This window comes from Phytohabitans sp. LJ34, from assembly GCF_052068095.1.
Classification (GTDB): Bacteria; Actinomycetota; Actinomycetes; order Mycobacteriales; family Micromonosporaceae; genus Phytohabitans.
Map to the genome: position 1 here is coordinate 1 of NZ_JBQHDG010000021.1, position 113,535 is coordinate 113,535.

Sequence of the window (113,535 nt, forward strand, 5' to 3'; positions counted from 1 at the left end):
AAGACCCGAAGTCAGTCCGTCGTAGGGTCAGACCCCCGACGGGAGGTGCTCACAAACATCATCTCTGTCCGTCGTGGTCGCTCTCCGTTGCTCCCGCGGCCTCACTCGTCCGCTGTTGGTTGCGCTTTGCCTCCGGCGGGAGCGCTCCGGACCAACGGATATGGGGTCGGCGCGGCCCCGCTGCGACGGTGGCGGCGATCTTGGGAGTTTGGGCGCCTCGCCTTTCGCGAGTTCGAGCCGGTTGTTCCTTGCTCTGCGGTTTCGGCTTCGCTTGTGGTTGCGGTTACTGCGCCTCCGGCGGGGCCTCGGGCTCCGGCCGGGCCGTCCCCGGCTTGTTCACTCTTCTTGGTGGGTGGTTGCGGTGGGAGCCGTGCCGTATGCCGTCGTCCAGGCAAAGCCGAGCAGACCAGCGCCGGGACCGCCAGCCTTCCGTCTGATCCTCACCCCGCGCGTGTCGTGGCGGCCCCGGCGCTGGTCCGCTCCCCGTGCGGGTGGACGACGGCATACGGCACGGCTCGGGCTACGCCAGCTAGCTGCGGCAAGGGGCGGGGCCGGCCGTGTGGGGTAATGACCGTTTTCAGCCGACTACTTGCAGGCGGATCTTTCCCGGGTCCGTGTCAGCGGTGGACCGTATGCTCCCGCGGGCAAGGGTCCGCTCCGGCCATCGGGCTATCGGTTACACGGGGTCACCGGCCGGGATCGGGTGCTTTGAGATCTAGGACGGTTAGGGTTGATATGACGCCCTACTCTCCAAGATCTCGAATCTTGTGCCGCTCACACCGTCACGGCGGTTACTCGCGGCGACAAAGCCCCGGCTGGCCCCGGCGCGGGGCCTCTGAGCTGGGGAGACACCGGAAAGCTCTGCGCCGCACGCGGTCTCAAACTCCGAACGTCGAGGGGCGGCCATAACAACCGTGAGGCGCCTAGATCGCGAAGTCGCCACCACACCCCGCTCACGCTGCGTCGACAGACGTCGGGGTGGGGCTCGGCGCAGCCGCTGGGGTTGGGGGGACCAGCGGCGGATGGGTTGGGCCGCGGGAAATGCACCCCAAGAAAACGCTCCGCTGCGCTCCACGTTTCCCCGGGGGCCCCGCGCAGCGGTCTGGACCACGACGGACGTCGCGGTAGCTCAAATCGTGGCTTTGAACGGTCCAGGGCGTATCCGCACGATCGCGGACACGCCCTGGACCCTGAGGCTCAGCTGCCGAAGAAGACTTCCGCTTCGGTGTAGCGCTCGATCGGGACCGTCTTGAGCTCGCCGGTGCCGTCCTTGAGCGGCACGCGGACGATGTCGGTGCCGCGCAAGGCCATCATCTTGCCGAAGTCGCCCTCGTGCACCGCGTCGATCGCCTGGAGGCCGAAGCGGGTGGAGAGCACGCGGTCGAAGGCGGTCGGGGTGCCGCCGCGCTGGATGTGGCCCAGCACGACCGTGCGGGCCTCCTTGCCGGTCTTCGCCTCGAGCTGCTCGGCCAGCCACTGGCCGATGCCGCCCAGCCGCACGTGCCCGAACGAGTCGAGCTCCTGGTTGTGCAGCACCATCTGGCCGTCGAGCGGCTGGGCGCCCTCGGCGACGACCACGATCGGCGCGTACTGGTGCTGGAAGCGCTTCTCGACGTACTGGGCGACCTGGTCGACGTCGAACTGGCGCTCGGGCAGCAGGATCACGTTGGCGCCACCGGCGATGCCGGCGTGCAGGGCGATCCAGCCGGCGTGGCGGCCCATCACCTCGACGACCAGCGTGCGGTGGTGGCTCTCCGCCGTGGTGTGCAGGCGGTCGATCGCCTCCATCGCGATGTTGACCGCGGTGTCGAAGCCGAACGTGTAGTCGGTCGCGTTGAGGTCGTTGTCGATGGTCTTGGGCACGCCGACGACCCTGACGCCCAGCTCGTCGAGGCGGGTGGCGACGCCGAGCGTGTCCTCACCGCCGATGGCGACGAGCGCGTCGACGCCGAGGGAGGCGAGGTTTTCCTTGATCTTCTCCACGCCACCGTCGATCTTGAACGGGTTGGTGCGGGAGGAGCCGAGAATGGTGCCGCCGCGCGGCAGGATGCCTCGCACCTCCGCGATACCCAGCGGCTTGGTCACGCCCTCCAGGGGACCCCGCCAGCCGTCCCGGAAGCCCACGAACTCGTGCCCGTAGGTGGCGACGCCCTTACGCACCACCGCTCGGATCACCGCGTTGAGACCTGGGCAGTCACCGCCGCCGGTGAGCACGCCGATACGCATGATGTCCTCAGTCCTCCTGGGGAAAATGTGAAAGAAATGGCCCGTCGGCGTCGTTGCCGGCCCGGGGCGGAGCCGTCAAACGCGCACTGTAGTCGCCCTGTCTGAACTCAAGATGGCCGGGCTAACCCATCGCCCGCCAGCGCGCCAAGTTGTGGCGGGCGTCCACCAACGCGTCGTGGCGGTCCGCTTCGGCCTCCGGCAGCGGCGGCCGGCCACGGTCGTCCCAGCGCTGCCGGAGATCCTTCGTAAACCGGGGTATCTCCCGCGGCAGCGCCGGCATCGGACCCCAGAGCTGCGCGAGGGCCACGTGGTCGTAGGCCGCGTACCAGGCCCACAGCTCCATCCGCTCGTGCTGGCGCCCCTTGATCGGCTCCAGCAGAAACGCGTAGAGGTCGTCGCGGATGCGCTCGCGCGAGCGCCAGGCGGGGTCGCCCGGCGAGGGGAGTCGGTCGAGCACGTTGCGGCGCACCCAAGGCACCGCCTTGGAGTCGTCGAACTCGGTCGAGATCGCGTAGAACTCGCGGCCGTACTCGTCGACGACACCGATCGAGACGAGGTCGACCACCTGGCCGTCCTCGATGAACTCGCAGTCGTAGAAATAGCGGTACACCATCGGGGGTCATCATGCCCTGTGCCCCGATCGGGTGTTAATGCGAGCCGGCCGGGTTAAAGCAGGCCCCCTCGCTTTAACCCGACCGACTCCTCATCCCCGCCGCCTGACCCGCCGCGGCCCCCGTAAGTTCCCCCACCTGCGACGGATCTGTGCTCTAGCCTGCACGTATCCTGAGACTCTGACTGTCACCGATGTGATCGCGGGACTGTACAGCACGCGACACGCGCGACAGCATCTGGTGTTGACAGGTCCGCCACTGGCGGTGATTGTTGTGTGTTCGACCTGTTTCTGCCGCGATGGTGGGCGAAACGGGAATGTGGTCCTTACCGGGGAGGGGTTGGACCGTGGAAGGTCGCCTGCCAGATCCTGGCGACGCACTGACAGGCGTCGAGATGTTCGCGGGTCTCGAGCCCGAGGCAAGACAGCGGGTCATCAACGCGGCGGTGCCGCGTACCTACCGCAAGGGTCAGCTTCTCTTCGTCGAGAGCGACCCCGGTGACTCGCTGATCATCCTCAAACGCGGCGCCGTCGCCGTCTTCCGCACCTCGCCCACCGGCGAGCGCGCCGTCCTCTCCGTGGTCCGTCCGCCCGACGTCATCGGCGAAGTGTCCCTTCTGGACGCATCCACCCGGTCGGCCTCGGCGGAGGCGATCGAAGACTGCACCGCACTCGCCCTGTCCCGCCAGGCGTTCATGGAGCTGGTGCACAACAATCCGCGCATCCTCGACGCCGTCATGCGTTCGCTCGGCGCACTGATCCGCCGCCTCACCGAGCAAAACGCCGACCACGTCTTCCTCGACCTGCCCGGCCGGGTCGCCAAGACCCTCGTCCGGCTGGCCGGCGAGAGCCAGGCCCCGATGATCACCATCGAGCTCAACCAGAGCCAGCTCGCCGAGATGGCCGGCGGCTCCCGCCAGAGCGTCAACCAGGCCATCGGATCGTTCGCCAGCCGCGGCTGGCTGCGCACCGAAGGACGCCGGATCGTGGTCACCGACGTGGCGGCCCTGCGCCGCCGAGCGGGCATGGCGGATCGGTAGGCCGGGTGATTCGGCCGACTGCCACCTTCCGGCGTCGGCTGGGCGCGGCGATACTCGGTCTGGTAAGGGCTCGACCACGCCCCTACCTTTCTGGAGGACGGCATCACCGCCCCATGCCCTCGGTGCGCCCGGCCAGCCGCCGCCGCTGACCGCTTCTGCGCAGGGTGCGGCGCCGAGCTCAGTCCGGCGTGCCCGCGCTGCGCGCGGCCGGTCGCGGCCGGTGCGGCGTACTGCACCGGGTGCGGGGCGGCCATCGGGCCGGTGCAGGCCACCGCGCCGCAGGAGGACCGGCGGCGGATCAGCGTGCTGTTCGTCGACCTGATCGACTTCACGCCCTATGTGGAGAGCAGCGACCCCGAGCTCGTCCGCGGCATGCAGACCGGCTTCTTCTCGGCCACCCGCCGCGTCGTGGGGCAGTACGGCGGGGTCGTCGAGAAGTACATCGGCGACGCGGTCATGGCCATCTTCGGCGCGCCGGTGGCCACCGAGAGCGACGCGCTGCGGTGCGTGCGGGCCGGGCTGGAGCTCCAGCGGGTGCTGGCCGGGTTCGCCGGCGACCTGCGCTTCCGGGTCGGCGTCGCGACCGGTGAGGCGCTCGTCGACGTGGCCGCCGCCCGTGACGGCGGGCAGGCGATCGTGGCCGGCGACGTGGTCAACACCGCCTCCCGCATGCAGGCCGTCGCACCGCCCGGCGGGGTGCTGGTGTGCGGCACCACCTACGCGCTGACCCGCGCCCGGATCCGGTACGCCGCCCGGCCCGCGGTGACGCTGCGCGGCCGCTCGGCGCCGACCGAGGTGTGGCTGGCGGAGGCACCACTGCGCGCGGCGCGCGCCGACCGGGCGCCCGATGCCACCCCGATGATCGGCCGCGAGCACGAGCTGCGGCTGCTCGACAACGCCCTCCACCGCGCGCTGCGCGACCGCGCGCCGCAGCTGGTCACCCTCTTCGGTCACGCGGGCATCGGAAAATCCCGCCTGGTACGCGAGCTGCACGCGGCCACTCCCCCGGTCGGCGCGGTGACCTGGCACGTGGGGCACTGCCCACCGTTCGGCGACGACGTGGCGTTCGCGGCGCTGGCCGACATCGTCAAGGCGGAGACCGGCATCCTCGACACCGACACCGCGCCCGCCGCCGCCCAGCGCCTCTCGCGCGCCGTCGCCGACCTTGTGCCGGCGGCCGAGGCGGGGCGGCTCGTCGACGCGCTGCGCCCGCTCGTGGGGCTCGACAGCAGCCGCATGCCGGCCGAGGAGGCCGAGTCGGCGTGGCGGCGGTTTCTCGTCGCGCTCGCCGCCCGCCGCCCCACCGTGCTCGTCTTCGAAGACCTTCACTGGGCCGGCGAGACGATGCTCCGCTTCCTGGAGCTGCTCGCCGCCTCGGCCCGCGACGTGTCGCTGATGGTGCTCTGCACCGCCCGGCCCGAGCTGCTCGACCGGGCACCCGGATGGGCCGGCACAAGCTCACTCGCGATCATGCTCCCGCCGCTGCCCGGCGCCGGGATCGCCGCCCTGTACACGCACCTGTTCGGCCGCGGGCCGGTCTCCGCCGACATGCTCGGCCCGCTCGTCGAGGTCGCCGACGGCAACCCGCTCTACGCCCACGAGTACGTCCGCATGCTGATCGAGCAGGGCGCGCTGCGGCAGTCCGGGCGCGGGTGGTCGCTCGACGCCGAACGCGAGCTGCCCATGCCCGACAGCGTCCACGGCGTGATCGCCAACCGCATCGACCTGCTCGACAGCGACGACCGTCAGGTCCTGCTGGCCGCTTCGGTGGTGGGCACGTCGTTCTGGCCCGGTGCGGTCGCCGCCGCGCTCAGCCGCCCGGCCGAGTGGGTGGAGCGCTGCCTGCGCCGGCTGGAGCAGCGCGACTTCGTGCACGAGCGGACCGTGTCCGCGATCGCCGGCCAGGCCGAGTACCGCTTTCGCCACGTGCTCGTCCGCGACGTCTGCTACCGCCGCATCCCCCGCACCGAGCGGGTCGCCCGCCACGAGCGCACCGCCGACTGGCTCGACGCGCTCTCCCGTACCCGGGACACGGATCTCGCCGAGGTCCTGGCCCACCACCGGTGGGCGGCGCACGACGTCGCCGGGCGGCTGGGCGTACGCGCCGAACGCTACGCCGCGGCCGCCCGCGAGGCCCTGCACCGCGCGGCCCGGCGCGCCTACGCACTGCACGCGCTCGACGCGGCGGCCGCGCACGCCGAGCGGGCCCTGGCGCTGCCCGGCATCCCCGGGCTCGAGCTGGAGCTGCTGGCCGCCGAGATCGCCTTCCACCGGGGCGGCTCGCTCGACGTCCCGTCGCTGACCTCGCTCGCCGAGCGCCTCTTCGCCGGCGGCGACCACGCCGGCGCGGCCCGCGCCTGGACGCTGCTCGGCCAGGCGGCCTGGGTACGCGCCGACCGGCCGGCCGCGCTCGCCAGCCTCGACCGGGCCGTCGAGCTTTTCGACGCCCTGCCGGACAGCGCGCAGAAGGCCGACGCGTACGCCGAGCTGGGCCGCCTCCACATGCTCAACTACGAGCGAGAGCCGGCGGTGCAGGCGGCGACCGCGGCGGCCGAGATGGCGTCACGCCTCGGCGCGGTGGAGGTCGCCGCCAACGCGCGCATCACCATCGCCGCCGCCCGCTACCAGGCCGGCGAACGGGCCGGGCTCGACGAGCTGCACGAGGTCACCGCATTCTGCCGCGAACGCCGGCTGCTCGCCCTCCCCCGCGCCGTGCAAAACCTCGCCTGGGCGGTACGCGAGGAGGGCGACTGGGTCGGTTCGGACACGCTGCTCGGCGGCGGCACCGACCCGGGCGTGCTCGCGACGGGCTACTCGGGCGAAGCGATGCGGGCGTACTTCGCCGGCGACTTCCCCGCGCTGCTGGCGGCGGCGGACGCGTTCCTGCACACGCCCACCGGCCAGTGGGACATGCAGGTACGCGGCGTCCGCTCCGTGCTCCGCATCCTCCGGAGCGAGCCACACACCGACGACGTCGACGAGGCACTCGACACGGCCCGGGGCAGCGGCTTCCATCGGCCGTACTGGACCGCGCTCGGCCTCGGCGCTCTCTGCCGTGCCCTGGGCGGCCGCCGGCGCGAGGCCGCCGCACTGCTCGACGAGCTGGTGGCCGCGTGGCGCCCGGTGCCCGCTTTGGCCAGCGGCGAATGGGTGGCCGCCGCCGCGAACGCGGCCGCTCTCACCGGCCCCGACGCGGCGGCCCTACTGCGCGAGGCGCTCGCCGATGTCCCGCACCGCACCCCATGGGTGGAGGCCGCGCTGCACACGATCTCACCGGGTGGCGCGGCGGGCCTCCTGGCGGCGGCCGAGATCTACGCCGGCATCCCGGACGCCACCGACCGGGTGCTGGCGCTGGCGCTCGGTGCGGGCGAGCTGCGCCGGTCGGGTGACCACACGGCCGCGGACGCCGCGCTGCAAGAGGTGCGCGCCTTCGCCCACCGCAACCAGGCGCCGGGCCTGGTGCGCCTGGCCCACGGCGCCACCCCCGACACCAACTACACCCCGATCCTCGCCTCCTGAGGGACGCGCTCGCCCGGATTTTTGGGCTACCGCGATGCCCGTCGTGGTCCATGCCGTTGCTCCCGCGGCCTCACCCTGGTTTCTTGGTCGCGGTTACCCCTTTCAAGCCTCCGGACCATCGGGATGGCTGTGACACCGAAACCACGCCCCAATCGGGCTAACGATCATGCGAGGAGCAGCTGCGAACCGCACGATGGGTTAAGGGCACCCCCTCCTGATGGGGAAGGCTGGAGAGGTGTGACCGTGACCTGCCCGACCGGCCTCACCAGCCACCGTCTGTGACGCAGCGTCAGCAGGCTCAGGCAAGAAACTTCGAGATCCAGGACAGTTAGGGTTGATATGGCACCTTAACTCTCCAAGATCTCGAATCTTGGGCCGCGCGCACGGCGACGGCGGTTACTCAGGGCGACGAAGCCCTGTTTTCGATCTCGCCGCGCCTGTTCGGTAACAGGCATAGTGGACAAACACCACCGCACCGCGGGAGCAGCGGACCAGACCATTGTCGACTTTCGGTGAGTGGCATTGGATCCGGACCACGACGGCCATAGCGGTGGCTCAAAATCGCTGTGCTCAGCGATCTCGGTCAGGCGGCCACCGGGGCGGGCGGGGGCTCGGCGCCGGTGTCGGTGGGGGGCGTGGCGGCCTTGGCCTGCTGGGTCTTGATCTTCTGGGCGTAGATGTCGACGTACTCGCGGCCGGACAGCTCCATCAGCTCGTACATGATCTCGTCGGTGATCGCGCGCTCGACGAAGCGGTCGCCGGCCATGCCCGCGTACCGGCTGAAGTCGAGCGGGCGGCCGAAGCGGATCTGCACGCGCTGGATCTTGGGGATGATCTTGCCGGGGGGCTGGATCTCGTCGGCGTTGAGCATCACCACCGGGATGACCGGGGCGCCGCTCTCCAGCGCCAGCCGCGCCACGCCGGTCTTGCCGCGGTAGAGCCGGCCGTCGGGCGAGCGGGTGCCCTCCGGGTAGATGCCGGCCAGCTTGCCCTCGCGCAGCACGCGCAGCTGGGTGTCGAGCGCGGCCTGGGCGGCGCGCCCGCCGGAGCGGTCGACCGGGATGGTGCCGGTGCCGACGAAGAACATCTTCACGAGCCAGCCCTTGATCCCCTTGCCGGTGAAATACTCGGCTTTGGCGACAAAGGTGACTTTCCGCTTGACCATCAGCGGCATGAAGATCGAGTCGGAGAACGACAGGTGGTTACTAGCGATGATGGCCGGCCCGGTGCTGGGCACGTTGTCGCGACCCTCCACCCGCGGCCGCCAGATCAACCTGAGCCATGGCCCCAGCAGGATGTACTTGAGCAACCAGTACAGCACAGGCGTCCTTCCCGCAGAGCTCCGCGCACGGAGCCGTCGGGATGAGCCTACGAAGCGGGTACGCCGCGCCACAACGCACTCCCCGAACCAGTCCTCGCCGTGTCACGATTCAGTGCACGGCCCGCACACCCGCGTGCGGGTCGTCGAGCCGAGCCGACCGGGCGCCACGAGCGCCAGCGAGGAGTGTGTGCGGTGTCAGCGGGTGGTGCCCGGCGGGGGCGGCGGGACAATGGGCTCGACGCGACCGAGTACGCCGTGGCCGGCGATGTCGACCCCCGGGTCGGCGAGCACCTCCTCGACGTGCTGGCCGCGGGAGGCATCGCGGCCTACCTCCAGCCCTCCGCCGATCTCAACCCCGTGACCCGCACGACCACCATCCCGCCGCGACCCACCGACCGCCTCTACGTCGACCGCGCCCACCTCGAGGTCGCCCGCGACCACTTGGCCAAGCTGGCCGAGCCGCCGCAGCCCGAGCCGCGCGAGATCGACGTCGACGTCGACGCGGAGTGGCAGCGGATCGTGGCCGGCTTCCACGACGAGGCGGCCGAGCCGACGCCGCCGTGGCCCCCCGCCGAAGAGGCGCGCCGGGGCGACCCCGACAAGCCGCTCACCGACGCCACCCGGGTCAGCGGGGTGACACTCGGCCGCCGCCACGAGGAGCCGTCCCTTCTGGACGGTCTCGACACGTTCGGCGCCGACCTGCCCGACGACGAAGACGACGAGGAGGGATACACCCCGCCTCCGCCGCCGCCCTTCCCCCGCATCTCGAAGTTCGCGGTCCTCGGCGTTCTCGCGATCATTGGCGGGTTCGCGCTCTTCCTCTTCCCCGAGCTGCTCCCGACCGACCGCGGCATCACGACGCTGATCGGGTTCACCGCGATCCTCGCCGGCTTCGTCACGCTGATCTGGCGCCTGCGCTCCGGCGACGAGGAAGACGACGACCCCGACGACGGAGCGGTCGTCTGACGCGTCGAGCACGATAAATTCGTCTGCCGGCGTATCCGCTACGTAACGCTTGTGTAACTTCGCGTCAGTAGGAATACTCCTAACACGCCAATTCCCCCGACCAAGGCGCACGGTTTTCGATGCCCTCTTCCGATCACCGTCCGCCGAAACGAGGTGCCGAATGCGGCAGACTTCCCTCGTGGTGGTGGCCAACCGCCTGCCCGTCGACGACACGGTCGCGCCCGATGGCGCCTGTGAGTGGCGACGTAGCCCAGGCGGCCTGGTCAGCGCCCTACACCCGATCCTCCACCACACACCCGCGACATGGATCGGCTGGGCCGGTGGCACCGGCGAGGCACCCAGCCTGCCCGACGTCGACGGGGTGCGCATGCACACGGTGGCCCTCACCGCCGAGGACGTGCGCGACCACTACGAAGGCTTCGCCAACGCCACCCTCTGGCCGCTATACCACGACGCGGTCGAGCAGCCCGTCTACCACCGCCGCTGGTGGGAGTCGTACCAGCGGGTCAACCAGCGCTTCGCCGAGGCGGCCGCGGAGGTCGCCGAGCCCGGCGCGGTCGTCTGGGTGCAGGATTACCACCTCCAGCTGGTGCCCGGCATGCTCCGCGAGCTCCGCCCCGACCTGCTGATCGGCTTCTTCCTGCACGTGCCGTTTCCGCCGCCGGAGCTGTTCATGCAGCTCCCCCGCCGGGCCGAGCTGCTGCTCGGCATGCTCGGCGCCGACCTGGTCGGCTTCCAGCGGGCCCAGGCCGCGCACAACTTCGCCCAGCTCTGCGCCAAGGTGCTCAACGTGCCGGCCACCGACCGCCGTATCGCGGTCGAAGACCGGGTGGTGCGCATCGGCGCGTTCCCGGTCTCGATCGACATGGCGGAGATGGAGCAGCTGGCCGCCCGCCCCGACGTTGTCGCGCGGGCGAAGCAGTTCCGCGCCGACCTCGGCGAGCCGCAGCACATGATCCTCAGCGTCGACCGCATGGACTACACCAAGGGCATCGAGCACCGGCTCAAGGCATACAGCGAGCTGATCGCCGACGGCCACATCAAGGTCCGCGACACGGTGATGGTGCAGGTCGTCGTGCCCAGCCGCGAACGGGTCGAGCGATACCAGGTGCTCCGCGACCGGGTCGAGCACAAGGTCGGCCGCATCAACGGCGAGTTCGGGCGCGTCGGCGAGCCGGCGATCCACTACCTCAACCAGCCGTTCGACCGGGCCGAGCTGGCCGCGCTCTACCGGGCCGCCGACATCATGGTCGTCACCCCGCTCCGCGACGGCATGAACCTCGTGGCCAAGGAGTACGTCGCCGCCCGCGTCGACAACACCGGCGCGCTGGTGCTGAGCGAGTTCGCCGGGGCGGCGGCCGAGCTGACGCAGGCGTATCTGGTCAACCCGCACGACCTCGACGGCCTGAAGCTGACGCTCATGCACGCGAAGGAGGCCGCGGCCAGCGACGTGAGCGCCCGGATGGGCGCGATGCGTGAACACCTGCGCGGCCACGACATCCAGGCGTGGGCCCGCACCTACCTGACGGCGTTGGACCACACCGGCTCGCTCGTGGCCCGCCTAGGAGCTTCTTGACCTTTATCTGGGCTACCGCGATGTCCGTCGTGGTCGCCGTCCGTCGCTCCCGCGGCCTCACCCATCTGCCGTTGGTCGCGGTCACCCCTTTCAAGCCTCCGGACCATCCGAAGAGGAAGTGAGCGTGACCAAGCGCGCAGGGTGAGGCCGCGGGAGCAGCGGTCTGGACCACGACGGACGTCGCGGTAGCTCAAATCCTTTTAGGAACCGCCCTTTTCCAGCCAGTCGAGGATGGCGTCGATCGGCTCGCGCCAGCGGGCGTCGAGCATCAGGTCGTGGCCCATGCCGGGGAACAGCAGGGGTGCGCCGCCGTAGCGCCGGGCCGCGCGGGTCAGTGCCGACGCGGGCACCACGCGGTCGTCGGGGCTGCCCACCACCAGCACAGGCGGGTCGCCGACCGGGGGCTCGGGTGCGCGGTGGAGCAGCAGCTGCCACTGCGCGCGGGCGGAGGCGCGGCCGAGCCGGTCGGTGTATCCGCGGGCCACCGTGTCTGGCACCTCGCGGCTGAAGAGCTGGCGGCGGCTCAGCCGGAGCCGGCCCCCGAAGATCGCCGGAAGCGTGCCCGCGGGGTTTCTTCGCAGCGCCGCGCCGAACGTCGCCCAACCGCCCAGCACCGGCGCCGCGAGCACCGCGGCCCGCGCCGGGTAGCGCGCCAGCGCGCGCTGCACCACCAGGGCGCCGGCACCCTGCCCCACCAGCACCGCCTGCCGTGGCAGGGCCGCCGCGGCCTGGACGACGTCATGCGTGTACGCCCGGAGGGTGGCCCTCGGTGTGTCGCCGCTGCCGCCGTGGCCCCGCGGGCTGACCGCGTGTGCGGGGAAGCCGCGGCCGGCGGCGTGCTCGAGCCAGAACTCGGCGAACGCCCACGCGCCGTGGCCGAAGCCCGGCACGAACAGGACCGGCGGCTTGCCCTCGTCGAGCTCCGGGGTGGCGCTGAGCACCTCTCGCCGCACGGGCGCGATCGGCTTGGCCCAGTCTTCGAAGCGGATGAGCCTCATGCGCGCGCTCCCGCCAGGCTGTCGATCATCTTCTGGAGCGCCCGCAGGTAGTCGACGTGGCTCACCTCGAACCAGTGGCGCGGCGTGTCCCGCACCTTCGCGCGGGTCCAGCGGCGGTCGGGCTGCTTGGCCACCGCGCCGGCCCAGAACTCGCCGGCCCGCTGGGGCGCGGCCTCGCGCAGGCGCAGCCAGCGCGCGATCGCCACGGTCTGCCAGTGAACGAGCGGCAGGATGCCCGAGTCGGACTCCAGCAGCCCGGCGACCGCCAGCGTGGGGTGGCGCCGCGAGAACGCGTGCAGGTGCAGCCGCGGCCGCCCCTCCGCCGTGGCGGCCAGTGCCTCCGGGGCCAGGAACTCGAAGCGCGGCCGGTATCCGGTCGCCGCGACCACCAGGTCGGGCTCCACCTCGGTGCCGTCGGCCAGCTCGACGCTGTACTGCCGGAAGCGGGCGATGTCGGGCACCGGCACGATGCCGCCGTGGCCCACCTGGTAGATCAGCTGACTATTGACGATCGGGTGGGTCTCGAAGACCTTGTGGTCGGGCCGCCGCATGCCGAAGCGCCGCGGGTCGCCCACCGTCAGCCGGAGCGTGCGCTGGAGCAGCCACTGCCGCAGGCGCAGCGGGAGGCGCAGCCGCAGCACCGCGTCGTGAAACTGGTCGGCGGGGCGGCCGAGGACGTACTTCGGCGCGTACCAGTAGCCGCGACGCGTCGAGTGCCAGCAGCGGGACGCCTGCTGCGCCGCCTCGACCGCGATGTCGCATCCCGTATTGCCACCGCCGATCACCAGCACCCGCTTGCCGCGCAGCTCGGCCGGATCCTTGTACGCCGACGAGTGGATGACCCGGCCCTTGAAGTCGTCGAGCCCCTCGTAGGCCGGGAGGCTGGGCGACCAGTTGTGACCGTTGGCGACGACGACGGCGGCGTAGCGGTGGGTGCGCTCCGCGCCGTAGCCACCGGTGCTGCGCGTGGTCACATCCCACCGCATGCCGTCGGCCGGCTCCACCTTGACCACCTCGGTGCCGAACCAGATGTGCGGGCGCAGGTCGAAGTGGTCCGCGTAGCGCTCCAGGTAGGACAGCACCTGGCTGTGGTGCGGGTAGTCGGGCCAGTCGTCCGGCATCGGAAAGTCGGGGTACTGCGTGAAGGGTTTGGACGAGATCAGATGGGCGCTGCCGTAGACCGGACTGCGGTCGTGGCGCCAATTCCACCCCCCGCCGACACCGGTCTCGCGCTCGTAGCAGTCGACGCCGAACCCGTGCTCTCTCAGGTTTTTGACGGCGACGAGCCCGCTCGGCCCGGCGCCCACGACGCAGACTGTCTCGCCCCGGTCGTAAACCGGGCGTCCGTCACGCCAAAGGGTCGCGCTGTCATGATCGGTGGAGGTGGTCACCGAGTGTCTCCTAAAATCGCGGCTGCGAAATCCTCTCGACTGGCCGCACCCTTTGTCCACCCCCGGGAGGAGTGTTTCAGCGTTTATGCCACGCTCTTATCCCTCACTGGTGTTTCCGCCGCCACGCGCCGGGGCGGGACGGAGGAGGTTGCGCAGGAGGATGACGGTCACGGCCATCAGGGCGATGTACAGCGGGACGCCCGCGCCCAGCTGCTGCGCCATCGCGGCCAACGGCGGGTAGTCGGCGGCCGGTGGCAGCGGGGACGACGGGTCGCCCAATGCCTGGGTGACCCGGTCGGCGACCCAGGTGCCGCGGCCGACGATCATGTCGTGTGCGATCGGGCCGGGCGTGGTCACCAGGGCGAAGGCCGTGCCGGCCACGGTCGCGTACAGCCAGGGGATCACGTGTCTGGACGCCGGTGCCACCGCTCGGGCGACCCACACCGCGAACGGCATGATGAGCGCCAGCGCGGGCGTGAGCGCCACGAAGGCGAACGACGAGTCGAGCAGCCAGTGCACCACCCAGCTGATCGCGGGCCCGCCTTCGTCGAGGTAGATCGCGTGAAACCAGAACATGGCCAGGCCGCCGACGTAACACATCGTCAGCGCGGTCACCAGCAGCGCTAGTCGGGATGCGGGGTCGCGGTAGAAGTCGGCGTAGGCACGGACGGATGGCGGCGGGGCCGCGTGGGCCGGGCTGAGGACGGCGCGGAACGAGGGGGACACGACGACACTCCATAGATGGATGTATATATCTCTATGGTTAGTGTCCGCCGGAATGCCGTGAAAACAGCTCCCCCCAAGGGATTCACGTGAACGAGAGGTGAGCCACCACGGGGAAGTGGTCGCTGGCGCGGAGCGCCTCGGGGGTGTCGACGACGTCGTATCCGAGCACCGTCACGCGCGGATCCACGAAGAGAGCGTCGATGCGCTCGCGCGGGTTGGCACAGGAGAACGTGGGCCGCTGGAGGTCGCCCGCCGCATCCGTCATCCCCTCCGCCAGGATCCGCCATGCCTCACCAGAAGTCGACTCGTTCAAATCAACGCCGAGGATCACCGGCAGGTCTACTTTGGACATCTCGGCCCGGACCGCGGAGGCCTGCGCCGGACGCTCGTCCGCATACTTGGACAGGTGTGAGCCGGCGATCACAAATCGCGCCGGACCCACCGAGCACTCCGCGAACGCCGCGCCCCGCATGTGCCGCCCCGCCGTGTGCGGCAGGCGGATGGACCACGCGTCGTGCACGCGCACCCGGAGGCTCGTCAGCACGAGGTTGCCCAGCGACGGCAGCCCGCCCGAGGCGACGAGCATGCCGAACGACCGGGCCAGCGCCGCGCCCTTGCTACGCCAGCGGAACCGGCGCGGTCCCTCCTGGACGATCAGCACGTCCGGCGCGATGTCCTTGACCACCGCGGCGAGCGCGTCCTGGTCGTCCTTCTGGCTGTGCACGTTGTACGTCAGCACCCGCAGATCCACAGCGTCTCCTGGTCGCTCGCTCACCACCGTCGTGGGCGAGGCCCGTCCGCGCCCGCTCACTCACGGACCGAAACCTAACGCCGGCGGGCGAGGTCTCCCGCACCGACCACGCCGGCCGTGTTGCCCATCTCGGCGGCCCTCAGCTCGGCCACCGCCGCCCTGTTGCGCTGCGCCAGGGAGTCCACATAGGACCGACGGGTGGGGCCGAGCAGGAGGTCGCCCGCCTCCACGACACCGCCACCCACCACGAGCATCTGCGGGTCCAGGATCTGCACCATGTCGGCGAGCGCGATGCCCAGCCAGTGGCCGATCTGCGCGAACGCCTGCCGCGACACCGGATCTCCGTCCATCGCCGCCGCGGTGACCATCGGGCCGGCGATCGCCTCCGCGTCGCCCTCGGCGAGCTCCAGGAGGGCGGCGGCGTTGCCCGGATCCTGGCGGGCGCCGGCGCGGGCGAAGCGGACCAGCGCGTTGCCGCTCGCGTACTGCTCCAGGCAGCCGTGGCGGCCGCACCCGCACAGGTGGCCCTCGGGCACCGAGAGCACGTGGCCCAGCTCGGCCGCGATGCCGTGGGTGCCGCGGACCAGGTCACCGCCGAGCACGAGCGCGCCGCCCACGCCGGTGCCGATCGTGAACATGACCATCGAGTCTTCGGCCTGCCGGGCCGCGCCGAAGCGGAACTCGGCCCAGGCGGCGGCGTTGGCGTCGTTTTCGACGATGACCGGTAGCCCGGTGGCGGCCGTGACGTACTCGCGGAGCGGCTCGTCGCGCCACGCGATGTTGGGGGCGAAGAGCACGTTGGAGCGGGTGGCGTCGATCCAGCCGGCGGCGCCGATGCCGACCGCCTCGATCTCGCGCCCCGCCGCCAGCTCGGTGACCGCCTCGATGATCACGTCGCGGGTCTTGGCCACGTCTTCCGCGGGCGTGTCGCGACGCGTGTGCGCCAGCACGGCACCGGCCGGATCGACGACTCCGGCGGCCACCTTCGTGCCGCCGACGTCAACACCGATGGTCAGCGTCACGCCGATGTCCCCTCTGAAATCCTTACTCCGACGCTGGATCATGACTGGCCCGCGTGGCGGCCCGCCAGACATCCTCCCCATCGTCTCGCGTACCGGAATCCGGCGTGGCGGCTTCGTCACGCTCGGCAGGCGTGGACAGGGACCGCAGCAGGCTCGCCACCCCCGCCGCGAAGTCACCCGCCCCGGTCGCCACCCGCTCCGCGAACTGGGGGTTGGGGTCGCGCATCGCGGCGATCACCCGGCACAGCGGGCACACGCAACACTCGGCGGAGCCGGTCGAGACCGGGCCGGCGGGCGCGCCGAAGAGGGACCCGGACGAGACCGTGGCCAGCACGGTGGCCACCAGGCGCTCGGCCTCCTCGCGGGCGGAGATGGGATCGGTCGGGTTCATGAGGAGGCTCCCTCGGCCCGGCGCTTGAGCTGCTTCAGCGCGGTATCCATGATCATTTTCTCGGCCTTGCGGCGGAACATTCCCAGCATGCCCACCGACAGCTCCACCTCCAAGGTGTAGGTGACGGTGGTCGTGCCGTCGCCGTTGTCGGCGATGTCGTACGACCCGTTCTGGGTCTTCTGCATCTTGGACGGCTCGACGAGATGCCACTCGATCCGGGAGATGTCCTCGGCGTACTCGTATGCGAGTGTGTACTCGTCCGCGATCACACCGGCGTCGAGGGTGAAGCGCACCTGGCTCGCGTAGCCGTCCTCGTACTCCTCGAGGACCTCGACCTTCTTCATCGCGTCGGTCCACTCGGGGTAGCGGGCGAAGTCGCAGATGACCTCCGCGACCCGCTCGGGGGGCGCGGCGACGACGATCGACTGGGTGGAGGAGTCCGCCATGCCCGGGAGGTTACCCCGTGCGAGCGGAGAGGCCCTGTTCCCGGGTAGGTTGCGGATAGTTTTCCGTGAGGAGTGCCGTGCGCGAGTTCGCCGTACCGCCGGTGGTGACCATCGGCGACACCGCCAACCTGACCGACCCCGTGTGGGACAACGCCGAGACCGCCCCGGACACGGTGCAGTTCTCCCGGCACACGTCCGGCGGGTGGGTCGACGTCACCTGCGCCCAGTTCCGGGACGAAGTGGTGGCCTTGGCCCGGGGCCTCGTCGCGGCGGGCGTCGAGCCGGGCGACCGGGTGGCCCTGATGAGCAAGACCCGATACGAGTGGACGCTCATCGACTACGCGATCTGGTCCGCCGGCGGCGTGACGGTGCCGATCTACGAGACCTCCAGCGCCGAGCAGGTGGCCTGGATCCTCTCCGACTCGGGCGCCACCGCGTGCTTCGTGGAGACCAACGCCCACGCCCTGGCCGTGGCGGGCGTGCGCGAGGAGGTGCCCGCGCTCGACAAGGTGTGGCAGATCGAGACCGGCGACCTGGAGGCGCTGACCGAGCGGGGCGCGGCCGTCGACCCCGCCGAGGTCGACCGGCGCCGCGCCGCGGTCAGCGCTGCCGACGTGGCCACCATCATCTACACCAGTGGCACCACCGGTCGCCCCAAGGGCTGCGTGCTCACCCACCGCAATATCTACTCCGACATCGAAAACGCCATCCCGGGGCTGCACCACCTCTTCCGCCCGGAGGCCTCGACACTGCTCTTCCTGCCGCTGGCACACTCGTTCGCCCGGCTGATCCAGGTCGGCGTGGTCACCGCGCGCGCCCGGATGGGGCACACCGCGGACGTGAAAAACCTGGCGGCCGACCTCCAGTCGTTCCGGCCGACGTTTGTGCTCTCGGTGCCGCGCGTCTTCGAGAAGGTCTACAACACCGCCAAGCAGCGGGCACACGGCGACGGCAAGGGCAAGATCTTCGACCGGGCCGAGGCGGTCGCGATCGCGTACAGCGAGGCCAAGGACAAGCCCGGCGGGCCAGGACTCGGCCTCAAGCTCCAGCACGCGCTCTTCGACCGCCTCGTGTACGGCAAGCTCCGCGCGGCCCTCGGCGGCCAGTGCGCCGACGCGATCTCCGGAGGAGCGCCGCTGGGCGCGAGGCTCGCGCACTTCTTCCGCGGCGTCGGGGTGACGGTCTACGAGGGGTACGGGCTGACCGAGACCTCACCCGCCGTCGCCGTCAACCTCGAGAAGGCGATCCGCATCGGCACGGTCGGCCGCCCGCTGCCCGGTGTGACCATCCGCATCGCCGACGACGGCGAGATCCTCATCAAGGGCGACATCGTCTTCGAGCGGTACTGGAACAACGAGGACGCCACGGCCGAGGTGCTCGACGCCGACGGCTGGTTCCACAGCGGCGACCTGGGCGAGCTCGACGGCGACGGCTACCTCGCGATCACCGGCCGCAAGAAGGAGATCATCGTGACCGCCGGCGGCAAGAACGTCGCCCCGGCGCTGCTCGAAGACCGGCTGCGGGCGCACCCGCTGGTCAGCCAGACGGTGGTGGTCGGCGACCGGCAGCCGTTCATCGCCGCGCTCGTCACGATCGACGAGGAGGCCTGGCCGAAGTGGCTCGCCACGGCGGGCTACCCGGAGACCGACACGGTCGCCGACCACCGCGAGGACGAAAAGCTGCGCGCCGAGATCCAGGCGGCGGTCGACGAGGCCAACAAGGCGGTCTCGCACGCCGAGGCGATCAAGGTGTTCCGCATCCTCCCGCGCGACTTCGCAGAAGCCACCGGTGAGCTCACCCCGTCGCTGAAGGTCAAGCGGGGTGTGGTGCACAAGACGTACGCCGACGAGATCGCCGCGATCTACGGAGGCTGAGTTGCTCCCGTCCCCCACCGCGGCCCGGCCGCGCACGCGCCCGCACGGGCAGCCGAAGCCACATCCGCTGGCGGTGGCGGCCCGGCTCGTCGTGCTCGCGCTCGTCGCGGTGCTTACGCTGATCACCACGCACGAGGTACCGCAGCTGCGGTGGATCGGGCTGCTGGCCGTCGCGGCGATTCCGGGCGTGCTCGCCCCCCGCCATGTGGTACTCGGGCCGCTCGGCCGCTTCGCCGAGGTGATCATCGTGGGGCTGGCCGCCGGCAAGGTGGCCGCCGAGGCGCAAAACCAGGGGATGCTCGGCTCCGGGCTGGGCGCCGAGGCGATGCTGCCGTACCTTGCGGTCCCGCTGACCGTCGCCACCCTCTACCGCCGCACCCGCGAGGCCCTCGCACTGCTCGGTGTGGCGGCGGCGACGCTGGCCTTCGGCGGCGTGGTCACCGAGGCCAACGGCGAGCGCCTGATCACCGACGCCGGCTACCTGCTGGCCTCCGCGCAGTGGCTCATCCTCGCCGCGGTGGGCATCACCGCCGCCGGCACGCTCCAGCGGGTGCTCCAGGCGCGCGGGGAGAGCCGGCCGCCGCAGCCGTACGCCGAGGCGACCCGCCTGCTCACCCAGCTGCGCAGCGTCGCCCGCCAGCTGCCCGGCGCCACGCTCGACCCGGGCGGCATCGCCGAGCACCTGCTCGACGAGCTGCGCACGATCACCCGCGCCGACCGGGCGGCCGTGCTGACCGCGAGCGGGGGCGGGCGCCTGGTGGTGCTCGCACAGACCGGTGTCGACCGGGTCGACTGGGAGACGACGCTCGACGCGGACTCGGCGATCGCCGACGCGTGGGCGAGCCAGCAGCCGCAGACCGCTCACCGGTCGCAGGCGCGGTCGCACCGCAAAGGCGACGTTTCGGCCCTCGTGGTGCCCCTTGTGGCTGGCGTCCGCACTGTCGGATTAGTGACTCTCGAGGCAGATATCACCAGCGCGTACCCCTCTTCGGTCGTAGATAGGGTGACCGCCGTGACGGGCCCCGCGGCGCTCCGCCTGGAGGCCGCGCTGCTCTTCGACGAGGTCCGTTCGCTCGCCACCAACGAGGAGCGGCAGCGCCTCGCGCGGGAGATCCACGACGGCGTGGCGCAGGAGTTGGTGATGGTCGGCTACGGCATCGACAACGCCCTCGCGCTCCTCCCGGAAGACGCCAAGGAGAGCGGCGAAGAGCTCCGCTCGCTGCGTGGCGAGGTCACCCGCGTCATCACTGAGCTGCGGCTCAGCCTCTTCGAGCTGCGCAGCGAGGTCGACCGGCAGGGCGGTCTGGCGGCCGCGATCTCCGAGTACGCGCGGCAGGTCGGCGCCTCCGCGGGGCTGCGCGTGCACTACACCCTGGACGAGTCGACCGCCCGGCTGCCGGCCGCCACCGAGGCCGAGTTGCTCCGCATCGCCCAGGAGGCGATCACCAACGCGCGCAAGCACGCGGGCGCGTCCAACCTCTGGGTCACCTGTGCCGTCGATCCCCCGTACGCCCAAATTGAAGTGTCGGATGACGGTCAGGGCATCGCTGACCAGCGGCCGGACGGGAGGTACGGTCTTGCGATCATGGCTGAGAGGGCGGAACGTATCCGTGGCCGGCTAGAGATCAGGCCACGCCACCCGAGCGGCACAACTGTCGCTGTCGTACTGGGAAGCTCGCCCCGGCGCGATAGCGTGCGCGATAGCGTAAATGCACCAGAAGGGGAGTAAGCCCAGCATGACCACCAGCCCCACACCACCGCCGACAACGCGTACGAAGGTTCTCCTCGTCGACGACCACGACCTGATCCGCAAGGGTCTTCGGCACGCCTTCGAGCGCGACCGCCAGTTCGAGGTCGTCGGTGAGGCGGCCACGGCCGCCGAGGGGGTCCGCCAGGCCGGCGCGCTTCAGCCCGATGTCGTGATCATGGATCTGCGCCTCCCCGACGGCAGCGGGTTGGAGGCCACCCGCGCGCTGCGCAAGTCGAGCAACACGATGGGCATCGTGGTGCTGACCATGTACGCCGGCGACGACCAGCTCTTCGGGGCGCTGGAGGCGGGCGCGAGTGCGTTCGTGCCGAAGACCGCCCCGGCCGACGAGGTCGTGGCGGCCGCCCGGCACGCGGCCTCCTCCCCCAGCGCGTTCACCGCGGCCGACCTGGCCGAGGCGATGAAGCGCCGGCTCGCCCCGTCCGGCCCGCAGCTGTCGCCCCGCGAGGGCCAGGTGCTCCGCCTGCTGGCCGACGGCATGAGCGTGGCCGGCATCGCCAAGCAGCTGTTCGTCAGCGAGTCGACGGCGAAGACCCACATCTCCAAGCTGTACGAGAAGCTCGGCGCGGCCAACCGCGCCCAGGCCCTCATGACGGCGCTGCGGCTCGGCCTTCTCGAAGCGCCCGACGCACCGAAGTTCTAGGGCGCGGGGACCCGGGCGGCCAGCGGCCGCCCGGTCAGGCGCCGGATCGCGAGGAAGACCTCGCACCCCAGGCACAGGCCGAAGACCGCGTTCAGGAAGGCCGCGACAAGCGCGAACCCGGCCATCACCAGGCCCAGCGCGGCCACGCCGGAGAGGTAGCCCACGGCCGCCACCGCCATGAACGCGAGGCCGACCACCTGGGCGAAGCGCACCGGTGCGGCCGGCTCCAGCTCGGCCGGGCGGCCCAGCCGGGGCGCGACAAGCGCGCGGTAGACCAGCCCGTACGGGCCGCGGCGGGGGTCGATGGCGGTGACGGCGAAGACCGCCGCCTGGACGAGGGCGAGCCATCCTGAGCCGGTGATCAGGACGGCGACGATGACGGCGGCGGTCAGCGCCGCGGCGAAGCGCGGCCCGCGCGGGTCGAGCAGCATGGAGAGCCTCCGGGAGAACGACGGGACGGACTAGGAAGTCGGTCCCGTACAGAGGCTCGCCGCGAGCCGCCCGTGGTCGACGGCGCGGCGGCGGGTGAGCAGCGGGCGCGTCATGCCGCCGGCTCCAGCAGCGGGGCGACGGCCGCGATGACCTGGCCCTTGGCGGGCACGCCGGAGGCCCGCTGGACCACCTGGCCACTCCGGTCGACGATCAGCACCGTCGGGGTGCGCCAGATGCCGAGCTCCCGGACCGCGTCCAGGTGGCTCTCGGCGTCGACCTCCACGTGCCGTACCCCATCGAGGGTCTTGGCCACGTCGGCGCAGATCCGCCGGACGGCGCGGCATGGCGCGCAGAAGGCGGACGAGAACTGGAGCAGCGTGGCCGGCGCCCCGGGCTCGACGCCCAGGGTGGTGAGGACCGCCGGCGGAGCCGCGGACGCCGCCCGGAGGCGACCATCGCGGCGGCGGCGCCACAGCCCGAACGCGGTCGCGGCGGCCAGCGCCACCACGGCCACGACGAGCCCGGTCCATGCCGTACGGTCCACGTCCACCACCGTGACACGTCACCGGCCGGAATGACCATGACGTCCCGCCGGCTGGGCGAACCTCACACCGGCCCGTTCGGGCGTAGTCTGCCCGTACGGGGCGGGGTATGGCGGGCGGTCTGGAAGGTAGGACACTCTCCGGGCACAATGGCGGCGACCACCCAAGCGCGCCTTTTAAGCCCCGGACAGGACAGAGGGGACGGTATGCGACGTCCGGACTGGGCACCAGCGACGATCGACATCGATCGGCCCAGCGCAGCCCGCATGTACGACTACTTCCTCGGTGGGTCGCACAACTTCGCCGTCGACCGCGAGGCCGCCCAGGCGATGATCGCGGCCGTCCCCGAGACACCGCTGATCGCCCAGGCCAATCGGGCGTTCCTGCGGCGGTCGGTGCGCTTCCTGGTGGAGGCGGGCATCCGGCAGTTTCTCGACATCGGCTCCGGCATCCCCACCGTGGGCAACGTGCACGAGATCGCCCAGTCGGTGGCGCCCGAGTCCACCGTGGCGTACGTCGACATCGACCCGGTCGCGGTCGGCCACAGCCGCGAGATCCTCGACGGCAACGAGCGGGCGGTGGCCATCCAGGCCGACATCCGCGACCCCGACCGGATCCTCGACCACCCGGACGTGCTCAAGCTGATCGACTTCGGGCAGCCGGTGGCGCTGATGATCGTGGCGGTGCTGCATTTCGTCCGCGACGAAGACCGGCCCGCCGAGATCGTCGCGCGCCTCCGGTCGGCCCTGGCCCCCGGCAGCTACCTGGCGCTCTCCCAGGCCTCCGGCGAGGGGCGCACCCCGGCCGAGTGGCGCGAGGCGGACGCCGTCTACCAGCGCACCGACCGACCGCTGCACAATCGGGGACGCGACGAAATCGCCCGCCTCTTCGACGGCTTCGACCTGGTCGAGCCGGGCGTGGTGTGGGTGCCCGAGTGGCGGCCCGACTCGCCGCACGGGGTCGAGGAGGCCGAGCGCTCCGTCTACATCGGCGGCGTGGGTCGGCTCGGGTGATCCGCGACCCGGACGCGATGCGATACCCGGTGGCCTCCCCCGGGTACGGTCCCGGGCTCGCCATCTTCGCCCGCGCCTGGGCCAAAGCCGTCACCGGCACCAGCTACCTGCCGGTGACGCCGGCTCAGCTGGAGGAGTACCTGGAAGGGCTCACGCTCCGCCTCGTCGAGGCGCTCTACGCCGAGCCGTTCAGCCTCCGCAGCGGATACCAGATCGGCGCCGACCTGGTCGCCGCGCACATCGCCTCGGCCGAGGGCCTGGGCCGCACGATCGAGGTCATCGAGCTGCGCCTCCTGCGCGACCTCGGCGTTTCCCCCACCTCCCCGTCCGCCGATCCTGGTTCCGGCGACGACCTGCGCGACCGGATGGCGCGGCTGCTCGGCACCGTCGCGATCGGATACGCCCGGGCACTGCGCGACCGCACGCTCGACGAGCAGGAGTCGATCCGCCGGGCCGCGATGGTCGCCCGCGAGCAGGCCGAGCAGGCGCTGCGCGAGAGCGAGGCCCGCTTCCGCCACCAGGCCACCCACGACCCGCTCACCAACCTGCCCAACCGCGCGCTGTTCACCGAGCGGCTCGCGGCCGCCTTCGCGCGCGACGGCGGTTCCACCCGCCGGCTCGGCGTCTGCTTCGTCGACCTCGACGGCTTCAAGATGGTCAACGACACGCTCGGCCACCACGCCGGCGACCTGCTGCTGACGTCGGTGGCCGACAAGCTGCGCCGCGGCGCCGGCGAGCACCTCGTGGCCCGGATGGGCGGCGACGAGTTCGTGATCCTGGTCGAAGACACCACCTGCACCGACGACGTGCTCAAGGTGGCCGACGCCGCGCTGGCCGCGATCAGCGAGCCGTCCACCGTGGACGGCCAGGAGCTGCGCGTCTCGGCCAGCATCGGCATCGTCGAGCGCCCGGTCGCCGGCACCACCCCCAGCGAGGTGATGCGCGCCGCCGACATCACCCTCCACTGGGCCAAGACCTCCGGCAAGAGTCGGTGGGCGCTCTTCGACCCGGAGCGCAACGAGCGCGAGCTCACCCGATACGCGCTCTCGTCCGCCATGCCCACCGCGCTAGAACGGGGCGAGTTCTGCCTCGACTACCAGCCGCTCGTCGCACTCGACGACGGACGGCTGCTCGGCCTGGAGGCGCTGGTCCGGTGGCGCCACCCGCAGCTTGGCGTGCTGCGGCCCGACAAGTTCATCGGGCTGGCCGAGGAGACCGGCCTCATCGTGCGGCTGGGCGGCTGGGTGCTCGCCGAGGCGTGCCGGCAGGCCCGCCACTGGGTCGACCTCAGCCCGAAGGCGCCCTTCGTCAGCGTCAACCTGGCCGTCCGCCAGGTGCGCGGCCCCGGCCTGGTCAAGCAGGTCACCAGCCTGCTCCGCGAGCACGACCTGCCACCCGGCCGGCTCCAGCTGGAGATCACCGAAAGCGCGATGATGAACGGCGCCGACGAGTCCGTCGACAGCCTCCGGTCACTGGCCGACCTGGGCGTGCGGATCGCGATCGACGACTTCGGCACCGGCTACTCCAACCTGTCGTACCTGCGCACCCTCCCGGTCTGCGAGCTCAAGGTGGCCGGGTCCTTTGTGGAGGGCCTGCGCGCCCCCGCCGCCGAGCCCGCCAGCCTCACCGACGAGCGCATCCTGGCGACGCTCGTCTCGCTGGCACACACCCTCGACCTGACGGTCACGGCGGAGGGCGTCGAGACAGCGGCGCAGGCCGACCGGCTCCGCGCCATCGGCTGCGACGCCGCCCAGGGCTGGCACTTCGGCCTTCCGATGCCACCGTCCCACGTCGACGCCCTGCTCTAGAGACCTTCGGGGTCGGGGTGGCTTCGACCCCTGAATCCCTTATTTAGACAGAGATTTGAGCTACCGCGACGTGCGTCGTGGTAGCCCGAAATGTCTTGGAAACTGGCGTGTGAACGCGATACTCGGTGGCTCGGCTTGGCCGCGTGACGTACCAAGAAGGGTATGGATGCGGGCGACGACGAGCTCAAAGTCCCGTACTGGCTGACCGCCACCGCCGAGGCGGCGAATGCCACCTTCTGGCGAATGCTGCGGCGGCTGCCGCACCTGCTCGCGCGGGCTTGGCGGCTGGCGTGGCAGGCGAGCCCGCGGCACACGGCGGCCGTCGTCGGGTTCGAGCTGGCGGCCGGCGTCGCGAGTGCTGTCGGCCTGGTGAGCGTCGTCGGTGTGCTCGATGGCCTGCTCCGGGAAGGGCCGACGCCCGAGCGGATCCGTGCGGCCGTGCCGTCGCTGCTGCTGATGATCGGCGCGCACGCCCTGCACACGATCCTCCGCGCGGCCGCGACCGGCGCGCAGGGCCGGCTCTCCCCGCAGGTGAGCCAGACCGCGGAGATGCGCCTGCTCGACCTGACGACACGGGTCGACCTGGCCACGTTCGACGACCCGGACTGGCGGGACGCCATGCAGCGGGCCCGCGACCGGGGCATCGACGCGGCGCAGCGGGTGGTCGACCACGCGATCGAGCTGGGCACCAACCTGGTGGGCCTGGCCGCGGCGGGCAGCGTGCTGGCGGTGCTGCACCCGGTGCTCCTCCCGCTCCTGGTGCTCGCGGTGCTCCCCACCGGCTGGGCGGCGGTGCGTTCGGCCCGGCTCGGATACCGGCAGCAGCTGCGCCTCGTCGCGGTGTGGCGTCGCAAGTGGATGCTCAGCGACCTGCTGGCCGACCGCGAGCCGGCGCCGGAGGTGCGCGCGTTCACCGTGCGGCGATACCTGCTGACCGAGGTGCGGCGGCTGCTCGACGTGGCGACCGGCGAGTACATGCGGGTCTCCACCCGCCAGGTGCGCACCAACCTGCTCGGCGCCGCGCTGGGCGGGGTGGCCACCGGCGTGACGTACACGGTGCTGATCATCCTGCTGGTCACCGGGCGGATGGACCTCGCGGTGGGCGGCGCGGCCGCGTACGCGATCAGCACCGGCATCGGCCGGCTCACCCAGGTCGCGTTCAGCATCAACCACCTCTACGAGCAGGGCCTGTACTTCAGCGACTACGAGGGCTTCTGCGCGCTGGCCACCGAGCGGGCCGAGTCGGCGCCGCCTGAGCGCGCGCCGCTCGGCCCGGGCGTGATCGAGCTGCGGGACGTCACGTTCGCCTACCCGGGCGCCGACCAGCCCGCCGTCCGCGACGTCACGCTGACCCTGCGGCGCGGCGAGACGATCGCGCTCGTCGGCGAGAACGGCTCCGGCAAGTCCACATTGGCCCGCCTGCTGGCCGGCCTCTACCACCCCGACCGGGGCACGGTCGCGTGGGACGGCGTCGACCTCGCCACGGTCGACCCGGTCAGCGTCCGCGACCAGGTCGCGGTCGTCATGCAGGAACCCACGAGGTGGCCGCTCTCCGCCCGCGACAACATCACCATCGGCCGCTACGAGCGCCCGGCCGAGCAGCCGCGGGTCGAGGTCGCCGCCCGGCAGGGCGACGCGCACGACTTCATCGAGGAGCTGCCCCGCCGGTACGACACGCTGCTGTCCCGCCACTTCACCGACGGCGCCGACCTGTCCGGCGGCCAGTGGCAGCGCCTGGCCGTGAGCCGGGCCTTCTACCGCGACGCCGCGCTGCTCATCTGCGACGAGCCGACCGCGAACCTGGACGCCCGCGCCGAGCACGACGTCTACCAGCGACTGCGCGAGCTGGCCGCGGGCCGCACGGTCGTGCTGATCACCCACCGCCTGGCCAGCGTGCGCGACGCCGACCGCATCTACGTGCTCGACCACGGCGCGATCACCGAGGAGGGCAGCCACCCGGAGCTGATGGCGCTGGCCGGCACCTACGCGACGCTCTTCACCCTCCAGGCCAGCGCCTACCAACAGCCAGACACAAATGCAGCGTGACAGCGCCCGCCCCGCCCTGGCCCCAGGAGGGCAGCCCTCCTGGGGCGTGAATTCCCAGCAGGGGTCCCCTATACCCGCCCAGACGGTGACAGGGCTGCCTCTTTGGGGCCGGGCGGGAGCGGGGAGCGGTGGGTGGGTTGGTTACTGGTCCGCGAGGAGGGTGGCCATGCGGGCGGCCTGGGTGTCCCAGCGCCACTCGCGCTCGACCCAGGCCCGCCCGGCCGTGCCCATCCGGCGGGCGAGGTCGCGGTCGGTGAGCAGCGTGGCGACGCGGTCGGCGACGGCGTCGCGGCCGCTGACCACGTAGCCGGTCTCGCCCTCGCGGACCGCGTCGGGTGCGCCGCCCGAGTCGCCGGCCACCACGGGCAGGCCGGACGCGGAGGCCTCCAGGTAGACGATGCCGAGGCCCTCCACGTCGAGGCCGCGGTTGCGGGTGCGGCAGGGCATCGCGAACACGTCGCCGGCCGCGTAGTGGGCGGGCAGCTCCTCAGCCGGCACCGAGCCGGTGAAGACGACGCTGGGAAGGCCGGCGGCGAGCTTTTCCAATGTGGACCGGTGTGGGCCGCCGCCGACCACGAGGAGCGCGGCGTCGGGCACGCGCCGGCGGATCGCGGGCAGCGCGCGGATCAGCGTGTCCTGGCCCTTACGGGGCACCAGGCGGGAGACGCACACGACGACGGGCCGGTCGCCGAGGCCGTGGCGGCGGCGGATCTCGCTGCCGTCGACCTCCGGGTGGTAGGCGTCGACGTCGACACCGGGGGCCAGCCGGCGCAGGTCGGTGAGGCCGTGCAGCGCCTTGTCGAGCCGCACGCGGGTGTACTCACCCAGGTAGGTCACCACGTCGGCGCCCCGCGCGATCCGGCGCAGCAGGCCGCGGGCGCCGGGTAGGGCCGCCCACCCGATCTCGTGACCGTGGGTCTGCGCGACCGCGCGCGCCACGCCGGTGCGCCGCCGCAGACCGGGCGCGAGCAGGCCGAGCGGGGCCGCCGCGCCGAACCACACGGTGTCGCAGCCGTGCGCTCGGGCGATCTCGGTGGCGCGCCGGGCCGCGCGACGGGTGGGCAGGAGCATCGAGGTCGCTTCGCGCACCACCTCGAACGGCTGCTCGGCGTCGAACTTCGCCGCGCCCTTCCACGTCGACGCGTACACGACGAGCGATCCGGGCGGCTGCCGCACCGCCAGCCCGTGCACGAACGACTGGATGCCGCCGGGGCGGGGCGGAAAGTCGTTGGTGACGAGGAGCGTGGTCATCGCTCTCCGCGCGCGTACGCCCGCGCGGCCGCCATGCGCTCCACTGTGGACGGGTGGGAGGCGGAGTACAGGTACTCCCAGCGGGGCGGGTCGGGGTCGCCGAGGTTGACGGTGGACAGCCGGCGCTGCATCGCCTCGAACGTGCTCGGGTCGCGGGTCAGCTCCAGCGCGTGCGCGTCGGCCCGCGCCTCGACCCGGCGGGAGAGGAAGCTCTGCGCCGGCGCGGCCACGACGCCGGCCAGGCTCACCACCGCGACCATCAGCGCGAGCGCGCGCGGCTCGCCCATCGAGTCGACGCCCGCCGTGCGCAGCAGCCACCCCCAGCCGCCGAGCAGGTAGAGCGCCACGACCGCGGCGGCGGCGCCGAGCGCGCCGATCAGCGTGCCGGTGAACACGTCGCGGTCTTTGGCGTGCCCGAGCTCGTGCGCCACCACGCTCGCCACCTCCTCCGGTGGCGCCTCGCGCAGCAGTGTGTCGTAGACGACGATGCGGCGGGTGGGACCGAGGCCGGACACGTACGCGTTGACCGCGCGGGTGCGCCTGGACGCGTCGGCCACCAGCACGTCTTTGACCGGCACGCCGTCGCGCTGCGCCAGGCTCATCAGCTCGGTGCGCAGCGGCCCCGGCTCCATCGGCGTGAACTTGTTGAAGACCGGCTCGACGAGCACCGGAAGGATGAACGAGAGCAGCACGACGAGCGCGGCCGCCCCCGCGGCGCCGAACGCCCACCACCAGCGCGGCGCCAGCCGGGTGACCGTGTAGAAGCCGAGCAGGGCGACGGCCGCGATGACGGCGCTCACCGCGTACGACTTCAGCATGTCGACGCTCCAGCCGGCCCAGGTCTGCGTGGAGAGGCCGTAGCGCGCCATGATCGTGTGCCGCCAGGCGGCGAGCGGAAGCGTGACGATCTCGGCGACGAGCACGACCGCGAGGCCGCCGAGCACCGCGCGCGCGATCCAGTGGTCGCCGAACGGGCGCCCGACCAGCTCCACGAGCCGGCTGCCGAGCGGGGTGAGGCCGAGCGCGAGCGTGACCGCCAGGCCGAGCGCCATCGCACCATACGACCCCGGGCGCAGCGCGGAGTGGAACTCGCGCCCCTTGCGCACCTGCTCCTGGGGCAGGTCGCGGAGGGCGTCGAGCTGGTCGGCGCGGGGCGCGGGCGGGCGCTGCCAGGGCACCAGCAGCACGGCCGCTACCAGCAGCGCCACCGCGAGGCCGCCGAGGGCGACGGCCGCCCAGAGCCTAGGGGTCATGCGAGCCGATGGTAATCGTTACGCGACGTGGCGGCGCCGGCGTCCTCCGGGCATGAGGCGGAGCCGGGGCCGGGCCGGCTCGGAGATGACCTCGACGTCGAAGCCGGCCCGCGCGAAGGCCTCGATCGCCCGGCGCTCGTCACCGGTGAGGTCGGCGTGCTCCGGCGGCGTGTCGAGCAGGGCGCTCAACATGCACCCGCCACACGCGGCTCCCCGCACCGCGCAGGTGTCGCAGTCGATGAGCATGGTCCCTCCTCAGGGTGGGCCGTCTGGCACCGTCCGTGACATCGACGCTATGCGAGGGGTACGACAAAACCGGGTCAGACCCGGGAGAGGCGGCGCAGGAGGGAGTCGGCTCCCAGCGGATACGCACCGTGGCGGCGCACGCCGTCGGCCACCTCGCGGTCGGAGGAGACCACCACGACGGGGCGGCCGGAGGGCTCGGCGCGGACGAGGCGGCGGATCAGCTCGTCGGCCGTCTCGCCCTTGCGGGAAAAGAGCACCCGCACGTTGCGCGGCGCGGGCGGCAGCCCGTGCACCCGCTCGGCACCGTCGAATACCACCGTCACCTCGTCGCCGGTCTGCGCGGCGATGCCGCCGAGCCCGGTGATCAGGCGTTTGCGCTGCTGCTCGAGGGACATCTCGCCGAACCCGCGCTTGGTCACGTTGTAGCCGTCGACCACCAGGTGGGCCCGGGGCAGCGCGAGCAGCTGGTCGAGGCGGGCGGGGTCGTCGGCGTCGAGGGCGCGGGTGCTGGAGACCTCTTCTGGCCGGTCGGCGAACGAGTCGGCCACGAAGTCGGCCGGCCGCCGGTCGGCCGGGTCGAGCGCCAGCTCGCGGCGCAGCCCCACCGCGGCCTGGCCGATCGTCTCCAGCAGCAGCCACAGCCGCGCGTCGTCGACCGCGCGGGCCTCCTTGGCGGTGTGGCGGGCATTGCCGGCGACGGCTTCGGCCTCGGCCAGCTTGGCGCGTATCCGCCGCAGCTCCGCGTCGTGGTCGGCGGTGGCCCGGGTGGCCCGGCCCCGCTCGGTGGCCAGCATCTCGGTGGCCTTGCGCTCGCGGGCCTGCGTCTCGCGGAGCGTCCGCGCGGCCTGCCGCGCCTCCTCCCGGACCTGGCCCAGCTCCTCGCGGACGCGGGCCAGCTCGTCGCGGAGCTTTTCGGCCTCCACCTTGGCGACCGCGCGGTCGTGCTCGGCCCGGGCGGCCCGGTGCTCGGCGTCGCGCAGCAGCTCGGCCACGGCGGCACTGTCGGCCTCGGCGCGGACCGCTTCTCCGGCGGCGGACACGAGGTCACGCCAGCCCTCGGGGCGGGCCAGGTAGGCGAGCGCGGCGACCTCGACCGGGTCGGCGGCCGCAGGGCAGATGCCCTCGATCACCGCCGCGCCCAGGTCGCCGGCCTCGTCGAGGACCCGGCTCGTGATCCGCTGGCGGAAGAGCGGGTCGCCGGCGAGCTGGGTGGCAATCATCGGACCACCGTGCCGGGCGCGGCGGTTGGGCGCGAACTTCGCCACCCGCCGCAGCACGGCCGGCACCTCGTCGGCGGGCAGGGTGGGCAGGGCCGCCGCGGTCAGCGTGATCACCCGCTGGCGGACCGGCTCGGGCAGCACCGGCTCGGGCTCGGCGACATCCAAGGCCGGGTCATAGGTGGGCATATCACCCGAAACAGGCTCCGACCCTCCATGAGCCGCGCCACCAGCGGGGCGGTCGTCGGGCGGAACCGGTACGGACATCCCACAAGTCTCCCACCACGCGAGCCGTCCCCGCCCGGTCGAGCAGACGATCTTTTCCAGATGACACAGGATGTCGTACCTGTGTTCTAGCGTGCCGGCCGTGACGAATGTGGACTACGTCCAGGGCACCCTCGAGACCCTCTTCGACGACCCCGCCGCCCGCTCCCTGCGGGAGACCACGTTCGTCGTCGTCGACCTCGAGACCACGGGCGGGGCGCCGGACGGTGGCGGCATCACCGAGATTGGCGCGGTCAAGGTGCGCGGCGGCGAGGAGCTGGGCGTGCTCGCCACGCTGGTCAACCCCGGGGTGCCGATCCCGCCCTTCATCACCGTGCTGACCGGCATCACCCAGGCGATGACCTACGAGGCGCCGCCCATCGAGCGGGTGCTGCCGAGCTTCCTGGAGTTCATGCGCGACGCCGTCCTCGTCGCGCACAACGCGCCGTACGACGTGGGTTTCCTCAAGGCCGCCTGCGCCAAGCACGGCTACCGCTGGCCCAGCCCCAAGGTGCTCGACACGGTGGCGCTGGCCCGGCGGGCGATGACCCGCGACGAGGTGCCCAACCACCGCCTCGGCACGCTCGCCGCCCACTTCCACACGGTCCGCCAGCCCACCCACCGCGCGCTCGACGACGCACAGGCCACGGTGGAGGTGCTGCACGCGCTGATCGGCCGGCTGGGCAGCTTCCGCGTGCACACGCTGGGCGACGCGATCGAGTTCGCCAAGGCGGTCACGCCCACCCAGCGGCGCAAGCGCCACCTGGCCGAGGGGCTGCCGCACGTCCCGGGGGTCTACATCTTCCGCGCCGGCGACGGCCGCCCCCTCTACGTGGGCACGTCCGGCGACATCGCGACCCGGGTGCGCAGCTACTTCACGGCCGGGGAAAAGCGGGCCCGGATCTCCGAGATGCTGGCCGCGGCCGAGGTGGTCGAGCCGGTCGAGTGCGCCCACTCGCTGGAGGCCGAGGTGCGCGAGCTGCGCCTGATCGCCGCGCACGCCCCGCCCTACAACCGGCGGTCCAAGTACCCGGAGCGGGTCGTGTGGCTCAAGCTCACCGCGGAGGCATACCCCCGGTTGTCGCTGGTCCGCGCGGTGGCCGAGCCGGAGGCGGCCTACCTGGGGCCGTTCAGCTCGCGGCGCTCGGCGGAGCTGGCGGCGGCCGGCGTGCACGACGCGGTGCCGCTGCGGCAGTGCACGCTGCGCCTCTCGACCCGCACCAAGACGCCCGCCTGCGCGCTGGCCGAGCTGGGCAAGTGCCCGGCGCCGTGCGAGCACCGGATCTCCACCGAGGAGTACACCGAGCGGGCCGCCATGCCATTTCGCGACGCGATCACCGGCGACCCCCAGCCGCTGGTCGACCCGCTCCTGGCCCGCATCCGAAAGCTTTCCGACGCGGAGCGGTACGAGGAGGCGGCCGTGGTCCGCACCCGCATGGCGGCCCTGCTCCGGGCGGCCGTGCGCATGCAGCGCCTCTCCGGCCTGACCAGCATCGCCGAGCTGGTGGCCGCGCGCCGCCACCAGGCGACCGGCGGCTGGGAGCTGGCGATCGTGCGCCACGGGCGGCTGGCCGCGGCCGGGGTGTCACCGCCCCGGGTGCACCCACGGTCCACGATCGACATGCTCCGGATGACCGCCGAGACCGTGATCGGGCCGACCGCGTCCACTGAGGAGAGCGAGCGGATCTTGTCCTGGTTGGAGCGACCCGACACGCGGCTGGTGCAGATGTCCGCCGGTTGGGCGTCACCCGTCCGAGGGGCGGCTCGCTTCCGTGATCTGCTCAATCGCGCGGAAAAGGCGGCTTCCGGTAAAGACTCGACCGAAAGCTCATGACTAAGTAACCATTCGTATGACCGAGACTCACTTAGGCTGTTAGGCAAGTGCATTCCTGGGAGCCAACGCCCGTTTTACGGCGTGATCGCGTGAGGGAGGTGTCTCGGTGGACGTCGACGCCGGCCACGGCGCCGCACTCGGACGCGCCCTGCCGACACAGACATCCGACCTCCCCCTCACGACTCGGTTGCGTTCCTACCTGTCCTGGACCACGTCGTCCGACGACGATCCGGTGACGCTGCTGACCAAGACCCACCGCAGCATCCACCCCTACGCGGACGCCAGCGTGCTCCGCCGTGGCTACGCGATCGCGGAAAACATGCACCGGGGCCAGTTCCGCAAGAGCGGCGAGCCCTACATCACCCACCCGCTGGCCGTGGCGCAGATCTGCGCCGAGCTGGGCATGGATACGACCACGCTGGTCGCCGCGCTGCTGCACGACACGGTCGAAGACACGACGTACACGTTGCAGGCGCTCGACGGCGACTTCGGTCCCGAGGTGGCCCACCTCGTCGACGGCGTCACCAAGTTCGACAAGTCGTTCTACGGCAAGGCCGCCGAGGCCGAGACCATCCGCAAGATGATCGTCGCGGCTGGCAAGGACGTGCGGGTCCTGATCATCAAGCTCGCCGACCGCGTGCACAACATGCGCACCCTCGACGCCCGCTCCCCCGCCTCCCGCGCTCGCATCGCCCGAGCCACGCAGGAGGTGCTGGTGCCGCTCTGCGACCGGCTCGGCATCCAGGCGCTCAAGCGCGAGCTCGACGACATCGTGCTGATGCACCTCCACCCGGAGGAGTTCGAGCGGATCGACGACCACGTGCGCAATCGCCCCGACTGGGCGGGCTACCTGGACACCGTCGTCGCCTCCGCCCGGCTGGCGCTCAAGCGGGGCAAGGTCACCGCTCTGGTCGCCCCCCGCCCCCGGCACTACTACTCGATCTGGAAAGACACCGTCGCCGGCGACCACCGCCTACCGTTCGACCTGCCCCGCATCGTGGTCGTGGTCGACGGCCCGGAGGGTGACTGTTACGCCGCCCTCGGCGCGATCCACGGGCAGTGGCGGCCGGTGCCCGGCCGGTTCAAAGACTTCATCGCCTCGCCGAAAAACAACCTGTACCGCTCGCTGCACACGACGGTCATCGGGCCCGACGAGCGCACCGTCGAGGTGCTGATCCGCACGGAGGCGATGCACCGCGCCGCGGAGTACGGGGTAGCCGCCAACTACCGCTACAAGCGCCCCGCCGACCACAACGAGTCGGTGCGGCTCGACGAGCTGTCCTGGCTGCGGCGGGTGCTCGACTGGGAGCAGGAGACCTCCGACGCGGCCCAGTTCCTCCAGTCGCTGCGGTGCGACCTGTCCGAGGCGCAGATCCTGGTCTTCGCCGAGGGGCGGCAGGTGCTGCTGCCGGCCGGCGCCACCCCGGTCGACCTCGCTTACGAGCTGGCCGCCGAGACCGGCGACCACTGCCTCGCCGCGAAGATCAACGGCCGCCTCGCCCCGCTCGCCTCCGAGCTGCACGACGGCGACGTGGTGGAGATCTTCACCGAGGCCGCGCACGGGCCGCAGCGCGAGTGGCTCGACTTCGTCAAGTCGCCACACGCGCAGATGCAGATCAACAGGTGGTTCGCCGACCACCAGGAGCCCGGCATCAGCATCGCCGACAAGGTGCGCCTGGGCCGGGCGACGATCGGCCTGGCGCTGCGCAAGCACAATCGGGGCCTGGCCAGCGAGGTGCCGCTGCGCACGCTCGCCGACGACCTCGGCTACCCCGACCTGGAGACCATGCTCGTCGCGGTGGTCGACCGCACGATCGCCCCTGACGAGGTCGTCGACCAGCTGATCGCCCTTGTCGACCGGCGCGAGTAGACAGTAGTTCCGGGCCGCGCTTCGCGAGGGCGGCTCGCGCGCCTCGAAGCCGCCCTGTAGACCTCGGTCGCTGTGGTCGCTTCGCTCCCGATGCTTGGTGAGGCCTGCGAGCGGCGGCGCGCTCGCGCGGCTAGCCTGGGCCCGTGAAATCTCTACGCGCCACGACCTACGGAGTCTTCTACCGGCTGCCCATCAGCGTGCGCCGGTGGATCGTGCGGCGCGTCGTCCCCAAGTACATCGTGGGTGCGGTCACCCTGGTCCGCGACTCGGAGGCGGGCGGCGAGCGGCTGCTGCTGCTCCGCCAGCCGCCCGGCCGCGGCTGGAGCCTGCCGGCCGGCCTGCTCCAGCGACGCGAGGCACCGATCGTGGGCGCCGCCCGCGAGCTGGCCGAAGAGTCCGGCATCAGCCTGCGCCCGGAAGACCTCCGCCCGGCCGTGCCCAACGCGGTCGTACACGCCCGGGGCTGGGTAGACGTCGTCTTCGAGGCGTCCGTGCCGGCGTCCACCACGACGCTCACCGTCGACGGCGCCGAGGTCTACGAGGCCGCCTGGCACCGCCTCGACGACCTGCCCAAGCTGACCCGGGCGACGGCCAAGCTGCTCGCCTACTACGGCATCGGCCCACTCGCCGACCAGCCCGGCCCCTGGGCGTCCGTCAAGCCATGAGCGACGTCTGTGCGGTGATCCTCGCCGCCGGTGAGGGCCGCCGGCTGCGCCCGCTCACCGCACACGTGCCCAAGGCGCTCTGCCCGGTCGGCAACGTGCCGCTTCTCGACCACGCGCTCGCCCGCGTCGCCCGGCTCGGCTTCGCCGGCCCGGCGACCGTCGCGGTCAATGCCAGCTACCTAGGTGACCAGGTGGTCGCCCATGTCGGAGGGCGGGCGCACGTCTCATCCGAAGATCACCCACTTGGTACCAGCGGCGGGGTGGGCAATCTCCGGACCTGGATCGACGGCCGGGGCGTCCTGGTGGGCAACGCCGACGCCTACCTCGCCGGCCCGGGGGCGGATCCGGCGGCGCTGCTCGACGGGTGGGATGGCGAGACCGTGCGCCTGTTCGGCCAGCCGGCGCCGGACGAGCCGTACGGCTTCTCCGGTCACCGCTTCGCCGGCTTCTCGCTGCTGCCCTGGCGCTACGTGCGCGACCTCCCGCCCGAGCCCGCCGAGCTGGTGCGCACCGTGTGGCGGCCGGCCGAGGCCGAGGGCGCGCTCGAAGTGGTGCCGTTCGCCGCCACCTACCTCGACACCGGCACGCCCCGCGACTACCTGGCGGCAAACCTCCACGCCGCCGGAGGCGCCAGCCTCGTCGCACCGGACGCCCGGGTCACCGGCGTGGTCGAGCACGCGGTGGTCGGTGCCGGCGCGGTCGTCGAAGGCCGACTGACCAGGGCCGTCGTGTGGCCCGGCGGGCGGGTCGCGCCCGGCGAGCACCTGGTCGACGCGATCCGGGTGGGGACAGACCTGACAGTTCGCGCGGAGGTTCACCCGATCGTCACCTGACCGTCCACCCCGGTTCTCCGTGGTGGTCATGACGGATTCATGGACTTCATAGTCGTGGTGGTGATCATCACCGCCCTAGCCTTCGATTTCACGAACGGCTTCCACGACACGGCGAACGCGATGGCCACCTCCATCGCGACCGGCGCGCTCCGGCCGCGGGTGGCGGTGGCCCTCTCCGCCGTGCTCAACCTCGTCGGCGCGTTCATCTCGGTGGAGGTCGCGCGGACCATCTCCGGCGGCATCGTCGACGAGACCGCGATCTCTCCCGCGGTCATCTTCGGCGGTCTCGTCGGCGCCATCCTCTGGAACCTCGTCACCTGGCTCTTCGGACTCCCCTCCAGCTCGTCGCACGCGCTGATCGGCGGGCTGATCGGGGCCACCTGGATCGCGGCCGGCGGGAGCGCGGTGCAGTTCGGCAAGATCGTGGAGAAGGTGCTGATCCCGGCCGTGGCCGCCCCGCTGATCGCGGTGCTCGTCGCCACCGTCGGCACCTACCTGGTCTACCGGATCACGCGGCGGGCGTCGGAGCGCGGCGTGCGGTCCGGCTTCCGGCACGGGCAGATCATCTCCGCGTCGCTCGTCTCGCTCGCCCACGGCACCAACGACGCGCAGAAGACCATGGGCCTGATCACGCTCACGCTGATCACGGCCGGGTCGCTGCAAGCGGAGGCCGACCCGCCGCTGTGGGTCATCGTCTCCGCCGGGTTGGCGATCGCCGCGGGCACGTACCTCGGCGGGTGGCGGATCATCCGCACGGTCGGACACCGGATCACGGACATCGCGCCGCAGCAGGGCTTCGCGGCCGAGACGAGCGCCGCCGCCGTGATCCTCACCTCCTCACACCTGGGGTACCCGCTGTCCACCACCCACGTCGCGTCCGGCGCGGTGGTCGGCGCGGGCCTGGGCAAGCGGCTGGCCGAGGTGCGGTGGGGCGTGGCCGGGCGGATGGCGGTGGCCTGGCTGGTGACGCTGCCGGCGGCGGGCGCGGTCGGTGCCGTCGCCGGCCGGGTGGCCGACCTGGGCACCCCGGGTGTCATCGCCGTCGCGGTCGTGGGCAGCGCTCTCGCGTTGGGGATCTACCTCGTCTCCCGCCGCGACGCGGTGGGCGCACACAACGTCAACGACCGCGAGCCGGGCGCCATGACGCCGGTCGCCGGCTGAGAGGAGCATCCGCGATGAATTTCCCCTGGTCCGAACTCGGGCAAGTCCTCGTCGTAGGCCTGCTCGCCGGGGCCGGCGTGGTGGCCCTCTTCGCGGCGGGCGTCCGCCTGCTGGCCGGCCCGGAGGGCGGGACAGCGCGGACCGTTCCCGCGTACGCCTGCTTCGCCCTGTGCGGTGCCGCCGTCCTCTACGGCCTCTATACGCTGCTGCCGCTCTGACCGCCGGCCGGCGCCGAGGCCGCAGCGGCGGCCGCCGCCAGACCCGAGGCCGGAGCCGGACCCGAAGCCGCCGCCGAACCCGAAGCCGAGGCCGCCGCCGGACCCGAAGCCGGAGCCGGACCCGAAGCCGCCGCCGAACCCGAAGCCGCCGCCGAGGCCGGAGCCGTGGGCCGTGACGCCAGCCACCAGGCCACGGCCGCGGCGGCGGCCGCCGCGCTCAGCGCGAGGCCCCAGCCGAACCTTGTCAGGGCACCTTGACGTCAGGGAAACTTGACGCGATAGTGGGTGGCATGTCACCGGACGAGCTGGAGCGCCAGCACACCCTCCAGACCGCGGTCGCCCGCTACGACACCCTCCGCACCCGCGACGCCCTGGCCTCGCCAAACGAGGAGGGCGAGCCACCCGCGGCCCCGCCACTGTCCAAAGAGGAGGCGCTGGAGATGCTCGCGCTCGGCGAGCTGATCGCGCGCAAGGCGGGCTACGGCCGCCAGCTCGGCGTGCGTTCGGCCCGCGCGGCCGGCGCCTCGTGGGCGCAGGTCGGCGCCGCGCTCGGCACCACCAAGCAGTCGGCCTGGGAGGCACACACCCGGTGGCTCGACGCGCAAACCAAAGGCGAGCGGCACGATAGGGTAGGCGCGTGATCACCGCGATCGTCCTGATCGACTGCGCCACCGACTCGATCCCCGAGGTGGCCGAGACGCTGGCCGCCCTGCCCAACGTCAGCGAGGTCTACTCGGTGGCCGGGCACGTCGACCTCATCGCGATCGTGCGCGTGCGGGAGTACGAGCAGATCGCCGAGGTGATCGCCGGGTCCATCAACAAGACGCCCGGCGTGATCGACACCGAGACCCACATCGCGTTCCGCGCCTACTCCCAGCACGACCTGGAGGGCGCGTTCGCGATCGGCCTCGACGATGCCGACTGAGGAGTACGTCCAGGAGCACCTCGACCGGGGCACCGACCGCCTCGGGCTCCAGGTCTACCCGGAGCCCGACGGCGTAGCGGACGCCCCGGTGGTGGTCGTCTGGCCGGCGATGGGCGTGCGCGCCCGCTACTACCGCCCGCTGGCCGCGTCGCTCCGGCAGGCCGGCCTGGCCCCCGTCGTGATCGACCTCCGCGGCACCGGCGCCAGCACCCCGGCGCCGAGCCGCTCCTCCCGATACGGGTACGCCGACCTGGCCGCCGACATCGGCGCGGTGCAGGAGGCGCTCAAGCCGAGGCTCGACGGCCGGCGCCGCCTGGTGCTCGGCCACTCGCTGGGCGGGCAGGCCGCGCTGCTGCACGAGGCCCTGCGGCCCGGCGACTCCACTGTGGACGGCGTCGTGCTGGTGGCGGTCGGCCTCCCGTACTGGCGCACGTACCCCCGCCGCCGCCTCGGCGTGCTGGCGATGACCCAGTCGATCGGCGCGACGAGCGCGGTCATGCGCGTGTGGCCCGGCTGGAGCTTCGGTGGCCGGCAGGCGAGCGGCGTGATGCGCGACTGGGCACACACCGCCCGCACCGGCCGCTTTCCACACCTCGACGGGGTCGACGTGGAGGCCGCGCTGCGCGAGGTGCGCACGCCGGTGCTGGCGATCAGCATCGACCACGACCAGTACACGCCGCACGAGACCCTCGACCACCTGTGCGCCAAGCTGGAGTCGGCCCCGCTGGTCCGCGAGCGGCACACCATCCCCGGCGCCGACCACTTCACCTGGGTACGCGACGCCGACGGCATCGCCGCCCGAGTCGCCGAGTGGTCCACCACCCTCCCCTGACCACCCCGCATCTGCGTCCAAGGTGGCTTGCGTCCGTCGCGGTCCAGACCGCTGCGCGGGGTCCCCGGGATGGGGGCTCGCACCGACGGCGGTCGACGTTTGTCCACCTAGAAATCCCAACCCCGGGGCTGGTTACGCCGCGTCAGGATGGCTGAGGTAGGGACCGCGGAGACCCTCGCGGGGCTTGTCTCGCGGAGCCGGCAGCGGACGGCCGGGGATTTCGGCTCGCCCCGCGAGCCGCCGCCGGGAGCGGTGCCCGCGGGAGCATACGGTCCGCCGCTGGCGCGGACGTGGGAAAATCCGCCCTCGAAGAAACGCCCCGACGGGCAGCGACCCTGACCCCGAGAGGCCTCTCGAGCGACGCGGAGTCAGGGCGCGACCGCGGCGGCCTTGGCTACCTCGATCCAGCGGTCGAGGGTCTTGGCGGCGGCGCCGGTGTCGATGCTCTCGGCCGCACGGGACAGGGCGTCGCGCATGGCCTCCAGCGGGTCGCCGGGCAGGCCGGCGTGGGCGGCCAGGGCGGCGGCGGCGTTGACCAGCACCGCGTCGCGCACCGGGCCCGGCTCGCCGGCCAGGAGGCGGCGGGTGACGTCGGCGTTGAAGCTCGCGTCGCCGCCGCGCAGGTCGCCCGGGGCCGACCGCGGAATGCCCAGGTCGGCCGCGTCGAGCACAAGCTCGGTGACCGTGCCGGCGCGCACCGCCCACACGCGGGTCGGTGCGGCCGTGCTGAACTCGTCGAGACCGTCTTCGCCGCGCATGACCAGCACCGAGTCGCCACGCCGGGCGAAGACCTCGGCCATCACCGGTGCCATGCGGGTGTCGAAGCAGCCCACGGCGCCGGCGCGCGGGCGGGCCGGGTTGGTGAGCGGGCCGAGGAAGTTGAAGACCGTGGGCACGCCGAGCTCGCGCCGCGGCACCGAGGTGTGGCGCATGCCGGGGTGGAAGCGGGCGGCGAAGCAGAAGCCGATGCCGGCCTCGGTGAGGCAGTGCGCCACCTGCTCGGGGCCCAGGTCGAGCGGGATGCCGAGGAACTCCAGCAGGTCGGCCGCGCCGCACGCCGAGGAGGCGGCGCGGTTGCCGTGCTTGACCACGCGCACGCCCGCGCCGGCGACCACCATCGCGGTCATCGTCGAGATGTTCACCGTGTGTGCGCGGTCGCCGCCGGTGCCGACCACGTCGACGGAGTTGGCACGTACCTCGTCGGGGAGGTGGACCAGCGCGGCGTTGGCCAGCATGGTCTCCACCAGGCCGCCGAGCTCGGCCGGGGTCTCGCCCTTGGCGCGCAGCGCCATGGCGAAGCCGGCGATCTGCGCCGGCGTCGCCGTACCACTCATGATCTCGCCCATCGCCCAGGCCGTGTCCGCGGTGGACAGCTCCTCGGCGCGCAGCAGCGCGGCGATCAGGTTGGGCCAGGTCCGCTCGCCCACGGTGGCCTCCAGGTCGTGAGATCCTCGCCCGCCTCCAGGCGAGGTGCAGCGAACGTCAGGCCGCGGCGTGCGAACGCAGCAGCCCGGCGACGGTCTGCCCGGTGGTGACCGGGTCCAGCGGGTGCAGCAGCGTCCCGTCCACCTGCGCGTACGCCGCGAGCCAGCGGTCGGCTGCCCGGGCGATCACGACGCAGGTCGGCGGCGCGTCGGTGCGATCGTCTTTGATCTGGCGGGCGATGCCGATGCCGCCGCCGGGGGTCGCCTCGCCGTCGAGCACCATCAGGTCGATCTCGTAGTCGTCGACCAGGCGAACGCACTCCGCGTACTCACTGGCCTCGACGAACTCCACCGTCAGGTCGGCCGCCGGCCGCGGCCCGATCGCGAGCCGCATGCGGTCGCGCACCTGCGGGTCGTCGCTGTAGAGCAGGACGGTGTACGTACGGTCGGTCATCGCGCTCCCCACCTCTTAGCTGCGGGCTGATCGTACCCGCCCGTCACGGAGCGGGTTCGGCCCCCGTACGGGCGGCCGCCGCGGCGGCGGCCTCCTGGCGATCAAGCTCGCGGTCGATGCGCCGGGCCTCCCGCTCGGACTGCTTGACCCACTGCATGACAAGCACGGCGATCATCGTGATCGAGACGAACTCGCCACCCGCCCACAGGATGCCGCCGGCCACCTTCTGGTCGGCCCACGGATCGGCCCAGGAGAGGCCGAGCGACGGGTACCAGTCGCCGCCGAGCAGCGTGGTGCTCTGCATGATGGTCAGCCCCAGCACCGTGTGGAACGGCACCGAGAGCACCATGAGCAGCGCCCGCCCCGGGTACGGCCACCGGCCGGGCAGCGGGTCGAGCCCCACCAGCGGCCAGAAGAACAGGCACCCGGTGAGGATGAAGTGCGCGTGTGTCACCTCGTGCGCGAACGAGTTTTCCAGCGTCAGCCGGTACAGGCCGCTGAAGTAGAGCACGAAGGGGTTGGCCACGAAGATCGCGTACGCGACGAGGGGAAACGAGAAGACGCGGGCGACCCGGCTGTGCACCACGGCGAGCAGCCGCCGGCGGGGCGCGCCGCGCAGCACCCGCAGCGCGAGCGTGACCGGGGCGCCGAGCGCCAGGAAGATCGGCGCGACCATGGAGAGCACCATGTGTTGCACCATGTGCACGGAGACCAGCGTCGTGTCGTACGCGTGGAGGCCGCTCACCGTCACCGCGGCGATCGAGCCCAGACCCGCGCCGACGAAGAGCAGCGTGCGGGAGAGCGGCCACTTGTCGCCGCGGGCCCGCAGCCGGTGCACGCCGTACAGGTAGAGGCCGGCCGCCACCACCAGCATCACCGCGATCCAGCTGTCGAGGCTGGCCTCGGTGAAGATGGCCGAAACGGTGAAGGGGCGCACGTTTCGAGGCTAGGCCACGCGGGTCCGGCAGCGGCAATCGGGCCACGACACACCGTCGTAGGTGACCCCGACGCAACGTCGTACTACGAGGTGGCGATAATGACCGCGTGACTGCGGCCTCAGCAATTGACAAGAGCCGGATCCACTCGCTGACGCGGCCCAACATGGTCAGCGTCGGGACGATCGTGTGGCTCTCCAGCGAGCTCATGTTCTTCGCGGCGCTCTTCGCGATGTACTTCTCGATCCGCGCGGCCGCGCCCGAGCAGTGGGAGCACCACACCGAGGTCCTCAACCTGCCGTACGCGACGGTGTTCACGCTGATCCTCGTCGCGTCGTCGGTGACCTGCCAGTTCGGCGTCTTCGCCGCGGAGCGGGGCGACGTCCACTCGCTGCGTCGCTGGTTCACCCTCACGTTCGTGATGGGGCTCATCTTCGTGCTCGGCCAGGCCAACGAGTACCGCCAGCTGGTGCACGAGGGCGTGAAGATCAACGGCGACGGCTACGGGTCGATGTTCTACCTGACCACCGGCTTCCACGGCCTGCACGTGAGCGGTGGCCTCGTGGCGTTCCTCATCTTCATGGCCCGCACGACCATGGGCCGGTTCACGCCGGCGCAGGCGACCTCGGCGATCGTCGTGTCGTACTACTGGCACTTCGTCGACGTCGTCTGGATCGCCCTGTTCTCGATGATCTACCTGCTCCAGTGAGCAAGCTGTCACGTTCCGCCCGCTCGGTTCGTCCCATAGTTATGAAGGACATCTGGCATGACTTCTGACACCCCCGGCGGCCTGATGGCGCGGCTGCGCCGCAGGCGGTCACAACCGCGCGGCCGGGTGCGGCGGCGCCTGGGCACGGTGGTGCGTCTCACCCTCGCGCTGACGCTCGCCGGCGGTGTGTACGCCGTCTTCGCCCCGGGCCTGTCGGCCGACGACACGCCGCAGCTGTCGACCGCGGGCGAGGAGGGCAAGGCGCTGTTCGACCAGAGCTGCATCAGCTGCCACGGTCGCAACGCGCAGGGTGTGCAGGGCCGGGGTCCGAGCCTGATCGGCGTGGGCGCGGCGGCGGTCGAGTTCCAGGTCAGCACCGGTCGCATGCCGATGGCGCGGCAGGAGGCGCAGGCGCCGCGCAAGCCGTCGATGTTCACCGACGACCAGACCCGCCAGCTCGCCCAGTACATCCAGGAGCTCGGCGGCGGTCCGCAGGTGCCCGACGGCGACCTGCGCGCGCCCGACGGCGACGACGAGGCGATCGCCCGCGGCGGCAACCTCTTCCGGATCAACTGCTCGTCCTGCCACGCGTTCGGGGGTGGCGGCGGCGCGCTGTCGTCCGGCAAGTACGCCCCTGACCTGAGCAAGGCGACCGACCGGCAGCTCTACGCCGCCATGCTGACCGGCCCGCAGAACATGCCGGTCTTCGGTGACAACCAGCTCACGCCGGAGCAGAAGAAGGAGATCATCTCCTACGTCCAGGAGTCCCTGAAGCAGGACAAGGACCCGGGCGGCTGGGGCATGGGGCGCTTCGGTCCGGTGACCGAGGGTCTCGCGATCTTCCTGGTCGGCATCGTCGCTCTGGTGTTCGCGGCTCTCTGGATTGCGGGGAAGTCATGACCACGGATACACACGCACACGGCCACGACGTCGAGCCGGAAGAGGTCGACATCGACGACCCGCGGCTGTCGCGGTTCGAGATCGTCCGCGAGGGCGCGCGGCGTGACGGTGTCGAGATCGTCCACTACGAAGACCCGTTCCCGCTCAAGGGTGGCAAGGCCGAGCGGCGCGTGGTCCGCACCGTCATGCTGTTCTTCCTGCTCACCGGCCTGGCGTCGACGGCCTTCATGGTCATCTACATCTGGTGGCCGTGGGAGTACGAGCTGGGCGCCAACAACAGCAAGCTCTACACCCCGCTGCTCGGCCTCACCCTCGGCATCGCGCTGCTCGGCATCGGCTTCGGCATCCTCCTCTGGGGCAAGAAGCTGATGCCGCGGGAGATCGCGATCCAGGACCGGCACGACGGCCCGTCCGACCGGGTGCAGCGCAAGCTGACCGGCAACACGATGGCCTACATCGTCGACGAGCTGGGCATCAAGCGCCGCAAGACGCTCGGCCTGGCCGCGCTGCTCGGCCTCGCCCCGGTCGGCCTCGTCGCCGCCGCCCCGCTCATCGGTGGCCTGATCAAGAGCCCGACCAAGGACCGCATCCTCTTCCGCACCGGCTGGGACCCGGCCGGCAACGGGGGCCGCCTCGTGCGGCTGACCCGCGAGGACGGCACGCCGATCCGGCCCGAAGACGTGAGCGTCGGCGGCCAGATGACGGTCTTCCCGGGCATCCCCGAAGGCGCCACCAACGAGCACGCCGACTCACCCACCCTGCTGATCCACCTGCGGGAGGACGACGCGGCGAAGGCGGCGAGCACCGCCAAGCCGGTCAACGAGGGCGCCCAGTGGCAAAACTTCGTGGCGTACTCGAAGATCTGCACCCACGCCGGCTGCCCGGCCAGCCTGTACGAGCAGGAGACCAACCGCCTGCTCTGCCCGTGTCACCAGTCGCAGTTCCTGATCACCGACAACGCCCGACCGATCTTCGGGCCGGCCACGCGTAGCCTGCCTCAGCTGCCCATCGAGGTAGACGAGGAAGGGTTCTTCGTGGCAACGTCCGACTACAAGGTGGCTGTTGGGCCAGCATTTTGGGAGCGGCCATGAAGCGCCGGAAGGTAGACGTCAGCGCGGTGCCCGCCAAGGTGGCCGGTGGGCTGGACGATCGGTTCCAGGCGGCCACACCGCTGCGCAACATCCTCAACAAGGTCTTCCCAGACCACTGGTCGTTCCTGCTGGGCGAGATCGCGCTGTTCTCGTTCATCGTCCTGCTGCTGACCGGCACGTTCCTGACGTTCTTCTACGACCCGTCGCTGAGCACGACGACGTACGACGGCAGCTACGCGCCGCTGCGCGGCGTCCACATGTCGCAGGCGTACGCGTCGAGCCTCAACCTCTCGTTCGACGTGCGCGGCGGCCTGATCATGCGGCAGATGCACCACTGGGCCGCGCTGACGTTCATGTCGGCGATCGTGGTGCACATGTTCCGGATCTTCTTCACCGGCGCGTTCCGCAAGCCGCGTGAGACGAACTGGATCATCGGCTCGCTGCTCTTCTGGATCGGCTTCCTGGCCGGCTTCACCGGCTACTCGCTCCCGGACGACGCGCTTTCCGGCACCGGCCTGCGGATCGCCTCGGCGATCATGCTGTCGATCCCGGTGATCGGCTCGTGGGTGACCACGTCGATCTTCGACGGCGAGTTCCCCGGCCACGTGATCATGGGCCGTTTCTACATCGCGCACGTGCTGCTCATCCCGGGTGCGCTGCTCGCGTTGATCAGCGTCCACCTGGGCCTCGTCTTCAAGCAGAAGCACACCCAGTGGCCCGGCCCCGGCCGCACCGAGCACAACGTGGTCGGCGAGCGCTTCGTGCCGCGGTACACGATCAAGCAGGGCGGCTTCTTCATGATCGTCTTCGGCGTCATCGCGCTGATGGGCGGTCTGTTCCAGATCAACCCGATCTGGCTCTTCGGCCCGTACGAGGCGTACACGGTCTCGGCGGCCAGCCAGCCCGACTGGTACGTGATGTTCCTGGACGGCTCGACGCGGCTCTTCCCGGCCTGGGAGATACGTTTCGACCTCTGGGGCTGGGGTGACGGCTACACCATCCCGCCGATCTTCTGGCCCACGGTGGTGTTGCCTGGCATCTTGACGATGCTGCCGCTGGCCTATCCGTTCATCGAGGCCAGGCTGACCAAGGACTACCGGGCGCACAACCTGCTCCAGCGCCCCCGCGACGTGCCCGCCCGCACCGCGCTCGGCGCGATGGCGATCGCGTTCTGGGTGGTCCTGACGCTCTCCGGCGGCAACGACGTGATCGCCGACAAGTTCCACATCAGCCTCAACGCGATGACCTGGGCCGGCCGCATCCTGCTGCTGCTCGCACCGCCGATCGCCTACTACGTCACCTACCGGATCTGCCTGGGCCTCCAGCAGCACGACCGCGAGGTGCTGGCACACGGCGTGGAGACGGGCATCATCCGGCGGCTGCCGGACGGCCGGTTCATCGAGGTGCACCAGCCGCTCGCGCCGGTCGACGAGCACGGGCACGGCAGCCTCGAGTACGCCGGCTGGGTGGTCCCGAAGAAGATGAACCGGCTGGGCGCGCTCGGCCCGGCCATCCGCGGCTTCTTCTTCCCGATCGAAAAGCCGGCCGAGGCGCCGGTCTCCCCCGGCCACCCGCCGGTCACGGCCGCGCCGTCCACGGACCGCGAAGAGATCACCAAGTAATCGCCGTACTTCCCGGGAGGCCGCGGTCCGCGTCAGCGGGCCGCGGCCTTTTGGCATGATGGACCCACGTGCGACTGGCGGCACTGGGATGGGTCTCACCATCGGGGAGCCTGCGTCGCGGGCGCCGACCGCCTGGGTGCCCGCGCCGAGGAGCGCGCATGTCCGCCCGACTGTTGCCCGGCGCACCCGTAGCCGAAGCCGTCCTCGCCGAGACCGCCGCCGCGGCCGCCGACCTCCGCGCCCGCGGTGTCACGCCCAGCCTGGCCACCATCCTTGTCGGCGACGACGAGGCCAGCGCCGGCTACATCCGCATCAAGCAGCGCCAGGCCGCCGAGCTCGGCTTCGCGTCGCCGCACGAGCACCTGCCGGCCACCGCCACCCAGGCCGACCTGGAGCAGGCCATCGGGCGCTTCAACGCGGACCCGGCCGTGCACGGGCTGCTCGTGCAGTACCCCGTCCCGGCCCACATGGACTACGACGCGGCGCTTCAGCGCATCGACCCGGACAAGGACGTCGACGGCATGCACCCGCTCAACATGGGTCGGCTCGCGGTCGGCCTGCCCGGCCCGCTGCCGTGCACGCCCGCGGGGATCGAGGCGCTGCTGGCGCACTACGAGATACCGGTGGCGGGGCGCGAGGTCGTGATCCTCGGCCGGGGCGCGACGCTCGGGCGGCCGCTGGCGATGCTGCTCGCGCAGAAGCGGCCGACAGCCAACGCGGCGGTGACCGTGGTGCACACCGGCGTGCCCGACTGGGACCGGTACACGCGGCGGGCGGACATCCTTGTCGCGGCCGCCGGCGTGCCGGGCATCATCCGGCCGGAGCACGTCCGGCCGGGGGCGGTGGTGGTCGGTGCCGGCGTGCGGTACGAGGGGCGGCGGCTCCTGCCGGACGTGGACGAGGCGTGTGCGGAGGTCGCCGGCGCGATCACCCCTCGGGTGGGCGGGGTCGGGCCCACGACGGTGGCGATGCTCTTCCGCAACGCGGTGCGCGCCGCCGCCGTTCGAACAGATGGCCGACACGCCGGCTAGCCTCCCCCACTTCGGGTCCTCGCCGTGGCACGTTGAAGAACTACAACCGGGTAGTTCCCGCTTCCAGTGAGCGAGCTCGCGAGCGAACCATTGGGCTCAGTGGTGACAAACGACGCTGCCGCCACAACCAGACGGCCGTAGCAGAGGAGAGACCCGTGCGAGAGATGCACTGTGCTACCTGTCAGGCCGAGATGCCGTTCGAGGCACTGCCCGTGTCCGCCGAAGACGACGGCGCCGACGAGTTTCCCGAGCTGGTCTGCACCGGCTGCGGCACCGCCGTGGTGGTCGCGCCCTTCACCCTGCGGGTCTGGCTGCGCGGCCGGGGCACCGCGATCGCCCCACAGCAGCGCAGAGCGGCCTAGAGCGCCGCACGCTATATCGGTAGACCCGCGCACGCTCCTGGGCCACCGTGGCCCTTGTGAACGACGCTGAGCGGCGGGTCTGGGGGCGGCTCCCCGACGGCACCCGCGATTCGCTGGCCGCGCTGCCGGCCTCCGACCTCCAGACCTTGCTGCTCTCGGTGGCCCGGATGCGCGCCTCCCGGGTACGCCCGCCAGACCTGCTGCGCCGCTGGCGCGAAGACCGCTTCGTCCGCCCCGCCCCCAGCGACCCCCGCGCGCTTGCCGCCCTGGAAGCCCGGATGTGGCGGCGGCTGCCCGCCGACTTCGAGGGCGTGGAGCTGTCGCCGGTCGTGCCGCTTGGCACGTGTTCGGCGGTCACGCCGCAAAGCCAGGACCGGATCGTCTCCACCGTGCGGAGCGCCGAGGTGGTCAGCGACTCCACCAACGCGCTCGCCATCGAGGCCGCCGACCGGCGACTGCGCCAGCCCGCCGGCGGCGAGGTGCACCTCGCCGCGTGCCACCGCATGCTGCGGGCGCAACGCTTCCCGGCGGGGTTCGGATCGCATTTCCGCCTCTTCACGCTGGTCTCCAGCGCCCGCGACACCGGCTCCGGCGCTACCGAGGCGCGGCTGCTGGTCCGCCACCTGAGCTACTGGCAGAGCGTCCTGCCCGCGGAGGCCAGGCCGCGGCTCATGTACACCGTCTTCGACAGCCCGGTGCTCCGCGACCGGATCGACGACACCGTGGCACCCGCCGTGCACATCGTCGAACAGCCCGACCGGCAGCACGGCCGCGGCTACTACGTCGACGGGGCCGTCCGCATCGCGGCCGGAGACGGTGACGAGATCGGCGACGGCGGCTTCACGACCTGGACCGCGCAGCTGATGGGCAACGCCAAGGAGCGCTGCCTGGTCTCCTGCGTGGCCACCGAGCGGCTGGCCACCATCCTCGGGCCTGAGGTCGCCTAGTGCTCGGCGGTGCGGCGGGTGCCGGTGTAGTACTCGAACAGCAGGCCGCACGTCGCGGCGGTGACCGCGATCATGCCGGCCACCAGCAGCCAGACCATCCAGAACACCAGGCCGAGGCCGGCCACCGTCGCGGCGAGCGCGAGGCCGAAGGGCCAGTAACTGCCCGGGCTGAAGAATCCGATCTCGCCCGCGCCCTCGGCGATCTCGGCGTCCGACCGGTCTTCCGGCCGGGGGTCGATGCGGCGGGACACGAACCAGAAGAAGCCACCGCACATCGTCGTCAGCAGGGCGGAGAGCAGCAGCGCGATCGTGCCCACCCAGTCGAGGCCGATGTCGTACCAGGTCCACCACGCGTAGACGGCGCAGGCGACGTAGAGGAACACCGACACGACGGCGAAGATCTTGTACTCGGTCTTCATCGCGCTGTCCTCATTCTCCGCCGGACGGATTGAAGTTCGAGACGTTGCGCTTCGTTTCGAACGGCTCGGTGGTGGTCGCCAGCGGCTCCTCACCGATCGAGGTCAACGCCTCCTGCGTCGTGGCGCCATCCCGCTTGGCCTGGAGGAACCGCTCGTACTCGTCCGGCGAGACCACGCGCAGCTCGAAGTTCATCATCGAGTGGTAGGTGCCGCACAGCTCGGCACACCGCCCCACGTACGCGCCCTCCTGGTCGATGCTCGCGACCTCGAAGACGTTGCGCACGTTGCCGGGGAAGACGTCGCGCTTGAAGAGCAGCTCGGGCACCCAGAACGAGTGGATGACGTCCTTGCTGGTCTCCTCGAAGCGGATCGGCTGGCCGGTGGGGAGCACGAGCACCGGGATCACGTCGCTGGAGCCGAGCGTGGAGGCGACGGTGTTGGCGTCTTCACCCTCGCCGTCGCGGTAGTTGAACTGCCAGTTCCACTTGAAGGCGACGACCTCGACCACCACCGGGTCGTCGTACCGGCCGGTCTTGTCGACATCCGTCTGGACGACCGCCGTGTAGTAGAACAGCACGCACACGACCAGGATCGGGGCGATCGTGTAGAGGAACTCCATCGGCATGTTGTAGCGGGTCTGCACCGGCAGCTCGGCGCCGCGCTTGCGGTAGCGCACCACGCACCAGAAGATCAGGCCCCACACCAGCGCGCCGACCGCGAGGGCCGCGATGGTCGAGCCGATCCACAGGTCGTACATGCGGTTGGCCTGCGGTGTGATGCCTTCTTCCGGCCAGCCGAAGCCACTGAACGCCGACCCGACGTCACAGCCCCCCAGCAGGGTCACCAGTGCCAGAGCGCCGGCGCCGAGCCCGGCGAGCCGGCCAACCCGGCCGCGCGCACCCCTTGCGATCACCTGGTCCTGCCTCCCTAGCAGTGCCGTAGCAAGCAACCGGCACATTACTCGACCATGCATCTACTACACGTCGTGGGGGTAGGTAGCGTCGCACTCATGCAGGCGTTCTTCGACGCCGCCTCGGGCGCGCCGCTCCACCCGGTCGCGCGCCAGGCGCTGCTCGCCGCCCTCGACGACGGCTGGGCCGATCCCGGAAAGCTTTATACGCAGGCCCGCCGGGCACGCCAGCTTCTCGACGCGGCGCGGTCCGCGACCGCCGAGATTCTGGGGGTACGGCCGGACGAGATCGCCTTCACCCCCGGCGGCACCGCCGCGGTGTGGTTGGCGATCGAGGGTGCCCGGAGAGGGCGGCGCCGGATCGGTAGCACCCTTGTGCACTCGGCGATCGAGCATTCCGCCGTGCTCCACGCGGCGGGTGACGACGGGGTGAGCGTGCCGGTCGACCGGCTCGGCCACCTCGACCTGGCCGCGTGGCGGAGGGCGGTGGGCGGTGACGGTGTCGCCCTCGCCGCGCTGATCAGCGCCAGCCACGAGGTGGGCACGGTCCAGCCGGTGGCCGAGGCGGCCGAGGCGTGCGCCGCACACGGTGTACCCCTCTATGTGGACGCGGCCCAGTCGGTCGGCCGGGTGCCGGTACCCGATGGGTGGTCTCTGCTGACGGCGAGCGCGCGCAAGTGGGGCGGCCCGGCCGGGGTGGGGCTTCTGGTGGTGCGCAAGGGGACGCGCTGGATCTCGCCGTACCCCGAGGATGGTGGCCGGGACACCGGCCGTGACCTGCCCGCGATCGTGGCCGCCGCGGCGGCCCTGCGTGCGGTGGCCGCGGAGGCCGTGGCCGAGGCGGCGCGGCTGGGTCCGCTGGTCGACCGCGTCCGGGCCGTAGTGCCCGCGACGGTGCCGGACGTCGAGGTGGTCGGCGACCCGGTGGCGCGGCTGCCGCACCTCGTCACGTTCTCCTGCCTGTACGTGGACGGCGAGGCGCTGCTGCACGCGCTCGACCGGCGCGGCTTCGCGGTGTCGTCGGGCTCGTCGTGCACGTCGTCCACGTTGCGCCCCAGTCACGTGCTGGAGGCGATGGGCGTGCTGTCGCACGGCAACGTGCGCGTCTCGCTGCACCGGCAGACCACGGAGGCCGAGGTGGAGCGCTTCCTGGCCGAGTTGCCGGGCGTCGTGGCCGACCTGCGCGCCGAGGCGGGGGTGATGGGCCTGTGATCGTGCTGGACTGCCTCGGCCAGCGGTGCCCGCTGCCGGTGATCGCGCTGGCCCGGCGCCTGCCCGAGGTCGAGGTGGGCGAGGTCGTACGGGTGCTCGCCGACGACCCCGCGGCGGCCAACGACATCCCGGCCTGGTGCCGGATGCGCGGGCAGGAATACGTGGGCGCGACGACCGTCGACGGCTCTCCCGCCTTCGACGTGCGCCGCGCCCGGTAAACCGATCAGGGGAGGTGCGGGCGGACCTCCTCGGCCGCCTCGTCGCCGTACGCGCCGGCGAGGCGCTTGAGGAACGCGTCGGACCGGATTTCGTACTCCTGCGGGCCGACCGTCTCCAGCACCAGCGCGGCGACGAGCGAGCCGACCTGCGCGGAGCGCTCCAGGCTCAGGCCCCACGAGCGGGCGGAGAAGAAGCCGGCGCGGAAGCCGTCGCCGACGCCGGTGGGGTCTTCGGTGCGCACGTCCGGCACGACCGGCACGTGGATGCGCTCGAGGTCGCGCCCGGTGATCTCGACACCGTCCTTGCCGAGCGTGGTGACCCGGATGCCGACAAGGTCGAGCATCTGCTCGCCGGAGAGGCCGGTCTTGTTTTCCAGCAGCGACTTTTCGTAGTCGTTGGTGAGCAGGTAGGCCGCGCCGTCGATGAGCTTGCTCAGGTCGCCGCCGTCCATCCGGGCCATCTGCTGGGAAATGTCCGCGACGAACGGGTAGCCGCGCTCGCGGCACTCCTGCGAGTGGCGGATCATCGCGTCGGGGTCGTTGGGGCTGACCAGCACCAGGTCGAGCCCGCCCACCCGGTCGGCGACCGGGGCGAGCTCGATGTTGCGGGCCTCGCTCATCGCGCCGGCGTAGAACGAGGCGATCTGGCACAGGTCGTTGTCAGTGGTGCAGACGAAGCGCGCGGTGTGTGCCACCTCGCTGACGTGCACCGACTCGCAGTCGACGCCGTGGCGCTCCAGCCACGAGCGGTAGTCGGCGAAGTCGGCGCCCACCGCGCCGAGGAGCACGGGGCGCAGACCGAGCTGGGCCATGCCGAACGCGATGTTGGCGGCGATGCCACCGCGCCGCACGACCAGGTCGTCGACAAGGAACGAGAGCGAGACCTTGTGGAGCTGGTCGGCGATGAGCTGGTCGGCGAACCGGCCAGGGAAGTGCATCAGGTGGTCGGTGGCGATCGAGCCGGTAACGGCGATCTTCATAGCGCCCTCGCGATCGGGTACGGGGGGTGTCCGGTGCGCCGTCAGCCTACCCACACCGTTAGAGCCCTGGTCGCGTCACAGTCGTGTTCCGGCCACCGTCAGGACACAAGAGTGGGCCACCCCGATGCGGGTGGCCCACTCCGAACGTGCTGTGTCGAGGTGGCGGCTCAGTGGAACGAGTCGCCGCACGCGCACGAGCCCTGCGCGTTGGGGTTGTCGATGGTGAAGCCCTGGGCGTCGATCCGGTCGGCGAAGTCGATCGTGGCGCCGGACAGGTAAGGCGCGCTCATGCGGTCGACGACGACCTCGACACCGTCGAACCCTGCGACCACGTCGCCGTCGAGCGAACGCTCGTCGAAGAAGAGCTGGTAGCGCAGGCCCGAACAGCCGCCCGGCTGCACCGCGACCCGCAGCCGCAGGTCGTCGCGGCCTTCCTGCTCGATCAGGGCCTTGACCTTCTGCGCCGCGACATCGGTGAGGACAACGGTGGTCGGGGCCTTGGCCTCGCTCGACTCGGTCTGCGTCGGAGTGGTCACTTGGAAGTCTCCCTGTGCCGGTGCGGATGGTTGCTCTCTACCGCGGATGGTTTGGTACTTATCTGGCAACGCTAGCCCGCTGGCCGGCGATTCCCAATGGAGCGTCACCCGAGTCTAGGCCAGTTTCACCCAGAATCTCAGTGAGCACCGCACGCTGAGTGGGTCTGGCGGCCTGCTGGCGGCGCCGGCCCTCGTCGGTCAGTGTGACGAAGACCCCTCTGCGGTCCTGCTCGCACAGGGCCCGACAGACGAGGCCGTCGCGCTCCAGGCGGGCGACCGCCCGGGAGAGCGCACTCTGGCTGAGATAGACCTGCTCACCGAGCTCCTGCATGCGGAGCTTGCTCTCCGCCGCCCCGGCCAGCCGGTCGATCACTTCGAACTCGCTCATGCCCAGCCCGTGCCGCTCCTGAAGCTCACGCTCCAGTGCACACGAGGCATCGTGGTAGCGCTGCGCGAGCGCGCGCCACGCCAGGACGATGCCGGGTTCCTCGGACACCCGGGCATCTTATCAGATGTACGTGCATTAGATGCACACACATCAGCGGCTCCACTGGCTGGCCAGGCGCTTGGCGATCTCGCGCAGGCCGTCGGCGGGACGGGCCATCGCCTCCTCCTCGCTGCCGAAGTGCTCGGTCAGCGACCACGACTCGGTCACACCCGCGGCGGAGGCCTCCCGGCGACCGGCGCTCACCTGCCCGGCGACCACCAGGCAGGGCACGCCGCGCTCGGCCGCGGCGGCGGCGACACCGGCCACGACCTTGCCGCGCAGCGACTGGAAGTCGAAGGAACCCTCACCGGTGATCACCAGGTCCGCGGCATCGAACGCGGCGTCCAGCCCGATCAGGCGGTTCACCATGTCGATACCCGACTCGCACCGGCCGCCCAGCGCGAGGATCGCGGCGCCCAGACCGCCCGCCGCGCCGGCGCCGGCCAGACCAGCCACGCCGGGCGGGCAGGTGGGGAGCTTCTCCAGCACGCCGGCCCACCGCTCCAGGGCGGAGTCGAGCAGCATGATGTCCTCGCGGGTGGCGCCCTTCTGCGGCCCGTACACGTTGGATGCCCCGTGCAGCCCGGTCAGCGGGTTGTCCACGTCGGTGGCGGCGACGAGGGTCACGTCGCGCAGCCGCGGCTCCCCGCCCAGCCCGGCGACCGCGACCAGCGCCGCACCGCCGTAGGGCAGGGCGTACCCGGACCCGTCGACCGGCGCCGCGCCCAGTGCGGCCAGCATGCCGGCGCCGCCGTCGTTCGTCGCGGAGCCACCGAGGCCGACCACGACGGTGCGTGCGCCGCTCTCCACCGCGTGCGCGATCAAAATCCCGAGGCCGAACGAGGTGGCGGCCCGGGGGTCGCGCTCTGTCTTCGCGAGGAGGTGCAGGCCGCAGGCCTGGGCGCTCTCCACGTACGCGGTGTCGCCCACCACCAGCACCTCACCCGCGGCGGGGCGGCCGAGCGGGTCGACGGTCTCCACCGGCACCGCCCGGCCGGGTAGGGCGGCCGCCAGTACCTCCACGAAGCCCGGCCCGCCGTCCGACAGCGGGCGCGTGACGATCTCGTCCTGGGGCTTCTCGTCGTGCCAGGCCTCCGCGACCGCCGCGGCCACGTCCGGAGCCGAGAGCGTGCCGGCGAACTTGTCCGGGCAGATCAGTACGCGCATGAGTCCGCAGTGTGGCAGGACACAGCGTCCGGCCTGCGCTCGGGCGCATCATGGAGGGCGTGACTTCAACGTGGATCGAGCCGTCGAGCACCGGTGCCGCCCTCCTGCTGCTCGGCCGGGGCAGCGACCCCTCCGCCGAGAAGGGTGTCGAGTGCCCCGGCGAGCTGCCCTCGCCGAGTGACCCCACGCTGGTCGAGCGCGCGCGCCGGGCCAAAGCCGCGCTCGGCGACCGCCTCTTCGTGCTGGGACACCACTACCAGCGCGACGAGGTGATCCAGTTCGCCGACGTGACCGGCGACTCGTTCAAGCTGGCCCGCGAGGCGGCGGCCCGGCCCGAGGCGGAGTTCATCGTCTTCTGCGGCGTGCACTTCATGGCCGAGAGCGCCGACATCCTCACCTCCGACGCGCAGAAGGTCGTGCTGCCCGACCTCGGCGCCGGCTGCTCGATGGCCGACATGGCCGCGCTCTCCCAGGTGGAGACCGCGTGGGAGCTGCTGGAAGACCTCGGCATCGCCGGGTCCACGATCCCCGTCACGTACATGAACTCGTCGGCCGACATCAAGGGCTTCGTCGGCCGCAACAACGGCGTCGTGTGCACCTCGTCCAACGCGAAGCGGGCGCTGACCTGGGCGTTCGAGCGAGGCGAGAAGGTGCTGTTCCTGCCCGACCAGCACCTCGGGCGCAATACGGCCGTCCTGGAGATGGGCTTCGACCTGGACGACTGCGTCCTCTACAACCCGCACAAGCCCAACGGCGGCCTCACCGCCGAGCAGCTGCGCGACGCCAAGATGATCCTGTGGCGGGGGCACTGCTCGGTGCACGGCCGCTTCACCCTGGAGTGCGTCGAGCAGGTGCGCGAGCGGGTGCCGGGCGTCAACGTGCTGGTGCACCCCGAGTGCCGCCACGAGGTGGTCACGGCCGCCGACCAGGTCGGCTCGACCGAGTACATCATCAAGGCCATCGAGGCGGCGCCGGCCGGCTCGGCGTGGGCGGTGGGCACCGAGCTCAACCTCGTGCGGCGGCTCGCCAACGCCCACCCGGACAAGCAGATCATGTTCCTCGACCGCAACGTCTGCTACTGCTCCACGATGAACCGCATCGACCTGCCCCACCTCGTGTGGGCGCTGGAGGAGCTGGCCGCCGGACGCCTGGTCAACCAGATCACAGTGGACACCGACACGGCTCACCACGCGCGCGTCGCGCTTGACCAGATGCTCGCCCTTCCGTAACGCTGTGTAGCTTGCCGTTTACGGTCTCCCCGTTTCGTGCCACCTCATACGGTGTGCACCCCGCCCGACAGGTCACGGAGCGCTATGCTCCTCGGGCGGCAAGCGGGGGCACAGTGCCGCGCTAGGGGCCATCTGGTGGAGGTTGTGCGTTGACCGTGAATGACGTGCTGACCGTGCATGGCGGCACTCCGCTGCACGGGCGGATCCGGGTCCGCGGTGCCAAAAACCTCGTCTCCAAGGCGATGGTGGCGGCACTGCTGGGCGACGCGCCGAGCCGGCTCTACGACGTGCCGCGCATCCGCGACGTCGAGGTCGTGCGCGGCCTGCTGGAGCTGCACGGCGTCCGGGTCAGCGACGGCGCGGAGGACGGCGAGCTGATCCTCGACCCGGCCAACGTCGCCAGCGCCACCTCTGACGAGATCAACGTGCACGCCGGCTCCAGCCGCATCCCGATCCTGCTCTGCGGCCCGCTGCTGCACCGGCTCGGGCACGCGTTCATCCCCGACCTGGGCGGCTGCCACATCGGCCCGCGCCCGATCGACTTCCACATCCAGGCGCTGCGCGAGTTCGGCGCGGTCGTCGACAAGGCCGCCGACGGCATGCACCTCACCGCGCCGAACGGGCTGCACGGCACCAAGCTGGAGCTGCCGTACCCGAGCGTGGGCGCCACCGAGCAGGTGCTGCTGACCGCGGTGATGGCCGACGGCGTGACCGAGCTGCGCAACGCGGCGGTCGAGCCGGAGATCATCGACCTCATCTGCGTCCTCCAGAAGATGGGCGCGATCATCAAGGTGCACACCGACCGGGTGATCGAGATCCAGGGCGTCCCCCGCCTCGGCGGATACACCCACCGCCCGATCCCCGACCGCATCGAGGCGGCCAGCTGGGCGGCGGCCGCGCTGGCCACCGGCGGCGACATCGAGGTGCTCGGCGCCGAGCAGGTCGACATGATGACGTTCCTCAACGTCTTCCGCTCGGTCGGCGGGGCGTACGAGGTGACCGACACCCGACCGCCGCGCGACGGCTCCCCCGGCCAGGAGGGCAAGATCCGGTTCTGGCACCCGGGCGGCGAGCTCAGGGCCGTGGCGCTGGAGACCGACGTGCACCCCGGCTTCATGACCGACTGGCAGCAGCCGCTCGTCGTGGCGCTCACCCAGGCGCGCGGGCTTTCGATCGTGCACGAGACCGTGTACGAGCAGCGGCTCGGCTACACCGAGGCGCTCAACTCGATGGGTGCCACGATCCAGGTCTACCGCGACTGCCTCGGCGGCACGCCGTGCCGCTTCGGCCGGCGCGACTTCAAGCACTCCGCGGTGATCGCCGGGCCGAGCAAGCTGCACGCCGCCGACCTGGTCATCCCCGACCTACGGGCCGGGTTCAGCCACCTGATCGCGGCACTGGCGGCCGAGGGCACCTCCCGGGTGTACGGCGTCGACCTGATCAACCGGGGCTACGAGGACTTCGAGGCGAAGCTGGCCGCCCTGGGCGCGCACGCCGAGCGCGCGTGATCCCGGTACCCTCGTGAGCGTGCCGTCACTGTTCCGCCGCAAGCCCGACCTCGCAGAAGAAGAGGAGGAGGTCGTAGAGACCTCCGCCGACGAGGAGACCGAGGCCGCCCGCCCGAAGGGCTACACGCCGAGCAAGAAGGAGCTCGGCGTCGAGACGCCCAAGCGCGCCAGCTCCAATCGGCGCCGGGCGGTCGAGCCCGCGCCGGCCAACCGCCGCGAGGCGTACAAGAAGATGCGGGAGAAGCAGCGCGCCGAGCGCGCGGAGGCGTCGGCCGGCATGCGGGCCGGTGACGAGCGCTACCTGCTCGCGCGCGACCGCGGCCCCGAGCGGCTGCTGGCGCGCAACGTCGTCGACTCGCGGCGCACGGTGGGCACCTGGTTCTTCGGTGGCGCGCTGGTCGTGCTGATCGGCTCGTCGGGCGCGATGCCGCCGGCCATCCGCCTGGTGTCCAACCTGCTCTGGGCCGCCCTGGCGCTCGGCGTCATCGTCGACTCGGTGCTGATCTCCCGCAAGGTCAAGCGGCTGGTCCGCGAGCGCTTCCCGAAGTCGACCCAGCGCATGGGCTCGCTCTACCTCTACGCGATCACCCGCTCGATCACCTTCCGGCGGATGCGCATGCCGAAGCCCAAGGTGCAGATCGGCGACGCGGTCTGAGACGGTGGCGTTCGCCGGTTTTCCCGCTGAGGCCTTCGCGTTCTACGAAGGGCTCGAGGCTGACAACTCGAAGACCTACTGGACCGCGCACAAGGACGTGTACGACACCTGCGTGCGCGGGCCGATGAGCGAGATGGCGGCGGAGCTGGCGGGTGTGGTACGCGCCGAGCCAAAGGTCTTCCGGCCGCACCGCGATGTGCGCTTCTCCAAGGACAAGTCGCCCTACAAGACCCATCAGGGCGCGTTCTTCGAGGTAGCCAGCGGTGTCGGCTACTACCTGCACATCGACGCCGAGGGCCTGTTTACGGCGGCCGGGTTCTACGCGCACACACGGGAGCAGACGGTCCGCTTTCGGGCCGCGGTCGACGCCCCCGCCACGGGTATCGAGCTGGAGAAGATCGTCCGGACGCTCACCCGCCACGGCTTCACCCCCGGCGGTGACCGGGTGCGCACGCGTCCGCGCGGCTGCCCGCCCGACCACCCGCGCCTGGAGCTGATGCGCCACGAGGCACTGACCGCCGGGCGGCGCCACGCCGCGGGCCCGGAGCTGGAGGGGCGCGCCTCCTACGACCTCGTCCGCACCGACTGGCGGCGCCTGCGCCCGCTCGTCGACTGGGTGGAGGCCAACGTCGGCCCGTTCGAGGCCGAGTAGGCGCGCCCGCCAAGACTCTGCTGGCTGCGCTCGCTCCGCTCGCCGCCGCCCCGGGCAGCCGGATCGGTCCGCCCTCGTCGCGTACGGACCTCGCCGGCTCCGGGGCGTTGTGCTCGGACGGCCAGCCGCGCGCACCGCTCCCGCCGCGGGCGCCGCGGGCCGGCCGCCCGAGGCTCGGGTGATGCCGGGCACGCAACAGCGCCGTGTGTTGACGCGCAGCACCGTGGCGAGCGCGGACGCGGCCGACCAGTGCCGGGCTCGGGTGGCGGGCTGGCCGCCCCGGAGCGCGACCCGCCAGTGATGCCCGGCCCGCACCGCGCGCGGCAGGCGCGCGTAGACCACCTGGCGCACCGCCGGGTCGGCGAACGCGTAGTCCGCGCCGGCCACCGGCACCAGCAGGTCGCCGAGCCGCGCCAGCGCCTCGCGCGCCGTGGCCGGCTCGTCGCCGAGCAGCATGGCGAGCGCCTCCGCCGAGATCGCGTCGCCGAGGATCGAGGCGGCACCGAGGACCCTGCGGTCGCGCTCGTCGAGCCGGCCGAGGCGGGCGGAGGCGATGCCGCGCACGCGCGGGGGCATCGGCGGCTCCCCCGCGTCGGGCCAGCCGTCGGCGGCGACCGCGCGGGTGTACTCCACGGCGTAGCCGGGAATGCCGCCGCAGAGCGGGGCGAGGCGGCCGGCCAGCTGGCGCGGCAGGCCGGCGCGGTCGAGCAGATGCCGCAGCAGCCGGCCGCTGCCGGCGGCGCCGAGCGGCTCCAGCACCACCGCCAGTGCCGTCCCGGCGGCGGCCCGGCCGGCGTCGGCGGCGGCCAGCGGCCCGAGCCCCACCGCTGGCGCCCTTTCGGCGGCGGCCAGCGGCCCGAGCGCCACCGCTGGCACCATTTCGGCGGCGGCCCGGTCGGTGACCACGACCGCCAGCGGCAGCGGGCCGAGCCGGGCCGGGAGCTCCGCCGCGAACGTGCGGGTCGCCGGGTCGGACAGGTGCAGGTCGTCGAGGAGCAGCGCGAGCGGCCGGCGCGCGGCGGCACCGCGGAACACGGCCAGGAGCGCGCTCTCCACCGCGCGGTCGGGACCGGACGTGCCGGTGCCGGCGAGCAACGTGGACAGTCCACGTAGGACGGTCGGCAGGTCGGCCGGCGCCACCAGGTCGGCCGCCCAGGCCCGCAGGCGGCGGCGCGTTTCGGCCGGTCCGCTGGCCTCGCCCACTCCGGCCTGGCGGCGGACCAGGTCGGCCAGCGGCGAGTACCGCCCGCCGCACGGGGTGCCGTATCCCACCCACCACCGCGCACCGGCCGCGGCCAGCGCCTCGCGGGCCAGGCGGGACTTGCCGACGCCGGCGGGACCGGTGACCCGGACGAGCGCGGGCGCCCGCCCGGCGAGCGCGCCGGCGACCGCATCGGCCGCTGTGGACAGCTCGGTGTCGCGGCCGACGAGCGGGATGTCACGGTCGGGCGCCGCCGGCGGCACCGGCGAAAGGGCGCGCCACACGTCGACCGGGACGGGCTTGCCGGCCGGGGTGATCGCGGGCAGCGGCGCGTAGCGCATCCACGGCCCGGTGGCGCCCCGCGTCGCGGCCGTGACCACGACGGTGCCGGGCGCGGCGTGGGTCTGCACCCGGGCGGCGGTGTTGACGACGTCGCCGCAGACCAGCGCCTGTCCCCCGTCTCGCACCGCGGCCAGGTCGACGACCACCTCCCCGGTGGCGACACCGACCCGCGCCCGCACCGGCGTGCCGTCGGGGCAGGCGAGGCCGGCGAGCTCGCGCTGCACGTGCAGGCCGGCGAGCACCGCCCGGTACGCGTCGTACTCGTCGGAGTCGGTCGCGCCGAAGACGACGAGGACCGCGTCGCCGACGTACTTCTCCACCACGCCGCGCCAGCGGTGGACGGCTCGGGTGACACGGCTGAAGTAATCCCGCTGGAGGGCGCGCACATCCTCCGGATCGAGCCGGCTGGCGAGGCGGGTGAAGCCGACCAGATCCACGAAGAGAACGCTCACCCAGCGGCGCTCGTCCCGGGCGGCCGGCGAGACGGCGGCCGGGGAGCGGGATGCCGGTGTGCGGTCGCCAAGGGACCACGTCATGTGAATCATGATTGGCCCGATGGCGTCCCGAATCGAAGGTACCCATGTCCCAAACCGCGTGGCCGGACGGCGCCAATAACTCACCGTATCAGCGGCGGCTTTTCCGACTCAGCCTTCGATTCCGGCGTCGCGGGCGCGGAGGGCGGCCTGCACGCGACTGTCCACGCCGAGCTTTTCGAACACTGCCGTGAGGTAGTTACGGACCGTCTTCTCGTTGAGCCCCATGCCCCGGCCGATCTCGGCGTTGGTGGCGCCCCGCACCAGGCCGGCGAGGATCTTCCGCTCCTGCCCGGTCAGCTTGTCGAACGGGGGTGGCAGCTGGGTCGGCGTGCCCTGGAGCGTGGTCAGCACCTCGGGCCCGACCTTCGGACCGAGCACCACGCCGCCGTCGGCCACGGTGCGGAGCGCGTCGACGATCGTGTCGGGCTCGGTGTCCTTGAGCACGTATCCCCGCGCGCCGGCCTTCAGCGCGCGGGCCACCCGGTCCTTGTCGTCGTACAGCGTGACGATGAGCACCCGGACGCCGGGGCAGAGGCTCACGATGCGCCGCGTCGCCTCGATGCCGTCGCCGTCGGGAAGGTTGATGTCCATCGCCACGACCTGTGCCTTGGTGCTCACCGCCGCGCGCACGGCCTCGTCCACAGTGGCCGCCTCGGCCACGCTCGCCACCCACTCCTCGTCTTCGAGCATCGCCCGGAGCCCGCGCCGCACCACAGGGTGGTCGTCGACGATCAGCACCCGGCAACGTGGCAGCACGTTTCACCTCGGCGTCAAGGGCGGCAATTGGCCGCCCGCATGTTAACGCCGGGAAAGCCGGAATGCGTACCCTCAAAGGGACGAATCACCAGGCTTTCGGGCGAGACGCCCCAACGGGATCGGCAGCTGCACGCGCACGGCCGTGCCACGCGGCTCGCCCGGCCGGACCACACATTCGCCGCCCAGCTCGGCCGCGCGCTCCCGCATGGACTCCAGGCCGACGCCGAAGTGGCCGTTGCCGGCGGACACGATCCCGACACCGTCGTCGACGACGTCGATGCTCAGCGCGCGGTCGGCGTCGACGGTGATGCGGCAGCTCTCCGCCCTGGCGTGCTTGGCCACATTGGTCAGTGCCTCGCTGACGATGCGGTACGCCGCCACCTCGATCGCCGCAGGCAGCCCGTCGAGATGCGTGGCCACGTGCAGGTCGATGGTGAGCGAAGGGCTGTGGAAGCGCTGGCACTGCGCGCGCAGCGCGGCCTCCAGCCCGCGGTCGAGCTCGGCCGGCCGGTGCAGGTGGTCGAGCAGCTGGCGCACCTCGGACCGGCACATCTGGAGGTCGGAGGTCATGTCTTCGAGGATGCGGCGCACCCGCTCCGGCTCGCCCGCCGCCTTGCGGGCCGCCCGCATCTGCATGCCGATGCCGGTGAGCGCGGGGCCCACGCCGTCGTGCAGGTCGCGGCGCAGCCGCTTGCGCTCCTCCTCACGGGCGGTGATGAGCCGCTCGCGGGAGTCCTGGAGGTCGCGGATGAGCCGGGTCGCCTCGGTCACCGCCGCGAAGTACTGCGCCACGTCGCCGAGCAGCCGCCGCTCCCGCTGGGTGAACCGGTCGCCCACACGCCGGGTCGCCACGAGCAGCTGGCCGAGCGGCTCGCCGCGCGCCACCATGTCGAACTCTTCCAGCCGCGTGCCGGTGCGGCCGTGCTCGGCCACCAGCCGCGGTCCGTCCGGAGTAGACACCCGCACCGCCACGTACGGCACGCGGAGTGAACCGGCGATCGCGCTGGTCAGTAGCGGCAGCATCGCGTCCGGGTCGGTGGTCGTGCCGTGCAGGTCGCCGAGGTTGACGATCACCTGGTACGGGTCGTCGCGCTCGCCGTAGAGCAGGCGGTCGACGACGCGCTGCACCCGGCGGCGTACCGGCTCGAAGGCCACCGCGATCATGCCGGTGGCGACCAGCGAGGCGTTCGAGGTGCTCCCGCGCATCACCAGGTCGCGCAGGATCGCGACGATCGCCACGAACCCGCCGATCAGCAGGAGCGTCATCAGCAGCCACACGACCGAGCGGTTGATCACGCGGTCGAGGTCGTACAGCCGGAACTTCAGCACCGCGACGGTCATCGCGAGCGGCACCACGGCCGCGGTGAGCGCCCAGGCCCCGGCCAGGCCGAAGCCCTCCAGCACGAGCCCGACCGGGAAGAGCACCACGGCCGGCAGGAGGCAGGCCAGCTGCTGGCGGGTCTCGCCGGTGGCGCGGCGCCACCGCGACACGAGCGAGGCCACCACCGCGACGAGGCCGGCGCCGATGGCCAGGACGGCGACCTTGGCGGTGGCGTCGAGCGCCTTGCCCAGGCTGTCCAGCGGGACATCCGGCGTGGTGACGAGGTCGCGCGGGTGGTCGAGCGCGGCGACCGCGAGTGCCACCGCCGCGACGGCCGCGGCACCCGCGATCCCGATCGCCACGGCCCGCCACCGCGGCGAGGGCAGGTGCCCGTCCGGGAAGTACAGCAAGGAGAGCACGACGAGCCCCAGCGGCGGCACGCCCGACCACTGGGTGAACCACGCGAGCGGCACCCACCCGGCCCAGCTCGCCGCCAGGAGCGACGCGCACGCGAACGCTCCGGCGGCGAACATCAGCCGGCCCACCGCGTGCCTCGGCGCACCGGCGAGCACGAACGCGCCGAGCGGCGCGAACACCGCCGCGATGCCCACGGTCAGCAGGACCGACCGCAGCGGTATCGCCCGGTCGTCGACCAACTGTCCAATGAGTACGAGAAGTACGACCGCGACCCCAGCGGCAGCAGCGGCCCACCGCGGCTTTCGCAGCGCACTCATCACGCCTCCTACACTTCCGTTCCGCCCGCTCCGTCCGCTCCGTCGGCGAAGGCGCGGTCAGTGGGCCCAGAAGTTGTGCCACCAGCCGCCGTCGTGCCGCGGCTGGATGGGTCCGGCGTTAGCGTACGAGTGCGAGAAGATCGGTTCGAGTAGCACGTAGCAGTCGGGCAGGCTCCGCCCCTCGAGGACCGCGAGATGGCTGAGCGCCTCGTCGCGCGTCACCTTCGGCTCGTGGCGGGCGATCCGGCTGTCGACGCTGCTGGCCAGGTTGGCCCGGGTGGTGTAGAGCCGCTGCTGCACACCGGTCGCGTTCGGCGCGGAGCCGGAGTCCTTCAGGCCGGTCAGCGCCCCCGTGTCGCTGAGCACCGGCACGAGCTTGCGCCCCTGCACGTCGAAGAACTCGATCCCCTTGAGCTGGTCGGGCTTGACCTCCCGGGTCTCCACGAGGCTCTGCACATCCCGGTAGACGTGCACCATCGCGTTGTTGGTGGCGACCACGAAGAGTGGACCGCCGGATGCCTGCTTCGGTGCGTTCATGATGCGCTCCTCCCGTTCGGTGAGAACCGTCCAGAGGAGACTGAGTCCCGCGCCGTCCTACGCGCCCCCGACAAACGTCCCGCGACTTGCGGGACGCCCCTTTTCCGTGTTGATCAGGGACTTGGTGGGCGTGTCCTACGGCGCGTCGCGACACCAAGTCCCTGATCAACTTGCGCGGGGTTAGGGGACACCGGCCAGGCGGAGCAGCGCGGCCGTTGCCGCCGCCGCCACCACGACCACGACGAAGGGGGCCTTGAGCCAGGCCAGCAGCGCGCCCACCGCCACGCCCAACGGGCGCGCGACGCCGGCGAAGCCGCCGGACTCGGTGAGTGCCGCCGTGCCGGCGAGTGCGGCCAGCAGTGCCGCGGCCGCGAGTGGGAGCATCCGCCGAAGCGGCGCGGGCAGGTCGAGCCGGTCGTGCAGCACCACGCCGGCGACGCGGAAGCCGTAGGTGCCGACGGCCAGCGCCACGATCACCGCGATCAGCATGCGGGTTTCCTTCGCATCAGCAGCAGGCCGCTCAGGGCGAGCAGCACGGGCAGCCCGGCCGGCAGCAGGGGCGTCATCGCGACCGCGACGAGCGCGCCGGCCAGCGCGACGTTTCGGGTCTCCCGGTCGCGCAGCGACGGCAGCAGCAGCGCGATCAGGCCGGCCGGGAACGCCGCGTCGAGCCCCAGCGCGTCCGTGTCGCCGACCGCCTCGCCCAGCAGCACGCCGAGCACGCCGCCGACGTTCCAGCTCACGAAGAGGGTGGCGCCGGTCAGCCAGTACGCCCGGCGCCGCGCGCCCGGGTCGGCCTGCGCCATCGTGAACGCCACCGACTCGTCGATCAGGATGTGGCTGCCGATCAGCCGGCGGCGCCAGCCGGTGCCGACCGCGTCCGCCACGGCCAGGCCGAAGGGAAGGTGGCGGGCGTTCAGCAGCAGACCGGCGAAGACGGCCGCGAACGGGTTGCCGGCCGCGATGAGGCCGACCGCCATGAACTGGGAGCCGCCGGCGAAGACCACGACCGACATGGTGATGACCGCCCAGGCCGGCAGCCCGGCGGCGATCGCGATCGCACCGAACGACATGCCGACCGCGAACACGGCCAGCCCGATCGCGCCGACATCCCGAGCCAGGGAGCTGTCTGCTGTTCGTTCTGCCGTACGCATAGTACAAAATAGTGAACACACGAACCCGTGTTCGTCAAGTCGAACGGATCGGATGATGGACCGAACAGCGCCCCCGCTCGCCACGATCGCCGCCGCGCTACGCCGCGAACGGGAGAAAGCCGGCATCTCGCTTACCGAGCTGGCCCGCCGCGCCGGGATCGCCAAGTCGACGCTCTCCCAGCTCGAAGCGGGCTCGGGTAACCCCAGCGTGGAGACGCTCTGGTCGCTCGGGGTGGCTCTCGGGGTGCCGTTCAGCCGGCTCGTCGAGCCGCCCACCCCGGCGGTGCGGGTGATCCGCGCCGGCGAGGCGCCCGGCGTCCGGTCCGAGCAGGCCGACTTCACCGGCATCCTGCTCTCGGTCGGCTCGCGCCACGCGCGGCGGGACATCTACCTGGTGGAGCTCGACCCGGGCGCGCTGCGCAAGGCGGAGGCGCACATCCCGGGCAGCGTGGAGCACATGATCGTGGCCCGCGGCCGGGTGCGCACCGGCCCGGCCGCCGAGCCGGTCGAGCTGCGTCCCGGCGACTACGCCGCCTTCCCGGGTGACGTCGAGCACGTGTACGAGGCGCTGGAGCCCGACACGCTCGTCGTGCTCGTCATGGAGCACCCGGACTGAGCGCCCCGTGGTCAGAGGACCTTTGATCACGGGGCGCTGAGGTACAGCTTCGTGACGACCTCTTCGATGTCCGGCTCGACGATCGTGAAGTCGCGGAGGGTGGGCAGGCCGGCCAGGCGGGCGATCACCGGCGCGACCGGACCGTCCACTGTGAACACCAAGCGCCGCCCGTCGGCCTCCACCGCCGCATCCTCCGGCGGCTGGCCGACCGGCTCGTCAAGGTCGACCACGATCCGGCGGCGCGAGCCGTAGCGGGCGTGCAGCGCCTCGATGCTCCCGTCGTGCACCACGCGGCCGTGGTCGATCACGACGAGCCGCCGGCAGAGCCGCTCGATGTCCGCGAGGTCGTGCGTGGTGAGCACCAGCGTGACGTCGCCACCCGCGCCCAGGTCGGCCAGGAACGAACGCACCGCCTGCTTGCTCACCACGTCGAGCCCGATCGTCGGCTCGTCCAGGAAGAGCACCTCCGGACCGTGCAGCAGCGCGGCGGTGAGCTCGCCGCGCATCCGCTGTCCCAGTGACAGCTGGCGCACCGGCGTGTCGACGAACTCGTCGAGGTCGAGCAGCCCGCGGCAGCGGCGCAGCCGGGCGGCGTGCTCGGCGGCGGGTACCCGGAAGATGTGGCGCAGCAGGTCGAACGAGTCGCGCAGCGGCAGGTCCCACCACAGCTGCGAGCGCTGGCCGAAGACCACGCCGATCCGCCGCGCCAGCCGGGTGCGCTGCGGCACCGGGACCAGCCCGCACACCCGCGCCTCCCCCGCCGAGGGCATCAGGATGCCGGTCAACATCTTGAGGGTGGTCGACTTGCCGGCGCCGTTGGGCCCGATGTAGCCGAGCATCTCGCCCCGCTCGACCCGCAGATCCACCCCGTCGACGGCGGCGACCACCCGTTTCTCCCGGCGCAGCCGCCCGGCCTTGACCCTTACCGTGAACTCCTTGCGCAGCCCGCGCGCCTCGATGACGACCGTCATGACCCCGTACTCCGGTAGTGCCTGATGCCGAACCGCCACACGGCGGCGGCCGCGAGCGCCGCGACCACGGCGACCGATGGCGCCGCGTATCCCACCCAGCCCGGCAGGCCCAGCGGGTCGGGCCGGCCGAGGAGCGCCAGCGCCGGGTAGTAGGAGACGAAGGCGAAGCCCATGCCGTACGCCAGGATGCGCCGAAACCATCCACTGTAGACAGTGATCGGGTACGACGTGAAGTCGCGCCCGCCGTAGGTGAACGCGTTGCCGATCTCTCCCGTGTCGATCCACCAGAACGCGACCGCCGCGCTCACCACGAAGATCGCGGCGAAGAACACCACGCCGGCCAGCGGGGCGACCACCACGAGCGCCACCCGTGCGGGCGTCCAGTCGATGCCGGCCATGGACGCGGCGACGGCGAGCACCCCCGTGCCGAAGACGGACCGTGAGATCTTGCGCAGCGGCAGGTCCATGAGCAGCAACTGGGGCAGCGCGCCGAGCGGGCGCACGAGCACCGCGTCGAGCATCCCGGTGCGCACGTAGAACTTGATCCGCTCGATGTTGCCCACCACGAGGTCGGCGGTGGCGAACGCGCACGACGACAACCCCACCACCAGCAGCGCCTCGCGGAGCGTGAAGCCGCCGACGGTACGGCTCACCCGGAAAAGCACCAGGACGGTCACCACGTCCATCACCGTCGCGAAGACGTTCGTGCTCAGCTCCAGCACGAACGAGGCGCGGTACGACGCGAGCGAACGGGCCTGGCCGCGCAGCAGCGCCGTGTACGGCCGCAGGTCAACCACCCTGGATCACCAGCTTCCGCTCGGCCAGCCGCTGCACGCGGCCGCACCCGGCCAGCAGCAGCACCACCCACACCGCCTGGAGCGCCACGAGACCGGCCTGCGTCGCCGGCGGGTCCCGTTCCACGAGGACGTCCAGCGGCGTCTGTAGCAGGCTCGGGAACGGCGTGCCCACCCACAGCGCCACGGCGAGCCAGTCCGGCAGGAAGCGCAGCGGGAAGTACAGCCCGGCCAGCACGCCCGAGCCGAGCGTCCAGGCGATCATCGGCCCGCGCACGTCGTGCAGCCAGTACGCGGAGGCGTTGATCAGGTAGCGGCAGCCGAAGCAGGCCACCACGGCGAGGAACGTGGAGACGGCGAAGAGCGGCCCGGTGATCCACCGCCCGGGCAGGTACATGTCGAAGAAGATCAGCCCGGTCACCACCGGCGGGAAGAGGCGGGTGAGCACGGCGTGGCCGGCCCGCCCAAGGTCCGCCGCCAGGTAGCTGAGCACCGGGTCGACCGGCCGCAGCAGGTCGCTGGCCACGTCACCGGTGCGGATGCGGTCGGCCAGCTCGGTCCAGCCCCAGAGGAGGATCACGGCCAGCAGGCCCTGCCCGGCCCAGACGAAGGTGGCCAGCTGCGCCCGGTCGTACCCGCCGGCCAAGCCCTGTGCGGTGGCGTCCGCGACGGCTAGCAGCACGTAGCAGCGGAGGAAGCCGAAGACCGTGTTCGTGAACGCGCCGGCGAGCGTGGCCATGCGGTAGGTCGAGTACCGCCGGAAGCCCGATCCGGTTATGGCGGCAAATGTCCGAAAGGACACGACAACGTTTTGATGTACCCACCGGGCGCCAGTGGCGTTGACCGAATCCACGCCGATACCCTCTTTCACGACCGCACAGCACCCGAGCCGGGAGACTCTACCGAGTACGTGCGGGGGCACAGCGATACATTTTCCGACGAGGTGAGATCGGCCGTGAGCGAAGCCACGACGGGCTCGCGGCCGAGCATGACCACCAAACCGGGCTTTCACCTCCCTCGGGAGGTGACGTGAGCGAGGATTTCATCGGATACCGGCGCGGCCCGGACGAGCCCTCGTGGGTCAACGAGCAGACCGACGAGTGGGAGGCTCTCCACCCCAGCCTGCGCTACCCCGGTGACACAGGTCGCGACCAGTTGCCGGAAGACACCGACGACCTGGCTCCGCGCCGCCGCTCGAGCACCGGTAGCCGCGGGTCCGCCTCGGTGCCGCCCGTGTCCGGCGCCGGCGTGTACCCGGCGAGCGCCCGCCCCGCCGACCAGCCCGTGGCCAAGCCGATCTCGGCCGAGGATCGCGGCCTGCCCGTGTCACCGCCCAGCGGCGGCGGCAGCGGCATCCGGTGGACCCCCACGCCCGCCCCGGGCCGCCGCCCCGCCGCCGCCCGCGGTCGCGGCGAGCCCACCGGCCCCGGCAAGGACCCGCGCGGCGACCGCGGCCCGGCGGCACCCGGAGACCCCCGCGACCCGCAGCGCGGCCGCGGCGGCCAGGACGAGCGCCGGGCCGACCCGGCAGCCGCCCGCGGCGCGCCCGAGCAGGACCCGCGATATGGCCCCGGCCGCCGCGACGACCGCTATCCCGGATCCGTCCCCCGCGGCGACGAGGGATGGGGCACGCCCGGCCGCACCCCCGGCGACCCCCTGGACGAACGCTGGCCCGCCGACGCCCGCGGCGGCCCAGCCGGCCGCGATGGCTGGGCCGCCGAGGAAGGCTGGGGCGGCCAGGACACCCGCCCGGTCTCCCCCGCCCGCGAAGGCCGCGGCGCCCCAGGCCGCGGCAGCGCGCCCGTCCCCGGCGGCCACGCCGCGGGCCCCGGAGCAGGCGGCGGCCGCGGAGCAGCACCAGGCCCCGGTGGCCGCGGGAGCGCGCCAGGCCCAGGCAGCCACGGCGGTGGCCCAGGCCCAGGCGGACCCGGCGGCGGCGCCCCAGGTCCAGGCGGATACGGCGGCGCCCCAGGTCCAGGCGGTCACGGCGGCGGACCAGGTCCAGGCGGTCACGGCGGCGGACCGGGTGCGGGTGGTCCCGGCGCGGGTGGACGCGCCGCGCCCGGAGACCGGCGGCCAGCCATGCCACCCCCGGGCGAACGCTGGGGCGACGGCGCCCCGGTCCCCGGCGGACGCGGCCGCTCCGACGAACGCTGGGCCGACCCCGCGGCCGGACCAGGCGGACGCGGCACCCCCGACGAACGCTGGGCCGCTGACCGCCGGCGGCCGGCGGCGCACGAGGGCTGGGCCAACGAACCGACCGGCGGCCGACCGACCACCGGGCCGCGCGACGGCCGCCCCGGCTGGGAGGGCCGGCCTGGCGACGGACGCCCGGAGTGGGACGGCGGCCCAGCGGCCGGCCGCGCGGTGCCGCCCGGGCGCGCCCAGCCACCGGGCCCCGGCCGCGGGCAGCCGGGCACGTACGAGCAGCCCGGCGGATACGAGCAGCCTGCCGCGTATGGACAGCCTGGAGGGTTCGACCAGCCAGGCGGCTACGACCGACCCGCGGCGCACGGGCCCGCGACGGGCCGCGGGCAGGGGCGCGCCCAGCCGGCGGCGGGACGCGCGCAACCAGCCGCGGGCCGGGCCCAGCCTGGGCGCGGCCAGCCACCTGGCTACGGCCAGCCGCCACCCGGCCCGGGGCCAGGCCACGGCGGGGCACCCAGCCACGGCCAGGCACCGAGTCAGGGGCCAGGTCAGGGCCACGGCCAGGCACCGGTCCAGGGCCACGGCCAGGCGCCAGGCCAAGGGCCGGGTCAAGGCCACGGCCAGGGGCCGGGTCAGGGCCAGGTACGAGGCCAGGCTCCAGGTCAGGGCCAGGGACCAGCCGCGGGCCGGGTGCCGCCGGCCGCCGCGAGCGCGCAGGCGCCGCGGGTCGCGGAGCCGCCGCGGGCCGTGGAGCCACCCCCGCTCGTCGAGTCGGCCCGGCCGGCGGTGGCGCCGTTCCCGGAGCCGCCCAGTCCGCTGCGGTGGGTCCCGCCACCGGGTCCCGGAGACCAGCCGCCCGACCACCTCGAGCCACCACCCGACCACCGCGAGCCACCACCCGACCGCCGCCAGCCGGCCGGCGACCGTGACCTGCTGGCCGGTGATCGGGGTGGCCCACCGGCGGGCGAGCGCGAGCCGGTCGCCGGCCTTGGCGCCCTGCTCGACCGCGACCGGCCGCCGGCCGAAGGGGACCGGCCACCGGCCGACCGTGATTGGCAGCCGGCGCAGGGTGACCGGGTGCCGGCCGACGCCGAGCGGGCACCGGCCGCGAGTGGTCAGCCCGTGCGCGAGGAGGCGTCGGCCGAGGCCGGGTGGTTCACCAAGAGTTCCGCGACCCCCACGTCCCCGGCGCCGCCCGCGCCGCCGGAGCGCACCGGAAAGGTGTCGATGGATCGCTCCGAGGTCGTCACCGCGCCCCCGGTCTCGCCCGCCGGGCCGGTGTCGCCGGCACCCGTGTCCGCGATCCCGGTCTCGCCGAGCGCCGCGCTCGGCGACCCGGTGTCCGCTCCGCCCGGCACGGGTGCCTGGGCGGACGACGACCTGCCCCATGCCGGCGCACCAGCCCGGTTCGGCGGCGAAAACCCGGCGGACGCGACCGAGGCGCCGGCGACCGAGCCGCTCGCGACCGAGCCGCACGCGACCGAGCCGCACGCGACCGAGGCGCCGGACGCGGGAGGCGCCGGCGACCGCGGGCTGAGCGGCGACTCAAGAGCAGACGGCGACACCGACCCCGCCGACGGGCTGGACGGTGTCGACGAGCCCGTCGCGGAGGCCAGCCCGGACACGGTGCTGCCGGCGCCCGCCGGGCCCGCGGCCGGTGCGGCGACCGCGCTGCGGGCACCCACGATGCTCGCCCCGATCGTGCCGCGCGACGGTGCCGCGAAGCGCGACGGCGGCGGCGGGCCGGGCGTTGATGGACCGCCGCCGGCTGGCGAACAGGCCGACGACGCGGACTCGACGCCCGATCCGGAGCAGGTGCTCTCGTCGTACGAGTGGCGCTTCCACCACGAGACGCTGCGCGAGCTGGTCGAAAACCCGGAGGAGCTGCGGGAGATCCGCGACCGGCTGACCGAGAAGCTCGAGCCGGCCACCGACAACCGCGCGCGGGCCCGCCTGCTCAGCCTCCGGGCCGTGGTCTCCCGCATCCTGGGCGACCTGGGCAAGGCACTGGCCGATGGCAAGCTGGCGCTGGCGCACGCCGAGGCGACCGGCGAGCTGCGGCGGATCGCGATCGCGCAGGCGCGGCTGGCGCACGTGCTCCAGTGGCGCGGCGACTTCGCCGAGGCCGACCGGCTCTTCGAGGAGGCCAACTCCTCCGAGCTGCCCGACCGCCTGCGCGCCACCATGCACGAGCACGCCGGGCGCTCCAGCTACGACCAAGGCCGCTACATGGAGGCGTGCAACCACTTCGAGCGCGCGCTGGAGCTGCGCAAGGTCGAAGACCCCGACCTCATCGCGCGCACCGAGCTCGCCCTCGACGCGGTCTTCAACAAGGTGGCGGAAAACGGGTGGGGGCCCTACCCGCGTACCAAGGATGAGATCTTGCAAATCCACCGGCCGCCGGCCCCGGCGTTCAACGACCGGGTGCAGCGCTGGGGGTTCGCCAACGCGGAGGGCGAGTTCGTCGTGCCGCCGGAGTACGCGGACGTGCAACCGTTCCGTGACGAGGTGGCGTGGGTGCGCCGCCCCGAGGCGAAGACCTGGGAGCTGATCGACGAGCAGGGGCAGCAGCTGATCACCGCGTCGGCCGGCTACCTCGGGGTGGGCTCGTTCTCGGACGGGCTGGCCTGGGTGTCGCGCGACGGCAACGGCAACTGGATCGCCATCGACAAGAGCGGCCGCATCGTCATCCACGAGGGCTTCGACGACGTGCGCCCGTTCCGGCGCGGCATCGCGGCCGTCCGCAAGGGCGGCTGGGGCGCGGTCGACAAGACCGGCAAGGTGGTGCTGCCGACCCGCTTCTCCGGCTTCGCGACCGCGCTCACCGACGGCCGGTACGTCGACGGCTTCACCGACGAGGGCCTGGCCATTGTGGACGGTGGTGGCCGCAAGGGCGTGGTGGACAAGGCCGGCCGCCTCATCGTGCCGCCGGTACACCCGGCCGTGGTCATCCACCCGGTCGCGTTCCTCATCGGCGGCGGCAACGGCCAGTGGGGCGCGCTCGACCGCCGCGGCGAGCCGCTCATCGACCCCGTGCACCCCAGCCGCGGCGATGTGATGGACGAGATAGACCGACTCCTCGCGGACACCAAACCCGTCCTCTAGAAGATCTATTTCAAGAGATATTTCTGAGCTACCGCGATGTCCGTCGTGGTCCGGACCGTTGCTCCCGCGGCCTCACCCGTCCGCCGCTGGTCGCGGACGTTGTCGCCTCCGGGTAGCGGGAGCAGCCTGGGTAGATCGCAATGCCGGCACCCCGAGCCCGCCTCCTATGGGGAAGCAGAGCAAATGCGGTCTGCGCACACCCCCATCCGTTGGGGGTTTGGGTTGTGAAGCGCGGAGGGTGAGGCCGCGGGAGCAACGGTCTGGACCACGACGGACGTCGCGGTAGCCCAAATCTCCATGGAGGCCGTGGCAGGTGGGAGCCGGAGGCCGTCTGGATAGGGTTCAGGCATGGAGTTCCGTCACCTTGGCCGTTCCGGGATGCTCGTCAGCGAGATCTCGTACGGCAACTGGATCACCCACGGCTCCCAGGTCGAGGAGGAGGCCGCCCTCGCGTGCGTGCGGGCCGCCCTCGACGTGGGCATCACGACCTTCGACACCGCCGACGTGTACGCGGGGACCCGCGCCGAGGCGGTGCTCGGCCGCGCGCTCAAAGGTGAGCGCCGCGAGGGGCTGGAGATCTTCACGAAGGTCTACTGGCCGACCGGTCCCGGCCCGAACGACCGCAGCCTCTCCCGCAAGCACATCATGGAGTCGATCAACGGCTCGCTGCGCCGGCTACAGACCGACTACGTCGACCTCTACCAGGCCCACCGGTACGACGTGAGCACGCCGCTCGAGGAGACGATGGAGGCGTTCGCCGACATCGTGCACGCGGGCAAGGCGCACTACATCGGCGTCTCGGAGTGGAACGCGGAGCAGATCCGTGAGGCGCACGCGCTCGCCCGCGAGCTGAAGATCCACCTGGTGTCGAGCCAGCCGCAGTACTCGATCCTGTGGCGGGTCATCGAGGCCGAGGTGGTCCCCGCGTGCGAGGAGCTGGGCGTCGGCCAGATCGTGTGGTCGCCGATCGCGCAGGGCGTGCTCACCGGCAAGTACCTGCCGGGCCAGCCGCCGCCGGCCGGTTCGCGGGCCACGGACGAGAAGTCGGGGGCGGGCTTCATCGCGCGCTTCATGAGCGACGAGGTGCTCACCACGGTGCAGCGGCTCAAGCCGATCGCGGAAGGGGTCGGGCTCACGATGGCCCAGCTCGCGATCGCGTGGGTGCTGCAAAACCAGAACGTCTCCTCCGCGATCGTCGGCGCCACCCGCCCCGAGCAGGTGCACGACAACGCGAAGGCGGCCGGCGTGAAGCTCGACGCCGACGTGCTCAAGGCGATCGACGAGGTGGTCAACCCCGTCGTCGAGCGTGACCCGGGCAAGACCGCCCAGGTCGCCCGCCGCCCGTAAACGCGATACTGAGGGCGCCCTGCGGTGGGGCGCCCTCAGTCCCAGAAGCGGATCAGCGCGAACCCGTCGTCGCGCAGCCACTCGGGCAGGCCGAAGGCGGCGCCGACCGCGTTGACCCCGTCGAAGAACCAGCCGCCGAGCCGGTCGTTCCAGAGCAGGGCGAAGAGCAGGATGAAGCCGTAGGGCGCGAGGATGTCGTAGCCGCGCTTCCACTGCGGCGAGAGCCACGGCTGGATGATGTTGCCGCCGTCGAGGCCCGGCACCGGCAGCAGGTTGAGCACGCTGGCGGTGAGCTGGAGGAAGCAGAGCAGCGCGACCGCCGCCCAGAAGTCGTGGTGGGCCACCACGTCGACCCCCACCGCGAAGGGGATCACCAGCAGCAACGCGAAGATCACGTTGGTGGCCGGACCGGCGAAGCTGACCAGCGTGTGCCGCAGCCGCCCCGGGATCTCGTGCCGGTCGATCCACACCGCGCCGCCGGGCAGGCCGATGCCGCCGAGCAGCACGACCACCACCGGCAGCACGATCGAGAGCAGCGGGTGGCTGTACTTGAGCGGGTTGAGCGTCAGGTAGCCGCGGTGCGCGACGTTGCGGTCGCCGGCCGCGAACGCGACGACCGCGTGCGCGTACTCGTGCAGGCACAGCGAGACGAGCCAGCCGGAGACCACGAAGAGGAAGACGTCGAGGCGGACGTTGCCGAACTCGGCCCACGTCATCCAGCCGCTGGTGACGAAGAGCGCGACGATGCACAGGAACACCACGCTCGGCCGGAACGCCTCCCGCGGGATGCCACCCACCGTGCTGCCGCGCCGGGCGAAGCTCATTCCGCGCTCGGCAGCAGGCTCATCTTGTACTCGACCCGGTCGTCCTCGACCAGGACCACCGAGGTCACGCCGGCCGTGGCCAGCTCGCGCCACGTCTGGCCGATCCAGGACTCGGCGTCGGCCTGGCTGCCGAACTGCTCGGCCGGCCCGGCCACCGCCCGCCCGTCCGTGCCTTCGTACCGCCAGCTCCACGGCATTTCGTACTCCCCCTCCACAGGACGACCCCCGCCAGCCTAGTGCCCCACCCACGAGCTCCAGGCAGCCGATCTAAGGTACGGAGCATGTCCGTTGAGGGGTGGCGTACCGCACTGGTCCTGGGTGGCATCCGGTCCGGCAAGTCGGAGTTCGCCGAGTCGCTGGTGAGCAAGGCGCCCGTTGTCCGTTATGTGGCGACCGGTACGTCCAATGGCGACGACCCTGAGTGGGCCGCGCGCATCGAGGCACACCGGGAGCGGCGGCCGGGTTCGTGGGTCACCGAGGAGGTCGGCCCGGACCCCGCCCAGCTCGTCGAGCTGATCGCCGGCGCCGGGCCGGACGAGACGCTGCTCGTCGACGACCTCGGCGGCTGGGTGACCGCGCGGCTGCCCGAGGCCGGCCCGGCCGACGCGCTCGCCGACGCCGTGCGCGGCTGCCGCGCCCGGCTCGTCGTGGTCAGCCCCGAGGTGGGGCTCTCGCTCGTGCCGACCACCAAGGTGGGCCGGGCGTTCGCCGACGCGCTCGGCGAGGCCAACCGCGCGGTCGCCGAGGCGAGCGACGCGGTCGCGCTGGTCGTGGCCGGCCAGCCGAGCTGGCTCAAGCTCCAGGACGCCACCCAGCGCCCGGTCGCGCTGCCCGAGGTGATCGCGCCACCGCCGCCCGAGGCTCCGGTCGCGATGCCAGAGGTGATCGCGGCACCGCCGCCGGTAGAGGCCGCACCCGCCACCAACGGCGTCACGCCCACCGGCGGAGACGCGCTCACCGCGCCGACGATGTCGCTGCCGATGATCACCACCGGCCTGGTGATCCAGCCGGGCATGGATCTGCCGATGCCGGACGAGTACGCCGGGCCGCAGGCCACCGACCGGCTCGCCACGCTCGATGTCGCCGGCGCCGGGCTGGGTGAGCTGGCCGAGGTGGTGTCGTTCGCGGCGGGCACCCAGGGTGTCGCGGTGCCGGCACCGTGGGAGTCGGTGCGCGTACTCCTGCTCCAGGGTGACCACGACGGCGGCGCGGCGGCGGGCACGACGGCGGGTGAGTCCGCGCGGCGGGCCGACGCGGCGCGGAGCGGTGAGGGCGCGCTGGCGCGCCTCGCCGCGGACGCCGGCGCGAGCCTCCAGGTGGTGCCGGCGCCGGCCGCGGCGCCGATGGAGGCGGGTCCGGTGCTCGCCGCGGACGAGGTGGAGTCGGCGCTGCGCTACGGCTGGCGGCTCGCCGAGGAGGCCGTCGACTCGGGCGTCGACCTGATCGTGCTGGCCGCCTGCGGCACCGGCACCGAGGCCGCGGCGGCGGCAGTGCTCGCGGCCGGCGCCGGCGCGGAGCCGTCGACCGTGCTGAGCCGGGTGGTGCTGCCCGGCGGGCGGATCGACGACGCGGCGTGGATGACCCGCTGCGCGGCGGTACGCGACGCGATGCACCGCACCCGGGAGAGCCCGCGCGGCGCCAAGGACATCCTCGCCGAGCTCGCCGGCGGCGACATCGCGATCGCGACCGGCGTGCTGCTCGGCGCGACCGCCCGCCGCACGCCGGTGCTGCTCGACGGCCCGGTGGGCGTGGCGGCCGCGATCGTCAGCCGCGACCTGGCCGGCCAGGCGCGCCACTGGTGCCTGCTGCCCGACCACGGCCGCGACCCAGCGGTCAAGCTCGCCGCCGACGTCCTCGGGCTCACGCCGCTGTTCGACCTCCGCCTCGACCTCGGCGAGGGTGTGACGTCACTGGCCGCGCTCCCGCTGCTGCGCGCCGCGCTGAAGCTGGCCGCCGCGCTGTCCGTGCACCCCGAGCCCGAGGTGGCGGCCTCCTGACGGGATGGCTGGCGGGGGCGCGACTCGCCGCCACGACCTTCACGGTCCTCCCGCTCCGGCCGGGGCCCGTCGACCGCGCGGCGGCGGCGCGGGCGATGTCGCTGGCGGCCGCGGTGGGCGCGGCCCTCGGCGCGGTGCTGGCCGGCGTGCTCCTCGCCCTGGACGCGGCCGGCGCGCCACCACTCGTCGCCGGCGCGGTCACGGTGGCGCTCGGCGCGCTGCTCACCCGCGGCCTGCACCTGGACGGGCTGGCCGACACGGCGGACGCGCTCGGCTCGTACCGTTCGGGCGCGGCCGCGCTCGACATCATGAAGAAGCCGGACGTCGGGCCGTTCGGCGTGGCGGCTCTGGTGCTCGCGCTGCTCGTACAGGCCGCCGCGCTCGCCGCGCTCCCGGCCCGCCCGTGGACCGCCACGCTCGCCGCCGTCGTCACCGCCACCGCCGCCGGGCGCCTGGCCGCCACCTGGGCCTGCCGCCGCGGCGTGCCGGCCGCGCGGCCGGACGGGCTCGGCGCGCTCGTCGCCGGCACGGTCGGGCCGGTCGCGCTCGCGGTCGCCACGGCCGCCGTCGTGGCACTGGCGGTCGCGGCCGTGCCGGGCCGTCCGTGGCAGGGGCCGGCCGCCGCCGTCACGGCCATCGCCGTCGCACTTGTCCTCACCCGCCACGTGGTACACCGAGTGGGCGGTATCACCGGCGACGTCCTCGGCGCCGCGATCGAGGTGTCCACGACGCTCACTTTGCTCGGACTGGCGCTCGACTGACGTCGTGGGGGACGGACGGCGGGACCGGTAGCGGGTAACGTTCGTGGGCGTGGGAGAGCCCGACGACGCGCTGATCCTGCCCGTTCCCGAGGCGGTGTCGGCCACCTACCTGGTGCCCGTCGCGACCCCGCCCGAGGAGCCGGCGGTGCTGGCCGACATGGCCGCCCGCGCGGTCGACCGCGTGGTGTCCGGGCCGGCCCGCGACCTCGCCAAGCAGATGCTCGCCGGCCCGCTCATGACGATCGAGGCGCGCGAGGTCGACGACCTGCCGCCGCTCCCGCTCGACCTGCTGACCGCGTTCGGCGCGGACGCGCCGCAGGTGGGTCGGGTGGCCGGAGCCTCGCACGTGGTCACGGTCAGCGCCGGCTTCCGGCCCGGCTGGCCGCCGGCCCACGAGTGGAGCGCCCGCGCGGTCGCCGCCGCGCTCGCCGGGGTGCTCGACGCCGACCTGATCGACGCGTTCCAGACCCAGGTCCTGACCGTCGACACGGCGCTGCGCTCGCTGCCCGACGCCGAGGGCCGGGTGCGGCTCACCGACTGGATCCTCATCCCGTACTCGCCGGGAGACGTGCCCGGCGAGGGCATGTGGTTCACCACCAAAGGGCTGGGCCGCTTCGGCCTCCTGGAGCTACAGACGCACGACGTGCCGCCGCAGCTGACCCGCGGCTGGGGCGCGACGCTGACCGGCGTCGCGCGGCGCCTGCTGCGCACCTGGAGCGACGCGCTGGAGCCGCCCGGCGAGCCGGCGTTCCTGCCGTTTCCGGCCACGGTGACGGTGACCGGCCACGACATCGCGGTGGCCTACGGCGCGCCACCGGAAAAGGGCTCCGACCGCGCCGCCGAGCTGTCACTCACGCTCGACCCCAGTCCCAACCCGGACGCCGACTCGTTCCTGACCATCGCGCCGCCCGAGCACTACCAGGGCCTGCCGGGCACGTACTACACCCGCGTCTGCGCCACCCTCTTCGGCGACCCGGTCCGCTAGCCGCGCACCTGGGGTTTGACGAAGGGCGGCTTGACAACGCGCATCTTCGAGCGGCGGCCGCGCACGTCGACCTCGACCTCGGCGCCGTCGGTCAGACCGGCCGCGGTGTCGAGGAGCGCAAGCCCGATGCCCAGCTTGCGGGTCGGCGAGAACGTACCGCTGGTCACCTCGCCCACCTTGTCGTCGCCGACCAGCACCCGCATGTGTGCGCGCGGGATGCCGCGGTCGAGCGCCTCCAGCCCGCGCAGCGTGCGGCGGGGGCCGGCCGCCTTCTCGGCGAGCAGCGCCTCCCGTCCCCAGAACGCGGGCTTGTCCCAGCCCACCGCCCAGCCGACCCGGCCCTGCACCGGGGTGATGTCGGGGGTGAGGTCCTGGCCGTGCAACGCGTACCCCATCTCGGTACGCAGCGTGTCGCGAGCGCCGAGCCCGCAGGCACGCAGCTCGTCGGTGGCCGCGAAGAGCCGGTCCCACACCTCGACCGCCCGCGCCGCCGGGACCACCAGCTCGTACCCGTGCTCGCCGGTGTATCCCGTGCGGCACACCACCAGGTCGTCCACTGTCGCGAAGCTCATGTAGTCGTGGTCCGTGGGCAGCCCCAGCGCCGCGACCGCGTCGGTCGAGCCGGGGCCCTGCACGGCCAGCACCGCGTACCCCTCGTGCTCGTTGGTGACCGTGACCGACGGCGGCGCGGCCGCCTGGAGGCGGCGGACGACCTCGGCGGTGTTGGCCGCGTTCGGGATGAGGAAGACGTGGTCGTCGGCGTGCAGGTACGCGATGATGTCGTCGACCGTGCCACCGGTGGACTCGTCGCAGCAGAGCGTGTACTGCGCCCGGCCCGGCCCGATGCGCCCGAGGTCGTTGGTGAGGCACGAGTTGACGAAGTCGGCCGCGCCGGGGCCGGTCACCCGCGCCTTGCCCAGGTGCGACACGTCGAAGACGCCGACCGCCTCGCGCACCGCCGCGTGCTCGCGCAACACGCCACCGCCGGCGTACTCCAGCGGCATGTCCCACCCGCCGAACGCGGCGAACTTGGCCCCGAGCGCGGCGTGCCGTTCGTGCAGCGGCGAGCGCCGCAACTCTTCGCTCACGGCCGTCCTCGCTTCGCTGCGGGCGGCCGTGAGGCTCCCCACCGGCTGTGCCCGACGATTCCCTCGCTGCGCTCGGTCATGGGTGGCAACTTACCCAAGGTTCTACGTGTGGTTAGCATCGGCGGGACACCAGCCAGCGTCGAGACCCGCCGGAGCCGCCGAGTGACCTCCCCCATCCCGACCCTGAGCCTGGTCGACACCGATCCCGCCGAGCTCGCCGTCGATGCGATCGTGATCGGCGTGCACAGCGTGAACGGAGACGGGGACGGCGGCAGCCTCCTGCTGGCCAGCGGCGCGGAGAGCATCGTCGCGGCGTTCGACGGGCGGCTCACCGGCACGCTCGCGCTGCTCGGCGCCACCGGCGCGCCCGGCGAGGTGACCAAGCTGGCCACCCTCGGCACGATCACCGCACCGGTCGTCGCGGCCGTGGGCCTCGGCCCGGAGCCGACCGGCGCCGCCCCACCGCCGGAGACGCTGCGGCGGGCCAGCGGCGCCTCGATCCGCGCGCTCGCCGGCGCCGGCACGGTCGCGCTCAGCCTCCCGCTCCCCGACGACGAGGACGCGCCCGCCGCGTTGCGCGCCGTCGCCGAGGGCGCGCTGCTGGGTGCCTACCGGTTCACCGGGTACAAGACGAAGCCCCAGCCGGGCCGCCGGGCACCCGTGGGCGCGGTGGTGGTGCACGTGCCCGACGCGGCGGAGCCGGCCGCCGAGGCGGAGATCACCCGCGCCGGGGTGGTGGCGCGGGCGGTCGCGCAGGCCCGCGACTGGGTCAACACCCCGCCGAACGAGCTGCGCCCACCCCAGTTCGCCGACGCGGTGGCGGCCGCCGCGGGCGAGGCCGGGCTGGCGGTCGAGGTGCTCGACGAGGAGGCGCTGCGCGAGGGCGGCTACGGCGGCATCCTCGCGGTGGGGCTCGGCTCGTCGGCACCGCCGCGGATGGTGCGCCTGTCGTACACGCCATCGTCGTCCGGCGACGCGCCCCGCCGGGTGGCGCTCGTGGGCAAGGGCATCACGTTCGACACCGGCGGCTTCTCCATCAAACCGGCGCAGGGCATGTGGGAGATGAAGTCCGACATGGCCGGCGCGGCCGCGGTCACCGCCGTGATGCTCGCGGTAGCCGCGCTCAAGCCATCGGTGGCGGTCACCGCGTACGTGCCGATGGCCGAAAACATGGCCTCCGCGACCGCGTACCGCCCCGGCGACGTGGTCACGATGCGCAACGGCAAGCGCGTCGAGGTCCTCAACACCGACGCCGAGGGCCGCATGATCCTCGGCGACGCGATGGCCCGCGCCTGCGAAGACGGCTGCGACTACCTCTTCGAGACGTCCACGCTGACCGGCGGCCAGGTGGTCGCGCTGGGCAAGCGCGTTGCCGGCGTGATGGGCACCGCCGACCTGTGCGAGCGGGTCAAGGCCGCCGGCGAGCAGGTCGGCGAGCCCGCGTGGCCGATGCCGCTGCCCGAAGACGTCCGCAAGGGCATGGACTCCGAGGTCGCCGACATCTCGCAGGTCAACGCCGGCATGGACCGCGCCGGCCACATGCTCCAGGGCGGCGTGTTCCTGCGCGAGTTCGTCGCCGACGACGTGCCGTGGGCCCACATCGACATCGCCGGCCCCAGCTACCACTCCGGCGAGCCGACGGGCTACTGGGCCAAGGGCGGCACCGGCGTACCGGTCCGCACCCTGCTGACGCTGATCGACGAGATCGCCACCGCCGGCTGACCGGAGCCGGCTAGACCGCGCCCCCGGCGGCCTTCTTGCGGCGCTCGTTGTAGTCGCGCATGCGCTGGGGATAGCCGACCAGCGCGACGTCGTAGATCGGGATCGCCAGCCGGTGGGCGAACCGCCGCGCCCCCTCCGGGCTGTCGATGCGCCGCCGGGTCCATTCACCGTCGTGGGCGATGAGGAGCACGGTCGTCTCGGTCACCGTGGTGCGTGGCTCGATGAAAGCCTCCACCCCACGCCGCGACCGGACAAACTCCTCAAGGTGCTCCAGATCGGCACGATTCGCCCCGCGATGACCCGGCGCGCCGCCCGAATCCTTGCGCCGACGAAACCAGGCCACCGGCTTTCTCCTTCCGCGCCCCGTCGATGAATGCGGCAAGCGTACGTCCCGGGGACGTGTCGTTGGGCACCTCGGTGACGCGTGACGGCCCCGCAAGTGACAAGATGGCCGGGGGATTTCACAGCGTAGACCCGCGTAGCAACGATGCGACCTGGGAGTTGAATATGAGCGGCGAGACCTTCGACGTAGTCATTCTCGGAGGCGGCAGCGGCGGTTATGCCACAGCCCTGCGAGCCGCACAACTAGACCTTTCGGTCGTTCTTGTCGAAAAGGACAAGCTCGGGGGCACCTGTCTGCACCGCGGCTGCATCCCCACCAAGGCGTTGCTCCACGCCGGCGAGGTCGCCGACCAGACCCGCGAGTCCGACGCGTTCGGCATCAAGGCCGAGCTGATCGGCGTCGACATGGCGGGGGTCAACGCGTACAAGGACGGCGTCGTCGCCAAGCTCTACAAAGGCCTACAGGGCCTGGTCAAGGCTGCCAAGATCACGTATGTCGAGGGCGCCGGCCGCCTCGTCGCGCCGGACACCGTGGAGGTCGACGGCACCCGCTACACGGGGCGCAACGTCGTGCTGGCCACCGGCTCCTACTCGCGGACGCTTCCCGGCCTCGAGCTGGACGGCAAGCGGGTCATCTCCAGCGAGCACGCGCTCAACCTCGACCGGGTCCCCGCCTCCGCGATCGTGCTGGGCGGCGGCGTGATCGGCGTCGAGTTCGCCAGCGCGTGGCGCTCGCTCGGCAGCGAGGTCACTATCGTCGAGGCGCTGCCCCGGCTTGTCGCCGCCGAAGACGAAGAGGTGTCGAAGGCGGTCGAGCGGGCGTTCCGCAAGCGCGGCATCGGCTTCAAGACCGGCAAGCCGTTCGAGAAGGTCGAGCAGACCGAGGGCGGCGTGCGGGTGACGATCGCCGGCGGCGAGACGCTCGAGGCCGAGCTGCTGCTCGTCGCGGTCGGGCGCGGCCCCACGACAGACGGCCTCGGCTACGAGGAGCAGGGCGTGAAGATGGAGCGCGGCTTCGTCCTCACCGACGAGCGCCTGCGCACCAGCGTCCCCAACGTCTTCGCGGTCGGTGACATCGTGCCCGGCCTCCAGCTCGCCCACCGCGGCTTCCAGCAGGGCATCTTCGTGGCCGAGGAGATCGCGGGCCAGCACCCGGCGCCGATCGACGAGGCCGGCATCCCGCGCGTCACCTACTCCGACCCCGAGGTCGCCTCCATGGGCCTGACCGAGGCGAAGGCCAAGGAGAAGTACGGCGCCGACAAGGTCCAGGCGTACAACTACAACCTCGGCGGCAATGGCAAGAGCCAGATCCTGCGCACCCAGGGCTTCGTCAAGCTGGTCCGGGTGGCGGACGGCCCCGTGGTCGGCGTGCACATGGTCGGCGCCCGGGTCGGTGAGCTGGTCGGCGAGGCGCAGCTCATCTACAACTGGGAGGCCTACCCGGCGGAGGTCGCCCAGCTCGTACACGCACACCCCACGCAGAACGAGGCGCTCGGCGAGGCCCACCTCGCGCTCGCGGGCAAGCCCCTGCACGCACACGCCTGATCAGAGTTTCCCGCGGAGCCTTTGAAGGAGTCTGGAAAGATGCCGGTATCCGTCCCCATGCCCCGCCTGGGCGAGAGCGTCACCGAGGGCACCGTCACTCGCTGGCTTAAGCAGGAGGGCGACCGCGTCGAGGTCGACGAGCCGCTGCTCGAGGTCTCCACCGACAAGGTCGACACCGAGATCCCGTCGCCCGCCGCCGGCGTGCTGACCCGGATCGTCGTGCAGGAGGACGAGACCGCCGAGGTCGGCGCCGAGCTGGCCGTCATCTCCGGCGACGAGGAGGGCGGCGGCGAGAGCGGCGGCGGCGGTGAGAGCGACGGCGGCGGTGAGAGCGGCGGCGCCGCTCCCGAGCAGGCCGCCGCGGAGGCCAAGGAGGACCAGGGCCAGCAGGAGGCCGCCTCCGCCGAAAAGACCACCCCGGCGGAGGAAAACGAGCCCGCACCCGCCCAGGCCGAGGCCGCCCCGCCGCAGGAGCAGCCGACCGACCAGGACGAGACGCCCGCGCAGAGCAGCGGCGGCGGCCAGGCCGGATCGAGTGGCGGCACCACCGTCGTGAAGATGCCGGCGCTCGGCGAGAGCGTCACCGAGGGCACGGTTACCCGCTGGCTCAAGCAGGTCGGCGAAAACGTCGACCTCGACGAGCCGCTGCTCGAGGTCTCCACCGACAAGGTCGACACGGAGATCCCGTCGCCGGCCGCCGGCACGCTCCTGGAGATCAAGGTCCAGCAGGACGAGACCGCCGACGTCGGCGCGGAGCTCGCCGTGATCGGCTCGGCCGGTGTGCCGGCGGAGGGCCACGCGACCGAGTCGGCCCCCGCACCGGCCGCCGAGGCGACGAAGGCTCCCGAGCCGCAGCGCGCTCCTGAGCCCGCCCGCGAGCCGGCACCGGCGCAGGCCCAGCAGGCGCCCGCGCCACAAGCGCCCGCCCAGCCGCAGCCGAGCGGCGCGGGAGCCCGCACCGCGCAGGCCAACGGCGGCGACACCGCGTACGTCACGCCGCTGGTGCGCAAGCTCGCCAGCGAGCACAACGTCGACCTCGCCTCGCTCAGCGGCACCGGCGTCGGCGGCCGCATCCGCAAGCAGGATGTGCTGGAGGCGGCGGAGAAGGCGAAGGCGGCCGCCGCGGCGCCGGCCCCCGCACCGGCACAGGCGCAGCCGCGGCAGGAGAAGGCGGCGCCCGCCAAGAGCGAGCCGAGCCCGCTGCGCGGCCGCACCGAAAAGCTGACCCGCACCCGCATCTCGATCGCCAAGCGGATGTACGAGTCGCTCCAGTCCTCGGCACAGCTCACCACCGTGGTCGAGGTCGACGTCACGAAGATCGCCCGGCTGCGCCAGCAGGCCAAGGGCAACTTCCAGCAGCAGCACGGCGTCAAGCTGTCGTTCCTGCCGTTCTTCGCGGTGGCCGCGGTCGAGGCGCTGGGTCGGTTCCCGATCGTCAACGCCTCGATCGACCTCGACGGCGGCACGGTCACCTACCCCGACGGCGAGCACCTGGGCATCGCGGTCGACACCGAGCGTGGCCTGCTGGTGCCGGTGATCCGCGACGCGGGCGACCTCAACCTCGCGGGTCTGGCCCGGCGCATCGCCGACCTGGCCGAGCGCACACGTACCAACAAGATCAGCCCGGACGAGATCTCCGGCGCCACCTTCACGATCACCAACACCGGCAGCCGCGGCGCCCTCTTCGACACCCCGATCGTGCCGAAGCCGCAGTCCGCGATCCTCGGCACCGGCGCGGTGGTCAAGCGGGCGGTTGTGGTCGACGACCCCGACCTCGGCGAGGTCATCACGCCACGCTCGATGTGCTACCTCGCGCTGTCGTACGACCACCGGATCATCGACGGCGCCGACGCGGCCCGCTTCCTCGGCGCGGTCAAGGAGCGGCTGGAGGGCGGCCACTTCGAGGCCGACCTCGGTTTGGCCTGACCCGCTCATGCGGGTTTTGATCTCGGGGGCGTCCGGCTTCCTCGGGAGGCGCTTGACCCGGTGGCTCACCGAAAACGGCCACCAGGTCACGCGGCTCGTGCGGCGGCCGGACGCCGGCCCTGGCGAGATCTCGTGGGATCCCGCCAGCGGCATGCTCGATCGCGCCGCGCTCGCGCCACACGACGCGGTGGTCAACCTGTCCGGCGCCAACATCGGCGACCACCGGTGGACCGACCGCTACAAGCAGGTGCTGATCTCCAGCCGGGTCGACTCCACCGGCACGCTCGCCCGCACGCTGGCCGCGCTGCCCGCCGGTGAGCGGCCGGGCACGCTCGTCAACGCCGGCGGCATCAACTGGTACGGCGACACCGGCGACACCACCGTCGACGAGCAGTCGCCGCCCGGCACCGGCTTTCTCGCCGACCTCTGCAAGCTGTGGGAGGCGGCGACGGCGCCGGCCGAGGAGGCGGGCGTGCGGGTGGTGCGCCTGCGCAGCGGCACACCCCTGCACCGCGACGGCGGCTACCTCAAGCCGCAGATGCTCCCCTTCCGCCTGGGTGTCGGCGGCAAGCTCGGCAACGGCCGGCAGTGGATGCCGTGGGTGTCGATGGTCGACTGGCTGCTGGCCGTCTCGTTCGTGCTCGACCACGACGGCGTCGCCGGCCCGGTCAATGTGATCTCGCCCGAGCAGGTGCGAAACGCCGAGTTCACCAAGGAGTTCGGGGCGGCGCTGCACCGGCCGGTCATCATGCCGATCCCGGCGTTCGCGCTGCGGGTGGCGCTCGGCGGGCTGAGCACCGAGGCGCTGGCGAGCATCCGGGCCTACCCAAGCGTGCTGCTCGACGCGGGATTCACGTTTCGGCAGCCGGGCGTGCGAGCGGCGCTCGAGGCCGCGCTGCACGACCGCTGAGGCGCGGTAACACCTCCGCGCCCAACGCCACGACCAGCTCCAGCGTGGCCGCCCGGTCGCCGGCCGCTTCCACCATCAGCAGTACCCGGGACGCGCCCGTGGCCAGCAGCTCGTCCGCGACATCCGCCGGTGTCCCGATCGGGCTTGTGCGGATCAGGTGCTCGGCGTACGCGTCGGTGTCGCGGGGCGGCGCGCCGTCGAGGCGCACGTACCCCCGGGTGGTGGCGAGCCACGGCCGCAACGTGCGCCGGAGCCGGCCCTCGGCGGCGGCCCGGCTGTCTCCCAGCGCCACCAGGCGGGCGACCGCGTGCTCCACATCGGACCGTCCGTATCGGGCGAGCAGCGGGGCCGGGTCGTCGTGCACGCCGAGCAGCATCGGCAGCCCTCGCGCGGCCGCGATGTCCACCGTCGACGGCGAGGTGGCGGCCACCCACACCGGCAGCGGGCGGGCCGGCCGCGGCACGACGGCCACCTCCCGGAACGCGAAGTGCCGCCCGGCCGCGGTCACCGTGGCACGGCCGGACACCCAGTCGAGCAGCACGTCGAGCGACTCGGCGAAGCCGTGCTCGTAGCGGGCCAGCCCGGTGCCGAAGACCTCCAGGTCGACCCAGGGGCCACCGCGCCCGACGCCGAGCCGGAAACGGCCGCCGGACGCCTCGTCGAGCAGCGCCGCCTCCTCGCCCAGCGCGACCGGGTGGCGGTTAGAAAGCACGCACGCGGCGGTGCCCACGGTCAGCCGGCTCGTGCGGCCCAGGATCAGGCCGGCCAGCGCGATGGCCGAGGGGCAGCGCCCGTACTCGATGAAGTGGTGCTCGGCGAGCCAGACCCCGGCGAACCCGGCGGCCTCCGCGGCGACCGCGTACTCCACGGTCGCCGCGGCCCCATGCGCCGAGAGCAGGAAGAGGTCAGCAGTCACGCAGCTCGGGCGACTGGTTGCGGATCTGCGCCACCGGCGAGATGAAATCCTGGTACGTCTCGCCACCGACCGCGGACAGCTTGAACGCGGCCACCCGGTGGCAGTTCTGGAACGCCAGCTTCACGCCGAAGTGCCGCTCCAGCCCACCCCGGATCGCGTCGCTGGCGAGCGCGCGCAGCAGCTGGCCGCGCTCCTTCTCGCTCGGCGGCGGCACGGCGTGGTCGGCGAACTCGTCGACCGTCGCGGCCGAGCGGGCGGCGACGTCCGAGACGACCGCCCAGGCGTACGGCAGCGACTCGCGCACGCAGGCGACGAACTCGGCGTCGTCGACCTGACCGCTCTCGGCGCGCTCCAGCAGGGCGGCGGGTACGTCGAGGGACATTCTTTCTCCTTACTGTCCTGGGCGCGGCGTTCGCGTCGCGAACGGCCCCGCCCGAGCTCAGTGGACCAGCGTCTGTGGCCCGAGCACGAAATCCGGGTCGACCTGGTCGGCGAGGTCTTCGCCCACCTTGTCGTTGGCCCAGGCGGTGGCGTTGCGCAGGTGAAACTCCACCGCCTGCCGGGTGTAGGTGGCCCAGTCCTTCGCACAAGCATCGACGGCTTTACGCATCGCGTCCAGAGCGTCACGGGTAGCGATCTCCAGCGCGGAGAGCGGCTGCGGGCGCCCCCGCTCGGCCGCCTTCACGTACGCCGAGCGCCCCACCCAGGTCAGCAGGTCGTCGCCGGCGTGCTCGCGGAGGAAGTCCACATCGGACTCGTCGTCGACCTTGTTGCCCACCACGTACACCCGGACGCCGAAGTCGCGCGCGTAGCCCACATACTGCCGGTAGACGCCCACGCTGCGCAGCGTCGGCTCGCACACCAGGAACGTCGCGTCGAAGCGGGTGAACAGCCCGGACGCGAACGAGTCGGCGCCGGCGGTCATGTCCACCACCACGTACTCCCCCGGGCCGTCGACCAGGTGGTTGAGCAGCAGCTCGACCGCGCCGACCTTGGAGTGATAGCAGGCCACGCCGAGATCCTCGGTCGCGAACGGCCCGGTGACCGCGAGCCGGATGCCGCCGACCTCGCGCACGAGCGCGTCGTAGATCGGGTTGGCCCCGGTGATCGAGAGCAGCCGCGAACCCCGCCCCGGCGGGGTGGTCTTGACCATGGCCGCGGCCGAGGAGATCCGGGGGTTGCTCCCGCGCAGGTGCTCCTTGATGTCGGCCAGGTGGTCACCGAGCGCGGGCAGCAGCACGGCCTCGTCCTCGGCGGCGCCGAGCGCGGCGGCCAGGTGCTGGTTGATGTCCGCGTCGACGGCGAGCAGCGGCGCGCCGCTGCCGGCCAGGTGGCGGGCCAGGAGGGCGGCCAGCGTGGTCTTGCCGCTGCCACCCTTCCCGACAAGAGCGATTTTCACGGTACGGGCTCCTTGGGCTGTCGTCTCTTGCTCGTATTGGATGTCATTTCCAATAGCAGCGCAAGCACTTTCGGGCGTGTCGGCATATCGAACCTTTTCACCGCCCAGTTACGGTCCGTCCCGACGCGCGGGCGCCGCGCGGTTCAGGTTGAAAAAAGTTCGTTGGTAGGGTTGCGGGCCGTGACGATGACCGAGCCCGTGGCCGCGCCCGCCGACCCGCCGGCCACCTCACGCCGCCGGCCGGACCTCGCCGTCGCGGCGCTCTCGCTGGGGCTCGCCGTGCTCGTCACCGCCGGCCTGTGGGCCGATCCCAACCACCGCACGATCAAGGTCAACTCCAGCGACCAGGCGCTCTTCGAGTGGCTCCTCGCGTTCGGGGCGCACGCACTCACCCACGCGGAAAACCCGCTCTTCACCCACCTGATGAACGTCCCCGACGGGGTGAACCTCGCGGTCAACACCTCGATCACCGTGTACGCGGTGCTCTTCGCCCCGGTCACGCTGCTCGCCGGTCCACAGTGGTCGTTCGTCGTGATCCTCACGCTCAACCTGGCCGCGACCGCGTTCGCCTGGTACCTGCTGCTCTCCCGCGCGTTCCGCCTACCGGTCCTCGCGGCGGCGGTCGGCGGCGTCTTCTGCGGCTTCGCGCCCGGCATGGTCTCGCACGCCAACGCCCACCTCAACTGGACCGCCGGCTGGCTGGTGCCGCTGCTGGTGTGGCGGGTGTTCGCGCTCCGCGAGCCGGGCCGCTGGCGCCGCAACGGGCTGATCCTCGGCGTGTTCGTGGCGATCGCGTTCTCCATCGCGGCCGAGGGGCTCTTCTTCACCGCCCTGGCCTGCGGCGTGTTCCTCGGCGTGTGGGCGCTCTCTCGCCGTGCCGAGGCGCGCGCGGCCCTGCCGCCGTTCCTCCGCGGTCTGGCGGTCGCCGGCGGCACGGCCCTGGTCCTGCTCTCGTACCCGCTGTGGCTGCACTTCTTCGGCCCGCAGCGCTTCCACGGCACGGGCTTCGACCCGAAGGTGCACAACGAAGACCTCGCCGCGTTCGCCGCTTTCCCGGAGCGCTCGCTCGCCGGCGTGGCCGGCCTTGGCACGGGCCTCGCGCCCAACCCCACCGAGGAAAACTCGTTCTTCGGCCTCCCCCTGCTCCTGCTCGCGATCGCCTGCTTCGTGCTGCTATGGCGGCGCGCCGAGGCGGGCCGGCGGGCGGTGCTGCGCGCGCTCGCGGTCACCGCCGGGGTGTTCTTCGTGCTGTCACTCGGGCCGGAGCTCAAGGTCGACGAGCGGCTGACCGGCATCCCGCTGCCGTACGCCGCGCTGGGTTCCCTGCCGGTCTTCAACGCCGCGCTACCCGCCCGCCTGGCGCTCGTGGTGATCCCGCTGATCGGCGTGGTCCTCGCCTACGCGCTGGCCGCCCTCGGCCCGCGGCCCGCGCCGGCCTGGCTCGGCGCCTTCGCCGTCGCGCTGTTGCCGCTCGTACCGGTGCCGCTGCACACCTCGGTGTACGAGCCGGTCCCCCGCTTCGTCACGTCCGGCACCTGGCGGGAGTACGTGAGCGACGGCGGTGTGCTCGCCCCCCTGCCGCCCACCTCCGACGTGCTGCCGGACGGGCAGCGCTGGCAGACGTACGCGTTGGCGCACCGGCAGGGCGAGTTTCGCATCCCGGCCGGCTTCTTCCTCGGCCCCGGCGGCCCGGACGGCAAGGGCCGGATCGGGCCGGTCCCCCGCCCGTCGGCCGACCTGCTCTTCGAGGTCGCGCGCACCGGCGTGGTGCCGCCGATCACCGACGCCGACCGGGCGGCCGCGCGCGAGGACCTGCGCTACTGGGGCGCGGAGGCCGTCGTGCTCGCCGATCACGTACACGGCGCGAAGTTTCCGGCCCACCCGGAAGCGTTGCTACGCGCCACGACCGAGCTGCTCGGCCCCCCGCAGCGGGTCGAGGATGTGTGGCTCTGGCGCGCCTGAAGCGCCCCACGGATCCGAATCGTCGCCAGCTACGAATCCGGGCTGGCGCACTATCACCAATCCATCGAGAAGAGGCAGCATCAGCTCGGACGACTCGACGAAAAGGTGGGGCTCGTGAGTCCTTGGGACAACATCGACCGGCACCTGAAGGAGATGCACGACTTCCTGATCAACGATCGGGCGAAAGTCGTCGCCCAGGCCCAGCGCGAGGCTGACGAGGCCAAGGCACGTGGCGAGGAGCAGTGGAGCCAGCTCCTTCAGGAGCGTGCGGACGAGCTCCGGTCATTCCGCTTCCATTGGGAGCGGGAGGAGGCGGCCGCGGCCTGAAGGGTGACGTGAGCGACACCCGGTGATCGGGCCCCTACCCGGGTTTAGGCTGGGTGGGTGACTAGTGCACTCACCCGGCTGCGCCACCGAAACCTCGGCCGCGTCGACTACCTCGCGGCGTGGGATGAGCAGCGGCGGCTGCACGAGGCCGTTGTCGCCGGCGCCGAGCCCGACACCGTGCTCCTGCTGGAGCACCCCAGCGTCTACACGGCCGGCAAGCGCACCGAGCCGCTCGACCGCCCGATGGACGGCACGCCGGTCATCGACGTCGACCGCGGCGGCAAGATCACTTGGCACGGGCCCGGCCAGGTGGTGGGCTACCCGATCCTCAAGCTGCCCGACCCGATCGACGTCGTGGCCTACGTGCGCCGCACCGAGCAGCTGCTCATCGACGTGTGCGCCGAGTTCGGCCTGGCCACGACACGGATCGAGGGGCGCAGCGGCGCCTGGGTGCCCGCCGACGACCGCGGTCCCGACCGCAAGGTGGGCGCGATCGGCATCCGCGTCTCGCAGGGCGTGACCCAGCACGGCTTCGCGCTCAACTGCGACTGCGACCTGTCCGTCTACGACCGCATCGTCCCGTGCGGCATCCGCGACGCGGCCGTCAGCTCCCTCAGCGCCGAGCTCGGCCGGCAGATCACAGTCGCCGACGTGTTCCCGGTGGTCGAGCGCCACCTGGGCACACTGCTCGCCGGGTAGGCGCCTTGTCCGTTCACGGGCTGGTCGTACGGCCCGGCGAGGGGCGCACGTTCGCGTACGCGGGGCAGCCGATGCGCGTGCTCGCCGAGACGCAGGGCTTCGCGGTCGTCGAGATGACCGTGCCGCCCCGATTCGCCGGCCCGCTGCCACACCGCCACCACGGCTTTGACGAGGGCATCCACGTGCTCAGCGGCATGCTCCTGCTGACGTACGGCACGGACGACCCGGTCGAGGCGCCAGCCGGGTCGTTCTGCCTCGCGCCGCGTGGCGTGCGCCACACCTTCGCCAACCCGACCGACGAGCCGGCCCAGGTGCTCGGACTCTGGTCCCCCGGCCCGGCCGGCCTCGCGTTCATGGCGGACGTCGGCGCGGTAATCCCCCCAGGCGGCGCCCCCGACCCGGCCGCGGTAGCCGCCGTCTACGCCGCCCACGACAGCGACCTGCTGCCCTAGGGCCTGTATCGGCTACCGCGATTTCCGCTGTGGTCCGGACCGCTGCTCCCGCACGCCTTACCGGCCCGGGAGGCTGTCGAGCCGCTCGCACAAACGGGGCAGCTCGACAGCCAGGGGTGACCGCACCCCACAGCGGACCCGGCGAGGGCCCTAGGGAGTCAGTCGGTGGCGGTCGCGCGGGAAGGCGGTCACCTCGCGCACGTTGCCCGCACCGGTGAGCCGGGCCACGAAACGCTCCAACCCGATCGCGAACCCACCATGTGGCGGCATCCCGTGCCGAAACGCCTCCACATAGGACTCGTACGGCGTGAGCGGCTCGCCCCGCGCGGCCAGCGCCGCCACATAGTCCTCGTACCGGTGCAGCCGCTGCCCGCCGGTGACCAGCTCCACACCCCGGAAGATGAGGTCGAAGCCGTTCGTGTAGCCGGGGCGGCCGGGGTCGGGGTGGGTGTAGAAGGGGCGCTTGGCCATCGGATAGCCGGTGACGAAGACGAAGTCCGAACCGTGCTCGCGTAGCGCCCACTCCCCGACCGCCCGCTCGTGCGCCGGCGCTAGGTCCGGCTCGTCCGGTGCGGCGCCGGCGATCTTCAGCGCCTCCGTGAAGTGCAGCGCCGGCAACTCGGCCGGCAGCACGGCGGGCAGCCCGGTCGCCGCGACCATGCCGCGGATCACCTCGGTGAGCACGGCCATGACGTCGCGATGGTCCTCGACGAAGCCGAGCTCGACGTCCAGCGACGTGAACTGCGCCAGATGCCGCCCCGTCTCGTGCGGCTCGGCGCGGAAGGCCGGGCCCACCTCGTACACCCGCTCGAAGACGCCGACCATCATCTGCTTGTAGAACTGGGGCGACTGGGACAGGAACGCGGGCCGTCCAAAGTAGTCGATCGCGAAGACGTTCGCCCCGCTCTCGGTCGAGCTGGCCACGATCTTCGGCGTGTGCACCTCCACGAAGCCCAAGCCGTCCAGTGTGGACCGGAAGCCGGCCGCGGCCGCCGCCGACAGGCGCAGCGCCGACGCCCGCGTGGGGTGGCGCAAGGAGAGCGACGCGTGGTCGAGCTGGGTCGGCAGCGTCGCCGCCAGCTCCGGCCGGAAGAGGTCGAACGGTGGCGGCTCGGCGGGCGCGCCCAGCACCCGTACCAGAGGCTCGACAACCTCGACCCCGGCGGGCGCGGCGGTGTTCGCGACGGCCTTGCCGGTGACCTCGACGGCGGTCTCCTCCCCCACGGCCTCGATCTGGGCGCGGACGCCGGGGTCGGTGACCACGACCTGGCTGAGCCCGGCGCGGTCCCGGACGATGAGGAAAGCCACCGACTTCAGCAGCCGGCGGCGGTGTACCCAGCCCGCGACCCGTACGGCCGAGCCGATGTGGGCATGGATCTGGGTGGAAAGGATGCGTTGCATGCGGCACCTCCTCGTCAATCGCGCAACGCGATCCCCGATGGGGCGCGGGCGAGTGGGGAACTCGCGGTGCCACCGCGCCTTCACCCCCGAAGGGGCCTCATTTTCGAAGCGGCTCAGGAGTGTCTTCACGCCCCGGCGCCGGGCCACCTTCACAGCACGCGGTAGCTCTCTCGGCCGGCGGATCGGGGCGGTACTTGGTTCCGTCGACGCCGCTCATGCCACGCTAACAGGACAAACCGGTGGTGGGCATCACATTAAGGGGAGGGTGAGGCTCGTCGCCTAATGTTCATGCGTGACCACGGCGAGCGTAGGCTCAGATCTGTGACCATCGCTCCAGAGGGACGGCGCCTGCTGCGCATCGAGGCGCGCAACGCCGAGACGCCGATCGAGCGCAAGCCGCCGTGGATCAAGGTCAAGGCCAAGATGGGCCCGGAGTACACCGAGCTGCGTGGCCTGGTCCAGCGCGAGGGCTTGCACACCGTGTGTCAGGAGGCCGGCTGCCCCAACATCTACGAGTGTTGGGAAGATCGCGAGGCCACCTTCCTCATCGGCGGCGACCAGTGCACCCGGCGGTGTGACTTCTGCCAGATCGACACGGGCAAGCCGGCCGAGTTCGACGCCGACGAGCCCCGCCGGGTCGGCGAGTCGGTCGCCACGATGGGCCTCCGCTACGCCACGGTCACCGGTGTCGCCCGCGACGACCTCCCCGACGGCGGCGCCTGGCTCTACGCGGAGACGGTCCGCCAGATCCACAAGCTCCAGCCCGGCTGCGGTGTCGAGCTGCTGATCCCCGACTTCAACGGCGACCCGGTGCAGCTCGGCGAGGTCTTCGACGCCCGCCCCGAGGTGCTCGCCCACAATGTCGAGACGGTGCCACGCATCTTCAAGCGCATCCGGCCGGCCTTCCGCTACGAGCGCTCGCTCGACGTGCTCACCCAGGCGCGCGCGGCCGGCATGGTGACCAAGTCCAACCTGATCCTCGGGCTGGGTGAGGAGCGTCACGAGATCTCCCAGGGCCTGCGCGACCTGCACGCCGCGGGCTGCGAGCTGGTGACCATTACGCAGTACCTCCGCCCGACCCCGCGCCACCACCCGGTGGAGCGCTGGGTCAAGCCGGAGGAGTTCGTCGAGCTCAAGGAGGAGGCCGAGCGCATCGGCTTCGCCGGCGTGATGAGCGGGCCGCTGGTGCGCTCCTCCTACCGCGCCGGCCGGCTATACCAGCAGGCTCTGGAGGCCCGCTCGAGCTGACGGCGCGATGTCACGCTCCGGGATGACTTACGGACGAAGCGTGTTGAGGAATCCTATAGAGATAGTTAGATTCCTCCCCATGAGTCTGCCGACGGAACCCATCGGAAGCATCCCCCGACCCGCCGCCCTCCTTACCGGTATCGCCGACCACGCGGCCGGCCGCATCGACAAATCCGCCCTGGACGGCCTGTACGACGATGCCGTGCGCGACACGATCGCGACGCTGGAGTCCCTCGGCTCGACCGTGGTGACGGACGGCGAGCAGACCAAGCCCTCCTTCGTGACCTACCCCCTCGCCGGTCTCGACAACCTCGCGCCGGACGGCGCGGTCATCCCCTTCGCCGACGGCCACACCCGGCAGCTGCCCCGGCTGGCGGCGGGTCCGTTCCGCTACGCGGCCCGCGCGGGCGACTACCTGCGCGCCGCCCAGCGACACGCGTCCGTGCCGGTCAAGCAGGCGGTCATCGCACCCTCCGCGCTGAGCCTTCTCTACCCCCAGGACCCCATCACCGGGTACAGCCGGGAAGAGTTCCTCGACGACCTCGTGGACGAGGCGGAGGCCGACATCCGCGACGCGCTCGACGCGGGTGCGCACCGCGTCCAGCTCGACTTCACCGAGGGCCGGCTCTCGATCAAGCTCGACCCGTCGGGTGGCGTGCTGCGGTCGTTCGTGGCACTCAACAACCGCGTGCTCGACCGCTTCACCGACGAGGAGCGGGCCCGGATCGGCGTACACACGTGTCCCGGCGGCGACCAGGACTCCACGCACAGCCTCGACGTCGAATACGCCGCGCTGCTTCCGGACCTGTTCGCCATCAACGCCGGCGTCTTCTACGTTCAGCTCGCCAGCGAGGCCGACCCCGACGCGGCGCTCGCCGCGGTGGCCGCGCACCTCCGCCCGGGCCAGCGGGTCTTCGTCGGCGTCACCGACCCGATCGACCCGGCGGTCGAAACCCCGGCCCAGGTGCGCGACCGCGTGCTCCGCGCGGCCGAGCACATCCCCCCGGACCGCCTCGGCACCTGCGACGACTGCGGCTTCGCGCCATTCGGCGACGACACCTCCACGTCGCGGGAGACCGCCTTCGCCAAGGTACGCGCGCGGGTGGAGGGGACCGCACTGGCCGCTGACGCATTGGGCGTCTAAAGATCGCTGCTCCCGCGACCGCAGGTCGCGGTCACCCGCCGGCCGCGCGACAGTCGCCGTTGCCCACGACATCCCCGCCGCGGCGGGGGCCGGCATCAGGGTGCCGTCGCAACCGGTAAGCGCGACGGCGGCAGGGACAGCGCACGGATTCCAGATCTAGGAGAGTTAGGGCGCCATACCAGCCCTAAGTCTCCTAGATCTCCATAGCTGACGCGGACCGCAGGCTCTCGTGGATAACACAGCGTAAGCAGGTGAGCGAGGGTTGCGCCGTTTGTGGTTCGGCGCAGTTCGCGGCAAGAGCCATTGCGGACAACGGCGACCGTCACGCGGTGTGGCGTCTTTGCCGCGACCAGCGGCGGACGGGCGAGGCCGCGGGAGCAACGGCATGGACCACGACGGGCGTCGCGGTAGCCCAAATCTGTCTTTGAATCGAGCTTGGAGGATGCGGCGCCCCGACTCCGGAAGCTCTCGAGAGGCCGGGAGCGACGTCTAGCATCCAACGATGTGGATACCGGCGCCGGCGACCGGGAGCTAGGCCGATGGAAAAGTGGGAGTACGCGTCGCTGTACCTGGTGAAGGTGAGAAACCAGGTGCGCGAGTCGCGCCTGTTTCGCGACGACAAGGTGACCGTGGAAAACAAGCTCGTCGCGGTCATCGTGCGGGTCAAGGTCGACACGATCCGCACGCAGGTCTCCTCCGACATCGCCGCGTTCAACTGGGCCGGGCAGCAGGGCTGGCGGGTGAGGCTCGACGGTGCGGCCCCGCCTGGCCCGGTGCCCGACCTGGTGACCGAGGCCGTCCGCGCCGACGGTGAGGCCGTCGCGTGCCGGCAGTTTTACCTGGAGCGGGCGCTCGCCGGCTGAGTGGCCGCACGGCGTAGCTCGCGCATGCCGCGCCGGCCGATGTAGACGGTCGCCACACCGGACAGCCCGCCGAACGCGGCCAGCGAGAGCGCTGGCGCCCACCCGCCGAGGCTGCCGAGCTCGTCGTCCGCGGCGAAAAGGGCCACGGTGTAGCCCGCGGTGGCGAGGATAAGCAGGGTGACGACGGCCCCGACGGCGGCCATCACCATCGCCGCGACGCCGCCGGCGCGTGTGGGAGTCTCCGCGGTCATGCCCGCATGGTAAAGCTAGGAACGCTCCTCCAGCAGCCCCAAGCGGTGTGCGACCGCGGCCGCCTCCACCCGATTGGCCACCGCGAGCTTGGCGATGATGCGGGAGACGTGGACGCTGGCCGTCTTGGGCGAGATGTAGAGCTGCTCGGCGATCCGCCTATTGCTCAGCCCTTCGGCCACCAGGCGGAGCACCTCCTGCTCGCGCACCGTCAGCAGCTCCGGCTCGTCGGGCGCGGAACGGCTGGACACCCGCAGGCCGACGCGGCGGGCCAGCGTGTCGAGCTCTTCCCGGAGGGGGGCGGCGTGCAGGTCGTCGGCGATGCAGCAGGCCTCCTCGACCGCCTCGCCGACAAGGCCGCGCTCGCCGGCCGCCGCGGCGGCCTCCGCGAGGCCGAGCAGGGCGCGGGCCAGCGGGTAGGGCTGGCCGTCGACCCGCCAGGCCGCGACCGCCTCCTGCCAGGCGGGCAACGCGCCGGGACCGCGGGCCAGGATGGCGCGGGTCTGTGCGGCCCCCGCCCGCTGCGCGGGGTGTCGCGAGCTCAGCTCGGCCATCCCGGCGCGGACCTGCTTGGCCACCGCTTCGTCGTCGCCGAGCGCGGCGGCGCGGGCGGCGGCGACCATCAGCGGCCACATGTAGCGCGGGAACTCCTCGGCGCGGGGCACGGCGAGCCCGGTCTTCGCCGCCTCGACCGCGCCAGGCAGGTCGCCGCGCTGGAGGGCGGCCTCGATGCGCAGCTCGTGCAGCGGGATGGCGAGCTGGTGCTCCAGGTATGGCCGGCCGAGGAAGCTCAACGCCCGGGCCACCAGCTCGTCGGCGCCGGGGTGGGCGCGGGCCAGCCGGAGCTGGGCGCGGATCTGGAGCCAGTGGAGGCCGAGCGTGCCCGGCGGGTCGATGCGGGCGGTCTCGGCGCAGAGCGCGTCGGCCTCGTCCCACCGGCCCAGCGCCCAGAGCGCCTCGGCGTGGTTGGAGAGCAGGAACGCGCCGGTCGAGCGGCTGATGCCGACCCGCTTGGCCTCGACCGTGCCGTCGGCGGCGTTGCGCGCGGACTCCGTGTACTCACCGACCTCGAAGAGGGCGTCGGAGATGTTGACCAGCGCGTGGACCAGCTGCGGCACGTCGCCGGTGCGGCGGGCCAGCTCTTCGGCCTTGCGCAGCTCGGCGAGGCCGGCCTCGGCGGAGATCTCGTTGGTGCACACGCGGCCGTAGGTGAGCGTCGCCGCGACCTGGGCCGCGGGGTCACCGAGCGCCTCGGCGTCGGCCATCGCCTCGCGGGCGATGCGCGCGCCCTCCGCCACGCCGACCTTGCCGAGGTGGGTGGCGACGTTGGCCAGGATCAGCACCCGCTCGGGCTCGTTGGGCACGTCGTGCACCAGCTCGTACGCCGTGCGGAGCTCGGTCGCGCCGTCGCCCTTGCCGAGCACGCGCATCAGCCGGCCGCGGCGCTCCAGCATGCGGGCGGCGCGCAGCGGCTCGGCGTCTCTGTCGATCTCGGCGAGTGCGGCGCGGGTGAGGCTCATCGCGCGGGCGTAGTCGCCGGCCGTGGACGCGGCGAGCAGCGTCTCCTCCAGCAGCCCGAGATGGTCCATGCCGAGCCGGTCGGCGGCGTCGGGCACCTGCTCCCACAGCTCGAGCACGCGCTCCAGCAGCCGGCTCTTCTCCGCGTACGCGTACCGCTTGCCGGCCGCCGTCGCCGCCGCCCACGCCGAGGTGAGCGCGCGGGGGTGGTCGTGCGCCGCATACCAGTGGTGGGCGATCTCGGCGGGCGCGCGGTCGGCGCCGACGAGCTGGGGCCGGGCCTCGATGGCGGCCGCGTAGCGGGCGTGCAGGCGGGCCCGCTCGCCGGGCAGCGCGTCTTCGTGGACGGCCTCGCGCACCAGCGCGTGGCGGAACTCGTATCCCCCGTCGGCGCCGGCCACCAGCAGCTGGGCGGCGACCGCGGTGCGGAGCGCGTCTTCGAGCGCGTGGTCGGGCTGCTCGGCGACCTGGACGAGCAGGTCGTGGCCGATCCGGTTACCACCGGCGGCGGCCAGCCGGAGGACCCGCTGCGCCGCGTCGGGCAGCCGGTCGATCCGGGCGAGGAGGAGGTCGCGAAGGGTGTCGGGCAGGTCGCGGCAGCCGTCGGGGTCGCTGGAGACGGCCAGCTCCTCGACGAAGAACGGGTTGCCCTGGGAGCGGTCGTAGACGTTGTCGACGAGCGCGGGGCGGGGCTCGGCGCCGAGCAGGTCGGCGAGGATCTCCATCGTGCCGTCGCGGTCGAGCCGGTCGAGATCGACGCGCTCGACGCCACGGGCCCGGTCGAGCTCGGCGAGGAACGGCCGTAGCGGGTGGCCCCGGTGCAGCTCGTCGGAGCGGAACGTGCAGATCAGCAGCGCCTGTGCCGTGCGCGCCGAGCGGATCAGAAACGCGATGAGGTCGCGGGTGGAGCGGTCGGCCCAATGCATGTCTTCGACGATCAGGACCAGCGGGCGCTCCCGGGCCAGCCGCCCGAAGAGGCCGGCCACCAGCTCGAAAAGGTAGCCCCGATTGGCGTCGACGAGCCCCTCTGGGCCGGCCGGGCCCAGCTCGGGCAACAGCCGGGCGAACTCGTGCTCGTGCCCGTCGAAAGCCGCCGGGCCGTCGCCGCGCAGCAGGTCGCGCAGTGCGGCCACGAAGGGCGCGAACGGCAGGCCCTCCTCGCCCAGCTCGAGGCACTGGCCGGTGAGGACGCGGACGCCCTCGCCCAGCGCGTAGCGCCGAAACTCCTCGACCAGCCGGGTCTTGCCGATCCCCGCCTCGCCGCCGAGCAGCACCGTCGTGGGCTCGTCGCCGCGGGCGCGCTTGAGCGCGTCGCGCAGCGCCGCGAAGTCGGCGTCGCGACCCACGAGGACGGAGCTTGTGGCTCGGGCGGTCACGAGATCGAGCATGCCATGCCCCTCCGACATCTCATTAACGATTAAGAGCCGTGGGGCTCGCCCCCGTGACGAGCCCCACGGCCGGAGATCAGGAGAGCGCTGGCGCCCGCGTGGCGGCCCCGTGGTGCCGCCGCCCGGCGCGGGACCACCAGCGTGGCTGCTCGGGGCCGTTCCCACCGCGTACGACGGAGCGGGCCAGGCGCACCCGGTCGGCCTCGGCGTGCAGCTCGGCGGAACGGTGACGGTGAAGGGTCAGTGCGGAGTGTGCGTCGAGGTTCGTCATGACCATTACTCTTCGCGCGAAGGCAGCGCCGGCGCATGGGTGCGATGCCCGATCTTCCAGGTGGGAGGGGTACTTACCCCGGCCCGCGGCGGAGCCCTAGGGCCGTAAGGTCCTTACCGCGCCCAGCCCTTAGACTTCCTGGCATGGCAAAGCCCGAGGAGAAGGTCGGTTTCGGTCAGCGGCTGAAGCAGATCGGGATGGTTTTCTCGTTCACCGCCAAACGCGACAAGTGGTTCGCCCCACTGGTCGCCGCCGCGGTGCTCATCCCGCTCGCCCTGACCGTGGTGGCGGTGATCACCTGGGGCTGGCTGTGGCTGCCGGTGGGCATCCTGCTCACGCTCCTCGCCGTGCTCATCGTGCTCAACGTGCGCTCCAACGCCGCGATGATGAACGCCGCGGAGGGCCAGCCCGGCGCCGCCGCCCAGCTCGTCGAAAACATGCGCGGCGACTGGCGGGTCACCACCGCCCTCAGCTCCACCACGCAGATGGACATGGTGCACCTCGTGCTGGGCCGGCCGGGCGTGATCCTCCTGGCGGAGGGCAACCCGCAGCGCGTGCGCAGCCTCCTCGGCCAGGAAAAGCGCCGGCTCGCCAAGGTCATCGGCAACGCCCCGATGTACGACTACATCATCGGCACCGAGGAGGGCGAGCTGTCGGTCCGCAAGCTGCGGACCACGCTCATGCGCCTGCCGCGCAACCTCACCGGCAAAGACGTCAACGCGCTCGACAAGCGGCTCACCGCCCTCTCCGCCCGCCCCAACCTCCCCAAGGGCGCCATCCCGAAGAACATGCGCCCCTCGAAGGGCGCCTTCCGCCAGATGCGCGGCCGCTAGGTCGCTGCCGGCTCCGGCCTCAAGGCCATTTCGAATATTTGAGCTACCGCGATGTTCGTCGTGGTCCGTGCCGTCGCTCCCGCGGCCTCACCCATCGCTGCTGGTCGCGGTTACCCCTTGATCACCCACACGCGCCGAAAAGATCGTGGTACTCCGGTCCCCCATAGGGGGTCTGAAGTACCACGATCTCGTTCCTGCCCGGCTAGCGGTCGCTAGAACGGGAGTCGTAGGCCCAGGCGGCCGCCGAGCGGGGCGTTCCAGTCGCGGACCAGGCGCAGCTCGGTGTCGGTGAGGCCGCGGCGGTAGACGCGCACCTCGTCGACCGTGCCGCGGAAGCGGTCGGCGCCGTCCACGCGCTGTCCGATGTGGATGCCTTGCACGCCGAACTCCTTGCCCGCCGTCACCGAGCCCGGCGGTGCGGTCGTCGATGCCACCTCGGTGCCGTCGACGAGCAGGGCCAGCCGGCCGTCCGCGCGGCGCAGGGCCACGTGGTGCCACGCGCCGTCGTTGTAGGCGGACGTCGAGGCCACGCTCACCGTGAAGCGGTCGACGACCATCAGGGCCCGGATCCGTTTGCTCGCCGGCTCCGCGCGCAGCCAGATCTGCGGGGTGGTCCCGCTTCCCATCCGGTACGCCCAGAGGATCGCGCCCTGCTTGGTCGGCTCGGCGTAGCGGATCCAGGCGGTGAGCGTGAAGTCGCCGCCGCCGAGGTCGATCGAGCGGTCGAACGGCACCTCGACGCGGTCGTCGACGCCGTCCAGCGCCAGCCCGCCGCCGAAGCGCCCGTCCTCGACACCGGCCGCTCCGCCGCGCAGGTAGGCGTCGTTGCGCGCGGGCGACACGTCCGGCGTCGTCGGGGCCGGAGCGGGTGGGCCGGGGATGCCCGGCGGCGTGCCGTTGGGCGTGTCCAGGTAGGCCTCGTCGAAGCGGGTCCACCGGATGCTCTCGTACGGCGTCGAGGTGCCTGACTCGTACATCAGCGCGGCCTCGTCGCCGTCGAGCCGCACCATGTCGGAGTACGCGGTCGGGCCCCACGAGAAGACCTTGCCCTGCCGCCACGTCTCCCAGGTGCGCCCCTCGTCGTACGACGAGCGGATCGACGCCACCTCGCGCGCGGCCGGGTGTGCCGGCGCCGAGAAGAGGATCCGCCCCGAGTCGAAGCGGAGCAGTGAGCCCTGCACGTCCGGCATCTCCAACGCCGGCAGTGTCCGGAAGGGACGATCCAAGGTCTCGCCGCCGTCGCTGCTCGTCGCGTACGCCCGGCTGCCCGGGTCGGTGCCCCGCTCGCGGGCCAGCGCGTATATCCGCCCGTCGCGCAGCTCGACGACGGTCACCTCCTGCGCGATGACCCGCCCGTCGTCGCGGGACGTCTCCGCGCCGATGTGCCATGTCTCGCCGCCGTCATCGCTGTAGAGCAGGTGTGTGCCGTACACGTGCGGGCCGACCCGATCCCAGCTCTCGAAGCTCGCGCCGACCACCAGTCGCCCGGCGTGCGGGCCGCGGGTGAGCTGGATGCCGTGCATCGGCCCGGTGGCGTACCAGTGGTTCCACTCCGGACGCTTCGCCTCGGTCAGCTCGCGCGGCGCCGACCAGGTGGCCCCGACGTCGTCGCTCACCTGCACGTACGGGTCGCGGTCGCACCCGTCGGGGCACGGTGCCGGTCCATTGTGGGTGGTCACGACGACGACCCGTCCGGTGCGGCGGTCGACGATCGGCACCGGGTTGCCGTGCGTGCTCCCGTTGCCCTCGGATACCACCTGGAGCGGCCCCCACGTGCGCCCGCCGTCGGTCGAGCGGCGGAGCACGAGGTCGATGTCGCCGTCGTCGCCGCAGTCCGCGACCCGCCCCTCGGCGAAGGCCAGCACGGTGCCGTCGTTGGCCCGCACGACGGCGGGGATGCGGAAGCAGGAGTAGCCGGAATCGCCCTGCCGGTACAGCACCTGCTCGTCGACCGAGGGTGCCGGGGCGGCCACCGAAGGGCCGAGCAGCGCGAGTGCGAGGAGCGCCTTCATCAGACCAGCCCCGCCGCGGCCAGGTACTTGCCGACCCGGGCGATCTCGTCATCGTCGAGCGGCACCTGTGGCGGCGCGGTCGTCGGGTGGTCGATGACGCCGCGCAGGAAGAGTGCCGCCTTGAAAGCACCCAGTGCGGACGAGCTGATGCCCATGCGTGTGCCTCCCACCGTGATGAGTTCGAAGAGGTGAAACAGCCGCTCCTGCTCGGCCCGCGCGGCGTCCCACTCGCCGGCCCACGCCGACCTCAGCAGCCGCACGTACCCGTGCGGGTCCACATTGCCCAGTCCGGGGACGACCCCGTTGGCGCCCATCCACAGCGCTGAGTCGACGGTCAGCTCGGACCCGGTCAGCACGCTGAACCCGCTGACGTCCTCCCGGTCGCGGCGGCCGAGGATCACCGACCGCAGCCCGCCCTCGTCGCCGCTGGAGTCCTTGACGCCGGCCAGTACGCCCTCGGCGGCCAGGTCCAGCACGAGGTCGGTGCTGAGCTTGGTGTGCACCGACACCGGCAGGTCGTACGCGTACAGCGGCCGCGCCGCCGCGTCGGCGATCGCGCGGAAGTGGGCCCGGATCTCGGTCGGATGCGTGCGCGCGTAGAAGGGCGCGGTGGCGACGATCCCGTCCACGCCGGCGTCCACAGCGGACCGCACGTGGTCCAGCACCCGCATCGTCGTCATGTCGATGACACCGGCGAGCACCGGCACCCGCCCGGCGACGTGCGCGACGACGGTGTCCAGCACGACCCGGCGGTGCCGGTCCGGCAGGAACGCCGCCTCCGACGAGGAACCGAGCAGGAACAGCGCGTCCACACCCCCGTCGATCAGGTGGTCGACGAGCCGGGTCAGCGAGCCGGTGTCCACCTCGTACCGCGGGGTGAGCGGGGTGCACACCGGAGGGATGACGCCGGTGAGGGCTTGGGCCGTGGTCATGAACGCTCCTGTGCTTGGCTGATCAGCTCGCGGTCGGTGGCGCCGGCCGGCACCGGGTGGTAGCAGCGGATGAGCTGCCCGGTGTCGCCGTCGAGCGGCGGCATCTCGTCCGCGCAGTCGTCTTCGGCCCGCCAGCAGCGGGTACGGAAAGGGCAGCCGCTCGGCGGCCGGGTGGCCGACGGCACCGGTCCCACCAGCGGGATGGGATCGATCGGGTGCAGCAGGCCGGGCGTGGCGGAGAAGAGCGCCCGCGTGTAGGGATGCCGCGCGCCGTGCGGCAGCGCCGCGGCCGGCGTCTCCTCGACGATCCGGCCGAGGTACATGGTGACGACCCGGTCGCTCATCCGCCGTACCGTCTGGATGTCGTGCGAGACGAAGACGAGCGCGAGGCCGAGCCGCTCTTTGAGGTCGAGCAGCAGGTTGAGGATCTGCGCCCGCACCGACACGTCGAGCGCGCTCGTCGGCTCGTCGGCGACCAGCAGGTCGGGTTCGAGCGCGAGCGCGCGGGCGATCGCCACCCGCTGCCGCTGCCCGCCGGAGAGCTGGCCGGGCAGCACGTCGGCGGCGCTGGCAGGGAGACCCACCTGGGCGAGCAGCTCGCGCACCCGCTCCGCGCGCTGCCGAGGTGTGCCCCGGCCGTGCACGTCGAGCGGGTCGCGCAGCACCTTGCGCACCGGCAGCCGCCGGTTGAGCGCGGTGGACGGGTCCTGGAAGACCATGCCGACGCCCGCTCCGATCAGGCGGCGCCGCCGGAAGTCGGGCATGCTTCCCAGGTCGTTCCCCTTGAAGGTGACCGTTCCCGACGTCGGGCGCTGGAGGCCGACGAGCACCTTGGCGAGCGTGGTCTTGCCGCAGCCGGACTCCCCCACGATGCCGACGGTCTCGCCGGGCGCGACGGTGAGGTCGGCGCCGGTGAGCGCATAGACACGGTCGCGGTGGAACAGCCCGCCGGAGCGCGCCTTGTGCACCACGTGCACATCGGACAGTTCAACAAGGACTGTCATGAGACACCCGCCAGTACGGTCGCCGGGTGATGGCAGGCGACGGCGTGCCCGTCGAGCCCGACCAGCGGTGGGGCTTCGGAGCGGCACACGGAGGAAGCCATCGGACAGCGGTCGGCGAAGCGGCAGCCGGACGGGAAGTCGGCCGGCGACGGCACCACGCCGCGGATCTGGGTGAGCCGCGGCGCCGCGGACTCCAGCGACAGCACCGAGCCGAGGAGCCCGCGGGTGTAGTGGTGCGCGGGCGCGCCGACGAGCGACGCGGTGACGCCGGTCTCGACGATCTGCCCGCCGTACATCACCGCGACCCGGTCGGTCACGTCGGCGACCAGGGCCAGGTCGTGGGAGACGAGGATCAGTGCGAAGCCGAGCTCGGCGCGCAGGCGCAGCAGCAGCTCGATCACCTGCGCCTGGACGGTCACGTCGAGCGCGGTCGTGGGTTCGTCGGCGACGATCAGCTTGGGGTCTCGGGAGAGCGCCATCGCGATGAGCACCCGCTGCCGCTGCCCGCCGGAGAGCTCGTGTGGGTACGACGAGAGCGTGCGCTTCGGGTCGAGCCCGACCATCTCCAGCAGCTCGGTCGCGCTCCGCTTGCCGCCACGCCGGATCAGCTGCTTGAGCTGGGCCCGGATGGTCATCGCCGGGTTGAGGGAGGAGAGCGCGTCCTGGTAGATCATCGCCATGTCGTGGCCGAGCAGCCGCCGGCGGGCCCGGCGCGGCAGGGCGAGCAGGTCCTTCCCGTCGAAGCGCACCTGCCCGCTCACCCGGGCCCCGCGCGGCTCGAGACCCATCACGGTCAGCGCGGTGAGCGACTTGCCGCAGCCGGACTCGCCGACCAGCCCGAGCACCTCGCCGGGGCGCACTTCGAAGCCGATGCCGTCGACGATGTCCACGTCGTCGTGCCGGCCGGGGAAGCTGATCCGCAAGCGCTCGACCGAAAGCACGGGCCGGCCGGCGGGCAGCGGCCGGGCCCGCTCGGCGAGCCGCCGGGCCGCCTCGGCGAGTCCGGGCAGCTGGACCACGTCGCCCGAGCCGGGCTTGACCGCCTCGATGGCGTCACCCTCCTTTGTGGAGCGGGGCGCCCGGCGTGCGGTGGGCGCGGCCCAGGCGTCCGAGACGCCCTCGGAGAGGATGTTGAGCGACAGCACGGTGAGGAGGATCAGCAGGCCCGGGAATACGGTGGCCCACCAGCCGCCGAGCAGCACCATGTTCTTGCCGTCGGCGATGACGCTGCCCCAGGAGGGGTTCGGCGGCCGCACACCCGCGCCGATGAACGACAACGACGCCTCGAAGACGATCGCGTCGGCCACCATCACCGTGCAGAAGACCAGCACCGGCGCGGCGCAGTTGACGGCGACGTGCTTGACCAGGATGTGCCAGGTGCGCGCGCCGATGGTCCGCTCGGCGGCGACGTAGTCCTCGCCGTACTGGGCGAGCACGTTGGCGCGTACCACGCGGGCGACGGGCGGTGTGTAGAGGAAGGCGATCGCGAAGACGAGCACCTGTATGCCGCCGCCGAAGACCGCCACGAGCACGGCGGCCAGTGCGATCCCGGGAAACGCCATGACGACGTCGAGGATCCGCATCATGCCCTCGTCGACCCACTTCGGGGCCGCGGCGGCGGTGGCGCCCACGATGGCGCCGACGACGAGCGCGGACGCGGTCGCGCCCAGGCCGATGACGAGCGACCAGCGCGCGCCGTGCATGAGCCGGCTGAGGATGTCGCGGTTGGCGCTGTCGAGCCCCATCCAGTGGTCGGCCGAGGGGCCGCCGCCGGCACTGGCCTGGTCGAGGGGCGAATGCGGCGCGATCCACGGCGCGAGGAGCGCGACGAGCGCGATCGCGAGGAGCACGCCGAGAGATATCCAGGAGAGCGGCGAGAGGCGTCTCATGAGGCGCTCCGGAGGCGCGGGTTCACCAGCAGGTACAGGATGTCGACGGCGAGGTTGACCACGACGAAGCCGGTGGCGATGGTCAGCACCACGCCCTGCACGACGGCGGGGTCGCCGTTGGTGACCCCGTCGATCATGAGCTTGCCCATGCCCGGGAGCGCGAAGATCGTCTCGATCACCACCGCGCCGCCGAGCAGGTAGCCGACCCGCAGACCGAGCACGGTCAACGGGTTGATGAGCGCGTTGCGCAGGACGTTGCGGCCGACCACGACGATCGGCGGCAGCCCGCTGCCGATCGCCGTGCGCACGTAGTCCTTGTCCAGCTCCTCCACCATCGACGTGCGCACGATGCGGGTGAGCTGTGCGGCGACCGGCAGCGACAGGGCCAGCGCGGGCAGCGTCATCGAGCGCAGCCACCCGGTGAACGAGTCGGCCGGGTTGATGTACCCGCCGGTCGGGAACCACCCCCGGTCCACCGCGAGCCACTGGATCATCAGCAGCGCCAGCCAGAACCCGGGCGCCGCCACCCCGCCCAGCGACACCACCCGGATCACCTGGTCGGGCCACCTGTCCCGGAAGATCGCCGCGGTGACACCCAGCAGAAGCGAGGTCACCACGGCGATCCCGAGCCCGAGGAAGGTCAGCTGCATCGTCAGCGGCAGCGCGGTGAGCACCGAGTCGAGCACCGGCGCCCGGGTCAGCACGCTCGTGCCCATGTCGCCCTGGAGCAGGTCGCCGACGAAACGCACGTACCGCACCGGCAGCGGGTCGGTCAGCCCGTTCTCCTCGCGAAACTGCTGGATCTGCTCCTGCGTCGGGTTCGTGCCCTGGAAGTACGCGTACTCGGGCTTGTTGTTCGAGAACCGCATGACGATGAAGACGAACAGGATCACACCCAGCAGCAGCGGGATCAGGATGAGGATGCGGCGGGCCAGCATCCGGGCGATCACGGACACGAGCTCAGACTCGCTTGGACTGGAGCAGGTTGATGCCTGGGTACCCCTGCGGGCGCACGCCGGTGAGCTTCTTGCTGTCCCAGGCGGTCATCAGCTCGGTGTGCACGACCGGGTAGAGCACCGCCTGCTCGGCGATCACGTTGAGGTACTGGTGGGTGAGGTCCAGCTTCTTCGCCGGGTCGGGCTCCTCGGTCGCCTTGTCCATCAACGCGAAGAGGTCCTTCGCCGCCGGGCTGGCGTCCCACTTCGTGTACTTCATCCAGACGCCGCCGGGCGTGTAGTTGTACCGCAGGATCAGGTCGGCGTCGATGCCGAACTGGTTGGGGTTGGAGGCGGCCGCCACGACCTGGTAGTCCTGCGACTGGTCCATCTTCGTGAACAGCGCGCTGGTGTCCTGCGGCTGGAGCGTGGTCTTGACGCCGATCGCGTTCCAGGAGTTGGCGATCGTGGGCAGGCAGTCGGCGATCCAGCTCACGTTGACCGCCATCAGCGTGATCGACAGCCCGGTCACACCAGCCGCGGCGAGCAGCGACTTGGCCTTGTCCGGGTCGTACGCGTACACGGTGCTGGCCCGTTCGTAAGACGGGTTGCCCTCGTTGAGGAAGCTCGTCGACGCGGTGCCGTGCCCCTTGAGCGCGACGTCGATCATCGTCTTGGTGTCGATCGCGTACAGCAGGGCCTGCCGCACCCGCACGTCGTCGAACGGCTTGTTGCCGGTGTTGAACATCAGGAACATGTGGTTCATGCCCTTGGCGCCCTCGACCGTGAGCCCGCCGCTCTTGAGCTGGTCGATGTTGGCGTACGGGATGTTGTCCGAGATCTGCGCCTCCGCGTGCGAGCCGGAGATCTTCGCGACGCGGGCCGCGGCGTCCACGATGGACAGCCAGTTCATCTTCTTGTACGCGGCCGGGCGCGGCCCGTTGTAGTCGGCGAACGCCTCGAAGGTGGTGTTCGACTTCGGGTTGTGCGCGGTCTGCTTGAACGGTCCGGAGCCGACCGCCTTGCCGCCCTTGGCCGCGTCCCAGCCGCCGGCGACGCCGAAGACGTGCTTCGGCAGGATCTTGGCGATGGCGAGCCGCCGGAGCGCGTCCGGGAAGGGGAACTTGAAGACGAGCTCCACGCTCGTGTCGTCGACCTTGCGCACCTCCTTCAGCCACGCCCGGAAGAAGTTGCCCACCAGCGGCTTGACCTCGGGGTCCAGGACCCGTTCGAAGGTGAAGAGCACGTCGTCGACGGTGACCGGCTGCCCGTCGTGCCACTTGGCGCCCTGCCGCAGCGTGAACTTCCAGGTGGTCGCGGTCGGGTCGGCCGGCAGCGCGGTGGCGAGCGCCGGGTACGGCTCGCGGCTCACCGGGTCGGTCTCGACGAGCGCCTCGTAGATGTGCTGGATGGCGGCCATCGAGAAGGCGGACGCGGTCTGGGTGGGATCCCAGCTCTGGTCGTTGCCGTAGCCGATCACGGCGGTGACCAGCTCCTTGTCTCCGTCGCCACCCGTCGAGCCGGTGGAGGCCGGCCCGCTGCCGCAGGCGGACACGGTCGCCGTGACGGTGGTGGCGGCGCCGAGGATCGCGGTGTAGCGCAGAAGATCGCGGCGGCTTATGGTCCGATATGTCGAGGTACCCACGGTGCCTCCTTCGCGTCCACTCATGGGACGTCCTATGTCCTACGTCCTGGAGAGGCTAGGCGCCCATCGATCACGCGGTCAAGAGGCTGTTACCGGTGTGTTTCGTTTCCACTACGTCGAACGGCCACGCTCGCTTCGCTCGCCACGGCCGCCCCTTATGTGATCTTGAGCCACTCCGTGGCGGTGGTGTGGTCGCCCAGCGCGTCCGGGTCGGGCTCGACGCCCAGGCCGGGGCCGGTCGGCACGCGTACGTGCCCCTCCTCCAGCACGAACGGCGCGGTGATGTCCCGCGCGAAGTACCGGTCGGAGGCGGACGTGTCGCCGGGCAGCGTGAAGTTGGGCAGCGCGGCGAGCGCGACGTTGGCCGCGCGGCCGAGGCCGGTCTCCAGCATCCCGCCGCACCACACCGGCACGCCGTGCGCCGCACACACGTCGTGCACCCGCCGGGCCTCCAGGTAGCCGCCGACCCGACCGGGCTTGACGTTGACGATCGCGGCCGCGCCGAGCGCGATCGCGTCCGCCGCCGCCCGCGCCGAGGTGATCGACTCGTCGAGGCAGACCGGGGTGCGGATCTGGCGGGCCAGCTCGGCGTGCCCGCGCACGTCGTCTTCGGGCAGCGGCTGCTCGATCAGCAGCAGGTCGAACGGGTCGAGCCGGGCCAGCTGGCGGGCGTCGGCCAGCGTGTACGCGGTGTTCGCGTCGACCTGGAGCAGCACCTCGTCGCCGAAGCGCTCGCGCACGGCGCGCACCGGCTCGACGTCCCAGCCGGGCTCGATCTTCAACTTGATCCGCAGGTATCCCTGCCCGAGATAGCCGGCGACCGCGTCCAGCAGCGCGGGGATCGAGTCCATGATCCCGACCGAGACGCCGGCCGGCACCCGCTCGCGCACCGCGCCAAGGTAGCCGCCGAACGACAGCCCGGCCGCCCGGAGCTGGGCGTCGAGCAGCGCCGTCTGCACCGCCGCCTTCGCCATGGGATGCCCCTTGATCTCGGCGAACACCGGCTCGACCGCGACCGGGTCGGCACTGGGCAGGGCGGCGAGCGCCGGCACGAGGAAGCGGCGGATCACCTCGGCCGCGCCGTCCACGTACTCGCTGGAGTAGCGCGGCTCGGACATCGCCACGCACTCGCCCCAGCCCTCGGCGTCGCCGGTGACCGCGCGCACCAGCAGCACGTCGCGGTCGTACTCGGTGCCGAACGAGGTGCGAAACGGTGAGACCAGCGGCATGGCGACGCGCCGCAGCTCCAATCCGGTCAGCCTCATGCGTCTTCCAACACGTACCAGCCGTCTCGCGTCACGCCCGCCACGCTATAGCCCCGGTCCATCGCCGCGGTGATCGCGTCGCGCAGCGCGTACCGCCAGCGGCTGGCGAGCGTGGGGTCGGCGCCGCGCAGCGCCTCGACGTCGGCCGGCGCGGCCACCAGGAGCCGCCGGCCGACGGCCCCGGCGACCGGCGCCGGGGAGCCGTCGCCGCCCCGCCCCAGCACCACGACGCCGCCGGCCGGATCGACCTCCCGGCACTCACCGCGGGCCGCCGCGTTCGCGCTGGGCGAGGTGAGGTCCCAGCGCACGTACATGCGGTCGCTCGGGCCGCCGGAATTGATGCCGTCGTCCATCGGGCCGTAGAAGTCCGGCAGGTACGCGGTGGCCCGGGCGCCGAGCTTGCACAGGTTGAAGTAGGCGTTGCGCCGGACCAGCGGGTCGTAGGTCCAGCACACCGTGTCCAGGCCGCGGTCGAGCGCCCAGGCCCGCTGGTGCAGCTTCATCGCGAACCCGACGCCGGAGCCCTGCCGCCCCGGCTCCACGCCGGCGATGTGCGAGTGCAGATGGTCGGCGCCGATGAAGGCGACCGCGGCGCCGAGCAGCTGGCCGCCTCGGTACGCGCCGACGACGTAGTTGCCGGAGTGCGAGAACGCCCGCATGAAGCCCGCGTTGACAAGCTGGTCGGGTGAGTCGGCGTTCCAGACGCGCTGTAAGAGCTCCGCGGCCGCCCGCTGATCGTCCACCTCGGACAGCTCCAGGACCCGCACCCCGAGCCGGTCAGCGGCTCCGTTTGCCGCCATCCGCGCCTCATCGGCCAGCGTGCTCATCGCTCTACGGTACTGATCCGTGCCGGGAAGTGATCAGGGCGTCTCCCCGGACGCCCTGATCACCAGTCGTTTGATCAGTGGCTGTGGCCCAGCTGGGCGCGGATCTCCCCGGCGGGGTAGAGGCTGCTGTGCACGTTCACGTAGGTGGCGCCGGCCCGGACCGCGGCGACGAGCTCGCTGAACTGCCCGGCCGTGATCCCCTGGCCCGCCGGACCGATCACGTCGGCCGGCCGGATGGTGCCGGTGACGGTCGCCGGCGCCGCGGGGCAGGCCTGCGTGCCGGCCGGCCCGTTACCGAGATTGGTGCAGATGAATACGCTGATACCGCCACTTTGCGCTTTCCCCCCAAGGTGGATGTGCGCCTGCGTGACGGTGCCTTCCAGAGCGGAGTAGGTCAACCGGTACGAAATCTCCTGAGCGCGCTCGTTGATCTGAGCGCGGAACTGCCCCGAGCCGGTCGTGGAGATGACGAGCGGATCCTCCTCGTACCCGGAAAGCCGCTCCACAACGGTGTTTCCACCCCGTGGGCCGTCGGCGCCCGCCGTCGCGGCGCTCCCCCCGACAGTGCTGACGACGGTGACCGCGATCGCGACGGCCAGGAGCCGCGCATGCGTGAGTTTCACTGTTGCCTCCGTCCATAGACAACGTGCCCTATTCGGAGGCCACGCAGCTGGTGGAGGCCCGGTTCAAGCCATTCGCATCCTGCGAAACCGCCCCTTTCACCGATCCCGGTGGGTAACGAGACCAGCCAGGCCGGTCAGCTCGGCGGCCGGCGCGGCGGCCGGATGGGCCTGCCGGAGGTGGTGCAGCGCCTGGCCGAGCAGGTCGTCGGCCTGCGCCTGGCTCCAGTCCCGGCCACCGGCCTCGGCGACGAGCTCGGCGGCGCGCACCAGGTCGGCACCGGACGGCGGCGCTCCACTGTAGAGAACCGCGAGCTCCCGGCCGGCCGGCGTACCAGAGGTCAGCGCGGCGACCACCGGCAGCGACTTCTTGCGCTGGCGCAGATCGGCGTGCACCGGCTTGCCGGTCACCGCGGGATCGCCCCAGATGCCGAGCAGGTCGTCGACGAACTGGAACGCTAGCCCCAGCCGCTCGCCGAACTCCCGGAACCGGTCGACCCGCTCCCAACCCGCCCCGCCGAGCGTGGCACCGAGCGCGCACGCGCACCCGAGCAGCGCGCCGGTCTTGCCCCGCGCCATGCCGAGGCATTCGCGGAGCTCCACCTCGGACCGCATCTCGAACGCCAGGTCGGCGCTCTGCCCGTCGAGCAGGTCCTGCACCGCGCCGTGCAGCAGCCGGCTGGCGGGCATGACGGCCGGATGACCGCTGCTGGCCAGCACGTCGAACGCGAGCGCGAGCAGCGCGTCGCCGGCCAGGATCGCCGGTCCGACGCCGTACACGGTCCAGGCGGTGTCCCGGTGGCGGCGGGTGCGATCGCCGTCCATCACGTCGTCGTGCAGCAGGGAGAAGTTGTGCACGAGCTCGACGGCGACCGCGGCCGGCAGCGCGGCGGTCGGGTCGCCGCCGACCGCCTCGGCGCTGAGCAGCACGAGCGCCGGCCGGATCGC

The 113,535-nt window shown here is 72.3% G+C and carries 103 protein-coding genes, 3 pseudogenes and 1 riboswitch (1 of these 107 only partly in view); of the genes and pseudogenes, 50 read left to right on the top strand and 56 right to left on the bottom strand.

Annotated elements, in window-relative coordinates; genetic code table 11:
* Nucleotides 1–1,197: 1,197 nt before the first annotated feature.
* Together ACTMTJ_RS32490 and ACTMTJ_RS32495 are read right to left on the bottom strand one after the other, a co-directional pair.
* A complete protein-coding gene (locus ACTMTJ_RS32490; RefSeq protein WP_441222470.1) occupies nt 1,198–2,226 on the bottom strand; it encodes a 6-phosphofructokinase in 1,029 nt (342 codons plus the stop codon).
* 121 nt (nt 2,227–2,347) lie between these two features.
* Nucleotides 2,348–2,839, bottom strand: coding sequence for a polyadenylate-specific 3'-exoribonuclease AS (locus tag ACTMTJ_RS32495; RefSeq protein ID WP_441222471.1), 492 nt, complete (start codon nt 2,837–2,839; stop codon nt 2,348–2,350).
* 344 nt (nt 2,840–3,183) lie between these two features.
* Here ACTMTJ_RS32495 and ACTMTJ_RS32500 point away from each other — a divergent pair, with 344 nt between their 5' ends.
* Together ACTMTJ_RS32500 and ACTMTJ_RS32505 are read left to right on the top strand one after the other, a co-directional pair.
* Nucleotides 3,184–3,876: a Crp/Fnr family transcriptional regulator gene (locus tag ACTMTJ_RS32500; protein WP_441222472.1), complete on the top strand. Its 693-nt coding sequence runs from the start codon at nt 3,184–3,186 to the stop codon at nt 3,874–3,876.
* Between the two features lie 102 nt (nt 3,877–3,978).
* Nucleotides 3,979–7,395: an ATP-binding protein gene (locus tag ACTMTJ_RS32505; RefSeq protein WP_441222640.1), complete on the top strand. Its 3,417-nt coding sequence runs from the start codon at nt 3,979–3,981 to the stop codon at nt 7,393–7,395.
* A 583-nt stretch (nt 7,396–7,978) separates the two neighbouring features.
* Here ACTMTJ_RS32505 and ACTMTJ_RS32510 read toward each other — a convergent pair.
* Entirely contained in the window at nt 7,979–8,716 is a 738-nt protein-coding gene (locus ACTMTJ_RS32510; RefSeq protein WP_441222473.1) for a lysophospholipid acyltransferase family protein, read from the bottom strand.
* Nucleotides 8,717–8,908: 192 nt separating this feature from the next.
* On the opposite strand from ACTMTJ_RS32510, the gene ACTMTJ_RS32515 reads away from it, so the two are divergent.
* The gene (locus ACTMTJ_RS32515) at nt 8,909–9,682 is read left to right on the top strand and encodes a DUF308 domain-containing protein (RefSeq protein ID WP_441222474.1); all 774 of its coding nucleotides are present in this window, start codon (nt 8,909–8,911) and stop codon (nt 9,680–9,682) included.
* A gap of 160 nt (nt 9,683–9,842) precedes the next feature.
* Nucleotides 9,843–11,258: an alpha,alpha-trehalose-phosphate synthase (UDP-forming) gene (locus tag ACTMTJ_RS32520; RefSeq protein WP_441222475.1), complete on the top strand. Its 1,416-nt coding sequence runs from the start codon at nt 9,843–9,845 to the stop codon at nt 11,256–11,258.
* Between the two features lie 200 nt (nt 11,259–11,458).
* On the opposite strand, the gene ACTMTJ_RS32525 is transcribed toward ACTMTJ_RS32520, so the two are convergent.
* From ACTMTJ_RS32525 to ACTMTJ_RS32555, 7 genes and pseudogenes are all read right to left on the bottom strand, one after another.
* Entirely contained in the window at nt 11,459–12,256 is a 798-nt protein-coding gene (locus ACTMTJ_RS32525; protein ID WP_441222476.1) for an alpha/beta hydrolase, read from the bottom strand.
* Nucleotides 12,253–13,647: a flavin-containing monooxygenase gene (locus ACTMTJ_RS32530; RefSeq protein ID WP_441222477.1), complete on the bottom strand. Its 1,395-nt coding sequence runs from the start codon at nt 13,645–13,647 to the stop codon at nt 12,253–12,255. The genes ACTMTJ_RS32525 and ACTMTJ_RS32530 overlap by 4 nt, the downstream gene beginning before the upstream one ends.
* Before the next feature lie 96 nt (nt 13,648–13,743).
* Nucleotides 13,744–14,373 (bottom strand): hypothetical protein, encoded by a 630-nt coding sequence (locus ACTMTJ_RS32535; RefSeq protein WP_441222478.1) that lies wholly within the window; start codon nt 14,371–14,373, stop codon nt 13,744–13,746.
* Nucleotides 14,374–14,455: 82 nt separating this feature from the next.
* Nucleotides 14,456–15,124, bottom strand: coding sequence for an endonuclease/exonuclease/phosphatase family protein (locus tag ACTMTJ_RS32540; RefSeq protein WP_441222479.1), 669 nt, complete (start codon nt 15,122–15,124; stop codon nt 14,456–14,458).
* A gap of 74 nt (nt 15,125–15,198) precedes the next feature.
* Complete coding sequence (locus ACTMTJ_RS32545) at nt 15,199–16,146, bottom strand: ROK family glucokinase (protein WP_441222480.1); 948 nt, start codon at nt 16,144–16,146, stop codon at nt 15,199–15,201.
* Nucleotides 16,147–16,174: 28 nt separating this feature from the next.
* Nucleotides 16,175–16,537: pseudogene (locus ACTMTJ_RS32550) on the bottom strand (hypothetical protein); the annotation flags it as partial.
* Nucleotides 16,534–16,983: an SRPBCC family protein gene (locus tag ACTMTJ_RS32555; RefSeq protein WP_441222481.1), complete on the bottom strand. Its 450-nt coding sequence runs from the start codon at nt 16,981–16,983 to the stop codon at nt 16,534–16,536. The pseudogene ACTMTJ_RS32550 and the gene ACTMTJ_RS32555, both read right to left, overlap by 4 nt.
* Nucleotides 16,984–17,060: 77 nt before the next feature.
* Between ACTMTJ_RS32555 and ACTMTJ_RS32560 the strand changes: the two genes are divergently transcribed.
* The 3 genes from ACTMTJ_RS32560 (at nt 17,061) to ACTMTJ_RS32570 (ending at nt 21,268) form a co-directional block, all read left to right on the top strand.
* The gene (locus ACTMTJ_RS32560; RefSeq protein ID WP_441222482.1) at nt 17,061–18,857 is read left to right on the top strand and encodes an AMP-dependent synthetase/ligase; all 1,797 of its coding nucleotides are present in this window, start codon (nt 17,061–17,063) and stop codon (nt 18,855–18,857) included.
* A 73-nt stretch (nt 18,858–18,930) separates the two neighbouring features.
* Nucleotides 18,931–20,586 (top strand): sensor histidine kinase, encoded by a 1,656-nt coding sequence (locus tag ACTMTJ_RS32565; RefSeq protein ID WP_441222641.1) that lies wholly within the window; start codon nt 18,931–18,933, stop codon nt 20,584–20,586.
* Nucleotides 20,587–20,593: 7 nt separating this feature from the next.
* Complete coding sequence (locus tag ACTMTJ_RS32570; RefSeq protein WP_441222483.1) at nt 20,594–21,268, top strand: response regulator; 675 nt, start codon at nt 20,594–20,596, stop codon at nt 21,266–21,268.
* Here the strand turns inward: ACTMTJ_RS32570 and ACTMTJ_RS32575 are convergent.
* Both ACTMTJ_RS32575 and ACTMTJ_RS32580 read right to left on the bottom strand, forming a co-directional pair.
* Nucleotides 21,265–21,699 (bottom strand): DUF4395 domain-containing protein, encoded by a 435-nt coding sequence (locus ACTMTJ_RS32575; RefSeq protein ID WP_441222484.1) that lies wholly within the window; start codon nt 21,697–21,699, stop codon nt 21,265–21,267. The two genes, ACTMTJ_RS32570 and ACTMTJ_RS32575, sit on opposite strands and share 4 nt — an antisense overlap.
* Before the next feature lie 110 nt (nt 21,700–21,809).
* Complete coding sequence (locus ACTMTJ_RS32580) at nt 21,810–22,244, bottom strand: thioredoxin family protein (protein ID WP_441222485.1); 435 nt, start codon at nt 22,242–22,244, stop codon at nt 21,810–21,812.
* A gap of 204 nt (nt 22,245–22,448) precedes the next feature.
* Between ACTMTJ_RS32580 and ACTMTJ_RS32585 the strand changes: the two genes are divergently transcribed.
* The 3 genes from ACTMTJ_RS32585 to ACTMTJ_RS32595 all read left to right on the top strand — a co-directional run bounded on the left by ACTMTJ_RS32585 (nt 22,449) and on the right by ACTMTJ_RS32595 (nt 27,109).
* Entirely contained in the window at nt 22,449–23,255 is an 807-nt protein-coding gene (locus ACTMTJ_RS32585) for an SAM-dependent methyltransferase (protein WP_441222486.1), read from the top strand.
* A 17-nt stretch (nt 23,256–23,272) separates the two neighbouring features.
* Nucleotides 23,273–25,063, top strand: a complete 1,791-nt coding sequence (locus ACTMTJ_RS32590) for a putative bifunctional diguanylate cyclase/phosphodiesterase (protein ID WP_441222642.1) — start codon at nt 23,273–23,275, stop codon at nt 25,061–25,063.
* 162 nt (nt 25,064–25,225) lie between these two features.
* Entirely contained in the window at nt 25,226–27,109 is a 1,884-nt protein-coding gene (locus ACTMTJ_RS32595; RefSeq protein WP_441222487.1) for an ABC transporter ATP-binding protein, read from the top strand.
* Nucleotides 27,110–27,250: 141 nt separating this feature from the next.
* On the opposite strand, the gene ACTMTJ_RS32600 is transcribed toward ACTMTJ_RS32595, so the two are convergent.
* From ACTMTJ_RS32600 to ACTMTJ_RS32615, 4 genes are all read right to left on the bottom strand, one after another.
* Nucleotides 27,251–28,360: a glycosyltransferase family 4 protein gene (locus ACTMTJ_RS32600; RefSeq protein WP_441222488.1), complete on the bottom strand. Its 1,110-nt coding sequence runs from the start codon at nt 28,358–28,360 to the stop codon at nt 27,251–27,253.
* Complete coding sequence (locus ACTMTJ_RS32605; protein ID WP_441222489.1) at nt 28,357–29,613, bottom strand: M48 family metallopeptidase; 1,257 nt, start codon at nt 29,611–29,613, stop codon at nt 28,357–28,359. The genes ACTMTJ_RS32600 and ACTMTJ_RS32605 overlap by 4 nt, the downstream gene beginning before the upstream one ends.
* 18 nt (nt 29,614–29,631) lie before the next feature.
* Entirely contained in the window at nt 29,632–29,859 is a 228-nt protein-coding gene (locus tag ACTMTJ_RS32610) for a hypothetical protein (protein WP_441222490.1), read from the bottom strand.
* Nucleotides 29,860–29,933: 74 nt separating this feature from the next.
* Nucleotides 29,934–31,343, bottom strand: a complete 1,410-nt coding sequence (locus ACTMTJ_RS32615) for an NYN domain-containing protein (protein ID WP_441222491.1) — start codon at nt 31,341–31,343, stop codon at nt 29,934–29,936.
* 70 nt (nt 31,344–31,413) lie between these two features.
* On the opposite strand from ACTMTJ_RS32615, the gene ACTMTJ_RS32620 reads away from it, so the two are divergent.
* From ACTMTJ_RS32620 to ACTMTJ_RS32660, 9 genes are all read left to right on the top strand, one after another.
* On the top strand, nt 31,414–33,174 hold the full coding sequence (locus ACTMTJ_RS32620; RefSeq protein WP_441222492.1) for a DEDD exonuclease domain-containing protein: 1,761 nt from the start codon (nt 31,414–31,416) through the stop codon (nt 33,172–33,174).
* A 106-nt stretch (nt 33,175–33,280) separates the two neighbouring features.
* Nucleotides 33,281–35,044: a RelA/SpoT family protein gene (locus ACTMTJ_RS32625; RefSeq protein WP_441222493.1), complete on the top strand. Its 1,764-nt coding sequence runs from the start codon at nt 33,281–33,283 to the stop codon at nt 35,042–35,044.
* Between the two features lie 143 nt (nt 35,045–35,187).
* Nucleotides 35,188–35,709, top strand: a complete 522-nt coding sequence (locus tag ACTMTJ_RS32630; RefSeq protein ID WP_441222494.1) for an NUDIX domain-containing protein — start codon at nt 35,188–35,190, stop codon at nt 35,707–35,709.
* The gene (locus ACTMTJ_RS32635; RefSeq protein WP_441222495.1) at nt 35,706–36,542 is read left to right on the top strand and encodes a nucleotidyltransferase family protein; all 837 of its coding nucleotides are present in this window, start codon (nt 35,706–35,708) and stop codon (nt 36,540–36,542) included. Before ACTMTJ_RS32630 ends, ACTMTJ_RS32635 begins: the two co-directional genes overlap by 4 nt.
* Nucleotides 36,543–36,581: 39 nt before the next feature.
* On the top strand, nt 36,582–37,703 hold the full coding sequence (locus ACTMTJ_RS32640; RefSeq protein ID WP_441222496.1) for an anion permease: 1,122 nt from the start codon (nt 36,582–36,584) through the stop codon (nt 37,701–37,703).
* Between the two features lie 14 nt (nt 37,704–37,717).
* Nucleotides 37,718–37,921: a hypothetical protein gene (locus ACTMTJ_RS32645; RefSeq protein ID WP_441222497.1), complete on the top strand. Its 204-nt coding sequence runs from the start codon at nt 37,718–37,720 to the stop codon at nt 37,919–37,921.
* Nucleotides 37,922–38,211: 290 nt separating this feature from the next.
* Entirely contained in the window at nt 38,212–38,562 is a 351-nt protein-coding gene (locus tag ACTMTJ_RS32650) for a hypothetical protein (protein WP_441222498.1), read from the top strand.
* Nucleotides 38,559–38,846, top strand: a complete 288-nt coding sequence (locus ACTMTJ_RS32655; RefSeq protein ID WP_441222499.1) for an Lrp/AsnC family transcriptional regulator — start codon at nt 38,559–38,561, stop codon at nt 38,844–38,846. Before ACTMTJ_RS32650 ends, ACTMTJ_RS32655 begins: the two co-directional genes overlap by 4 nt.
* Entirely contained in the window at nt 38,836–39,678 is an 843-nt protein-coding gene (locus ACTMTJ_RS32660) for an alpha/beta hydrolase family protein (RefSeq protein WP_441222500.1), read from the top strand. Before ACTMTJ_RS32655 ends, ACTMTJ_RS32660 begins: the two co-directional genes overlap by 11 nt.
* Before the next feature lie 368 nt (nt 39,679–40,046).
* Here ACTMTJ_RS32660 and trpD read toward each other — a convergent pair whose 3' ends face one another.
* The 3 genes from trpD to ACTMTJ_RS32675 are packed head-to-tail and all read right to left on the bottom strand — an operon-like array spanning nt 40,047 to nt 42,493.
* Nucleotides 40,047–41,105 carry an anthranilate phosphoribosyltransferase gene (trpD, locus tag ACTMTJ_RS32665; RefSeq protein WP_441222501.1) on the bottom strand — a complete coding sequence of 353 codons (1,059 nt, stop codon included), beginning with the start codon at nt 41,103–41,105 and terminating at the stop codon, nt 40,047–40,049.
* Nucleotides 41,106–41,160: 55 nt separating this feature from the next.
* On the bottom strand, nt 41,161–41,556 hold the full coding sequence (locus tag ACTMTJ_RS32670) for a hypothetical protein (RefSeq protein WP_441222502.1): 396 nt from the start codon (nt 41,554–41,556) through the stop codon (nt 41,161–41,163).
* A gap of 43 nt (nt 41,557–41,599) precedes the next feature.
* Nucleotides 41,600–42,493: a cytochrome c oxidase assembly protein gene (locus ACTMTJ_RS32675; protein ID WP_441222503.1), complete on the bottom strand. Its 894-nt coding sequence runs from the start codon at nt 42,491–42,493 to the stop codon at nt 41,600–41,602.
* A 107-nt stretch (nt 42,494–42,600) separates the two neighbouring features.
* Between ACTMTJ_RS32675 and ctaE the strand changes: the two genes are divergently transcribed.
* From ctaE to ACTMTJ_RS32710, 7 genes are all read left to right on the top strand, one after another.
* Entirely contained in the window at nt 42,601–43,200 is a 600-nt protein-coding gene (gene ctaE, locus ACTMTJ_RS32680; RefSeq protein WP_441222504.1) for an aa3-type cytochrome oxidase subunit III, read from the top strand.
* A 57-nt stretch (nt 43,201–43,257) separates the two neighbouring features.
* Nucleotides 43,258–44,100 (top strand): cytochrome bc1 complex diheme cytochrome c subunit, encoded by an 843-nt coding sequence (qcrC, locus tag ACTMTJ_RS32685; RefSeq protein WP_441222505.1) that lies wholly within the window; start codon nt 43,258–43,260, stop codon nt 44,098–44,100.
* Complete coding sequence (gene qcrA, locus ACTMTJ_RS32690; protein WP_441222506.1) at nt 44,097–45,191, top strand: cytochrome bc1 complex Rieske iron-sulfur subunit; 1,095 nt, start codon at nt 44,097–44,099, stop codon at nt 45,189–45,191. Before qcrC ends, qcrA begins: the two co-directional genes overlap by 4 nt.
* Nucleotides 45,188–46,813 carry a cytochrome bc1 complex cytochrome b subunit gene (gene qcrB, locus ACTMTJ_RS32695; protein ID WP_441222507.1) on the top strand — a complete coding sequence of 542 codons (1,626 nt, stop codon included), beginning with the start codon at nt 45,188–45,190 and terminating at the stop codon, nt 46,811–46,813. The genes qcrA and qcrB overlap by 4 nt, the downstream gene beginning before the upstream one ends.
* 62 nt (nt 46,814–46,875) lie before the next feature.
* Nucleotides 46,876–46,958, top strand: a riboswitch (ZMP/ZTP riboswitch).
* A gap of 13 nt (nt 46,959–46,971) precedes the next feature.
* Nucleotides 46,972–47,844: a bifunctional 5,10-methylenetetrahydrofolate dehydrogenase/5,10-methenyltetrahydrofolate cyclohydrolase gene (locus ACTMTJ_RS32700; RefSeq protein ID WP_441222508.1), complete on the top strand. Its 873-nt coding sequence runs from the start codon at nt 46,972–46,974 to the stop codon at nt 47,842–47,844.
* A 164-nt stretch (nt 47,845–48,008) separates the two neighbouring features.
* Nucleotides 48,009–48,206 carry a hypothetical protein gene (locus tag ACTMTJ_RS32705; RefSeq protein ID WP_441222643.1) on the top strand — a complete coding sequence of 66 codons (198 nt, stop codon included), beginning with the start codon at nt 48,009–48,011 and terminating at the stop codon, nt 48,204–48,206.
* Nucleotides 48,207–48,262: 56 nt separating this feature from the next.
* Nucleotides 48,263–49,153: a hypothetical protein gene (locus ACTMTJ_RS32710; protein ID WP_441222509.1), complete on the top strand. Its 891-nt coding sequence runs from the start codon at nt 48,263–48,265 to the stop codon at nt 49,151–49,153.
* On the opposite strand, the gene ACTMTJ_RS32715 is transcribed toward ACTMTJ_RS32710, so the two are convergent.
* Both ACTMTJ_RS32715 and ctaC read right to left on the bottom strand, forming a co-directional pair.
* Nucleotides 49,150–49,572, bottom strand: a complete 423-nt coding sequence (locus tag ACTMTJ_RS32715) for a cytochrome c oxidase subunit 4 (RefSeq protein ID WP_441222510.1) — start codon at nt 49,570–49,572, stop codon at nt 49,150–49,152. The two genes, ACTMTJ_RS32710 and ACTMTJ_RS32715, sit on opposite strands and share 4 nt — an antisense overlap.
* A 10-nt stretch (nt 49,573–49,582) precedes the next feature.
* Nucleotides 49,583–50,482 (bottom strand): aa3-type cytochrome oxidase subunit II, encoded by a 900-nt coding sequence (gene ctaC / locus ACTMTJ_RS32720; protein WP_441222644.1) that lies wholly within the window; start codon nt 50,480–50,482, stop codon nt 49,583–49,585.
* Between the two features lie 99 nt (nt 50,483–50,581).
* Between ctaC and ACTMTJ_RS32725 the strand changes: the two genes are divergently transcribed.
* Both ACTMTJ_RS32725 and ACTMTJ_RS32730 read left to right on the top strand, forming a co-directional pair.
* Nucleotides 50,582–51,694: a cysteine desulfurase family protein gene (locus ACTMTJ_RS32725; RefSeq protein WP_441222511.1), complete on the top strand. Its 1,113-nt coding sequence runs from the start codon at nt 50,582–50,584 to the stop codon at nt 51,692–51,694.
* Nucleotides 51,691–51,912, top strand: a complete 222-nt coding sequence (locus tag ACTMTJ_RS32730; protein ID WP_441222512.1) for a sulfurtransferase TusA family protein — start codon at nt 51,691–51,693, stop codon at nt 51,910–51,912. Before ACTMTJ_RS32725 ends, ACTMTJ_RS32730 begins: the two co-directional genes overlap by 4 nt.
* 5 nt (nt 51,913–51,917) lie before the next feature.
* Here the strand turns inward: ACTMTJ_RS32730 and ACTMTJ_RS32735 are convergent, their stop codons facing one another.
* The 4 genes from ACTMTJ_RS32735 to ACTMTJ_RS32750 all read right to left on the bottom strand — a co-directional run bounded on the left by ACTMTJ_RS32735 (nt 51,918) and on the right by ACTMTJ_RS32750 (nt 55,082).
* A complete protein-coding gene (locus ACTMTJ_RS32735; RefSeq protein WP_441222513.1) occupies nt 51,918–52,892 on the bottom strand; it encodes a carbohydrate kinase family protein in 975 nt (324 codons plus the stop codon).
* Nucleotides 52,893–53,059: 167 nt separating this feature from the next.
* Nucleotides 53,060–53,428 carry an iron-sulfur cluster insertion protein ErpA gene (erpA, locus tag ACTMTJ_RS32740; RefSeq protein ID WP_441222514.1) on the bottom strand — a complete coding sequence of 123 codons (369 nt, stop codon included), beginning with the start codon at nt 53,426–53,428 and terminating at the stop codon, nt 53,060–53,062.
* A 58-nt stretch (nt 53,429–53,486) separates the two neighbouring features.
* Entirely contained in the window at nt 53,487–53,924 is a 438-nt protein-coding gene (locus tag ACTMTJ_RS32745; protein WP_441222515.1) for a MarR family winged helix-turn-helix transcriptional regulator, read from the bottom strand.
* A 42-nt stretch (nt 53,925–53,966) separates the two neighbouring features.
* Complete coding sequence (locus ACTMTJ_RS32750; protein ID WP_441222516.1) at nt 53,967–55,082, bottom strand: glycerate kinase family protein; 1,116 nt, start codon at nt 55,080–55,082, stop codon at nt 53,967–53,969.
* Between the two features lie 59 nt (nt 55,083–55,141).
* Between ACTMTJ_RS32750 and nadA the strand changes: the two genes are divergently transcribed.
* The 4 genes from nadA to ACTMTJ_RS32770 all read left to right on the top strand — a co-directional run bounded on the left by nadA (nt 55,142) and on the right by ACTMTJ_RS32770 (nt 59,126).
* Nucleotides 55,142–56,311, top strand: coding sequence for a quinolinate synthase NadA (gene nadA, locus ACTMTJ_RS32755; protein ID WP_441222517.1), 1,170 nt, complete (start codon nt 55,142–55,144; stop codon nt 56,309–56,311).
* A 149-nt stretch (nt 56,312–56,460) separates the two neighbouring features.
* Nucleotides 56,461–57,819: a UDP-N-acetylglucosamine 1-carboxyvinyltransferase gene (murA, locus tag ACTMTJ_RS32760; RefSeq protein ID WP_441222518.1), complete on the top strand. Its 1,359-nt coding sequence runs from the start codon at nt 56,461–56,463 to the stop codon at nt 57,817–57,819.
* A gap of 19 nt (nt 57,820–57,838) precedes the next feature.
* Entirely contained in the window at nt 57,839–58,474 is a 636-nt protein-coding gene (locus ACTMTJ_RS32765) for a DUF3043 domain-containing protein (RefSeq protein ID WP_441222519.1), read from the top strand.
* A 4-nt stretch (nt 58,475–58,478) separates the two neighbouring features.
* Nucleotides 58,479–59,126, top strand: coding sequence for a DUF2461 domain-containing protein (locus ACTMTJ_RS32770; RefSeq protein ID WP_441222645.1), 648 nt, complete (start codon nt 58,479–58,481; stop codon nt 59,124–59,126).
* Nucleotides 59,127–60,041: 915 nt separating this feature from the next.
* Here ACTMTJ_RS32770 and ACTMTJ_RS32775 read toward each other — a convergent pair.
* The 6 genes and pseudogenes from ACTMTJ_RS32775 to ACTMTJ_RS32800 all read right to left on the bottom strand — a co-directional run.
* Nucleotides 60,042–61,214: pseudogene (locus ACTMTJ_RS32775) on the bottom strand (AAA family ATPase); the annotation flags it as partial.
* A gap of 99 nt (nt 61,215–61,313) precedes the next feature.
* Nucleotides 61,314–61,961: a response regulator transcription factor gene (locus tag ACTMTJ_RS32780; RefSeq protein WP_441222520.1), complete on the bottom strand. Its 648-nt coding sequence runs from the start codon at nt 61,959–61,961 to the stop codon at nt 61,314–61,316.
* A gap of 72 nt (nt 61,962–62,033) precedes the next feature.
* On the bottom strand, nt 62,034–64,016 hold the full coding sequence (locus ACTMTJ_RS32785) for a sensor histidine kinase (RefSeq protein WP_441222521.1): 1,983 nt from the start codon (nt 64,014–64,016) through the stop codon (nt 62,034–62,036).
* 57 nt (nt 64,017–64,073) lie between these two features.
* On the bottom strand, nt 64,074–64,553 hold the full coding sequence (locus ACTMTJ_RS32790; protein WP_441222522.1) for a hypothetical protein: 480 nt from the start codon (nt 64,551–64,553) through the stop codon (nt 64,074–64,076).
* Between the two features lie 180 nt (nt 64,554–64,733).
* Nucleotides 64,734–65,042 (bottom strand): AzlD domain-containing protein, encoded by a 309-nt coding sequence (locus tag ACTMTJ_RS32795; protein WP_441222523.1) that lies wholly within the window; start codon nt 65,040–65,042, stop codon nt 64,734–64,736.
* The gene (locus ACTMTJ_RS32800) at nt 65,036–65,707 is read right to left on the bottom strand and encodes an AzlC family ABC transporter permease (RefSeq protein WP_441222524.1); all 672 of its coding nucleotides are present in this window, start codon (nt 65,705–65,707) and stop codon (nt 65,036–65,038) included. Before ACTMTJ_RS32800 ends, ACTMTJ_RS32795 begins: the two co-directional genes overlap by 7 nt.
* A gap of 55 nt (nt 65,708–65,762) precedes the next feature.
* Here ACTMTJ_RS32800 and ACTMTJ_RS32805 point away from each other — a divergent pair, with 55 nt between their 5' ends.
* Complete coding sequence (locus tag ACTMTJ_RS32805) at nt 65,763–66,323, top strand: helix-turn-helix domain-containing protein (RefSeq protein ID WP_441222525.1); 561 nt, start codon at nt 65,763–65,765, stop codon at nt 66,321–66,323.
* A 26-nt stretch (nt 66,324–66,349) separates the two neighbouring features.
* On the opposite strand, the gene ACTMTJ_RS32810 is transcribed toward ACTMTJ_RS32805, so the two are convergent.
* From ACTMTJ_RS32810 to ACTMTJ_RS32825, 4 genes are all read right to left on the bottom strand, one after another.
* The gene (locus ACTMTJ_RS32810; RefSeq protein ID WP_441222526.1) at nt 66,350–67,294 is read right to left on the bottom strand and encodes an ABC transporter ATP-binding protein; all 945 of its coding nucleotides are present in this window, start codon (nt 67,292–67,294) and stop codon (nt 66,350–66,352) included.
* Complete coding sequence (locus tag ACTMTJ_RS32815; RefSeq protein ID WP_441222527.1) at nt 67,291–68,091, bottom strand: ABC transporter permease; 801 nt, start codon at nt 68,089–68,091, stop codon at nt 67,291–67,293. Before ACTMTJ_RS32815 ends, ACTMTJ_RS32810 begins: the two co-directional genes overlap by 4 nt.
* Nucleotides 68,084–68,941 carry an ABC transporter permease gene (locus ACTMTJ_RS32820; RefSeq protein ID WP_441222646.1) on the bottom strand — a complete coding sequence of 286 codons (858 nt, stop codon included), beginning with the start codon at nt 68,939–68,941 and terminating at the stop codon, nt 68,084–68,086. Before ACTMTJ_RS32820 ends, ACTMTJ_RS32815 begins: the two co-directional genes overlap by 8 nt.
* A gap of 473 nt (nt 68,942–69,414) precedes the next feature.
* Nucleotides 69,415–70,740, bottom strand: a complete 1,326-nt coding sequence (locus ACTMTJ_RS32825) for a hypothetical protein (RefSeq protein WP_441222528.1) — start codon at nt 70,738–70,740, stop codon at nt 69,415–69,417.
* Between the two features lie 186 nt (nt 70,741–70,926).
* On the opposite strand from ACTMTJ_RS32825, the gene ACTMTJ_RS32830 reads away from it, so the two are divergent.
* Complete coding sequence (locus ACTMTJ_RS32830; protein ID WP_441222529.1) at nt 70,927–73,341, top strand: WG repeat-containing protein; 2,415 nt, start codon at nt 70,927–70,929, stop codon at nt 73,339–73,341.
* A gap of 348 nt (nt 73,342–73,689) precedes the next feature.
* Nucleotides 73,690–74,688: an aldo/keto reductase family protein gene (locus tag ACTMTJ_RS32835; RefSeq protein WP_441222530.1), complete on the top strand. Its 999-nt coding sequence runs from the start codon at nt 73,690–73,692 to the stop codon at nt 74,686–74,688.
* 35 nt (nt 74,689–74,723) lie between these two features.
* On the opposite strand, the gene ACTMTJ_RS32840 is transcribed toward ACTMTJ_RS32835, so the two are convergent.
* Both ACTMTJ_RS32840 and ACTMTJ_RS32845 read right to left on the bottom strand, forming a co-directional pair.
* Entirely contained in the window at nt 74,724–75,512 is a 789-nt protein-coding gene (locus tag ACTMTJ_RS32840) for a site-2 protease family protein (RefSeq protein WP_441222531.1), read from the bottom strand.
* Nucleotides 75,509–75,709 carry a hypothetical protein gene (locus ACTMTJ_RS32845; protein ID WP_308713150.1) on the bottom strand — a complete coding sequence of 67 codons (201 nt, stop codon included), beginning with the start codon at nt 75,707–75,709 and terminating at the stop codon, nt 75,509–75,511. Before ACTMTJ_RS32845 ends, ACTMTJ_RS32840 begins: the two co-directional genes overlap by 4 nt.
* An 84-nt stretch (nt 75,710–75,793) precedes the next feature.
* On the opposite strand from ACTMTJ_RS32845, the pseudogene ACTMTJ_RS32850 reads away from it, so the two are divergent.
* The 3 genes and pseudogenes from ACTMTJ_RS32850 to ACTMTJ_RS32860 form a co-directional block, all read left to right on the top strand.
* Nucleotides 75,794–77,497, top strand: a pseudogene (locus ACTMTJ_RS32850) (bifunctional adenosylcobinamide kinase/adenosylcobinamide-phosphate guanylyltransferase); the annotation flags it as partial.
* A gap of 8 nt (nt 77,498–77,505) precedes the next feature.
* Nucleotides 77,506–78,270, top strand: coding sequence for an adenosylcobinamide-GDP ribazoletransferase (locus ACTMTJ_RS32855; protein WP_441222647.1), 765 nt, complete (start codon nt 77,506–77,508; stop codon nt 78,268–78,270).
* Nucleotides 78,271–78,319: 49 nt separating this feature from the next.
* Nucleotides 78,320–79,255, top strand: a complete 936-nt coding sequence (locus ACTMTJ_RS32860) for a hypothetical protein (RefSeq protein WP_441222532.1) — start codon at nt 78,320–78,322, stop codon at nt 79,253–79,255.
* Here the strand turns inward: ACTMTJ_RS32860 and gcvT are convergent.
* On the bottom strand, nt 79,252–80,343 hold the full coding sequence (gene gcvT / locus ACTMTJ_RS32865) for a glycine cleavage system aminomethyltransferase GcvT (RefSeq protein WP_441222533.1): 1,092 nt from the start codon (nt 80,341–80,343) through the stop codon (nt 79,252–79,254). The genes ACTMTJ_RS32860 and gcvT overlap by 4 nt on opposite strands.
* Nucleotides 80,344–80,505: 162 nt before the next feature.
* Here gcvT and ACTMTJ_RS32870 point away from each other — a divergent pair, with 162 nt between their 5' ends.
* Nucleotides 80,506–82,065, top strand: coding sequence for a leucyl aminopeptidase (locus ACTMTJ_RS32870; RefSeq protein WP_441222534.1), 1,560 nt, complete (start codon nt 80,506–80,508; stop codon nt 82,063–82,065).
* A gap of 10 nt (nt 82,066–82,075) precedes the next feature.
* Here the strand turns inward: ACTMTJ_RS32870 and ACTMTJ_RS32875 are convergent, their stop codons facing one another.
* Nucleotides 82,076–82,408, bottom strand: a complete 333-nt coding sequence (locus ACTMTJ_RS32875) for a hypothetical protein (RefSeq protein WP_441222535.1) — start codon at nt 82,406–82,408, stop codon at nt 82,076–82,078.
* 164 nt (nt 82,409–82,572) lie between these two features.
* Here ACTMTJ_RS32875 and lpdA point away from each other — a divergent pair, with 164 nt between their 5' ends.
* The 3 genes from lpdA to ACTMTJ_RS32890 are packed head-to-tail and all read left to right on the top strand — an operon-like array spanning nt 82,573 to nt 86,788.
* A complete protein-coding gene (gene lpdA, locus ACTMTJ_RS32880) occupies nt 82,573–83,952 on the top strand; it encodes a dihydrolipoyl dehydrogenase (protein ID WP_441222536.1) in 1,380 nt (459 codons plus the stop codon).
* Nucleotides 83,953–83,991: 39 nt separating this feature from the next.
* Nucleotides 83,992–85,878 carry a 2-oxoglutarate dehydrogenase, E2 component, dihydrolipoamide succinyltransferase gene (sucB, locus tag ACTMTJ_RS32885; protein WP_441222537.1) on the top strand — a complete coding sequence of 629 codons (1,887 nt, stop codon included), beginning with the start codon at nt 83,992–83,994 and terminating at the stop codon, nt 85,876–85,878.
* A gap of 7 nt (nt 85,879–85,885) precedes the next feature.
* Nucleotides 85,886–86,788 (top strand): TIGR01777 family oxidoreductase, encoded by a 903-nt coding sequence (locus ACTMTJ_RS32890; RefSeq protein WP_441222538.1) that lies wholly within the window; start codon nt 85,886–85,888, stop codon nt 86,786–86,788.
* On the opposite strand, the gene ACTMTJ_RS32895 is transcribed toward ACTMTJ_RS32890, so the two are convergent.
* The 3 genes from ACTMTJ_RS32895 to ACTMTJ_RS32905 are packed head-to-tail and all read right to left on the bottom strand — an operon-like array spanning nt 86,730 to nt 89,103.
* The gene (locus ACTMTJ_RS32895; RefSeq protein WP_441222539.1) at nt 86,730–87,704 is read right to left on the bottom strand and encodes an LLM class flavin-dependent oxidoreductase; all 975 of its coding nucleotides are present in this window, start codon (nt 87,702–87,704) and stop codon (nt 86,730–86,732) included. The genes ACTMTJ_RS32890 and ACTMTJ_RS32895 overlap by 59 nt on opposite strands.
* Nucleotides 87,694–88,086 (bottom strand): SCO5389 family protein, encoded by a 393-nt coding sequence (locus ACTMTJ_RS32900; protein ID WP_441222540.1) that lies wholly within the window; start codon nt 88,084–88,086, stop codon nt 87,694–87,696. The genes ACTMTJ_RS32895 and ACTMTJ_RS32900 overlap by 11 nt, the downstream gene beginning before the upstream one ends.
* Before the next feature lie 57 nt (nt 88,087–88,143).
* The gene (locus ACTMTJ_RS32905; RefSeq protein ID WP_441222541.1) at nt 88,144–89,103 is read right to left on the bottom strand and encodes a nucleotide-binding protein; all 960 of its coding nucleotides are present in this window, start codon (nt 89,101–89,103) and stop codon (nt 88,144–88,146) included.
* Nucleotides 89,104–89,289: 186 nt separating this feature from the next.
* Here ACTMTJ_RS32905 and ACTMTJ_RS32910 point away from each other — a divergent pair, with 186 nt between their 5' ends.
* The 4 genes from ACTMTJ_RS32910 to ACTMTJ_RS32925 all read left to right on the top strand — a co-directional run bounded on the left by ACTMTJ_RS32910 (nt 89,290) and on the right by ACTMTJ_RS32925 (nt 92,543).
* Entirely contained in the window at nt 89,290–91,065 is a 1,776-nt protein-coding gene (locus ACTMTJ_RS32910) for a DUF2079 domain-containing protein (RefSeq protein ID WP_441222648.1), read from the top strand.
* A 114-nt stretch (nt 91,066–91,179) separates the two neighbouring features.
* The gene (locus ACTMTJ_RS32915) at nt 91,180–91,392 is read left to right on the top strand and encodes a hypothetical protein (protein ID WP_441222542.1); all 213 of its coding nucleotides are present in this window, start codon (nt 91,180–91,182) and stop codon (nt 91,390–91,392) included.
* 57 nt (nt 91,393–91,449) lie between these two features.
* Entirely contained in the window at nt 91,450–92,091 is a 642-nt protein-coding gene (lipB, locus tag ACTMTJ_RS32920) for a lipoyl(octanoyl) transferase LipB (RefSeq protein WP_441222543.1), read from the top strand.
* A gap of 5 nt (nt 92,092–92,096) precedes the next feature.
* Complete coding sequence (locus tag ACTMTJ_RS32925) at nt 92,097–92,543, top strand: cupin domain-containing protein (protein WP_441222544.1); 447 nt, start codon at nt 92,097–92,099, stop codon at nt 92,541–92,543.
* 150 nt (nt 92,544–92,693) lie between these two features.
* Here the strand turns inward: ACTMTJ_RS32925 and aspS are convergent, their stop codons facing one another.
* Nucleotides 92,694–93,944 carry an aspartate--tRNA(Asn) ligase gene (gene aspS, locus ACTMTJ_RS32930; protein WP_441222545.1) on the bottom strand — a complete coding sequence of 417 codons (1,251 nt, stop codon included), beginning with the start codon at nt 93,942–93,944 and terminating at the stop codon, nt 92,694–92,696.
* Nucleotides 93,945–94,232: 288 nt separating this feature from the next.
* On the opposite strand from aspS, the gene lipA reads away from it, so the two are divergent.
* The 3 genes from lipA to ACTMTJ_RS32945 all read left to right on the top strand — a co-directional run bounded on the left by lipA (nt 94,233) and on the right by ACTMTJ_RS32945 (nt 97,199).
* Nucleotides 94,233–95,192 carry a lipoyl synthase gene (lipA, locus tag ACTMTJ_RS32935; protein WP_441222546.1) on the top strand — a complete coding sequence of 320 codons (960 nt, stop codon included), beginning with the start codon at nt 94,233–94,235 and terminating at the stop codon, nt 95,190–95,192.
* Nucleotides 95,193–95,271: 79 nt separating this feature from the next.
* The gene (locus ACTMTJ_RS32940) at nt 95,272–96,336 is read left to right on the top strand and encodes a cobalamin-independent methionine synthase II family protein (protein ID WP_441222547.1); all 1,065 of its coding nucleotides are present in this window, start codon (nt 95,272–95,274) and stop codon (nt 96,334–96,336) included.
* 539 nt (nt 96,337–96,875) lie between these two features.
* On the top strand, nt 96,876–97,199 hold the full coding sequence (locus ACTMTJ_RS32945; RefSeq protein WP_441222548.1) for a hypothetical protein: 324 nt from the start codon (nt 96,876–96,878) through the stop codon (nt 97,197–97,199).
* Here the strand turns inward: ACTMTJ_RS32945 and ACTMTJ_RS32950 are convergent.
* From ACTMTJ_RS32950 to ACTMTJ_RS32960, 3 genes are read right to left on the bottom strand one after another with little or no spacing between them, the layout of a single operon-like run.
* The gene (locus ACTMTJ_RS32950) at nt 97,172–97,450 is read right to left on the bottom strand and encodes a hypothetical protein (RefSeq protein ID WP_441222549.1); all 279 of its coding nucleotides are present in this window, start codon (nt 97,448–97,450) and stop codon (nt 97,172–97,174) included. The genes ACTMTJ_RS32945 and ACTMTJ_RS32950 overlap by 28 nt on opposite strands.
* A gap of 15 nt (nt 97,451–97,465) precedes the next feature.
* Nucleotides 97,466–100,372: a helix-turn-helix transcriptional regulator gene (locus tag ACTMTJ_RS32955; protein ID WP_441222550.1), complete on the bottom strand. Its 2,907-nt coding sequence runs from the start codon at nt 100,370–100,372 to the stop codon at nt 97,466–97,468.
* 58 nt (nt 100,373–100,430) lie between these two features.
* The gene (locus ACTMTJ_RS32960) at nt 100,431–100,625 is read right to left on the bottom strand and encodes a hypothetical protein (protein ID WP_441222551.1); all 195 of its coding nucleotides are present in this window, start codon (nt 100,623–100,625) and stop codon (nt 100,431–100,433) included.
* A 143-nt stretch (nt 100,626–100,768) separates the two neighbouring features.
* Between ACTMTJ_RS32960 and ACTMTJ_RS32965 the strand changes: the two genes are divergently transcribed.
* Entirely contained in the window at nt 100,769–101,458 is a 690-nt protein-coding gene (locus ACTMTJ_RS32965) for a DUF4191 domain-containing protein (protein WP_441222552.1), read from the top strand.
* Between the two features lie 212 nt (nt 101,459–101,670).
* On the opposite strand, the gene ACTMTJ_RS32970 is transcribed toward ACTMTJ_RS32965, so the two are convergent.
* The 10 genes from ACTMTJ_RS32970 to ACTMTJ_RS33015 form a co-directional block, all read right to left on the bottom strand.
* Entirely contained in the window at nt 101,671–103,470 is a 1,800-nt protein-coding gene (locus tag ACTMTJ_RS32970; RefSeq protein ID WP_441222553.1) for an exo-alpha-sialidase, read from the bottom strand.
* Nucleotides 103,470–104,402 carry a dihydrodipicolinate synthase family protein gene (locus tag ACTMTJ_RS32975; RefSeq protein ID WP_441222554.1) on the bottom strand — a complete coding sequence of 311 codons (933 nt, stop codon included), beginning with the start codon at nt 104,400–104,402 and terminating at the stop codon, nt 103,470–103,472. The genes ACTMTJ_RS32970 and ACTMTJ_RS32975 overlap by 1 nt, the downstream gene beginning before the upstream one ends.
* Nucleotides 104,399–105,406: an oligopeptide/dipeptide ABC transporter ATP-binding protein gene (locus tag ACTMTJ_RS32980; protein ID WP_441222555.1), complete on the bottom strand. Its 1,008-nt coding sequence runs from the start codon at nt 105,404–105,406 to the stop codon at nt 104,399–104,401. The genes ACTMTJ_RS32975 and ACTMTJ_RS32980 overlap by 4 nt, the downstream gene beginning before the upstream one ends.
* Entirely contained in the window at nt 105,403–107,295 is a 1,893-nt protein-coding gene (locus ACTMTJ_RS32985; protein ID WP_441222556.1) for a dipeptide/oligopeptide/nickel ABC transporter permease/ATP-binding protein, read from the bottom strand. Before ACTMTJ_RS32985 ends, ACTMTJ_RS32980 begins: the two co-directional genes overlap by 4 nt.
* Complete coding sequence (locus ACTMTJ_RS32990; protein ID WP_441222557.1) at nt 107,292–108,251, bottom strand: ABC transporter permease; 960 nt, start codon at nt 108,249–108,251, stop codon at nt 107,292–107,294. Before ACTMTJ_RS32990 ends, ACTMTJ_RS32985 begins: the two co-directional genes overlap by 4 nt.
* 4 nt (nt 108,252–108,255) lie before the next feature.
* Nucleotides 108,256–109,875 carry an ABC transporter substrate-binding protein gene (locus ACTMTJ_RS32995; protein ID WP_441222558.1) on the bottom strand — a complete coding sequence of 540 codons (1,620 nt, stop codon included), beginning with the start codon at nt 109,873–109,875 and terminating at the stop codon, nt 108,256–108,258.
* 155 nt (nt 109,876–110,030) lie between these two features.
* Nucleotides 110,031–111,140, bottom strand: a complete 1,110-nt coding sequence (gene menC / locus ACTMTJ_RS33000; protein ID WP_441222559.1) for an o-succinylbenzoate synthase — start codon at nt 111,138–111,140, stop codon at nt 110,031–110,033.
* Complete coding sequence (locus tag ACTMTJ_RS33005) at nt 111,137–111,967, bottom strand: GNAT family N-acetyltransferase (protein ID WP_441222560.1); 831 nt, start codon at nt 111,965–111,967, stop codon at nt 111,137–111,139. Before ACTMTJ_RS33005 ends, menC begins: the two co-directional genes overlap by 4 nt.
* 74 nt (nt 111,968–112,041) lie before the next feature.
* The gene (locus tag ACTMTJ_RS33010) at nt 112,042–112,590 is read right to left on the bottom strand and encodes a CHRD domain-containing protein (RefSeq protein ID WP_441222561.1); all 549 of its coding nucleotides are present in this window, start codon (nt 112,588–112,590) and stop codon (nt 112,042–112,044) included.
* Between the two features lie 96 nt (nt 112,591–112,686).
* A protein-coding gene (locus ACTMTJ_RS33015) for a family 2 encapsulin nanocompartment cargo protein polyprenyl transferase (RefSeq protein ID WP_441222562.1) crosses the window boundary here: on the bottom strand, nt 112,687–113,535 show its 3' portion. It continues 195 nt past the right edge of the window; the window shows 849 of its 1,044 coding nt (coding positions 196–1,044); its start codon lies beyond the right edge, outside the window; it ends in the stop codon at nt 112,687–112,689.

Coding starts and splice junctions, on each gene's coding strand:
- ACTMTJ_RS32490 (WP_441222470.1), bottom strand. CDS start 2,226: ATGCGTATCGGCGTGCTCACCGGCGGCGGTGACTGCCCAGGTCTCAAC.
- ACTMTJ_RS32495 (WP_441222471.1), bottom strand. CDS start 2,839: ATGGTGTACCGCTATTTCTACGACTGCGAGTTCATCGAGGACGGCCAG.
- ACTMTJ_RS32520 (WP_441222475.1), top strand. CDS start 9,843: ATGCGGCAGACTTCCCTCGTGGTGGTGGCCAACCGCCTGCCCGTCGAC.
- ACTMTJ_RS32525 (WP_441222476.1), bottom strand. CDS start 12,256: ATGAGGCTCATCCGCTTCGAAGACTGGGCCAAGCCGATCGCGCCCGTG.
- ACTMTJ_RS32555 (WP_441222481.1), bottom strand. CDS start 16,983: ATGGCGGACTCCTCCACCCAGTCGATCGTCGTCGCCGCGCCCCCCGAG.
- ACTMTJ_RS32570 (WP_441222483.1), top strand. CDS start 20,594: ATGACCACCAGCCCCACACCACCGCCGACAACGCGTACGAAGGTTCTC.
- ACTMTJ_RS32575 (WP_441222484.1), bottom strand. CDS start 21,699: ATGCTGCTCGACCCGCGCGGGCCGCGCTTCGCCGCGGCGCTGACCGCC.
- ACTMTJ_RS32585 (WP_441222486.1), top strand. CDS start 22,449: ATGCGACGTCCGGACTGGGCACCAGCGACGATCGACATCGATCGGCCC.
- ACTMTJ_RS32590 (WP_441222642.1), top strand. CDS start 23,273: ATGCGATACCCGGTGGCCTCCCCCGGGTACGGTCCCGGGCTCGCCATC.
- ACTMTJ_RS32595 (WP_441222487.1), top strand. CDS start 25,226: ATGGATGCGGGCGACGACGAGCTCAAAGTCCCGTACTGGCTGACCGCC.
- ACTMTJ_RS32600 (WP_441222488.1), bottom strand. CDS start 28,360: ATGACCACGCTCCTCGTCACCAACGACTTTCCGCCCCGCCCCGGCGGC.
- ACTMTJ_RS32605 (WP_441222489.1), bottom strand. CDS start 29,613: ATGACCCCTAGGCTCTGGGCGGCCGTCGCCCTCGGCGGCCTCGCGGTG.
- ACTMTJ_RS32610 (WP_441222490.1), bottom strand. CDS start 29,859: ATGCTCATCGACTGCGACACCTGCGCGGTGCGGGGAGCCGCGTGTGGC.
- ACTMTJ_RS32615 (WP_441222491.1), bottom strand. CDS start 31,343: ATGTCCGTACCGGTTCCGCCCGACGACCGCCCCGCTGGTGGCGCGGCT.
- ACTMTJ_RS32620 (WP_441222492.1), top strand. CDS start 31,414: ATGTCGTACCTGTGTTCTAGCGTGCCGGCCGTGACGAATGTGGACTAC.
- ACTMTJ_RS32635 (WP_441222495.1), top strand. CDS start 35,706: ATGAGCGACGTCTGTGCGGTGATCCTCGCCGCCGGTGAGGGCCGCCGG.
- ACTMTJ_RS32640 (WP_441222496.1), top strand. CDS start 36,582: ATGGACTTCATAGTCGTGGTGGTGATCATCACCGCCCTAGCCTTCGAT.
- ACTMTJ_RS32645 (WP_441222497.1), top strand. CDS start 37,718: ATGAATTTCCCCTGGTCCGAACTCGGGCAAGTCCTCGTCGTAGGCCTG.
- ACTMTJ_RS32650 (WP_441222498.1), top strand. CDS start 38,212: ATGTCACCGGACGAGCTGGAGCGCCAGCACACCCTCCAGACCGCGGTC.
- ACTMTJ_RS32660 (WP_441222500.1), top strand. CDS start 38,836: ATGCCGACTGAGGAGTACGTCCAGGAGCACCTCGACCGGGGCACCGAC.
- ACTMTJ_RS32670 (WP_441222502.1), bottom strand. CDS start 41,556: ATGACCGACCGTACGTACACCGTCCTGCTCTACAGCGACGACCCGCAG.
- qcrC (WP_441222505.1), top strand. CDS start 43,258: ATGACTTCTGACACCCCCGGCGGCCTGATGGCGCGGCTGCGCCGCAGG.
- qcrA (WP_441222506.1), top strand. CDS start 44,097: ATGACCACGGATACACACGCACACGGCCACGACGTCGAGCCGGAAGAG.
- qcrB (WP_441222507.1), top strand. CDS start 45,188: ATGAAGCGCCGGAAGGTAGACGTCAGCGCGGTGCCCGCCAAGGTGGCC.
- ACTMTJ_RS32700 (WP_441222508.1), top strand. CDS start 46,972: ATGTCCGCCCGACTGTTGCCCGGCGCACCCGTAGCCGAAGCCGTCCTC.
- ACTMTJ_RS32705 (WP_441222643.1), top strand. CDS start 48,009: ATGCACTGTGCTACCTGTCAGGCCGAGATGCCGTTCGAGGCACTGCCC.
- ACTMTJ_RS32715 (WP_441222510.1), bottom strand. CDS start 49,572: ATGAAGACCGAGTACAAGATCTTCGCCGTCGTGTCGGTGTTCCTCTAC.
- ACTMTJ_RS32725 (WP_441222511.1), top strand. CDS start 50,582: ATGCAGGCGTTCTTCGACGCCGCCTCGGGCGCGCCGCTCCACCCGGTC.
- ACTMTJ_RS32735 (WP_441222513.1), bottom strand. CDS start 52,892: ATGAAGATCGCCGTTACCGGCTCGATCGCCACCGACCACCTGATGCAC.
- ACTMTJ_RS32750 (WP_441222516.1), bottom strand. CDS start 55,082: ATGCGCGTACTGATCTGCCCGGACAAGTTCGCCGGCACGCTCTCGGCT.
- ACTMTJ_RS32785 (WP_441222521.1), bottom strand. CDS start 64,016: ATGAGTGCGCTGCGAAAGCCGCGGTGGGCCGCTGCTGCCGCTGGGGTC.
- ACTMTJ_RS32790 (WP_441222522.1), bottom strand. CDS start 64,553: ATGAACGCACCGAAGCAGGCATCCGGCGGTCCACTCTTCGTGGTCGCC.
- ACTMTJ_RS32795 (WP_441222523.1), bottom strand. CDS start 65,042: ATGCTGATCGCGGTGATCGTGGCGCTGGCCGTCGGCACCTACGGCTTC.
- ACTMTJ_RS32800 (WP_441222524.1), bottom strand. CDS start 65,707: ATGCGTACGGCAGAACGAACAGCAGACAGCTCCCTGGCTCGGGATGTC.
- ACTMTJ_RS32805 (WP_441222525.1), top strand. CDS start 65,763: ATGGACCGAACAGCGCCCCCGCTCGCCACGATCGCCGCCGCGCTACGC.
- ACTMTJ_RS32810 (WP_441222526.1), bottom strand. CDS start 67,294: ATGACGGTCGTCATCGAGGCGCGCGGGCTGCGCAAGGAGTTCACGGTA.
- ACTMTJ_RS32835 (WP_441222530.1), top strand. CDS start 73,690: ATGGAGTTCCGTCACCTTGGCCGTTCCGGGATGCTCGTCAGCGAGATC.
- ACTMTJ_RS32840 (WP_441222531.1), bottom strand. CDS start 75,512: ATGAGCTTCGCCCGGCGCGGCAGCACGGTGGGTGGCATCCCGCGGGAG.
- ACTMTJ_RS32845 (WP_308713150.1), bottom strand. CDS start 75,709: ATGCCGTGGAGCTGGCGGTACGAAGGCACGGACGGGCGGGCGGTGGCC.
- lpdA (WP_441222536.1), top strand. CDS start 82,573: ATGAGCGGCGAGACCTTCGACGTAGTCATTCTCGGAGGCGGCAGCGGC.
- sucB (WP_441222537.1), top strand. CDS start 83,992: ATGCCGGTATCCGTCCCCATGCCCCGCCTGGGCGAGAGCGTCACCGAG.
- ACTMTJ_RS32890 (WP_441222538.1), top strand. CDS start 85,886: ATGCGGGTTTTGATCTCGGGGGCGTCCGGCTTCCTCGGGAGGCGCTTG.
- ACTMTJ_RS32900 (WP_441222540.1), bottom strand. CDS start 88,086: ATGTCCCTCGACGTACCCGCCGCCCTGCTGGAGCGCGCCGAGAGCGGT.
- ACTMTJ_RS32910 (WP_441222648.1), top strand. CDS start 89,290: ATGACCGAGCCCGTGGCCGCGCCCGCCGACCCGCCGGCCACCTCACGC.
- aspS (WP_441222545.1), bottom strand. CDS start 93,944: ATGCAACGCATCCTTTCCACCCAGATCCATGCCCACATCGGCTCGGCC.
- lipA (WP_441222546.1), top strand. CDS start 94,233: ATGCGTGACCACGGCGAGCGTAGGCTCAGATCTGTGACCATCGCTCCA.
- ACTMTJ_RS32940 (WP_441222547.1), top strand. CDS start 95,272: ATGAGTCTGCCGACGGAACCCATCGGAAGCATCCCCCGACCCGCCGCC.
- ACTMTJ_RS32945 (WP_441222548.1), top strand. CDS start 96,876: ATGGAAAAGTGGGAGTACGCGTCGCTGTACCTGGTGAAGGTGAGAAAC.
- ACTMTJ_RS32950 (WP_441222549.1), bottom strand. CDS start 97,450: ATGACCGCGGAGACTCCCACACGCGCCGGCGGCGTCGCGGCGATGGTG.
- ACTMTJ_RS32955 (WP_441222550.1), bottom strand. CDS start 100,372: ATGTCGGAGGGGCATGGCATGCTCGATCTCGTGACCGCCCGAGCCACA.
- ACTMTJ_RS32960 (WP_441222551.1), bottom strand. CDS start 100,625: ATGACGAACCTCGACGCACACTCCGCACTGACCCTTCACCGTCACCGT.
- ACTMTJ_RS32965 (WP_441222552.1), top strand. CDS start 100,769: ATGGCAAAGCCCGAGGAGAAGGTCGGTTTCGGTCAGCGGCTGAAGCAG.
- ACTMTJ_RS32970 (WP_441222553.1), bottom strand. CDS start 103,470: ATGAAGGCGCTCCTCGCACTCGCGCTGCTCGGCCCTTCGGTGGCCGCC.
- ACTMTJ_RS32975 (WP_441222554.1), bottom strand. CDS start 104,402: ATGACCACGGCCCAAGCCCTCACCGGCGTCATCCCTCCGGTGTGCACC.
- ACTMTJ_RS32980 (WP_441222555.1), bottom strand. CDS start 105,406: ATGACAGTCCTTGTTGAACTGTCCGATGTGCACGTGGTGCACAAGGCG.
- ACTMTJ_RS32985 (WP_441222556.1), bottom strand. CDS start 107,295: ATGAGACGCCTCTCGCCGCTCTCCTGGATATCTCTCGGCGTGCTCCTC.
- menC (WP_441222559.1), bottom strand. CDS start 111,140: ATGAGGCTGACCGGATTGGAGCTGCGGCGCGTCGCCATGCCGCTGGTC.
- ACTMTJ_RS33005 (WP_441222560.1), bottom strand. CDS start 111,967: ATGAGCACGCTGGCCGATGAGGCGCGGATGGCGGCAAACGGAGCCGCT.